Source organism: Actinocorallia longicatena (assembly GCF_039534125.1).
Lineage (GTDB): Bacteria > Actinomycetota > Actinomycetes > Streptosporangiales > Streptosporangiaceae > Actinocorallia > Actinocorallia longicatena.
In genome coordinates, this window is sequence record NZ_BAAAUV010000003.1 from 168656 (window position 1) to 283402 (window position 114747).

101 protein-coding genes and 1 tRNA gene (2 of these 102 only partly in view) are annotated in these 114747 nt (G+C 70.0%); 43 read left to right on the top strand and 59 right to left on the bottom strand.

All coding sequences use genetic code 11. The features are described from left to right. Positions 1-1125 carry the 3' portion of a M1 family metallopeptidase gene (locus ABD785_RS06450; protein ID WP_344823210.1) on the top strand. Its footprint begins 198 nt before the window's first position, so the window shows 1125 of its 1323 coding nt (coding positions 199-1323); the start codon falls outside the window, past its left edge; the stop codon is at positions 1123-1125. Positions 1126-1169: 44 nt separating this feature from the next. After that, positions 1170-2579, top strand: coding sequence for a M1 family metallopeptidase (locus tag ABD785_RS06455; protein WP_344823211.1), 1410 nt, complete (start codon positions 1170-1172; stop codon positions 2577-2579). On the opposite strand, the gene ilvA is transcribed toward ABD785_RS06455, so the two are convergent. Then, the gene (gene ilvA, locus ABD785_RS06460; RefSeq protein ID WP_344823213.1) at positions 2576-3802 is read right to left on the bottom strand and encodes a threonine ammonia-lyase; all 1227 of its coding nucleotides are present in this window, start codon (positions 3800-3802) and stop codon (positions 2576-2578) included. The genes ABD785_RS06455 and ilvA overlap by 4 nt on opposite strands. Positions 3803-3887: 85 nt before the next feature. Next, positions 3888-6077: a glycosyl hydrolase family 18 protein gene (locus ABD785_RS06465; protein ID WP_344823215.1), complete on the bottom strand. Its 2190-nt coding sequence runs from the start codon at positions 6075-6077 to the stop codon at positions 3888-3890. Positions 6078-6303: 226 nt separating this feature from the next. Here ABD785_RS06465 and ABD785_RS06470 point away from each other — a divergent pair, with 226 nt between their 5' ends. Together ABD785_RS06470 and ABD785_RS06475 are read left to right on the top strand one after the other, a co-directional pair. Continuing rightward, on the top strand, positions 6304-6624 hold the full coding sequence (locus tag ABD785_RS06470; RefSeq protein ID WP_344823217.1) for a PadR family transcriptional regulator: 321 nt from the start codon (positions 6304-6306) through the stop codon (positions 6622-6624). Beyond that, the gene (locus ABD785_RS06475; RefSeq protein ID WP_344823219.1) at positions 6621-7619 is read left to right on the top strand and encodes an HAAS signaling domain-containing protein; all 999 of its coding nucleotides are present in this window, start codon (positions 6621-6623) and stop codon (positions 7617-7619) included. Before ABD785_RS06470 ends, ABD785_RS06475 begins: the two co-directional genes overlap by 4 nt. Before the next feature lie 9 nt (positions 7620-7628). Here ABD785_RS06475 and ABD785_RS06480 read toward each other — a convergent pair whose 3' ends face one another. Beyond that, complete coding sequence (locus ABD785_RS06480; protein ID WP_344823221.1) at positions 7629-9485, bottom strand: FUSC family protein; 1857 nt, start codon at positions 9483-9485, stop codon at positions 7629-7631. Positions 9486-9612: 127 nt separating this feature from the next. On the opposite strand from ABD785_RS06480, the gene ABD785_RS06485 reads away from it, so the two are divergent. Then, complete coding sequence (locus ABD785_RS06485; RefSeq protein WP_344823223.1) at positions 9613-11013, top strand: M1 family metallopeptidase; 1401 nt, start codon at positions 9613-9615, stop codon at positions 11011-11013. 73 nt (positions 11014-11086) lie between these two features. After that, positions 11087-11770 (top strand): hypothetical protein, encoded by a 684-nt coding sequence (locus ABD785_RS06490; RefSeq protein WP_344823225.1) that lies wholly within the window; start codon positions 11087-11089, stop codon positions 11768-11770. Here the strand turns inward: ABD785_RS06490 and ABD785_RS06495 are convergent. Beyond that, complete coding sequence (locus ABD785_RS06495; protein ID WP_344823227.1) at positions 11767-12696, bottom strand: ROK family protein; 930 nt, start codon at positions 12694-12696, stop codon at positions 11767-11769. The two genes, ABD785_RS06490 and ABD785_RS06495, sit on opposite strands and share 4 nt — an antisense overlap. Further along, complete coding sequence (locus tag ABD785_RS06500; protein ID WP_344823229.1) at positions 12693-13844, bottom strand: FIST signal transduction protein; 1152 nt, start codon at positions 13842-13844, stop codon at positions 12693-12695. Before ABD785_RS06500 ends, ABD785_RS06495 begins: the two co-directional genes overlap by 4 nt. 88 nt (positions 13845-13932) lie before the next feature. Here ABD785_RS06500 and ABD785_RS06505 point away from each other — a divergent pair, with 88 nt between their 5' ends. From ABD785_RS06505 to ABD785_RS06515, 3 genes are read left to right on the top strand one after another with little or no spacing between them, the layout of a single operon-like run. Beyond that, positions 13933-15324 (top strand): sigma 54-interacting transcriptional regulator, encoded by a 1392-nt coding sequence (locus ABD785_RS06505; RefSeq protein ID WP_344823231.1) that lies wholly within the window; start codon positions 13933-13935, stop codon positions 15322-15324. A gap of 6 nt (positions 15325-15330) precedes the next feature. Then, on the top strand, positions 15331-17274 hold the full coding sequence (locus ABD785_RS06510; protein WP_344823233.1) for a hypothetical protein: 1944 nt from the start codon (positions 15331-15333) through the stop codon (positions 17272-17274). 43 nt (positions 17275-17317) lie between these two features. Further along, on the top strand, positions 17318-17797 hold the full coding sequence (locus tag ABD785_RS06515) for a hypothetical protein (RefSeq protein ID WP_344823235.1): 480 nt from the start codon (positions 17318-17320) through the stop codon (positions 17795-17797). A gap of 19 nt (positions 17798-17816) precedes the next feature. Here ABD785_RS06515 and ABD785_RS06520 read toward each other — a convergent pair whose 3' ends face one another. Then, positions 17817-18644, bottom strand: a complete 828-nt coding sequence (locus ABD785_RS06520; RefSeq protein ID WP_344823237.1) for an alpha/beta hydrolase — start codon at positions 18642-18644, stop codon at positions 17817-17819. Positions 18645-18717: 73 nt separating this feature from the next. Beyond that, entirely contained in the window at positions 18718-19857 is a 1140-nt protein-coding gene (locus tag ABD785_RS06525; protein WP_344823239.1) for a cystathionine gamma-synthase, read from the bottom strand. Positions 19858-20012: 155 nt separating this feature from the next. Here ABD785_RS06525 and ABD785_RS06530 point away from each other — a divergent pair, with 155 nt between their 5' ends. After that, positions 20013-22145 (top strand): MMPL family transporter, encoded by a 2133-nt coding sequence (locus ABD785_RS06530; RefSeq protein WP_344823241.1) that lies wholly within the window; start codon positions 20013-20015, stop codon positions 22143-22145. On the opposite strand, the gene ABD785_RS06535 is transcribed toward ABD785_RS06530, so the two are convergent. Beyond that, positions 22142-23512 (bottom strand): cystathionine beta-synthase, encoded by a 1371-nt coding sequence (locus ABD785_RS06535; protein ID WP_344823243.1) that lies wholly within the window; start codon positions 23510-23512, stop codon positions 22142-22144. The two genes, ABD785_RS06530 and ABD785_RS06535, sit on opposite strands and share 4 nt — an antisense overlap. Positions 23513-23677: 165 nt before the next feature. On the opposite strand from ABD785_RS06535, the gene ABD785_RS06540 reads away from it, so the two are divergent. From ABD785_RS06540 to ABD785_RS06555, 4 genes are all read left to right on the top strand, one after another. Continuing rightward, positions 23678-24667 (top strand): SGNH/GDSL hydrolase family protein, encoded by a 990-nt coding sequence (locus ABD785_RS06540; RefSeq protein WP_344823245.1) that lies wholly within the window; start codon positions 23678-23680, stop codon positions 24665-24667. 47 nt (positions 24668-24714) lie between these two features. Beyond that, on the top strand, positions 24715-26058 hold the full coding sequence (locus ABD785_RS06545) for an outer membrane protein assembly factor BamB family protein (protein ID WP_344823247.1): 1344 nt from the start codon (positions 24715-24717) through the stop codon (positions 26056-26058). Between the two features lie 162 nt (positions 26059-26220). Then, positions 26221-27438 carry an acetyl-CoA C-acetyltransferase gene (locus ABD785_RS06550; protein WP_344823249.1) on the top strand — a complete coding sequence of 406 codons (1218 nt, stop codon included), beginning with the start codon at positions 26221-26223 and terminating at the stop codon, positions 27436-27438. Positions 27439-27594: 156 nt separating this feature from the next. Beyond that, entirely contained in the window at positions 27595-27816 is a 222-nt protein-coding gene (locus ABD785_RS06555) for a DUF4287 domain-containing protein (RefSeq protein WP_425547740.1), read from the top strand. Here the strand turns inward: ABD785_RS06555 and ABD785_RS06560 are convergent. Then, positions 27751-28986: an MFS transporter gene (locus ABD785_RS06560; RefSeq protein ID WP_344823254.1), complete on the bottom strand. Its 1236-nt coding sequence runs from the start codon at positions 28984-28986 to the stop codon at positions 27751-27753. The genes ABD785_RS06555 and ABD785_RS06560 overlap by 66 nt on opposite strands. Before the next feature lie 96 nt (positions 28987-29082). On the opposite strand from ABD785_RS06560, the gene ABD785_RS06565 reads away from it, so the two are divergent. After that, positions 29083-30060 (top strand): ArsR/SmtB family transcription factor, encoded by a 978-nt coding sequence (locus tag ABD785_RS06565; protein WP_344823256.1) that lies wholly within the window; start codon positions 29083-29085, stop codon positions 30058-30060. Here ABD785_RS06565 and ABD785_RS06570 read toward each other — a convergent pair. From ABD785_RS06570 to eno, 7 genes are all read right to left on the bottom strand, one after another. Then, the gene (locus tag ABD785_RS06570) at positions 30057-30833 is read right to left on the bottom strand and encodes a Bax inhibitor-1/YccA family protein (protein ID WP_344823259.1); all 777 of its coding nucleotides are present in this window, start codon (positions 30831-30833) and stop codon (positions 30057-30059) included. The two genes, ABD785_RS06565 and ABD785_RS06570, sit on opposite strands and share 4 nt — an antisense overlap. A 64-nt stretch (positions 30834-30897) precedes the next feature. Then, the gene (locus tag ABD785_RS06575; protein ID WP_344823262.1) at positions 30898-31998 is read right to left on the bottom strand and encodes a class I SAM-dependent methyltransferase; all 1101 of its coding nucleotides are present in this window, start codon (positions 31996-31998) and stop codon (positions 30898-30900) included. A gap of 231 nt (positions 31999-32229) precedes the next feature. Continuing rightward, positions 32230-32949 carry a uracil-DNA glycosylase gene (locus ABD785_RS06580; RefSeq protein ID WP_344823265.1) on the bottom strand — a complete coding sequence of 240 codons (720 nt, stop codon included), beginning with the start codon at positions 32947-32949 and terminating at the stop codon, positions 32230-32232. A 113-nt stretch (positions 32950-33062) separates the two neighbouring features. Next, entirely contained in the window at positions 33063-33983 is a 921-nt protein-coding gene (locus ABD785_RS06585; RefSeq protein ID WP_344823268.1) for a Ppx/GppA phosphatase family protein, read from the bottom strand. Positions 33984-34028: 45 nt separating this feature from the next. Next, positions 34029-34550, bottom strand: a complete 522-nt coding sequence (locus ABD785_RS06590) for a DUF501 domain-containing protein (RefSeq protein WP_344823271.1) — start codon at positions 34548-34550, stop codon at positions 34029-34031. Further along, positions 34540-34959 carry an FtsB family cell division protein gene (locus tag ABD785_RS06595; protein WP_344823274.1) on the bottom strand — a complete coding sequence of 140 codons (420 nt, stop codon included), beginning with the start codon at positions 34957-34959 and terminating at the stop codon, positions 34540-34542. Before ABD785_RS06595 ends, ABD785_RS06590 begins: the two co-directional genes overlap by 11 nt. Continuing rightward, positions 34956-36239, bottom strand: a complete 1284-nt coding sequence (gene eno / locus ABD785_RS06600) for a phosphopyruvate hydratase (RefSeq protein ID WP_344823277.1) — start codon at positions 36237-36239, stop codon at positions 34956-34958. The genes ABD785_RS06595 and eno overlap by 4 nt, the downstream gene beginning before the upstream one ends. A gap of 200 nt (positions 36240-36439) precedes the next feature. On the opposite strand from eno, the gene ABD785_RS06605 reads away from it, so the two are divergent. The 5 genes from ABD785_RS06605 to ABD785_RS06625 all read left to right on the top strand — a co-directional run bounded on the left by ABD785_RS06605 (position 36440) and on the right by ABD785_RS06625 (position 40966). Then, positions 36440-37504 (top strand): ABC transporter substrate-binding protein, encoded by a 1065-nt coding sequence (locus ABD785_RS06605; protein WP_344823280.1) that lies wholly within the window; start codon positions 36440-36442, stop codon positions 37502-37504. Beyond that, positions 37501-38298 (top strand): ABC transporter ATP-binding protein, encoded by a 798-nt coding sequence (locus ABD785_RS06610; RefSeq protein WP_344823283.1) that lies wholly within the window; start codon positions 37501-37503, stop codon positions 38296-38298. Before ABD785_RS06605 ends, ABD785_RS06610 begins: the two co-directional genes overlap by 4 nt. After that, positions 38288-39193: an ABC transporter permease gene (locus tag ABD785_RS06615; RefSeq protein ID WP_344823286.1), complete on the top strand. Its 906-nt coding sequence runs from the start codon at positions 38288-38290 to the stop codon at positions 39191-39193. Before ABD785_RS06610 ends, ABD785_RS06615 begins: the two co-directional genes overlap by 11 nt. Positions 39194-39300: 107 nt before the next feature. Further along, positions 39301-39708 carry an Rrf2 family transcriptional regulator gene (locus tag ABD785_RS06620; RefSeq protein WP_344823289.1) on the top strand — a complete coding sequence of 136 codons (408 nt, stop codon included), beginning with the start codon at positions 39301-39303 and terminating at the stop codon, positions 39706-39708. Between the two features lie 64 nt (positions 39709-39772). Then, complete coding sequence (locus ABD785_RS06625; protein WP_344823292.1) at positions 39773-40966, top strand: amidohydrolase; 1194 nt, start codon at positions 39773-39775, stop codon at positions 40964-40966. An 8-nt stretch (positions 40967-40974) separates the two neighbouring features. Here the strand turns inward: ABD785_RS06625 and ABD785_RS06630 are convergent, their stop codons facing one another. From ABD785_RS06630 to mfd, 4 genes are all read right to left on the bottom strand, one after another. Beyond that, entirely contained in the window at positions 40975-43347 is a 2373-nt protein-coding gene (locus tag ABD785_RS06630; RefSeq protein WP_344823295.1) for a transglycosylase domain-containing protein, read from the bottom strand. 76 nt (positions 43348-43423) lie between these two features. Then, positions 43424-44326 (bottom strand): nucleoside triphosphate pyrophosphohydrolase, encoded by a 903-nt coding sequence (locus ABD785_RS06635; RefSeq protein ID WP_344823298.1) that lies wholly within the window; start codon positions 44324-44326, stop codon positions 43424-43426. Next, positions 44323-44910: a SurA N-terminal domain-containing protein gene (locus ABD785_RS06640; protein ID WP_344823300.1), complete on the bottom strand. Its 588-nt coding sequence runs from the start codon at positions 44908-44910 to the stop codon at positions 44323-44325. Before ABD785_RS06640 ends, ABD785_RS06635 begins: the two co-directional genes overlap by 4 nt. 3 nt (positions 44911-44913) lie before the next feature. Beyond that, positions 44914-48417: a transcription-repair coupling factor gene (gene mfd, locus ABD785_RS06645; RefSeq protein WP_344823302.1), complete on the bottom strand. Its 3504-nt coding sequence runs from the start codon at positions 48415-48417 to the stop codon at positions 44914-44916. A 215-nt stretch (positions 48418-48632) separates the two neighbouring features. On the opposite strand from mfd, the gene ABD785_RS06650 reads away from it, so the two are divergent. After that, positions 48633-49340: a class I SAM-dependent methyltransferase gene (locus ABD785_RS06650; RefSeq protein ID WP_344823305.1), complete on the top strand. Its 708-nt coding sequence runs from the start codon at positions 48633-48635 to the stop codon at positions 49338-49340. Here ABD785_RS06650 and ABD785_RS06655 read toward each other — a convergent pair. The 4 genes from ABD785_RS06655 to ABD785_RS06670 all read right to left on the bottom strand — a co-directional run bounded on the left by ABD785_RS06655 (position 49337) and on the right by ABD785_RS06670 (position 54460). After that, entirely contained in the window at positions 49337-52441 is a 3105-nt protein-coding gene (locus ABD785_RS06655; protein WP_344823308.1) for a DEAD/DEAH box helicase, read from the bottom strand. The two genes, ABD785_RS06650 and ABD785_RS06655, sit on opposite strands and share 4 nt — an antisense overlap. A 40-nt stretch (positions 52442-52481) precedes the next feature. Then, positions 52482-53399 (bottom strand): HNH endonuclease, encoded by a 918-nt coding sequence (locus ABD785_RS06660; protein ID WP_344823311.1) that lies wholly within the window; start codon positions 53397-53399, stop codon positions 52482-52484. A 153-nt stretch (positions 53400-53552) separates the two neighbouring features. Beyond that, complete coding sequence (locus ABD785_RS06665; RefSeq protein ID WP_344823313.1) at positions 53553-53747, bottom strand: DUF397 domain-containing protein; 195 nt, start codon at positions 53745-53747, stop codon at positions 53553-53555. Further along, complete coding sequence (locus ABD785_RS06670; protein ID WP_486303541.1) at positions 53738-54460, bottom strand: DUF5753 domain-containing protein; 723 nt, start codon at positions 54458-54460, stop codon at positions 53738-53740. Before ABD785_RS06670 ends, ABD785_RS06665 begins: the two co-directional genes overlap by 10 nt. A 253-nt stretch (positions 54461-54713) precedes the next feature. Here ABD785_RS06670 and ABD785_RS06675 point away from each other — a divergent pair, with 253 nt between their 5' ends. Together ABD785_RS06675 and ABD785_RS06680 are read left to right on the top strand one after the other, a co-directional pair. Beyond that, positions 54714-55148: an ATP-binding protein gene (locus tag ABD785_RS06675; protein ID WP_344823319.1), complete on the top strand. Its 435-nt coding sequence runs from the start codon at positions 54714-54716 to the stop codon at positions 55146-55148. A 236-nt stretch (positions 55149-55384) separates the two neighbouring features. Next, the gene (locus ABD785_RS06680; protein ID WP_344823321.1) at positions 55385-56890 is read left to right on the top strand and encodes an alpha/beta hydrolase domain-containing protein; all 1506 of its coding nucleotides are present in this window, start codon (positions 55385-55387) and stop codon (positions 56888-56890) included. A gap of 49 nt (positions 56891-56939) precedes the next feature. On the opposite strand, the gene ABD785_RS06685 is transcribed toward ABD785_RS06680, so the two are convergent. Further along, positions 56940-57545: a TetR/AcrR family transcriptional regulator gene (locus ABD785_RS06685; protein ID WP_344823324.1), complete on the bottom strand. Its 606-nt coding sequence runs from the start codon at positions 57543-57545 to the stop codon at positions 56940-56942. Between the two features lie 98 nt (positions 57546-57643). Here ABD785_RS06685 and ABD785_RS06690 point away from each other — a divergent pair, with 98 nt between their 5' ends. Continuing rightward, the gene (locus ABD785_RS06690) at positions 57644-58273 is read left to right on the top strand and encodes an FMN-dependent NADH-azoreductase (RefSeq protein WP_344823326.1); all 630 of its coding nucleotides are present in this window, start codon (positions 57644-57646) and stop codon (positions 58271-58273) included. A 311-nt stretch (positions 58274-58584) separates the two neighbouring features. On the opposite strand, the gene ABD785_RS06695 is transcribed toward ABD785_RS06690, so the two are convergent. The 3 genes from ABD785_RS06695 to ABD785_RS06705 form a co-directional block, all read right to left on the bottom strand. Continuing rightward, positions 58585-58905: a DUF6879 family protein gene (locus tag ABD785_RS06695; RefSeq protein ID WP_344823329.1), complete on the bottom strand. Its 321-nt coding sequence runs from the start codon at positions 58903-58905 to the stop codon at positions 58585-58587. A gap of 176 nt (positions 58906-59081) precedes the next feature. Further along, positions 59082-59552 (bottom strand): SAM-dependent methyltransferase, encoded by a 471-nt coding sequence (locus tag ABD785_RS06700; protein WP_344823331.1) that lies wholly within the window; start codon positions 59550-59552, stop codon positions 59082-59084. 11 nt (positions 59553-59563) lie between these two features. Then, positions 59564-60940, bottom strand: a complete 1377-nt coding sequence (locus ABD785_RS06705) for an NsdA family TPR-like regulatory protein (protein ID WP_486303542.1) — start codon at positions 60938-60940, stop codon at positions 59564-59566. A 307-nt stretch (positions 60941-61247) separates the two neighbouring features. On the opposite strand from ABD785_RS06705, the gene fxlM reads away from it, so the two are divergent. The 9 genes from fxlM (at position 61248) to ABD785_RS06750 (ending at position 70612) form a co-directional block, all read left to right on the top strand. Further along, positions 61248-62471 carry a methyltransferase, FxLD system gene (gene fxlM / locus ABD785_RS06710; protein WP_344823336.1) on the top strand — a complete coding sequence of 408 codons (1224 nt, stop codon included), beginning with the start codon at positions 61248-61250 and terminating at the stop codon, positions 62469-62471. 10 nt (positions 62472-62481) lie between these two features. After that, complete coding sequence (fxlA, locus tag ABD785_RS06715) at positions 62482-62616, top strand: FxLD family lanthipeptide (protein WP_344823338.1); 135 nt, start codon at positions 62482-62484, stop codon at positions 62614-62616. Between the two features lie 66 nt (positions 62617-62682). After that, the gene (locus ABD785_RS06720) at positions 62683-65421 is read left to right on the top strand and encodes a lantibiotic dehydratase (protein WP_344823341.1); all 2739 of its coding nucleotides are present in this window, start codon (positions 62683-62685) and stop codon (positions 65419-65421) included. A 2-nt stretch (positions 65422-65423) separates the two neighbouring features. Next, the gene (locus ABD785_RS06725) at positions 65424-66491 is read left to right on the top strand and encodes a lanthionine synthetase C family protein (RefSeq protein ID WP_425547741.1); all 1068 of its coding nucleotides are present in this window, start codon (positions 65424-65426) and stop codon (positions 66489-66491) included. A gap of 9 nt (positions 66492-66500) precedes the next feature. Beyond that, positions 66501-67262, top strand: coding sequence for a thiopeptide-type bacteriocin biosynthesis protein (locus tag ABD785_RS06730; RefSeq protein ID WP_344823346.1), 762 nt, complete (start codon positions 66501-66503; stop codon positions 67260-67262). Positions 67263-67440: 178 nt separating this feature from the next. Then, a complete protein-coding gene (locus ABD785_RS06735; RefSeq protein WP_344823348.1) occupies positions 67441-67767 on the top strand; it encodes a hypothetical protein in 327 nt (108 codons plus the stop codon). Between the two features lie 106 nt (positions 67768-67873). Continuing rightward, positions 67874-68338 carry an ATP-binding protein gene (locus ABD785_RS06740; protein ID WP_344823351.1) on the top strand — a complete coding sequence of 155 codons (465 nt, stop codon included), beginning with the start codon at positions 67874-67876 and terminating at the stop codon, positions 68336-68338. 58 nt (positions 68339-68396) lie between these two features. After that, positions 68397-68819, top strand: a complete 423-nt coding sequence (locus ABD785_RS06745) for a hypothetical protein (protein WP_344823353.1) — start codon at positions 68397-68399, stop codon at positions 68817-68819. Positions 68820-69412: 593 nt separating this feature from the next. Continuing rightward, the gene (locus tag ABD785_RS06750; RefSeq protein ID WP_344823356.1) at positions 69413-70612 is read left to right on the top strand and encodes an NAD(P)/FAD-dependent oxidoreductase; all 1200 of its coding nucleotides are present in this window, start codon (positions 69413-69415) and stop codon (positions 70610-70612) included. A gap of 160 nt (positions 70613-70772) precedes the next feature. Here the strand turns inward: ABD785_RS06750 and ABD785_RS06755 are convergent, their stop codons facing one another. Together ABD785_RS06755 and ABD785_RS06760 are read right to left on the bottom strand one after the other, a co-directional pair. Next, positions 70773-71468: an NUDIX hydrolase gene (locus tag ABD785_RS06755; RefSeq protein WP_344823359.1), complete on the bottom strand. Its 696-nt coding sequence runs from the start codon at positions 71466-71468 to the stop codon at positions 70773-70775. A gap of 48 nt (positions 71469-71516) precedes the next feature. Next, positions 71517-72632, bottom strand: coding sequence for an FAD-dependent monooxygenase (locus tag ABD785_RS06760; protein WP_344823362.1), 1116 nt, complete (start codon positions 72630-72632; stop codon positions 71517-71519). 70 nt (positions 72633-72702) lie between these two features. Between ABD785_RS06760 and ABD785_RS06765 the strand changes: the two genes are divergently transcribed. The 7 genes from ABD785_RS06765 to ABD785_RS06795 all read left to right on the top strand — a co-directional run bounded on the left by ABD785_RS06765 (position 72703) and on the right by ABD785_RS06795 (position 78435). Continuing rightward, positions 72703-73278 carry a TetR/AcrR family transcriptional regulator gene (locus ABD785_RS06765; RefSeq protein WP_344823365.1) on the top strand — a complete coding sequence of 192 codons (576 nt, stop codon included), beginning with the start codon at positions 72703-72705 and terminating at the stop codon, positions 73276-73278. A gap of 91 nt (positions 73279-73369) precedes the next feature. Next, positions 73370-74818: an adenylyl-sulfate kinase gene (gene cysC / locus ABD785_RS06770; protein ID WP_344823367.1), complete on the top strand. Its 1449-nt coding sequence runs from the start codon at positions 73370-73372 to the stop codon at positions 74816-74818. A gap of 81 nt (positions 74819-74899) precedes the next feature. Continuing rightward, on the top strand, positions 74900-75817 hold the full coding sequence (locus tag ABD785_RS06775; RefSeq protein ID WP_344823369.1) for a sulfite exporter TauE/SafE family protein: 918 nt from the start codon (positions 74900-74902) through the stop codon (positions 75815-75817). 147 nt (positions 75818-75964) lie between these two features. Next, positions 75965-76186, top strand: coding sequence for a hypothetical protein (locus ABD785_RS06780; protein ID WP_344823371.1), 222 nt, complete (start codon positions 75965-75967; stop codon positions 76184-76186). A gap of 67 nt (positions 76187-76253) precedes the next feature. Further along, on the top strand, positions 76254-77456 hold the full coding sequence (locus tag ABD785_RS06785; protein WP_344823373.1) for a hypothetical protein: 1203 nt from the start codon (positions 76254-76256) through the stop codon (positions 77454-77456). Beyond that, on the top strand, positions 77453-77902 hold the full coding sequence (gene pssD / locus ABD785_RS06790) for a PssD/Cps14F family polysaccharide biosynthesis glycosyltransferase (RefSeq protein ID WP_344823376.1): 450 nt from the start codon (positions 77453-77455) through the stop codon (positions 77900-77902). Before ABD785_RS06785 ends, pssD begins: the two co-directional genes overlap by 4 nt. Then, on the top strand, positions 77899-78435 hold the full coding sequence (locus tag ABD785_RS06795) for a glycosyltransferase (protein WP_344823379.1): 537 nt from the start codon (positions 77899-77901) through the stop codon (positions 78433-78435). The genes pssD and ABD785_RS06795 overlap by 4 nt, the downstream gene beginning before the upstream one ends. A gap of 9 nt (positions 78436-78444) precedes the next feature. Here the strand turns inward: ABD785_RS06795 and ABD785_RS06800 are convergent, their stop codons facing one another. From ABD785_RS06800 to ABD785_RS06830, 7 genes are all read right to left on the bottom strand, one after another. Continuing rightward, the gene (locus tag ABD785_RS06800; protein ID WP_344823382.1) at positions 78445-79224 is read right to left on the bottom strand and encodes a class I SAM-dependent methyltransferase; all 780 of its coding nucleotides are present in this window, start codon (positions 79222-79224) and stop codon (positions 78445-78447) included. A 35-nt stretch (positions 79225-79259) separates the two neighbouring features. Then, positions 79260-80480, bottom strand: coding sequence for a glycoside hydrolase family 26 protein (locus ABD785_RS06805; protein ID WP_344823385.1), 1221 nt, complete (start codon positions 80478-80480; stop codon positions 79260-79262). A 14-nt stretch (positions 80481-80494) separates the two neighbouring features. Continuing rightward, positions 80495-82795, bottom strand: a complete 2301-nt coding sequence (locus ABD785_RS06810; protein WP_344823388.1) for a fibrinogen-like YCDxxxxGGGW domain-containing protein — start codon at positions 82793-82795, stop codon at positions 80495-80497. 179 nt (positions 82796-82974) lie between these two features. After that, complete coding sequence (locus ABD785_RS06815; RefSeq protein WP_344823391.1) at positions 82975-83874, bottom strand: sulfotransferase domain-containing protein; 900 nt, start codon at positions 83872-83874, stop codon at positions 82975-82977. Between the two features lie 9 nt (positions 83875-83883). Next, entirely contained in the window at positions 83884-85419 is a 1536-nt protein-coding gene (locus ABD785_RS06820; protein WP_344823393.1) for an oligosaccharide flippase family protein, read from the bottom strand. Continuing rightward, positions 85416-86672: an O-antigen ligase family protein gene (locus ABD785_RS06825; RefSeq protein ID WP_344823395.1), complete on the bottom strand. Its 1257-nt coding sequence runs from the start codon at positions 86670-86672 to the stop codon at positions 85416-85418. Before ABD785_RS06825 ends, ABD785_RS06820 begins: the two co-directional genes overlap by 4 nt. 3 nt (positions 86673-86675) lie before the next feature. After that, on the bottom strand, positions 86676-87599 hold the full coding sequence (locus ABD785_RS06830) for a glycosyltransferase family 2 protein (protein WP_344824131.1): 924 nt from the start codon (positions 87597-87599) through the stop codon (positions 86676-86678). Between the two features lie 155 nt (positions 87600-87754). Between ABD785_RS06830 and ABD785_RS06835 the strand changes: the two genes are divergently transcribed. Continuing rightward, on the top strand, positions 87755-88822 hold the full coding sequence (locus ABD785_RS06835) for a hypothetical protein (protein WP_344823397.1): 1068 nt from the start codon (positions 87755-87757) through the stop codon (positions 88820-88822). Positions 88823-88852: 30 nt separating this feature from the next. Here the strand turns inward: ABD785_RS06835 and ABD785_RS06840 are convergent, their stop codons facing one another. Further along, positions 88853-90475 carry a PQQ-binding-like beta-propeller repeat protein gene (locus tag ABD785_RS06840; protein ID WP_344823399.1) on the bottom strand — a complete coding sequence of 541 codons (1623 nt, stop codon included), beginning with the start codon at positions 90473-90475 and terminating at the stop codon, positions 88853-88855. Positions 90476-90654: 179 nt separating this feature from the next. On the opposite strand from ABD785_RS06840, the gene ABD785_RS06845 reads away from it, so the two are divergent. Then, entirely contained in the window at positions 90655-92274 is a 1620-nt protein-coding gene (locus ABD785_RS06845) for a Wzz/FepE/Etk N-terminal domain-containing protein (RefSeq protein ID WP_344823401.1), read from the top strand. 85 nt (positions 92275-92359) lie between these two features. Here ABD785_RS06845 and ABD785_RS06850 read toward each other — a convergent pair whose 3' ends face one another. From ABD785_RS06850 to ABD785_RS06925, 16 genes are all read right to left on the bottom strand, one after another. After that, positions 92360-94624, bottom strand: a complete 2265-nt coding sequence (locus ABD785_RS06850) for a LamG-like jellyroll fold domain-containing protein (protein ID WP_344823403.1) — start codon at positions 94622-94624, stop codon at positions 92360-92362. Between the two features lie 129 nt (positions 94625-94753). Then, on the bottom strand, positions 94754-96115 hold the full coding sequence (locus ABD785_RS06855; RefSeq protein ID WP_344823405.1) for a sugar transferase: 1362 nt from the start codon (positions 96113-96115) through the stop codon (positions 94754-94756). A gap of 483 nt (positions 96116-96598) precedes the next feature. Continuing rightward, a complete protein-coding gene (locus ABD785_RS06860; RefSeq protein ID WP_344823407.1) occupies positions 96599-97999 on the bottom strand; it encodes a carboxylesterase/lipase family protein in 1401 nt (466 codons plus the stop codon). 67 nt (positions 98000-98066) lie between these two features. Continuing rightward, positions 98067-99332, bottom strand: coding sequence for a sulfate adenylyltransferase subunit 1 (locus tag ABD785_RS06865; RefSeq protein WP_344823410.1), 1266 nt, complete (start codon positions 99330-99332; stop codon positions 98067-98069). Between the two features lie 11 nt (positions 99333-99343). Next, positions 99344-100258, bottom strand: a complete 915-nt coding sequence (gene cysD, locus ABD785_RS06870) for a sulfate adenylyltransferase subunit CysD (protein WP_344823413.1) — start codon at positions 100256-100258, stop codon at positions 99344-99346. 8 nt (positions 100259-100266) lie between these two features. Next, on the bottom strand, positions 100267-101151 hold the full coding sequence (locus ABD785_RS06875) for a 3'(2'),5'-bisphosphate nucleotidase CysQ (protein ID WP_344823415.1): 885 nt from the start codon (positions 101149-101151) through the stop codon (positions 100267-100269). Positions 101152-101198: 47 nt separating this feature from the next. Then, the gene (gene pth / locus ABD785_RS06880; RefSeq protein ID WP_344823418.1) at positions 101199-101834 is read right to left on the bottom strand and encodes an aminoacyl-tRNA hydrolase; all 636 of its coding nucleotides are present in this window, start codon (positions 101832-101834) and stop codon (positions 101199-101201) included. 8 nt (positions 101835-101842) lie between these two features. Continuing rightward, positions 101843-102448 (bottom strand): 50S ribosomal protein L25/general stress protein Ctc, encoded by a 606-nt coding sequence (locus ABD785_RS06885; protein WP_344823421.1) that lies wholly within the window; start codon positions 102446-102448, stop codon positions 101843-101845. A 281-nt stretch (positions 102449-102729) separates the two neighbouring features. Then, positions 102730-103707: a ribose-phosphate diphosphokinase gene (locus ABD785_RS06890; protein WP_344823423.1), complete on the bottom strand. Its 978-nt coding sequence runs from the start codon at positions 103705-103707 to the stop codon at positions 102730-102732. Further along, the gene (gene glmU / locus ABD785_RS06895) at positions 103704-105143 is read right to left on the bottom strand and encodes a bifunctional UDP-N-acetylglucosamine diphosphorylase/glucosamine-1-phosphate N-acetyltransferase GlmU (protein ID WP_344823425.1); all 1440 of its coding nucleotides are present in this window, start codon (positions 105141-105143) and stop codon (positions 103704-103706) included. The genes ABD785_RS06890 and glmU overlap by 4 nt, the downstream gene beginning before the upstream one ends. A 160-nt stretch (positions 105144-105303) precedes the next feature. After that, positions 105304-105375, bottom strand: a tRNA-Gln gene (locus tag ABD785_RS06900). 123 nt (positions 105376-105498) lie between these two features. Next, positions 105499-106101 carry a TetR family transcriptional regulator gene (locus ABD785_RS06905; protein WP_344824134.1) on the bottom strand — a complete coding sequence of 201 codons (603 nt, stop codon included), beginning with the start codon at positions 106099-106101 and terminating at the stop codon, positions 105499-105501. Positions 106102-106149: 48 nt separating this feature from the next. Beyond that, positions 106150-106923 carry a TetR/AcrR family transcriptional regulator gene (locus ABD785_RS06910; RefSeq protein WP_344823428.1) on the bottom strand — a complete coding sequence of 258 codons (774 nt, stop codon included), beginning with the start codon at positions 106921-106923 and terminating at the stop codon, positions 106150-106152. A gap of 11 nt (positions 106924-106934) precedes the next feature. Next, complete coding sequence (locus tag ABD785_RS06915; RefSeq protein ID WP_344823431.1) at positions 106935-107894, bottom strand: acyl-CoA desaturase; 960 nt, start codon at positions 107892-107894, stop codon at positions 106935-106937. Positions 107895-108019: 125 nt separating this feature from the next. Next, the gene (locus tag ABD785_RS06920; RefSeq protein WP_344823433.1) at positions 108020-108421 is read right to left on the bottom strand and encodes a VOC family protein; all 402 of its coding nucleotides are present in this window, start codon (positions 108419-108421) and stop codon (positions 108020-108022) included. Between the two features lie 203 nt (positions 108422-108624). Further along, positions 108625-109383 (bottom strand): trans-aconitate 2-methyltransferase, encoded by a 759-nt coding sequence (locus ABD785_RS06925; RefSeq protein WP_344823436.1) that lies wholly within the window; start codon positions 109381-109383, stop codon positions 108625-108627. Positions 109384-109468: 85 nt separating this feature from the next. Between ABD785_RS06925 and ABD785_RS06930 the strand changes: the two genes are divergently transcribed. Beyond that, positions 109469-109960 (top strand): MarR family winged helix-turn-helix transcriptional regulator, encoded by a 492-nt coding sequence (locus ABD785_RS06930; protein ID WP_344823439.1) that lies wholly within the window; start codon positions 109469-109471, stop codon positions 109958-109960. Between the two features lie 27 nt (positions 109961-109987). Here the strand turns inward: ABD785_RS06930 and ABD785_RS06935 are convergent, their stop codons facing one another. The 5 genes from ABD785_RS06935 to ABD785_RS06955 all read right to left on the bottom strand — a co-directional run. Continuing rightward, positions 109988-111745: an ABC-F family ATP-binding cassette domain-containing protein gene (locus ABD785_RS06935; protein ID WP_344823440.1), complete on the bottom strand. Its 1758-nt coding sequence runs from the start codon at positions 111743-111745 to the stop codon at positions 109988-109990. Positions 111746-111795: 50 nt separating this feature from the next. After that, positions 111796-112209, bottom strand: coding sequence for a hypothetical protein (locus ABD785_RS06940; protein ID WP_344823442.1), 414 nt, complete (start codon positions 112207-112209; stop codon positions 111796-111798). Positions 112210-112273: 64 nt separating this feature from the next. Then, complete coding sequence (locus tag ABD785_RS06945; protein WP_344824137.1) at positions 112274-113164, bottom strand: 4-(cytidine 5'-diphospho)-2-C-methyl-D-erythritol kinase; 891 nt, start codon at positions 113162-113164, stop codon at positions 112274-112276. Positions 113165-113209: 45 nt separating this feature from the next. Continuing rightward, positions 113210-114067 carry a 16S rRNA (adenine(1518)-N(6)/adenine(1519)-N(6))-dimethyltransferase RsmA gene (gene rsmA, locus ABD785_RS06950; RefSeq protein ID WP_344823444.1) on the bottom strand — a complete coding sequence of 286 codons (858 nt, stop codon included), beginning with the start codon at positions 114065-114067 and terminating at the stop codon, positions 113210-113212. 76 nt (positions 114068-114143) lie between these two features. Further along, a protein-coding gene (locus ABD785_RS06955) for a transglycosylase family protein (protein ID WP_344823447.1) crosses the window boundary here: on the bottom strand, positions 114144-114747 show its 3' portion. It continues 11 nt past the right edge of the window; only the last 604 of its 615 coding nucleotides appear in the window; its start codon lies beyond the right edge, outside the window; its stop codon occupies positions 114144-114146.

The following is a 114747-nucleotide window of genomic DNA, read 5'->3' on the forward strand; positions in this document are numbered from 1 at the left end:
GACCTCGATTTCGTCGGATTGAAGATCACGAGCCTGAAGGTCGACGGCACGGCCGCGAAGTACACCCGTTCCGGCCAGGAGCTGACCGTCATCCCCGCCGTGGGGATCCCGGCCGGGAGGACCTTCACGGTCACGGTCGCCTACCGGGGCGCCCCGAATCCCCTCGCCGACCCGCTGCTCGGCCGGTCCGGCTGGCTGCCCAGCCCCGACGGCGTGGTCACCCTGTCGGAGCCGGCCGGCTCGGCGAGCTGGTTCCCCGTCAGCGACCACCCCTCCGACAAGGCCACCTTCGCCTACCGGATCCGCGTCCCCCGGGGGCTGAGCGTGCTGGCCAACGGCGAGCGCGACGGCGACCGCTGGGTCGTGCGCGAGCCGATGGCCCCCTACCTGGCCTTCATCGCCATCGGCAAGTGGGACGTCCGCGAGGGCAGGACGCCCGGCGGCATCCCCAGCGTCGTCGCGATCGACCCGGCCCTGCACGAGAGCACCGACACCCTCTTCGAGCGGGTCGGCACCACCACCGACTGGGGCGTCAAGGTCTTCGGCCCCTACCCGTTCGGCTCGACCGGAGCGGTCGTCGACGACCTCGTCACCGGCTACGCGCTGGAGACCCAGAACCGGCCGTTCCTGTCCAGCAACCAGAACGACCTCGCCACGATCGTCCACGAGCTGGCCCACCAGTGGTTCGGCGACAGCGTCTCGGTCGCCCGCTGGCAGGACATCTGGCTGAACGAGGGCTTCGCCAGCTACGCGGAGTGGCTGTTCGACGAGCAGCACGACGGGCCCTCCGCCCAGTCGCGGTTCGACCGGCTCTACGCCCAAGGCCAGGACTGGCCGGGCTGGAAGGTGACGACGGGTGACCCCGGCCGTGACCGTCTGTTCAGCGGGCCCGGCATCTACCAGCGGGGCGCGATGGCCGTCCACGCCGTGCGGACCGCGATCGGCGACAGGGCCTTCTTCCGCCTCCTGCCTGCCTGGACGGCCAAATACCGGCACGGGAACGCGACCGTCCAGGACTTCCAGGCCCTCGCCGAGCAGATCTCCGGAACCGACCTCGACACGGTCTTCCGCGAGTGGCTGTTCACCGCGAGTAAGCCCCGTGTCGTAAAGCCCGCTACGGTCTGAGGTCAGGGAAGATGCAAGGGTCCCCCGTGACAGGAGAACGCCTGATGACTGCCCCACGCCTCGCCGCCGCCGCCCTGACGGCCACCGTGGTCCTCGTTCCCGTCGCCGCGCAGGCGGTGACCGCGCCCAAGTTCACGCCGGGTTCCGGCGGGGCGGGCGAGCCCTACTTCAAGGACATGGGGAACGGCGGGTACGACGTCGGGCACTACGGGCTGAAGCTCGCCTACAACCCGTCCGCCAGGTCCATCAACGCCACCGTGAAGATCACCGCCGTGGCGCGCAAGAACCTCTCGCGGTTCAACCTGGACCTGCGCGGGCTCACCGTGACGGCGGTCCAGGTCAACGGCAAGGCCGCGAAGTTCACCCGCAGCGGCGCCCAGGAACTGGTCATCACCCCGCGCTCGGGGCTGCCGGCGGGCAAGAAGTTCACCGTGGCGGTCGCCTACAACGGCGTGCCGAAGAAGATCGAGGACGAGCCGCTCGGCCAGTCCGGATGGATCTCCACCGAGGACGGCGCGGTCGCGCTCAACCAGCCGTTCGGCACCGCGACCTGGATGCCGGTCAACGACACGCCCAAGGACAAGGCCACCTACACCTTCACACTGGTCGTGCCGAAGGGCCTGACGGCCCTGGCCAACGGCGTCTTCAAGGGCAAGAAGAAGACCAAGGACGGCCGGTACTCCTTCAAGTGGTCGATGACCACGCCGATGGCCAGCGAACTGTCACTGGTCGCGATCGGCAAGTACAGGGTCAAGGTCGTCAAGGGCAAGCTGCCGAGCTACACCGCCTTCGACTCCGACCTCGCCGGATCCACCAAACTGCTGACCGCCTACGACAAGAAGACCCGCTCGATCCTGAAGTGGGAGTCCAAGCTGTTCGGCGCCTACCCCTTCGCCTCGACCGGCGGGATCGTCGACGAGCTCGGCGTGGGCTACTCGCTCGAGACCCAGAGCCTGCCGGTCCACGACTGGAGCGTGGGCGGCCAGCTCCCGCCGGACGACCTGCTGGTCCACGAGCTGGCCCACCAGTGGTTCGGCGACAGCGTCACCCCGGCCCGGTGGAAGGACATCTGGCTGAACGAGGGCTTCGCCACCTACGCCGAATGGCTCTACACCGCCTCCCGCAAGGGCGGCAAGAGCGTCGACAAGCAGTTCGCGACGGCCTACGCCTACGGGCCCGGCGCCGACGTCTGGAAGGGCGTCCTGGCCGACCCGGGCCGCGACCACATTTTCGACGCCCCGGTCTACCAGCGCGGCGCGATGACGATCCACATGATCCGCAAGGCGGTCGGCGACCCGGTCTTCTTCCGGATGATCAAGGCGTGGGTCCACCTCAACAAGAACAAGAACGTCACCACCCAGGACTTCCAGAACTTCTGCGAGAAGTACTCGGGTAAGCAGCTCGACGGCCTGTTCAAGAAGTGGGTCTTCACCGCGGGCAAGCCCGAGCTCTAACTGAAAGTGAGGGTGTAGCCCTGCTTGCGGAGCCTGCCGACGACCTCGTCGCAGTGCTCCGCGCCGCGCGTCTCCAGGTGGAGCAGGACCTCGGCGTCCTCCACGTGGAGACGGGCGGCGACCCGCTCGTGCGTGACGTCGAGGACGTTGACGCCCAGGACCGCCAGCTCGGACAGGAGCTGGACCAGCGCGCCCGGCCGGTCGGTGAGCCTGACCCGCAGCACCAGGTAGCGTCCGGCGGTCGCCAGGCCGTGCCTGAGCACCTTGGCCAGCAGGACCGGGTCGATGTTGCCGCCCGACAGGACCGCGACGACCGGCGGCTTCATCGCGTAGGTGTGCTCCATCAACGCGGCGACCGAGGCGGCCCCCGCCGGCTCGACGACCTGTTTCGCCCGTTCCAGGCAGACGAGCAGGGCCCGGGACAGGGACTCCTCGGAGACCGTCACGACCGAGTCGACGAACTCGCTGACCAGCCGGTAGGTCAGATCCCCCGGACGCCCGACCGCGATGCCGTCGGCCATGGTCGGGCTCGTCTTGATCGTCATCGGCCGTCCGGCGGCCAGTGAGGGCGGGAAGGAGGCGGACCGCTTGGCCTGGACGCCCAGCACCGTCGGCGCCTCGACGCCCCGCTCCGCGGCCACCGACTTGACCGCGACGGCCAGCCCGGAGGCCAGCCCGCCGCCGCCGACGGCCGCCACGATGGTCCTGACCTCGGGAAGATCCTCCAGGATCTCCAGCCCGAGCGTGCCCTGCCCGACGACCACGTCATGGTGGTCGTAGGGCGGGATGAAGACCGCGCCGCACTCCTCGGCGTACTTCTGGGCGGCGGTCAGGCAGACGTCGAAGGTCTCGCCGGGGAAGACGATGTCGGCCCCGTAGGCGCGGGTGGCCTCGACCTTGGGCAGCGGAGCGCCCTCCGGCATGAAGATCGTCGCCTTGGAACCGAGCAGGGAGGCCGCCAGCGCGACGCCCTGGGCGTGGTTGCCGGCGCTGGCCGCGACCACGCCGCGGGACCGTTCCTCCGCGCTCAGCCGGGAGATCCGGGTGAACGCGCCGCGGATCTTGTAGGAGCCGGTGCGCTGGACGTTCTCGCACTTGAGGTACACCGGGCCGCCCACCACCTCCGAGAGGTGGCGCGAGTGCAGCAGGGGACTACGTACGAGGACTTCGCGCAGCGCCTCACGGGCCACGCGCATCTCGTCCACGCTGACGAGTTCGTTCATGGACCAAGTCTCGCAGCAACGAGAAGCCGGACCCGCCAACTGGGGAGCGACGGGTCCGGCTGCCTCGGGGTGATGCGGTTCTCGGCTACTTCAGGACGGACGCCACCGCTCCGGAGAGGGAGGCCGTCGCATCGTCACCGTCGAGCGACCAGAACATCGCGCCGCCCAGCCCCTGGTCCTTGACGTAGTTGGCCTTGAGCGTGGCCAGCTGCGGGTCCATGAAGTTCCAGAAGGTGGTGCCGTCGTACTTCCAGGCCGATCCGGCCGGGTCGCGGTAGACGGTGCCGGGGAGGTTCTTGATGTTCTTGAAGTCCTCGACGCCCTTCTCGACCGTGCCCTGGGCCAGTCCGGTGGAGGTCTGCCACAGGCCGTTCTTGCCGCCGTTCGGGACGCCCGTCCAGCCGAAGCCGTACATCGGCATGCCGACCGTCAGCTTCTGGGCGGGGAAGCCCTTGGCCTTGTAGGCCTTGATGACCTTGTCGATGCTGTACTGCTTGTCGGCGGGGTTCGGGTCGCCGGCCACGTCGTAGAGGTTGTCGTGGTGGTTGGTCGTGGTCTCCCAGCGGCCGTGGAAGTCGTAGCCCTGCACGTTGCCGTAGTCGAGGTACTGGTGGATCTTGTCGACCTCGAGGCCGACCTCGATCTCGTGCGGGTTGGCCGGCATGAAGAAGGTCAGGCCGAAGCGGCGGTTGACCTGGGCGCCGTAGGCGTCGAGCTGCCGGCGGAACTCGGCGAGCATGAGGGTGAAGTTCTGCTTGTCCTCGGGACGGACGACGTTGCCGACCTCTCCGGCGGTGGAGCCGGGCCACTCCCAGTCGATGTCGAAGCCGTCGAAGACGCCGTAGGCCGCGCCGGTGCCGCCCGCGCCGTCGCCGACGGGCAGGTTGCCCTTGAGGAACATGTCGATGCAGGAGGACACGAACGCCTTGCGGGAGGCGTCGGTGAGGGCCGCGTCGGAGAAGTACTTCGACCAGGTCCAGCCGCCGATGGACATGTTGACCTTGAGGTGCGGGTTGAGCGCCTTCAGCCGCTTGAGCTGGCCGAAGTTGCCGCGCAGCGGATCGTCCCACTTGTCGGCGACGCCGTCCACCGAGGAGGCGGCGTCGTAGGAGCGCTGGTAGTCGGCGTAGGAGTCGCCCTGGCCGAGGGCGTTGACCTCGAAGCACTTGCCGTCGGCGTTCACGTTGGCGAACGCGTACTGGATGGTGGTGAGGTTCTTGGCCGCGCCGGAGGTCTGCAGGTTCTTCACGTGGAAGTTGCGTCCGTAGACGCCCCACTGCGTGAAGTAGCCGATCTTCTCGTACTTGGCGGGCGGCGGGTCGGTGGCCTTGGTCGTCGCGGTGGCCGAAGCGGAGGCCGCCGAGACGTTGTTCGCGGCGTCCTTGGCGCGGACGGTGTAGGTGTAGGCGGTGTTCGCGGTCAGGCCGGAGTCGGTGTAGCTCGTGCCGGTGGCGGTGCCGACCTTGGTGGCGCCGCGGTAGACGTCGTAGCCGGTGACGCCCACGTTGTCGGTGGAGGCCGTCCAGGAGAGGCCGATCGCCGAGGAGCCGGAGGCGGTCGCGGTCAGCCCGGCGGGGACGGACGGGGCCACCTTGTCGTCGATGCCGGTGGTCCTCACCGTGAGCGGGGCCGAGGCGTCGGACTCCTGGTTCGCGGTGTCGACGGTCTTGACCGTGAAGGTGTAGGAGGCGTTGGAGGCCAGGCCGGTGACGGTCGCGGCGAGGCCGGTCACGGTGGCGACCTTGGTGGCGCCGTTGTAGACGTTGTAGCCGGTGACGCCCTTGTCGTCGGTGCCGGCCTGCCAGGCGAGAGCGACGCTGTTCTCGGTGATCGCGGTCGAGGCGAGGCCGGTCGGGGCGGTGGGCCGGGCGTCGGTCGTGCCGCCGCCACCGTCGCAGGGGTTGCCGTTGAGCTTGCAGCCGGAGGGGACGACGCCGCCGCCGGGGGCTCCGACGAAGCCGGGGCTGACGGTGGCGCCCGCGGCGAGCGTGCCGTTCCAGCCCTTGTTGACCAGCGTGTAGTGCTGGCCGGACCGGGTGTAGTCCGCGTCCCAGACCGAGCTGAGGGCGGCGCCCGCGGGGAGGTCGAACTCGAGCTTCCAGCTGGTCAGGCCGGCGGAGCCTGCCTTGATCGTGTAGGCGCCCTGGAATCCGCTGCCCCAGTCTCCCTGGGAGACGAAGGTCGCGGTCGAGGGGGTGTCGGCCGATGCGGGCAACGCGGCGAGGAGCGGCGTGAACAAGGCCGCGATCGCCAGGGAGGTGGTGAGTCGACGCACTGCGGGGGCTCCTGACGGTGAAGGCTTCCCAGTAGATAAATAGGAAACTTTCCTGTTGGTTGCGGTGAACGTAAGTCGTGTGACCTGGCCGACGCAAGGGCGGATCCACGGCTTGAGGCGGGCTTAAGCCACAGCTAAGGTTCGCGATCCCCTGCGGCGCCGCACCGCGTCTTGCGCGGTAGTGCGCAGTGCGCAATAGTGTGCACCACACAAGGAGGTCTTCGGCATGGACACCACCCAGCTCCTCAAGGGGGTGCTCGACGTCGCCGTCCTGGCGGTCCTCGACCAGGAGGACAGCTACGGCTACGACGTCGTCCGCCGCCTGCGCGAGGCCGGCCTCGACGACGTCGGGGACGCCTCGGTCTACGGCACCCTGCGCCGCCTGTTCAAGGCCGGCGCCCTCACCTCCTACGTCGTCCCCTCCGACGAGGGGCCGCACCGCAAGTACTACGGCCTGAACAACGCCGGACGCGCCACCCTGGCCACCTCCCGCAAGGACTGGTCGACCTTCGCCCGCACGATGGACACCCTCCTGGAGCCCCGATGATCGCGACCCCGGTCACCGAGTACGCCGCCGCCGTCCGCGCGGCCCTGGCCGACGTCCCCGCGGCCGACCGCGCCGAGCTCCTGGAGGACCTCGAGGAGCATCTGGCCGAGATCGACGCCGAGTCCGGCGAGTCACTCGAAGCCCGTCTCGGGCCGCCCGAGCGGTACGCCGCCGAGCTGCGCGCCGCCTACACCGACGTCGCCGTCGAGAAGCCGCGCGTCACGGCCTGGGCCCTGTTCGACCGGACCGAGGCCGGGATCGCGGAGTTCTTCGAGCAGCGGGTGCCCGAGCATCCGGGCGTCCGGGCCGCACTGCGCGACGCCCGGCCGATGTGGTGGCTGCTGCGCGGCTACCTGACCGCCTACGTCTTCTGGGCGATCATCGCGGGCGAGGACCGCGGCCCCCTCCCGGACGATCCCGGCGAGTTCCTCTGCGTCCTGCTGTTCGCCGGCGCCTCCGTCTGGCTCGGCCAGCGGGCCCGGAGCGGCAGCCCCCGGCGGCGGCCCATCGCCCTCGTGACGGCCCTGTTCAGCGCCTTCGCGATCTGGGCGGGACTGGTCTTCCTCAGCACGGTCGACCTGGCCGGCGGCGCGTCCTACTACCCGCAGAGCTACGCCGAGGACCCGGTCGAGTCCAGGTTCGGCGGGACGATCAACATCTACCCGTTCAAGGACGGCAAGCCGCTCACCGACGTGCAGCTCTACGACCAGGACGGCAATCCGGTCAACAGCCCGCCGCTCGAGGAGTACCCGATGATCCCCGGCTCCAGGCCCGTCGCCGCGAACGTCTACCCGAAGCCGCTGTGCTACCAGACCGACGAGGACGCCCCGATGGACGCCGTCCTGCGCCTCATGCCCGTCTGCCCGCAGACCCCCGAGGTGGGCCCCGTCCCCGACGCCACCGCGCCCCCCGCCGAACAGTCCCCGTCGCCGACCACGAAGCCGACCGCGAAGCCGACGGCGAGCCCCACGCCCAGCCCGACCGGCCGCTCCTGACCGGCGTGCTCAGGGCAGGGCCGCGCGGAGGGTGTGGATCTCCGGGGTCAGGTCGGCGAGGAGCCCGTCCTTCGGCAGGTCGGGCAGGGCGGGCGCGGGCTCGTGCGCCCGGACGGCCGCCGCCAGCGCGCTCAGGGTCCCGGCCGTGACCTCCAGGTCGGCCGGGTCCGGTGCGGGGAAGCCGTGCCGTGACTTCACCGAGGCCGCGGTGACCGCGTCGACGATCTGCTCGACCGCCACGACCGCGGAGAACCAGGCGGCGGCCCTCGTGCTCGCCGGGGGCGGCTCGGCGAGCGTCTGCTGGAGGGTCGTGCGGAGCGTGGTGATGGTGCGGTGGATGCCGCGGCGCCGCTGGGAGCGGGCGGGCGAGTCCTCGAACGCGCCCCTCAGATAGGCGGCGGCCGCGTCGATGGTGTCGGCGAGCCGGGCCGAGACCTGGACGCGCCAGGAGTCCGGCCACAGGGCGTAGCCGAAGACGAGGACGATCACGCAGCCCAGTGCCGTGTCGGCCAGCCGGGTCGTGGCCAGGGTCGTGGCGGGCTCGTGGTGGAGCAGATCGCCCAGCACGAGGATCAGCGGGGTGACCGCCGCGGTCTGCATCGCGTAGCTGCGGGCCGAGACCAACGGCACCAGCCCGCCGAACAGCGCCGCCAGCGGGACGGCCGGCCAGCCGCGCGGCACCAGGATGAGGATCGCCGCGGCGATGACGACCCCCACGAGCGTGCCGAGCCCGCGCAGCAGCGCCCGGACGAACACCGACCCGAAGTCGGGCTTGAGGATGAACGTCACGGTCAGCGCGACCCAGTACGAGCGCGGCACGGTCAGGACGGCCGAGGCGATGCCCGCCAGCCCGATGCACAGGGCCAGGCGGAGGGCGAAGCGCCAGGTCGTCCAGGTGAAGACCATCTCGCGGACGGCCGTGACGGCCCGGACCGGCCACGCCGCCGGACGGCCCAGCAGGTCGGGATCCTCCGGCCGGGGACCGGCCAGGCGCCTGCGGGAGTACTCGACGGCCGCCGCGAACGCCGGCTCCTCCGACACGAACACCGCGGGCGGGCAGGTCCGGTGGTCGGCCGCGACGGCCTCCCCGATCCGCCGGACGGCCGCGGGCATCCCGGCGGGCGCCGGGGCGTCGTGCAGCAGGGAGATGGCCTCCAGCAGCGGGGTCGCCGCGTTGAGCATCGTGGTCAGCCGCCGGATCTCGATGTCGCGGCCCTGCTCGCCGATGCGGTGCCGGGTCAGGACGTCCTGGGCGGCGTTGACGGCCGGTGCCACGGCGAGCCGGGCGGCGTCGGCCTCGGGAGCGGCCTCGAGGACGTCCGCGAGGGCGAAGTACACCCCGGCGACGGCCTCCCGCTCCGGATCGGCCCTGTGCAGCGGCCAGCCCAGCAGCACCAGCCCGAGGAAGAAGCCCGAGCCGCCCAGATGGTAGAGCGGGGCCTGCCACCACGGCCCCGGCAGCTCGATGCCCGTCCCGATGACGGCCATGAGCAGCAGCATCAGCCCCGACCCCGACGACACCGCGCCGATCGAGCTGATCAGCCCCGACACCAGCGCGACGCCCACCAGGACGCCCACCGTCCACCAGCCCCGGTCGTAGGCGGCCTCCCCCACGATCAGCCCGACCGCGCCGACCAGCATCGGGATCGCGATGCCGAGCAGCCGCAGCCGGTAGGGGCGCAGGGTGTTCTGCAGCGCGCCCGACAGCGCGCCGGTCGCCGCGATCATCCCGGCGACCGCGTTGCCCGACGCCAGCCCGATCGCGGTCATGGCCGCGATCGAGATCCCGGCCCGGAAGACGGCGGGCCACGGGACGGGCGCGCGCACCGGGGTCACGGCCCGGACCAGCCATCCCTGCTCACTCACCCCCTCATGATCAGCCTTTGGACAGGTCTATTGCGAATCGGACTCACCCTGACCAGCCCCCTTGCCCGAAATCTTCCGGTTGGCCAGTCTCGGAGCAGAAGATCAAAAGTCTCGGAGGGGATTTTCTATGATGCGTACCGCTTCGATCGCCGTCGCGGCCCTGACGGCCGCCCTGGCGCTCAGTCCCGCCGCCCAGGCGCAGAAGATCGTCTACACCCCCGGCGCGCCGGGTGCGGGCGACCCCTACTTCCCCGACATGGGCAACGGCGGCTACGACGTCTCCGGCTACGACATCACGCTGAAGTTCGACCCCGCCACCAAGGCGATCGAGGCGACCACCAAGGTCAACGCGACGGCCACCCAGAACCTGTCGTCCCTGAACTTCGACTTCCTCGGCCTGACGGTCGACGAGGTCAAGGTCGGCAGCAACACCGCCGCCTTCGCCAGGACCGGCGCGCAGGAGCTGGTCGTCACGCCGCAGTACGGCATCTCCGCGGGCGCGACGTTCTCGGTGACCGTCACCTACCACGGCGTCCCGCAGAAGATCGACGACGACACCCTCGGCGTCTCCGGCTGGGTCGCCACCGCCGACGGAGCGGTCATGCTCAACCAGCCGTTCGGCGCCGCCACCCTCTTCCCGGTGAACGACACCCCGAAGGACAAGGCCACCTACGGCTTCACGATCACCACCCCGTCGGACCTGACGGCGATCGCCAACGGCGAGCAGGGCACGAAGACCACGACCGGCGGCCTCACCACGGTGAAGTGGAAGATGAACCAGCCGATGGCCTCCGAGCTCTCGATGATCGCCATCGGCCGGTTCAACGTCACCACCGGCCGCACCCCGGACGGCATCCGCAACATCACCGCGGTCGACACCGCCCTGGACACCGGCCAGGGCGCCGCCTTCTTCGCCGGCACCGGGGCGGTCACCGACTGGCTCCAGTCGATCTGGGGCCCCTACCCGTTCGCCTCGACCGGCGGCGTCATCGACCGGGTCGGGGTCGGCTACGCCCTGGAGACCCAGGGACGCCCGGTCTACGACACCAGCCGCGCGGGCCGGGTCCCGAGCAACACCCTCATCGCCCACGAGGTCGGCCACCAGTACTTCGGCGACAGCGTGACCCCCGCGGCCTGGAAGGACATCTGGCTCAACGAGGGCTTCGCCACCTACAACGAGTGGCTGTGGACGGCGACCCACGGCGGCCGGAGCGTCCAGGAGTCGTTCGACGACACCTACGACCAGCCCGCGAGCGCCGCGGTGTGGCAGCCGGTCATGTCCGACCCGGGCCGCGACGGCATCTTCGACGAGACGGTCTACGACCGCGGCGCGATGACCCTCCACGCCCTCCGCACCGCGATCGGCGACGACGCCTTCTTCGAGCTCGGCCGCCGCTGGGTCGCCGAGAACCGCTACGGCTCCGTCACCACGGCCGACTTCCAGGCCCTCGCCGAGCAGGTCTCGGGCCAGGACCTCGACGACCTGTTCACCAAGTGGGCCTACACCCCCGGAAAGCCCTCCCTCTAGGCAGGGATTTGCCCGCTCTTGGTGACGGCACGTAGCCTTGTGACCGTTCCGTTACCAAGAGCCGGGGGAAGACATGCCGCGTCAGGGCGTCGCTCTGGGGATGGCCGCCGTGCTCGTGGCGGGTGTGGGCGTCTGGGCCGCCGCCCGGAACGCCGGTGCCGACGACCTCGTCCCCACGCTCTCGGCGGACGCCCCCTTCCTCGGCTCCCCCGCCGAGGACTACGCCGACGGCGCGGACGGCGTCGCGCCCCCGCCGGCGCGGGCGATCGGCGGATTCTCCGCCGCCCAGGTCGCCGCCGCCTACCAGGGCACCGAGAGGACGGTCGAGGCCGCGGCGCTCGACCGGGCCACCCTCGAAGGCGCCGCCCCCGCGGCCTTCCTCGCCGCGATCGACCCGGCCCAGGCCGCCGTCCTCGGCGACCGCGCCCGCTCCCAGGTCGTCTCCCTCGCCCCCGGCAGCGCGGAGCTCGTCGGCGAGCGGATCAAGGTCCGGGGCACGATGAAGGCCGCCCCCGCCACCTACCACGGCAGGAACGGCCTGCACGTCAGCGTCGACTACACCTTCGTCTACGCCCTGCGCAACCCGAAGGCCCCCGCCCGGATCATGCGCTTCCGCGCCCACCTGAAGGGCACCACCTTCGAGGCGCCCGGCCGGAAGACCTCCGTCCTGGAGCAGTCGGTCACCGCCGCCCCGGCCCTGAGCGGCGGCGACGGCCACCTGCACCCGGACTGGAGCTTCGACGCTCCGCAGAGTTAGTCGGCGTTCCAGTAGCGGTCGGCGCCGTAGATGAAGGCGGCCGCGCCGACCAGGCCCGCGGTCTGGCCGAGCTCGGCGGGGACCACCCGGACGTGCCGGGCGAACTCCATCCGGGCGTGGTGGCGGAAGGTCTCGTCCAGCGGGGTGAACAGCATCGGGCCCGCCTGGGACATGCCGCCGCCGATCGCGACGACGTCGAGGTCGAGCAGGTGGGTGGCCGAGGCGATGGCGATGCCGAGGGCGCGTCCGGCGCGGCGCATCGCGGCGACGGCGATGGGGTGCCCCCGGGCGGCGTCGGCGGCCAGGTCCTTGGCCGTGGCGATCATCTGCTCGGCGCGCCAGCCCTCGGCCTGCGCCCAGGCGGCCAGGGCCGGGCCCCGGGCGATCGCCTCCAGGCAGCCGCGGCCGCCGCACTTGCAGGGCATGCCGCCCGGATCGACGACGATGTGGCCGATGTGCCCCGCGTTGCCGCTGGCTCCGTCGATGAGCCGGTCGCCGAGGATCAGGCCGCCGCCGACACCCGTCGAGATGACCATGCCGAGCACGTTGCGGCTGCCGCGTCCGGCTCCCCGCCAGTGCTCCCCGACGGCCACCGTCACGGCGTCGTTGTGGATGCGGACCGGCAGGCCCTTGTACCTCTCTCTGAGCCGCTCGCGCAGCGGGAACCCGCGCCAGCCGGGGATGTTGAGCGGGGAGACCTCGCCCGAGGGCCACTCCATCGGGCCGCCGCAGCCGACCCCGACCCCGATCAGGTCGCTCTCGGGAAGCTTGTCCAGCAGCGACTCCAGGGTCCGCCACAGGCCCTCGGCGTCCACTTTGGGGGTTTCGGTCCGTTCGTAGGTCTCGACCCGTCCTCCCGGATCGACGATCCCGACGGCCAGCTTGGTGCCGCCGACGTCGATGGCAAGCACCCGCTCGTCGCTCATACGTCCCCACCCTTCCCGAAGGCCAGGATCGAGGCCGTGAACCCGTGCACGTGGTTGCGGCCGCCGACCGGACCGATCTCCCCGTCGGCGAAGAACCCGCCGACGGAACCGAACTGTTCCAGCGCCCGGACGTCATGGTCGGACGTCGCGAACATGGCCCTCCCCCGGCCGTTGCAGGAGAACAGCAGCGCTCCCTCCACAGGGCCGAGGTCGAACCCCTTCACCAGGTCCAGCAGGTCGGAGTCCGCCGCGCCGGCGTCCCTGACCTGGAACCTGACAGTCTGCCCCGTCTCCACCACGTCGCCGATCGCCAGGGCGCCCGTGTCGGTGTCGACCCCGACGACCCCCCGCACCAGGAAGTCCCCCTGCTCGTGCTCGTCGGCGTACTCGTCCATCGCGACCCCGATGAGCAGGCCCTGGGCGGCGAGCTCACGTTCGTCGTCGGGCAGCGCCAGGACGATCTGCTCCAGCTTCTCCAGCGCCGGCGACCCCGCGAGCTCGTACAGGACGTTCTGCTCGGCCGACGTGATCGTCATCAGCGGTCCGACCGGCCGCGCACCCTGGCTGACCAGGGTCGTCGCCTCGACGGGCCCGCCGATGACCACGCCCACGGCGCCCTCGGTGAACAGCTTGTCGTCGATGAACAGCCGGGTCTCGCCCTTGGCCCCCCCGGCCAGCCCGCCGACCAGCGGCAGCCCCGGCAGGACCTCGTCCGAGCGCTCCACGAAGGCGTCGACGGGGAAGGAGTAGGGATCGGCGAGGAGCACCCCGACCACGTCGTCGGGCCGCGGATCGGGCATCCCGACCACGATCAGCCGGTCGTCGCCCCGCAGGGTCTCCAGCTGGAAGGGTTCGATCCGGGCGCCCTCCGGCAGCATTCCGGCCCAGGCGCTGACCGCCCCCGTCTGCTCGACCCCGCGCCCGTCGGCGATCACCCCCGAGGCGCTGCAGCCCAGCACCGTGCGGGCGTCCGAGCAGGCCATGGCCTGCCTGGCGGCCCTCTCGACCTCCTCCGGATCTTCTCCGCTGACGAAAACGCAGAGCAGGTCGGCCCGTCCGTCGAGGGTGCCGGTCGCCCGCCGGACGGCCTCTTCGGCCGCCGACGTCAGATCCAGTCCCTGCGCGAGCCCGTCGCCGAATCGCGTCATGTTTCGATTCAACCGGGCTTATGGGCGTTCTGAAACCACTGCCGTGTAAACAGTGCGGTCATCCCCATCGGGACGTAACCTCATTTAGGTGCAATCCACGCAGCGAGTGTCGACGCTGGGAGAGCTCCGCTCCCTTGGACATGTCCATCGCTCGGTCAAGGCCGAGTTGCGAAACAACCTTCTGCACCGGCTGAAATCCGGGGAACCGCGGTTCCCCGGCATCGTCGGCTTCGATGAGACCGTCCTGCCCCATCTGGAACGCGCCCTCCTCGCAGGTCACGACCTTGTTCTCCTGGGTGAACGCGGACAGGGCAAGACCCGCCTGATCCGGACCATCATCGGCCTGCTCGACGAGTGGACCCCCTTCGTCGAGGGCTGTGAGATCAGCGACCACCCCTATGAGCCGGTCTGTGTCCGCTGCAGGCGCCTGGCCGCGGAGCTCGGCGACGATCTGAAGATCGCTTGGCGGCACCGCGACGAGCGGTACGCCGAGAAGCTCGCGACCCCCGACACCTCGGTCGGCGACCTCATCGGCGACGTCGACCCCATCAAGGTCGCCGAGGGCAGGACCCTGGGCGACCCCGAGACCGTCCACTACGGGCTGGTCCCGCGCACCAACCGGGGCGTCTTCGCGATCAACGAGCTGCCCGACCTGGCCGAGCGGATCCAGGTGGCGCTGCTGAACGTGCTGGAGGAGCGGGACGTCCAGATCCGCGGCTACTCCCTGCGGCTCCCCCTCGACGTGCTGCTGGTCGCCTCGGCCAACCCCGAGGACTACACCAACCGCGGCCGGATCATCACCCCGCTCAAGGACCGTTTCGGCGCCGAGATCCGCACCCACTACCCGCTGGAGCTGGAGACCGAGCTCGAACTGATCGCCCAGGAGGCCGAGCTGTCGGCCGAGGTGCCCCGGCACCTGCTGGAGATCGTCGCCCGGTTCACCCGGCTGGTCCGCGACTCCAAGGCCGTCGACGGCCGGTCCGGGGTGTCCGCCCGGTTCGCCATCGCCGGGGCGGAGACCGTCGCGGCCGGGGCGCTGCGCCGCTCGGCGATCAACGGCGAGGAGCAGGCCGTCGCCCGCGTGTGCGACCTGCCCGCGATCGTCCCGAGCCTGATGGGCAAGGTCGAGTTCGAGGTCAGCGAGGAGGGCCGTGAGCAGGAGGTGCTGGAACACCTGCTGCGCCGCGCCACCGCCGAGACCTACCGGCACGCCCTGGGCACGGCCGACCTGTCGGGCCTGCTCGACAAGTTCGACCGCGGGGAGTCCGTCGACACCGGCGAGCTCGTCTCCTCCGCCGAACTGCTCCAGCGGGTCGGGCAGACCCGCGGGCTCGGCAAGCTCATGTCCCTGCTGGAGCTGGACGGCGACTCGCCGGGCCACGCGGCCGCCGCGCTGGAGTTCGCGCTGGAGGGCCTGTATCTGACCCGCCGCCTGTCCAAGGACGTCTCCGACGAGGGCTCTTCTACGTACCGGATGTAGGACCACATGGCTGAGTACAGGTACGGACCGTATCGCGAGGGGCCGGACCCGCTCGCCCCTCCCTATGACGTCCGCGAGGCCCTCGACCAGGTCGGCGAGGAGGTGCTCAACGGCACCGGCGTCGCGGAGGCCCTGCGCGACCTGCTCCGCCGCGGCCTCGGCGGCACCCGTCCCCGGCAGGGCCTCGACGACCTGCTCCGGCAGGTCCGCGAGCGCCGCGCCGAGCTCCGCGACCGCGGCCGCCTCGACGGCACCCTCGAGGAGGCCCGCGCCCTGCTCGACACCGCCATCGGCCAGGAGCGCGCCGAGCTGTTCCCCGACCCGTCCGACGACGCCAGGATCCGCGAGGCCGAACTCGACACCCTGCCCTCCGACACCGCCCGCGCCATCCGCTCGCTCCGCGACTACCAGTGGCGCTCCGACGCCGCCCGCCAGACGTTCGACCGGCTGCGGAGCCTGCTCCGCGAGGAGATCCTCGACGCCCAGTTCGAGGGACTCAAGCAGGCGATGCGCGGCGGCGACCCCGAGACGATGGCGCGCGTCAAGGACATGATGGCCGCGCTCAACGCCATGCTGGAGGCCGACGCCCGCGGCGAGCACCGCCAGGAGGACTTCGACGAGTTCATGCAGGACTTCGGGGACTTCTTCCCCGACGGCCCGCGCACCCTGGAGGAGCTCGTCGACTCCCTCGCCCGCCGGTCGGCCGCCATGCAGCGGCTGCTGAACTCCCTCAGCGACGAGCAGCGCGCCGAGCTGTCGGCGCTGATGGCCGAGGCGATGCAGGACGCCGGGCTGGAGCTGGAGATGTCCCGGCTGGGATCGGCGCTGCGCGGGCGCCGTCCCGACCTCGACTGGTTCGGCGGCGAGCGGATGAGCGGCGAGGACCCGATGGGCATGAGCGACGCCACCGGGGCGCTCGCCGATCTGGCCGACCTGTCCGATCTGGAGTCGGCGCTGGCCCAGAACTATCCCGGTGCCCGCCTCGACGACGTCGACGAGGAGGCCGTCCGGCGGGCGCTGGGCCGGCAGGCCGTCGACGACCTGAGCGAGCTGCGCCGGATCGAGGCCGAACTCGAACGGCAGGGCTACCTGCGGCGCAAGGGCGGGCGGCTGGAGCTCACGCCCAAGGCCGTCCGGCGGCTCGGCGAGACCGCGCTGCGCCGGGTCTTCGCCGACCTGAAGAGCGGCCCGCGCGGCGACCACGCCCAGCGCGACGCCGGTCAGGCCGGCGAGCTCACCGGCACCTCCCGTGAGTGGCGGTTCGGCGACGAGCAGCCCCTCGACGTGGTCCGCACGGTCTCCAACGCCGTCATGAGGGACCCCTCCCGCGTCCGGCTGACCCCCGACGATTTCGAGATCCAGGAAACGGAGCGACGCACCGCCGCGGCGGTGTGCCTGCTCGTCGACCTGTCCTACTCGATGGTGCTGCGCAACACCTGGGCCGTCGCCAAGCAGACGGCCCTGGCCCTGCACTCGCTGGTCAGCACCCAGTACCCGCAGGACGCGATCCAGATCATCGGATTCTCCAACTACGCGCGCGTCCTGCATCCCACCGAGATGGCGTCGCTCGACTGGGACGCCGTCCAGGGCACCAATCTGCATCACGCGCTGCTGCTGGCCGGACGCCATCTCGACAGCCATCCCGACTTCGAGCCCATCGTCCTGGTCGTGACCGACGGTGAGCCGACCGCGCACCTCAGGCACGACGGCCGTTCCCTGTTCGACTATCCGCCCGCCCCCGAGACCCTCGTCCTGACCTTCGCCGAGGTCGACAAGATGACGCGCCGCAAAGCCACGCTCAACGTCTTCATGCTGGCCGAGGACCGCAGGCTCGTGTCGTTCGTGGAGGAGGTCGCGCGCCGCAACGGAGGCCGGGTCTTCTCCCCCGATCCGGCGCGTCTCGGCGAATACGTGGTGAGCGACTATCTGCGGGCGCGCCGCGAGTCCTGAGCCGGGAGCCACCGGGCGGGCCTTTCGGCGTTAGGGTCTGGGCATGTCGACTGCCGATCGTCTGCTGCTGATCCTGCACATCGGGTTCGCGATCTTCGCGCTGGGCCCGCTGACCGCCGTCCTGCACTCCACTCCCCGTTACATCAGGGAGGGCAACGCGACCGTCCTGCGCTTCCTCTCGCGGACCACCCAGATCTACGCCGGGGCCTCGCTCGGCGTCCTGCTGTTCGGGCTGTTCCTGGCCAGCGGGAAGTTCGACCAGGTGTGGCTGTCGGCCTCGATGACGCTCTACATCGTCTCGCTCGTCCTGCTGGTGATCGTCGAGCGCGACCAGCGCAAGTGCCTGTCGGCGATCGAGGCGTCCACCGCCGAGGTCCCCGCCGCCCCCGCCACCGAGACCAAGGACAAGACCGCGCCCGCCGCCGCCCCCGACATGACGGCCCACCTCGCGCGGATCTCGTCCCTGTCGGGCATCATCACCCTGCTGTGGATCATCATCCTGATCCTCATGGTGTGGCACTAGGCCGCTGAGCGCGCCGGGGTCACTTGGCGCGGGCGGCGATCCACCTGATGAGCTGGTTGAAGACCTTCTTGCTGGTCAGCATCTGGGTGCCGTGCTTCTTGCCGGGGACCGACACGACCGTGACGGGCACCCCGGCCTTCTTCAGCTCGTCCCGCAGGGCGACGCTGTGGTCGGGCCCGACGAAGTCCTTGGTGGAGTGGAACAGCAGCATCGGGGCGTCGCCCTTGCCGGCGTGCTCGGCCGGGGTGGCGTCGGTGAGCTGGGGCCAGCAGTCGGGGTCGTGCCAGACGGGCGTGCAGCCGAGGAGCTGGACGACCGACTGCCTCAGCCGCCGCGTGTAGGTGTCGGCCCCGGCCTTGCCGCCCTGGAGGTAGCCGAGCAGCGGGTCGTCGACGGGCGACAGCGCCACGACGCCCCGCACCTTGGCCGCGCCCTTGCCGTAGACCCCGAGCATGGTCGCGAGCTGCCCGCCCGCCGAGGCGCCCACCACGATGACGCGCGCCGGGTTGATCCCGTACTTCTTGGCGTTCCCGCGGATGTTCGCCAGCGCCGCCACGACGTCCTGCCGCTGCGCGGGCCACGGGTCCTGCTGGCTGAGCCGGTACCCGGTGGAGAACACCACGTAGCCGCGGCGCGCGAGGTTCTGCGCGAAGCCCTTGTTGTCGAGCCGGCTGCCGCCCCACCAGTACCCGCCGTGGATCAGCAGGATCGCGGGCCGCTTCTTGCCCTTGCCGGCGGAGTAGACGGCGATCTTCTGTTCGCTGCCCTTGCCGAACGCGACGGTCCTGGTCTCGACCTTCTTCTGTGCGGCGGCCGCCGTCGCGGGAACGGCACAGAGCCCGGACACGCAGACGATTCCCACAACAAGGGCCAAGATCGGCCGTAGCACGCGCATGGGGCAGCAGCCTAGTGGCTACCGGTCAGTCAAGAGCGGTTTCGAGATCGGCAATGAGATCGTTCACGTCCTCGATGCCCACCGACAGCCGGACGAGGTCCGCGGGGACCTCCAGCGGCGATCCCGCGGCCGAGGCGTGCGTCATCCGTCCGGGGTGCTCGATCAGCGACTCGACGCCGCCGAGCGACTCGCCGAGGGTGAACAGCTGCGTCGCCTCGCAGACGCGCACCGCCTCCTCCTCCGACCGCATCCGGAAGGAGATCATGCCGCCGAACCGCTTCATCTGCTTGGCGGCGACCTCGTGGCCCGGGTGCTCGGGCAGGCCCGGGTAGAGCACCGAGGCGACCTTCGGGTGGCGGGTCAGCAGGTCGGCGATCCGCTCGGCGTTGGCGCAGTGCCGGTCCATCCGGACGCCGAGCGTCTTGATGCCGCGCAGCGTCAGGAACGCGTCGAACGGGCCGCAGACCGCGCCCATCGCGTTCTGGTTGTAGGCCAGCCGCTCGCCGAGCTCGGCGTCGGCGGTGACCAGGGCTCCGCCGACGACGTCGGAGTGGCCGCCCATGTACTTGGTGGTGGAGTGGACGACGATGTCGGCGCCGAGGCTCAGCGGCTGCTGGAGGTAGGAGGAGGCGAAGGTGTTGTCGACGATGAGCTTGGCGCCCGCGGTGTGCGCGACCTGGGCGAGCGCGGCGATGTCGGCGATGTTGAGCAGCGGGTTGGTGGGCGTCTCGACCCACACCGCGACGGTCTCGGGCCGGATCGCGGCCCGTACCGCGGCGACGTCCTGGAGCGGGACGGGCGTGTACTCCACCCCCCACTCCTCGTAGACGCGCGCGAAGAGGCGGTAGGTGCCGCCGTAGGCGTCGTTCGGGATGACGACGTGCGAGCCGGGCCTGCAGAGCGTCCTCAGGACCGTGTCCTCGGCCGCGAGACCCGAGGCGAAGGCCATGCCCCTGCGGCCGCCCTCGACGGCTGCCAGGCACTCCTCGAGCGCCGTCCGGGTGGGGTTTCCGGACCGGCTGTACTCGTAGCCGTTGCGGAGCCCGCCGATGCCGTCCTGTTTGTACGTGGACGTCGCGTAGATCGGCGGAACCACGGCCCCGGTGCTCGGATCCGGCTCCTGACCGGCGTGGATGGCGAGGGTCTCGAATCCCTGGTTGCTCATGCTCACCAGGCTACGCGTTCCTCCTCCTGACGTAGTGGAACCTCCCCCGCAGGTACCAGAAGGGATTTAGACACCAGGGAGGTTAAAGGGAGCGTATGCCCGGCCCTACCCTTGTTCAAAAGATGTCAGTGACCGGCGAATGAAAGAGACACACCATGTTCGGACGGCTCGGATCCGCCGTCGTCAAGCACCCGGTGGTGACGCTCGTGACGTGGATCGTCGCGGCGATCCTCATCATGGCCTTGTCGCCCAGCCTCAACACCGAGGCCGACCAGGGCGAGTTCCTGCCCTCCAAATACGAGTCCGTCCAGGCCATGAAGGTCGCCGAGCAGGCGTTCCCCCAGAAGGAGGACACCTCCGCCCTCATCGTGGTCAAGCGGACCGACGGCGCCCCGCTGACCGAGGACGACGTCGCCAAGGTGACCGCCGTCGCGGGGGCGCTGCCCAAGCCGCCGAGTGTCACCGGGATCCTCACCGGCCCGCAGGCGGTCGCCCCCAACAAGGCCATCCAGATCATCTCCGTCCCGATGCAGGGCCAGGACCAGACCGCTCAGACGCAGCAGAGTGACGCGGTCAAGAAGATCCGTGAGGCGCTGCCCGGCCAGCTCAAGGGCTCCGGCCTGGAGGCCAAGGTCGGCGGCGACGTCGCGGGCTTCGTCGACAACGAGGACTCCTTCAACAAGTCCTTCGCGATCGTCGGCATCGCGACCGCGGTGCTGATCATCGTCCTGATCCTGCTGATCTTCCGGGCGCCGCTCGCCGCGCTGCTGCCCATCGTCGTGATCGTCTTCACGATCGGCGTCGCCAACGGGCTCGTCGGTGCCGCGTCGCACCTGTTCGGGTACTCCGGTGACGACTCGCTGGGCATCATCATCTCCATCGTGCTCTTCGGCATCGGCGCCGACTACTACCTGTTCCTGATGTTCCGCTACCGGGAGCTCCTGCGCGCCGGCGACGACTCCAAGACGGCGATGATCACCGCGGTGGAGAAGGTCGGCGAGGTCATCTCCTCGGCCGCCGCCGCCGTGGCCGCCGCCTTCCTGGTGCTGCTGCTGGCGACCTTCGGCGTCTTCACCGCCTGGGGCCCGTCGCTGGCCATCGCGGTCGTCACGATGGCCGTCACCTCGCTGACCGTCTTCCCCGCCCTGGTGTCCCTGCTGGGCACCGCGGTCTTCTGGCCGTCCAAGGCCTGGAAGACCCAGCCCGAGGCGAAGCTGTCGCGCGGTCTCGGCGACTTCATCGGCAAGCGCCCGATCGCGGCCGTGATCGGCTCGCTCGTCGTGCTCGTGGCGCTCGCCCTGGGCGCCCCGAGCTTCAAGGCCGACTACGACTTCCAGGCCGGGTTCCCGCAGGACACCGAGTCGGCGCAGGCCACCAAGGACCTTCAGAAGGGCTTCCCGCCCGGTCTCACCACCCCGGTGCAGATCTACCTGAAGAGCAAGAACGGCCAGGCCCTCACCCAGGCCCAGCTCGACGAGTTCAGCGCCAAGGCCAAGTCGGTCCCCGGCGTGGGCGCCGTCCAGCCGGCCGTGCCGGGCCAGAAGACCCAGGCCATCGCCCGGGTCGACCTGCTGCTCAAGAACAACCCGGTCTCCAACGAGTCGATCACCCTGGTGAAGGGGCCGCTCCGGGAGGCCGTGCACGCCGCGGCGCCGCAGGGCGTCACCGTCTACGTCGGCGGCAACACCGCGATCTTCGCCGACATCAACAACGTCAACAACCGCGACCTCTCGGTGATCCTTCCGGTGGCCGCGCTGCTCATCGCCCTGATCCTGGCGCTCCAGCTCCGCAGCCTGGTGGCCCCGCTCTACCTCGTCCCCGCGGTCCTCCTGGGCTTCGCGGCGACGATCGGCGCGGCCGTGTACATCTTCCAGGGCGCGGAGGGCAAGGAGGGCCTGGTCTTCCAGCTACCGATCATGATCTATCTGTTCGTGCTGGCGATCGGCACCGACTACAACATCCTGATCACCGCCCGGCTCCGTGAGGAGGCCAAGGAGGGTCACGCGCCCAGGAAGGCCGCCTCGCTGGCCGTCCAGCACGGCGGGCCGACCATCATGGCGGCGGGCGTCCTGCTCGCGGGCACCTTCGCGGTGCTCGGCCTGGCGCCGGTCTCCATCCTCCAGCAGCTGGGCTTCGGCGTGGCCGTCGGCATCATGCTCAGCGCGTTCGTGATGGCCGTCTTCCTCGTGCCCGGCATCACCGCGCTGCTGGGCAACAAGGCCTGGTGGCCCGGGCACGGCGGGGACCCCACGTCCCCCGCCGCACCCGAGAAGGAACTCGTCTCCTAGGTCGCAGCGAGGAACGCCAGGACGTCCTGGCGGGTGAGGAGGCCGGTGGGCTTGCCGTCGTCGAGGACGACCAGCGCGCCGGCCTTCTCCATCTCGCCGACGGCCCGCGAGACGGGTTCGCCGGCACCGATCATCGGCAGCGGAGGAGACATGTGGCCCGACAGTTCGTCACCGAGGGTGGCACGGCCCTTGACCAGGGCGTCGAGGAGTTCACGCTCGCCGATCGAGCCGACGACCTCGGCCGCCATGACCGGCGGCTCCTCCTTCATGACCGGGAGCTGGGAGACCTCGAACTCGCGCATCATCTCGATGGCCTGGCCGACCGTCTCGTGCGGGTGGGCGTGCACGAACTCCGGGAGCTGGCCGCCCTTGCGGGCCAGCACGTCGGAGACCTTGGCCTCGTCGGTGCCCGCGGCCAGGAAGCCGTAGTCGCGCATCCACTCGTCGTTGAAGATCTTGGACAGGTAGCCGCGGCCGCCGTCCGGCAGCAGCACGACCACGACGGCGTCGGGCCCGGCCCTCTCCGCGACGCGCAGCGCCGCCACGACGGCCATCCCGCAGGAGCCGCCGACCAGCAGGCCCTCCTCGCGGGCGAGACGGCGGGTCATCGCGAAGGAGTCCTTGTCGGAGACCGCGATGATCTCGTCGCAGATGTCGCGGTCGTAGGTGTCCGGCCAGATGTCCTCGCCGACCCCCTCGACCAGGTACGGACGCCCCGTGCCGCCGGAGTAGACCGAGCCCTCGGGGTCCGCGCCGATGATCTTCACCCGGCCGCCGCTGACCTCCTTGAGGTAGCGCCCGGTGCCCGAGATGGTGCCGCCGGTGCCGACCCCCGCCACGAAGTGCGTGATCTTCCCCTCGGTCTGCTCCCACAGCTCGGGACCGGTGCTCTCGTAGTGGGAGCGCGGGTTCTCGGGGTTGGCGTACTGGTCGGGCTTCCACGCCCCGGGGGTCTCGCGGGCCAGCCGGTCGGAGACGGAGTAGTAGGAGTCGGGGTGCTCGGGCGAGACGGCGGTCGGGCAGACCACGACCTCGGCACCGTAGGCCCGCATCACGTTGACCTTGTCCATCGCGACCTTGTCCGGCACGACGAAGACGCACTTGTAGCCGCGTTCCTGGGCGACGATGGCCAGGCCCACGCCGGTGTTGCCGGAGGTCGGTTCCACGATCACGCCGCCGGGCCTGAGCGCGCCGGAGGCCTCGGCCGCGTCGATCATGCGGACGGCGATGCGGTCCTTCACCGACCCGCCCGGGTTGAAGTACTCGACCTTGGCGATCACCTGGGCGTTCAGCCCGTTGGTGACCTTCCGCAGTCGGACGAGCGGGGTGTTACCCATCAGTGAGACCAGTGAGTCATGTACCTGCACCGGGACGTCCTTGTCTTTGTGCGCCGTCAAAACCGGGAACGACTATCTGTGTTTCATATCCGTTTCGCCCGGTGTTTCCACAGGTGCGGAAACCTGACGAGCGGATACATTCCCATTCGACACTAACCCAGCTAGGGAGTGGTGAGCCAACAGATGTTGAGGGCGTTGACAACCCGCCGCATCGTCACTGCGGCGGCATTCGGGGGCGGCGGCCTGACGGCGCTGGGCGGACTCACCTTCGGCCTTCTGGTGGTCGAAGCCAAGCTCGCCCGAAAGATAATCAAAGGCTCGGCCAACCTGGTCCCGCCGGTCACTGACGGTGTCTACGGGGCCCACCTGCCGGGCGAACCGATCTCCTTCGTGGTCCTGGGCGACTCCACGGCCGCCGGGATCGGCGTGGACGAGGCCGACGAGACCATGGCCGGGATGCTCGCGGCCGGGCTGTCGGCCACCGCGGGACGTCCCGTGCGGCTGACGAACGTCGCCCTGTCCGGGTCGCGCACCGAGATGATGCTCGCCCAGGTCCCGGCGGCGCTCAAGGCCAGGCCCGAGGCCGCGGTGATCATGATCGGGGCGAACGACGTCACCGCCCGGGTCGCCGCGGGCGAGTCGGTCCGGTTCCTGGAGCAGGTCGTGACCCGGCTGCGCGAGGCGGGCAGCGAGGTGGTCGTCGGCACCTGCCCCGACCTCGGCTCGGTCAAGCCGCTCATGCAGCCGCTGCGCTGGATCGCCCAGCGGACCTCCCGCCAGCTCGCGGCCGCCCAGACCGTGGTCGTGGTGCGTGCCGGGGGACGTTCGGTGTCGCTCGGCGACCTCCTCGGCCGGGATTTCTCCCGCGAACCGGCCGAATACTTCTCCGCCGATCGCTACCATCCGTCTGCGAGAGGTTACGCAGCGGCAGCCGCCGCGGTGCTACCGTCTCTCTCAGCCGCACTGGGACTCGAACCCGATTCCGAGGCCAAGTACGGCGAAGGAGTCCTGCCCATCTATCTCGCGGCCGCCTCGGCCGCCGAGAAGCCCGGCACCGAGGTGACGGGAGGCGCGGGCGGCCCACGCTTCAAGAACGGCTGGGCCACCCTGCTGCGCCGGGGCGGCTCCCACCGCATCGAACCCGATGGTAAGGGCCTGCCGGAGGTAGCACCCGGTCTGGCCTGACCGACCGACACGTCCTCCCCCGAGGGCGTGACCCCTGGAGCCCCCTCATGCCTTCTGCCGCCCACAAGCGACTACTCTCCGCGCTCGTTCCGGCACTACTCGTCGCCGGATGCTCCAGCGGGCCCGGCAAGGACGACGCCCGGGCGGCCGTGGGCTGGGCCGACACCGCGGTCAACGCCGTCAGCAAGCCCGTGACCGGAGGCGGCGTCACCGCGGTCACCGGCTACAAGGCCGACGGCACCCTCGAGACCGCCGTCTACGACGTGACCAGCGGCAAGCGCCTGTGGGCCCAGCCCGCGACCATGGTCGGCCGGCTGACCGGGATGGGCGTGCAGCCGCCGGCCGTCACCGACTCGCTGGTCGTCGCGCTGGAGCCGCAGAAGACCGGCAAGTGGAATGCCACGCTCGTCGCCCGCGACGCCAAGACCGGCACCCAGCAGTGGACCCGGCCGGTCGACTCGACCTTCGGCCCCGTCCGCTGCGGCGTGAACGTCTGCATGTCGGAGTTCACCGCCCGCAAGAACGCCCGCTTCGTCGCCCTCGACGGCGCCACGGGCGAGCAGCTCTGGAAGATCCCCGGCATCGCCGAGGTCGAGCACGCCGACGCCGACCAGGTGGTCGTCTTCCGGATGGCCAAGCACCCGACGCTGGAGTCGCGGGCCGCCGCCACGGGCAAGGGCCGGTGGACCTACCCGGTCGAGAAGGCCGTCGGAACGGGCGTGAACCTCTCGGGCGGCTGGTCGTTCGGCAGGTCGGGCGATCTGATGCTCGGCTATGTCGCGCCCTACCAGGCCAAGAAGGGCAAGAAGCTGTCGGCGTACGGCTTCTTCGCCGTCCGGCTCGCCACAGGCGCCCGCGTGTGGGCGCGGCCCAAGCTGCTGCGCGTCTACCCCTCGGCCAGCCCCGCCGTCTCCCTGATCACCCGCCAGATGCTCCCGAACGGCGGCTACGGCGGCTTCGCCCAGCTCGACCCGGCCACGGGGCGGACGACCGTCGAGGTACCGGCCGTCACTCCCCCGAAGGACGCCGCGTGGTGGCTGTCCTTCCCCGCCGACCTCTCCTCGATCGGCTTCCTGTCGCGCGACCGCGCCGGCACCGCCTTCGACCTGAAGAGCGCCAAGCCCGCGGACGTCAAGGAACTGCGCACCTGGTCGTTCTGCACGGTCGACCCGGCCGAACTGAAGATCAAGGGCCAGCCCGCCGGCTTCTACCCCGTCGCCGCGCTCTGCCCCTACGACCTGGCCGCCGGCAGGCGCTCCACCAAGATCGGCCCGCCGCCGTCCTGGTACACCGGTTCGGTCGACGGCTGGCGGGTCTGGCGCGACGAGAAGGGCGCCCTGCACGGACTCAAGGACGCCAAGGGAACTTCTCCGGGCATGTACGGATCTTAGAGACATGACCTGACCTGCCGTTTTCCCCAAGCCCGTGGCGGGCACCGCGTCTGGAGGGGGTCCGGGCGCGGTGCCCGCCACGCCTCTTTCTAGAATCTGGTCCTAGAATGGTCTCGGACCTACCCGCCGGTAGTTTCGCTCGGCCCGGAGAGAGGAAACCCCATGCCCGAGGCAGTCATCGTCGCAACCGCTCGGTCCCCCATCGGCCGCGCGTTCAAGGGGTCGCTCAAGGACCTCCGCTCCGACGAGCTCACCGCTTCGATGATCCAGGCGGCGCTGAACAAGGTGCCGCAGCTCGACCCGAACACCATCGACGACCTCCTGCTGGGCTGCGGCCTGCCGGGCGGGCGCCAGGGCTACAACATGGCCCGCGTCGTCGCGGTCCTGCTGGGCCTCGACACCGTGCCCGGCGCCACCATCACCCGCTACTGCTCCTCCTCGCTCCAGACCACCCGCATGGCGCTCCACGCCATCAAGGCTGGCGAGGCCGACGTGATCGTGTCCGCGGGCGTGGAGATGGTGTCGGGCTTCGCCTTCGGCTCGTCCGACGGCCTGCCGAACACCATGAACGAGAAGTTCGAGGCCGCCAAGGAGCGCACCGGCAAGCTCGCCGAGGGCGGTCAGGACTGGACCGACCCGCGCGAGGACGGTGAGCTGCCCGACGTCTACATCGCGATGGGCCAGACCGCCGAGAACGTCGCCCGGCTCAAGGGCGTCTCCCGTCAGCGGCAGGACGAGTTCGGCGTCCGCTCCCAGAACCTGGCCGAGAAGGGCTACGAGAACGGCTTCTGGGCCAAGGACATCACCCCGGTCACCCTCGCCGACGGCACCGTGGTCAGCAAGGACGACGGCCCCCGCGCCGGCACCACCTACGAGGCCGTCTCGCAGCTCAAGCCGGTCTTCCGCCCCGACGGCACCATCACGGCCGGCAACTGCTGCCCGCTGAACGACGGTGCGGCCGCGGTCGTCGTCATGAGCGACACCAAGGCCGCCGAGCTGGGCATCACCCCGCTCGCGCGGATCGTCAGCACCGGCGTCTCCGGCCTCTCGCCGGAGATCATGGGCCTCGGCCCGGTCGAGGCCACCAAGAAGGCCCTCGCCCTGGCGGGCATGACCATCGGCGACATCGACCTCGCCGAGATCAACGAGGCGTTCGCCGCGCAGGTCCTGCCCTCGGCCGACGAGCTGGGCATCGACCTCGACAAGCTGAACGTCAACGGCGGCGCCATCGCGGTCGGCCACCCGTTCGGCATGACCGGCGCCCGCCTGACCTCCACGCTGATCAACGGCCTCCAGTTCCACGACAAGCAGTTCGGCCTGGAGACCATGTGCGTCGGCGGCGGCCAGGGCATGGCGATGATCCTCGAGCGCCTGAGCTAGCCCCGGTCTCCGGCTTCGGAGATCAACGATCACGTACGGCCCCCCGGCGCAACCGGGGGGCCGTAACAATTTGGTGGCGGACAGGGGCTTGCCAGGCGACGTGCGGTGTTGCACAGTCACAGGAAGTACTCACGCGAGCCGGAGGCGCCAATGTCAATGAGCCACTCACCGGAGATGCACAGCAAGCTGATCGCGAGAATCCCCCAGGTCACGGGACGTGACCTCCCCGAGTGGTTCAGGACCATCGAGAACGGGCCCTCCCTCATCCGCACGGACGAGCGGGCCAGCTGGCTGGCCGACGACGCCGGGATCTCACGCGGTTACGCCGTCGCCCTCGTTCACGAGCACGAGCTCCACCGCCGCCGCTGCCGGGGCTGACCTCCGCGTCAGCACGGGCATCAGCGCCAGAACCCCCACGGCGGCCGCGACGCCGCCGATCGCACTGCTCCACCACACGGCGGAGGGGCTGACTTGCGCATAGACCGTCGCTCCCACGGTCAGGGCCGCGAACCTGGCGAGACCCCAGGTCCACTGGAAGGCGCCCTGGTACCGGCCGCGCGCGTGCGCGGGAGCGAGGTTCGCGACCAGGGAGGCCGCGATTCCCCCGACCGCGGCCTCCCCCGCCGACCACACCAGGACGGTCAGCGCGTAGGCCCCGGCCGAGTCGGCGAGCCCGGTCAGCGCCACCCCCGCCGCGATGAGCAGGTTCGCGGCCAGGAAGACCGGAAGCTGCGGGAACCGGGCCAGCACCCCGGTCGCGACGGGCTGGAACACCACGACGACCACGGCGTTGACCATGGCCATCGCCCCGTAGACGGACGGCGGGAGCCCGTCGTCGTGAACCGCCATCGGCAGCACGCTCTCGGTGAGCGAGTAGATGAACAGCTGGAGTCCGAGCAGCGGCAGGAACAGCATCATGGCCCGGTCGCGCAGGACCACCCCGTAGCCGACGGAGCCGCCGGGGGCCCGCTCGGGAGCCCGGTCCGGCGGCAGCGCCGCGAGCAGGATCGCCGCGTAGACCAGGGCCGTCCCGGCGTCCACCGCGAACAGCAGCCAGTAGCCGTTCTCGGCGAGGAAGCCGCCGAGCACCCCGGCGGCGGCCGTCCCGAGGTTCACTCCCCAGCCGAACAGCGCGTAGCCCGCGCGCCGCCGCTCCGGCTCCACATGGTCGGCCATCAGCGCGTAGGCCGCGGGCGACACCACGGACCCGGCCGCGCTCAGCAGCAGGCCCGCCACCATGAGCAGCGGCACGCTCGGCGCGGCGAACAGCGCCCCCTGGGCCAGCGCGACGCCCACGAGCCCGGCGAGCATGGTCGCGCGCCGCCCGGTGCGGTCGGCGAGGAACCCGCCCAGGATCGGCCCGATCAGGTTGCCCGCCCCCAGCGCGCCCAGGACCAGCGGCACCTGCCCCACGGGCACGCCCTCGTCGGCGAGATAGAAGACCAGGAACGGGATCACCATGAAGCCGATCCGGTTCACGACCGTGCCGGTGAACAGGATCCAGAGGACCCGGGGCAGCCCGGCGAACTGCGCGCGCAAGGAGGTCATGCGCGAGAGCCTGCGCCCCACCGCCCCCGGACTCCATTGATTAAGCTGGGGCCGAATCCTCGACCCCCGGGAGTTCCTGATGAGGACGGCGCCGCGATGAGAACCGAGCTGGCCTTCAGCACCGCCGATCTCGCCCAGACGCGCTTCGCCGTCTCACCGCTCTGGGAGGTCGCGACCGCCTACCGGACCCTCGCCGCCGGGACCGTCAATCCGGCGCACCGCCGCTGGGCCGACCAGGTCCGTCCGCGGGTGGCCGCCGCGGGCCTCGACCGGGGGATGCTGTCGGCGCTGATCCCCCCGGGCAGCTACCTGGCCGACTTCCTGACCCCGCTGGCCGGGTCGCCCTTCCCCACCCTGGAGTCGGAGCTGGCGGCCGTCGTGGCCACCACGGAAGAGGAACTGGACCTCCAGCTCGCCTTCCTCGCCCGCGACCGTCCGCTGCCGCCGTCCGTGCGGATCCTGCGGGACGATCCGGCCGAGGGGCTGGACCGGGTGGCCGCCGAGCTGAGGGCGTTCTGGGATCTGGCCCTCGCCCCCTACTGGGCGCGGATCAGGCGGGTCCTGGAGGCCGACGTCTTCCACCGCGCCCGGACGGCCGCCGAGCACGGTCCCGCCGCCGTCCTCAACGACCTCCACGCGGCCGTCAGCTGGGACGAGGACACCCTCCGGCTGGTCAAGCGCCAGTGCGGGCTCAATCCGCGGATGGAGACCGGCGCCGGTCTCGTCCTGGTGCCGTCGGTGTTCGCCTGGCCGGGCGTCATGACCTGGTCGGTCCCGCCGTACGCGCCGCAGCTCTGCTATCCGGCCCGGGGGTCGGGCACCCTGTGGGAAATGCCGAAGAGCGCCCCTTCCGAGGCGCTCTCCGTCGTTCTGGGCAGATCCAGGGCCGCGCTCCTGGCCGAGCTGGAGACTCCCGCCTCCACCACCGACCTCGCCGCCCGCACCGGCCTGTCGGCCGCCGCGGTCTCCCAGCACCTGACGGCGCTGAGGGACGCGGGCTTCGTCACGGCCCACCGCGCCGGGCGCTCGGTCCTCTACGCGAGGACCGAGGTCTCCGACACGCTTCTCACTTAGTCACTGGAGTTGAGGATCGCCAGGAGGCGCAGGACCTCGAGGTAGATCCAGACCAGGGTGCTGGTGATCGCGAAGGCGCAGGCCCAGCTGTACTTCTCCGGCAGGCCGCCCGCGACGCCGCGCTCGATCATGTCGAAGTCGAGCAGCAGGAAGAAGCAGCCGACCAGGATCGCGACGACGCTGAAGGCGATCGCGATCGGGCCGTTCTCCCGGATGCCGATGCCGGTGTCGTTGAACAGGCCGACGACCAGGTTGACGATCATCAGGCCCATGAGGGCGATGCCCGCGGCGACCACGAAGCGGACGAACTTCGGCGTCACCCGGATGATCCGCGCCGAGTAGACCGCCAGCATCCCGGCGAAGGCCAGGGCCGTGCCGATGACCGCCTGGAAGACGATGCCGTTGTAGAAGTCGTTGTAGGCGTGGCTGATCGTGCCGACCGCCACCCCGTAGAACGCCGCGTAGGCGAGGGTCAGCGGGGCGCTGGCCTTGCCCGAGAAGCTCAGGTAGAGGCCGATGACCAGGCCGATGATCGCCGCGACGAAACCGATCCCGACCGAGAGGTCGAGGACCCAGGCGACGGTGCCCGTCACGGTCAGCAGGCCGAGGGTCATGAGGCCCTTGACGACGACGTCGTCGAGGGTCATGGTCCGGCCGGCCGGCGGGGCGTACGCCGGGGCGTTGTACATGTCGTGGAGCTGCTGCGGGGAAGGTGCCTGACCCCGCTGCGCGTCCTGTCCGATGCTGCGGAACACGGGGTTCCTGCTCTCCATCACTGCCTCCAGCAGTAGTACGTGCCGCAAGGATAGACGTTCTACCCCTCGCGATCGTTCCGTATCAGCGCAAGATCGCTTCTGTCTCGTAAAGGCCGATTCTGCCGAGCTCGCACGCCAGCGCCGTCGTGGCGAGATGGAGCAGCCAGACACGGGAAAGCCCCTGGTCATCGGGGGTCCAGGTGCGCTGGAGGTTGGCGGCCCAGGCGCGCAGGGTACGGGCGTAGTCCTCGCGGCGGGCGGTGATCTTGCGCACTTCGAGCCCGGCGGCGTCGAGGGTCTCGGTCAGGGAGCCCAGGGTCGCCAGTTCCTCGTGGGGGAAGACGTAGTCGCTCGTGAACGGCCGGCGGACCGCTCCCTGCCGGTGGACGAGCTGGCGGGCCAGCAGCCGTCCGCCGGGCTTGAGCAGGACGGCCAGCCGCGCCGCCAGCCTCGGGACGGGCTCGGTGCCCGCCGGAGCGACGATCAGGTCGTAGGGTCCGCCGCCCGGCTCGGGCACCGGGGTGACGCCCGCCGCGACACTCCCGGTGAAGGCCGTGACGCCCGTCACCTGCGCCCCCTCCGCGGCCAGCAGGGCGGCGAGCACGCCCCATCCGGCGCTGAGGTCCAGCACCTGCGCGCCGGGCTTGAGCCCCAGCCGCGCGACGAGGTCGGCGTGGTCGGCGGCCTGCGCCTCCTCCAGGTTGACCGCCCCGTCCCACAGCCCGCACCCGAACGAGCGGGACGGCCCGAGCATCCGCTCGTAGAACCCGACGGGGGTCTCCCCGAGCAGTCCGGGCCCCTGGCCGCGCTCCTCCGGCGGCGCCTTCGGCTCGGGGCCGACCGCACCGAGCGTGACGGCCGTCCTGACGATCTCCCGCTTGTCCTCGCTCGTCAGCACGATCGGCTCGTCCCCGTGCCGCAGGACGCGCTGGAGCGCCGCGAGCGCACCGACCACGTCGCCCTCGATGTCCAGCTCACCGGCCACATAGGAGCGGACGAGGCCGACCTCGCCGGGCTTCCACAGCAGCCTCCGCAGCGCCCTGCGGTCCCTGATCACGAAGATCGGGGCTCCTTCGGGGCCTGCTTCGCTGCCGTCCCAGGCGCGGACCCGCACGGGCAGGTCCGGGCCGAGGATCCGGTGCAGCAACGGTCCGAGACGTGCGGCGACACCAGCGTCTGACATGCCCCTGATCCTAAGGCGGCGGCCGGACACGGACAGTGCCCGAAATTCTTCGGCGAACCTGCGAACCAACCCCAACCGTTACGCATCCCACATTGCGTAACGAAGATGGGGTCACCTCCGGCGGGGGCCGGAGACCGGGGAAGGGGACAGGGCCAGACGGGGGCGTTCAGCGAAGAGGTTCTCCTCGAACCCGCCCGCTGAGCCCGGCCCTGCTCCCCGCTCCCGGGTCCGTCACAGGCCCGCGGCGGCCTTGGCCCGCGTGAACAGCTCGTCGTACATCGCGGCCGTGACGCGTCCGGTGTAGGTGTTGTGCGGGCTCGGGTGGAAGCACCCCATCAGCAGCATCCCGCCCACCGTCGCCTCGGCGCCGTGGCCGAACTTCGGCCGGGGGCGCGGGACCTCGACTCCGAGTGCGGTGAAGGCGGGCCACAGCGCCTGCCAGCCGAAGGCGCCCAGCACGACGATGACCCTGGGCCGCACGAACGACAGCTCACGGGAGAGCCACGGCCGGCAGGCGTCCCGCTCGGCGGGGGTCGGCTTGTTGTCCGGCGGAGCGCACCGCACGGCCGGGAGCATCCGCGCGCCGAGCAGCCGCTGCCCGTCCCCGGCCCGGACGCTGTCGGGTCTCGCGGCGAGCCCGACCCGGTGCAGCGAGGCGAACAGCCAGTCGGCCGAGGGGTCGCCGGTGAAGATCCGCCCGGTCCTGTTGCCGCCGTTGGCGGCGGGGGCGAGCCCCACGATCAGCAGTTTCGGGTCGGGGTCGCCCCAGCCCGGGATCGGACGGCCCCAGTACTGCTCGTCCTCGAACGCCTTCCGCCGCTCGACGGCCACCTTCTCGCGCCAGGCCACCAGCCGGTCGCAGGCGCGGCAGACCGACTGACGCGCGCACAGCTCGCCGAGCGTCCCCGCCGAGGAGGCCAGCTCCACGACCTCGGCCGGGGTGCGGGCCACCGGAGTGGAGGCGACGGCCGGATCGTCCGGCCAGCCCGTGCCCGGCGGGACGAAGGGAGCCCGGGCCCCCGGTACCGATTCGCCCGGTGCCGATTCGCCCAGTGCCGATCCGCTCAGACCTGGCTCCAGGCGATGCCGTCGAGGATGTCGTGCTCGGAGACGACGACGGCGCCGAAGCGGTACTCGCGCATGATCCGGTCGAGGATCAGGGCGCCCGCCCCGATGACGTCGACCCGCCCGGGGTGCATGACGCCCATGGCGGCCCGCTCCTCGTGCGTCATGTGCAGCAGCTTCGTGGTGATCTCGTGGACCTGGGCCGCGGTGATCCGCGACAGGTGGATCCGGTCGGGTTCGTACTGCTCCAGGCCGAGGCTGATCGCCGCGACGGTCGTCACGGAACCCGCGAGCCCGACCAGGGTCCTGGACTCGGCGACCGGGACGGTCTCCTTGACCTCGCGGAGGGCGGCGTCGATGTCGGCGACCGCGTTGGAGATCTGCTCGGGCGAGGGCGGGTTGGCGCCCTTGAAGTGGCGTTCGGTCATGCGGACGCAGCCGATGTCCATCGACCGGGCCGCGTCGACCCGGCTCGCGCCGACGACGAACTCGGTGGAGCCGCCGCCGATGTCGACCACGAGGTAGGGCCTCGGCGGCCGCAGTGCGACCAGGTCGCGGGTGGCGCCGGTGAAGGAGAGCTGCGCCTCCTCCTCGCCGGACACGACCTCGGGTTTCACCCCGAAGATGTCGTTGACGCCGGCCACGAAGTCGGCGCGGTTCCTGGCGTCGCGGGTCGCCGAGGTCGCGCAGACCCGGACGCTCTCGGCGCCGTGCCGCTCGATCAGCTCGGCGTAGGCGCGCATCTCCTTGAAGGTGCGCTCCAGCGCCTCGGGGGCCAGCTCCCCCGTCTCGTCCACTCCTTGACCCAGCCGGACGATCCGCATCTCGCGTTCGACGTCCGTCAGCTGTCCGTCGACGATGTCGGCGACCAGCAGGCGAACGGAGTTCGTCCCGCAGTCGATCGCGGCAACCCGCGCCATAATCCCCTCCGGTTCCGCGGTGGTGCGCCCATTCACCACCGCGAGTCAGTCACCCATGATGACATCGACACAGCATCCGGAGCGCCACCATTCGGGGAGTTCGTCCAGAGCTTCCCTGCCGAAGGGATTCGTGCCGGGCGCGGCGAGTTCGTGTCCGACGAGCGCGTGCAGGCATTTGACGCGCTCGGGCATGCCTCCGGCGGTCTGCATTCCCTCGGGCAGCGGCTTCATGCCGTCCTCGAGGGCCGCCTTGTCGCGCCGGTCCCGGTAGTCCTGGTGCGCGGCCTCGTACCGGGCCGCGAGCTCGGGATCCGTGGCCAGCCGCGCCTGCATCTCGCGCATCCGGCCGCGCTCCTCGAGCGTGCCGATCGCCGAGGAGGCCTTGGGGCAGGTCAGGTAGTAGAGCGTCGGGAAGGGAGAACCGTCCGGTAGGTACGGGGACGTCTCGACCACATCCGGCAAACCACACGGGCACCTGTGGGCGATGCCGCGCACGCTGCGCGGCTCCCGGCCGAGCTGGGCCTCGACGGCCTTCAGATCGGCCTCTGTCGCCTTCTCACCGGGCATCCGCGGCCTCCACCGACTTCCACAGGGTCTGGTACCAGGGCGGCGACTTGGGCTTGGCGGCCGCCGCCTGCCCGGGGACGGCCGCCGGGTCGCCCAGGACGATGTAGCAGTGCTCGCCGACGTCGCAGAAGTGCAGCCGTTCCTTGGCCTGCCGCTTCACGTAGGCGGGGTCGCCGAGCCTGGCCTTCTCCTCGGTCAGCGCCTGGACGTCCTTGCGGGCGATCGCTTCCTTCTTCTGCAGCGCGCGGATCTCGTTGCGCTGGGCCACGTACTCCCTGATCGGGTAGGCGAGGCTCAGCGCGATCGCGCACATGACGACCGCGAGGATCGCCGCGCGGGTCGTCAGATGGGAGCGGCCCCCCGCGCCGTCGGCGCGGGGGGCGTCTCCTGCCTGCTCGGGCGAGGTCATCCGTTCCAGCTGAAGCGCGGGAAGGCGGAGGCCCCGGCGTAGCGCGCCCCGTCGTCGAGGATCTCCTCGATGCGCAGGAGCTGGTTGTACTTGGCGACCCGGTCGGAGCGGGCGGGGGCGCCGGTCTTGATCTGGCCGCAGTTGGTGGCGACGGCGAGGTCGGCGATCGTGACGTCCTCGGTCTCGCCGGAGCGGTGGCTCATCATGCACTTGAAGCCGTTGGTCTGGGCGAGGGTGACGGCGTCGAGCGTCTCGGTGAGCGAGCCGATCTGGTTGACCTTCACCAGGAGGGCGTTGGCCGTGCCGGTCTGGACGCCGCGGGCCAGGCGCTCGGGGTTGGTGACGAACAGGTCGTCGCCGACGAGCTGGACCTTGGCGCCGATGGCGTCGGTGAGGGCCTTCCAGCCGCTCCAGTCGTCCTCGTCGAGGGGGTCCTCGATGGAGACGAGCGGGTAGTCGGCGACGAGGGCGGCGTAGTAGGCGGCCATCTCGTCGGCCGTCTTCTTGGCGCCCTCGAAGGTGTAGGCGCCGTCGCTGTGGAACTCGGTCGCGGCGACGTCGAGCGCGAGGGCCACGTCACGGCCGGGCACGAAGCCGGCCTTCTCGATCGCGACGAGGATCAGGTCGAGGGCGTCGCGGTTGGAGGGCAGGTTGGGGGCGAAGCCGCCCTCGTCGCCCAGCGCGGTGTTCAGGCCCTTGCTCTTCAGGACGGACTTCAGCGCGTGGTAGACCTCGGCGCCCGTGCGGACGGCCTCGGTGAAGCTCGCCGCGCCGATCGGCGCGATCATGAACTCCTGGACGTCGACGTTGGAGTCGGCGTGCGCCCCGCCGTTCAGGATGTTCATCATCGGGACGGGCAGCACATGGGCGTTCGGGCCGCCGACGTACTGGTAGAGCGGCAGCTCGGCCGACTTGGCGGCGGCGTGCGCGACCGCGAGGCTGACGCCCAGGATGGCGTTCGCGCCCAGCTCGGCCTTGTTGGGAGTGCCGTCCAGGTCGATCATCTTCTGGTCGATGATGCGCTGGTCGGTGGCGTCGTAGCCGACGATCTCCTTGCCGATCACGGTCTTGACGGCCTCGACGGCCTTCAGAACGCCCTTGCCGCCGTAGCGGGACTCGCCGTCGCGCAGCTCGACCGCCTCGAACTGGCCGGTGGACGCCCCGGAGGGGACGGCGGCACGTCCTTCGCTGCCGTCTTCGAGCAGGATCTCGACCTCGACGGTCGGGTTGCCACGGGAGTCGAGGATCTCCCGGGCGTGTACGGCCTCGATGGACGACACTGGCGCGCTCCTTAAACAGCTCACGGGGGTTACCTGGAAAGCCTACCGAAGCCCAGGTAGACCCCCCGCCCGGCGCGCCGTTACGGAACCGTAGCCACTTTTCCTACCAATCAAGTTGACTCAGTGGGGAGATCCTTGCTCTACTTTTCACATCAAATCGGTCGAAATTATCGCCGATGGTTCTTCCGTGAGAGGGAACGATGTTGCTCAGCAGGAGAAAGGCCCTCGCGGCCGCCGCCGCACTGGTCATCGGACTGCCGGCGCTGGCCGCCTGCGGCGACGACTCCTCCGACAAGGGGTCCGGCGGTGGCGGCGGTTCGACCACCCTGAAGCTGGGGTTCTTCCCCAACATCACCCACGCGACCGCGCTCGTCGGTCTGCAGAAGGGCATCTTCGCGGAGAAGCTCGGCACCAACGTCAAGATCGAGCCGCTCAGCTTCAACGCCGGCCCCGCCGCGATCGAGTCGCTCTTCGCCAAGGGCGTCGACGCGACGTTCGTCGGCCCGAACCCGGCCATCAACGCCTGGGCCAAGTCCAAGGGCCAGGCCATCAAGATCATCGGTGGTGCGGCCTCGGGCGGCGTCGCCCTCGTCGTGAACCCCGACAAGATCAAGAGCGTCGACGACCTCAAGGGCAAGAAGATCGCCACCCCGCAGCTGGGCAACACCCAGGACGTGGCGCTCCGCTACTACCTCAAGGGCAAGGGCCTGAAGGCCGAGAAGGACGGCACCGGCGACGTCAAGGTCGTGCCGCAGGAGAACTCCCAGACGATCGACACCTTCAAGTCCGGTGACATCGACGGCGCCTGGGTGCCGGAGCCCTTCGCCTCCCGCCTGATCCTCGAGAGCGGCGGCAAGAAGCTCATCGACGAGAAGGACCTCTGGCCGGACAAGAAGTTCGTCATCACGCACCTGATCGTCCGCACGGACTACGCCAAGGACCACCCGGACATCGTGAAGAAGCTCGTCGAGGGCCTCGTCGCCTCCAACGACTTCATCAACACCAACCAGGCCGAGGCCAAGACGCTGGCCAACGCCTACATCGAGAAGCTCACCACGAAGCCGCTCAAGCCCGAGGTCCTCGACGCCGCGTTCAAGGAGATCGAGTTCACCAACGACCCGATCCCCGCGTCGCTGACCCTCGGTGCCAAGCACGCCGAGGAGATCGGCCTGCTGGAGCCGGTCGACCTGAACGGCATCTACGACCTGACCAACCTCAACGAGATCCTGAAGGCGGCTGGAAAGCCGGAGGTCAAGACTTCATGACAAAGGCCCCTGAGGCCCCCGTCAGCCGGACCGCTCAGGCGGTCCGGCTTTCGGGCGTCTCCAAAGCGTTCGGTACCGGTTCCACTGCGCTGCTCGCGCTCGACGACGTCTCCCTCGACGTGCGTCCCGGCGAGTTCGTCTGCCTGCTCGGCGCGTCCGGGTGCGGCAAGTCCACCCTGCTCAACCTCGTCGCCGATCTGGACAAGGTGTCCGCCGGCACGATCGACACCGGCGGCTCCCGGGTCGCCCTGATGTTCCAGGAGCCCGCCCTGTTCCCGTGGCTGACCGTCACGGGCAACCTGGAGCTGGCCCTGGGCCAGCGCGGGGTGCCGCGCCGCGAGCGCAAGCCGCGCGCCACGGAGCTGCTCGCCTCGGTCCACCTGGCCGGGTTCGAGAAGAAGCGCCCGCACCAGCTCTCGGGCGGCATGCGGCAGCGCGTCGCGCTGGCCCGCGCGCTCGCCCTGACCGAGTCGACCGACGACCGCTCGACGGTCCTGCTGATGGACGAGCCGTTCGGCGCGCTCGACGCCATGACCCGCGACCTGCTCCACGACGAGCTGGAGCGGATCTGGCGCGAGCGGAACCTGACGGTCCTGTTCGTGACGCACAACGTCCGCGAGGCCGTCCGCCTCGGCGACCGGGTGGTCCTGCTGTCGAGCAGGCCCGGCCGGGTCATCGAGGAGTTCCCCGTGGAGATGGACCGGCCCCGCCGGATCGACTCTCCCGACGTCGCCACGCTCGCCGCCCGCATCACCGACCGCCTCAAGGAGGAGGTGAGCCGCCATGGCTCTTGACCACGACGCACCCACCGCGATCAGGGCGCAGGCGGAGAACGCCTCGCCGAAGATCAACCGTCAGCTCGCCGGGCTCGACGCCCTCGAACTGACCGTCGGGACGAAGAAGAAGCCGCTGGTGCGGATCTGGTCGGCGCTCTGGCCGATCCTCACCGCCGTCACCATCGCGCTCGTCGCGTGGGAACTGGTCGTCGTCAGCGGCTGGCGCGAGCCGTGGGTCCTGCCCGGCCCGCGCGAGGTGCTGCCGAAGTTCTGGGAGACCGTCACCACGGCCACGTTCTGGGAGGCCATGGGGCTGACCATGAAGCGGGCGATCATCGGCTTCGCGCTCGCGGTGCTGATCGGCGGCGTGGTCGGCGCGCTCGTGTCGCAGTCGTGGATCCTGCGCCGCGCCTTCGGCTCGCTGATCACCGGCCTGCAGACGATGCCGTCGATCGCCTGGTTCCCCCTCGCCATCCTGCTGTTCAAGCTCAGCGAGAGCGCCATCCTGTTCGTCGTCGTGCTGGGCGCCGCCCCGTCGATCGCGAACGGGCTGATCGCCGGGGTCGACTACACCCCGCCGATCCTGCTGCGCGCCGGGAAGGTGATGGGGCTGAAGGGCATCGCCCGCTACCGCCACCTCGTCATCCCCGCGTCGCTGCCGTCGTTCGTCGCCGGGCTCAAGCAGGGCTGGGCGTTCGCCTGGCGCAGCCTGATGGCCGGTGAGCTCCTGGTCATCATCGGCAAGCAGTCCGTCGGCACCCTGCTGCACTTCACCCGTGAGGTCAGCGACACGTCCGGGATGATCTCGATCATGATCGTCATCCTCATCATCGGCATCGCGGTGGACCAGCTCTTCGGCCTGGTCGACCGCTCCATCAGATCCCGCTGGGGTCTGGACGGCGCCAGCAACTAGAAGCCGGCACCACCGGCATCTGGACGCGGAAGCCGCATGGGCGCTCCCCCATGCGGCGTCTTCCGCGCCTATAACCTACTAAAACAGTCGAATTACTCGGGGAGACTGTGAACGTCACCGCCCGCGTCGACTACGCACTGCGCGCCCTCCTCGCGCTGGCCGTCGCCGAACCCTCCGCCCTCACCGCACAGGCCCTGGCCGACCGGCACGACCTCCCGCTGACCTTCCTCCAGTCCATCCTGGGCGAGCTGCGCAGGGCCCGGCTCGTCCACAACCAGCGGCTGCCCATGCCCGGCTACCGCCTGACCCGTGCCGCCGAGTCCATCTCCGTGGGAGAGATCATCCGGGCCCTCGACGGCGATCCCACGACCGGCCGCGACCACGACCTGCCCGACGACGCCGGCGAGGTCGTCCGCTCCCTCCACCAGCTCTGGAAGGCCGCCGACACCGCCCTGCTCGGCGTCATCGACACCGTCACCCTCGCCGATCTCCGCGACGGCAGGCTTCCGGCATGACCTCCCGCCCGCACGGGTAGGGGCCCGGTGACCCCCTCCGACCACGATCGAGGGGGAACACCGGATGCTGGAGCGCTTCGCGGAGATCAGCGCGGATCTGGGCGCGCTGTACGAGGACCTGCACGCCCATCCCGAGCTCTCCTTCGCCGAGCACAGGACGGCCGGGATCGTCGCCGGGCGCCTGACCTCGCTCGGCCTGGAGGTCACCACCGGGGTGGGCCGCACGGGCGTCGTCGGGGTCCTGCGCAACGGCGAGGGCCCGCTGGTCATGCTCCGCGCCGACTTCGACGCCCTGCCCGTCGAGGAGAAGACCGGGCTCCCCTACGCCAGCACCGCCACCGGCACCGACCCGGACGGCGCCACCGTCCCTGTCATGCACGCCTGCGGCCACGACATGCACGTCACCTGCCTGCTCGGCGCCCTGGACGTCCTGGCGGCGGCCCGCGCGTCCTGGTCGGGCACGCTCCTGGCCGTCTTCCAGCCCGCCGAGGAGCTCGGCGCCGGCGCCCAGGCCATGATCGACGACGGTCTGTTCACCCGCTTCGGGACGCCGTCGGTCATCCTGGGCCAGCATGTCGGTCCGCTGCCGCCCGGCATGGCGGGCCTGCATCCCGGCCCCGCCTTCGCCGCCTCGGACTCCCTGCGCGTCACCCTGCACGGCCGCGGCGGCCACGGTTCACGGCCCGAGGGCACCATCGACCCCATCGTGATGGCGGCCTCGGCCGTCATGCGCCTGCAGACGATCGTCTCCCGGGAGCTGCCCGCCACCGAGACGGCCGTGGTCACGGTCGGCGCGCTGCGCGCCGGGACCAAGGACAACATCATCCCCGACCGGGCCGAGCTGATGATGAACGTCCGCTCCTACACCGAGGAGACCCGCGGGCACGCCCTCGACGCCATCCACCGGATCATCGGGGCCGAGGCGGCGGCCTCGGCGGCACCGGCCCCGCCGGACTACGAGACGCTCCACAGCTTCCCCGCCACGGTGAACGATCACGAGGCCTCGGCCCGCACCGCCGCGGCCCTCAGCGAGGCGCTGGGCCCCGGCAAGGTCATCGACCCGGGCCCGGTCACCGGCAGCGAGGACGTCGGCCTGTTCGCGACCGCCTCGGGCGCTCCCCTGTGCTATTGGATCTTCGGCGGGACCGAGGACCTGACCGTCACCAACCACTCCCCGCACTTCGCCCCCGTCCCGGCACCGACCATCAGGACGGGCGTGACCGCCCTGGTGGCGGCCGCCAGGGCCTGGCTGGCTTAGGCCGTGCTTCAGGCTCTGGGGCGGCGCGTCTCGAAGGGGGTGTCGCCGGGGGGCGGGGGCTGGCCGTGGTCGTCTCCGTGGGCGGGGTCCCTGCCCTTGGAGACGGTGAGGGTGACCAGCAGGTCGGTGTCGCCCGGGTCGATGGACTCGCCCGGACGGGGGTCGGTGTCGGCGACCTCCCCGTCCTTGTACTCGTCGTCGAAGACCCGGACCGGGTTGACGCGGAACTCGATGCGCAGGGCCGACAGCCTGCGGATGGCCTCGTCGACCTTCATGCCCCGCAGGTCGGGCATCTTGACGCTGTCCTCGCCCGAGCCCTTGCTGAAGAACTCCGACGGCGGGCGGCGGAAGTAGCTCTCCGGGGTGCCGCGCAGGGCGGCCTCCATCGTGTCCTGCCAGATCGGGCCCGGGATGGACGCGCCGTAGACCGTCCCGCCGCAGAAGGTCGGCAGGCAGACGTTGCGCATCTTGTGCCGGAAGCCGCCGCGCGGGTCCCCCACCCAGACGGCCGCCGCCAGGTCGGGGGTGTACCCGGCGAACCAGGCCGCCGCGTAGTCGTCGACGGTGCCGGTCTTGCCCGCGGCGGGCCTGCCGATGCCGAGCCCCTGCCCGGTGCCCTTGGTCAGCACGCCCCTCAGGACGTGGGAGACGGCGTCGGCCGCGCCCTTGTCCATGACCTGCTCGCACTTGGCGGACGGGACCGGGATGTTCTTGCCGTCCGTACGGGTGATCCTCTTCAGCACGATCGGCTCGCAGTACTTGCCGCGGGCGCCGAAGGCGGCGTAGGCGGCGGCCACCCGCAGCGGGGAGACGTCGTTGGAGCCGAGGGTGAAGGAGGGGTTCTCCGTCAGCGGCCTGCCGTCGGCGCGCCGGATCCCCAGCTTCTTCGCCATCTTGATCGTGTCGCACAGGCCGACGCGCTTCTCCAGCTTCAGGAAGAAGGTGTTGACCGAGTGCCAGGAGCCGGTGAGCAGGCTGAAGCTCCGGCCTCCCTCGCTCTCGGCCGAGTTGCGCAGGACGGCCTTGTAGTCGCTGGCGTCGCGGCCCTTGCAGTCGCGGAAGCCGGTGGGGGTGTAGCCGCTCGGCGCCGTGATGCGCTCGCCGATCGGCATGCCCTCCTCGAACGCGGCGGCCAGGGTGAAGGCCTTGAAGGTCGAGCCCGCCGGCATGCCGATGCTGGTGCCGTGGTCCTGGTCGGCCGCGAAGTTGATCCAGGTCTTGCCCGGCTCGCCGTTGTCGCCGAGGGCGCGGTCGACGTCCATGCCGAGCACCTCGCCGGTGCCGGGGCGCACCAGGACCTCGGCGGCGGCCTTCTTGTCCCGGTTGATCTCCGGGACGTGCTTGCGCAGGGCCTTGGCCGCGGCCTTCTGGACCTTCCAGTCGAGCGTCGTCCTGATCGTCAGGCCGCCCAGCCACAGGACGCGCTCGCGTTCCTTGGGCGTCTTGCCGAAGATCGGGTTGGTGAGGATCTCGCGCTGGACGTAGTCGCAGAAGAACGCCGCCTTGGAGTTGGTGCAGCCGTTCGGCGTCTCCTTGAGCTTGAGGCGCAGCGTCTTCTTCTTCTCCGCCTCCGCGACCTGCGGGGTGATCCAGCCGAGCTCGGCCATCCGGTCGAAGACGAGGTTGCGGCGCTTGAGCGCGCCCTCGCCGTTGCGGCGCGGGTTGTAGAGGTTGCCGTTCTTCAGCACCCCGGCCAGGGTCGCGGCCTGGTTGAGCGTGAGCTTGTCCGCCGAGACCGAGAAGTAGCGCTGGGCGGCGGCCTCGATGCCGTAGGCGCCGTCGCCGTAGTAGGTGACGTTCAGGTACTTCTCGAGGATCTCCGGCTTGGTCAGGGTGCGTTCGACGGCGATCGCGTAGCGCAGCTCGCGGATCTTGCGGCCCTTCGTGGTCTCGATGGCCTCGGTGCGCTCCTGCTCGGAGTCGGCGTTCACGAGCAGCAGGTTCTTGACGTACTGCTGGGTGATGCCCGATCCGCCCTGGGCCGGCTCGGCGTCGCCGTTGTTGAGGTTCGACATCAGCGCCCGGAAGGTGCCCTTGGCGTCGATCGCCCCGTGCTGGTAGAAGCGGGCGTCCTCGATGGCCAGAACGGCGTCCTGGACGTTCTTGCCGATGTCCTTCAGCTTGACGTCGACCCGGTTCTGCCGGAAGAAGGTCGCGATCAGCGAGTTGTCAGCGGCGAGGATGCGGGAGCGCTGGGGGGTGCCCAGGTCGCCGAGGTCGACGGGCTCGGTCAGCAGCCAGTCGGCGGAGTCGCGGACGCTGACCCCGACCGTGCAGACGACCGGCAGCACCAGCAGGCCCACCAGCAACCCGGCCAGTCCGCTGTACCCCAGCAGACGTCTTACCGTGCCCGGTCTACCAGTGCCCCCGGCCATATCCATGCGGGCAACCATAGACCGGACAGTTGTCGCAAAACCAGACGGGTATGGATCCTGTGGCGGGTCCTGCATGGGGTCCTCATCCCCGCGAAGAGCGCTCCCATGCCTGCACCCTGGCCCGGAATCGGTCAGACCAGTCCCTCAGATCGGTATCGACGGACTTCGCCTTGTCCGCCCTTTCTTCATAACCTTCAAACAATTCGTCGGGCACGCCCGCTTTCCGCGCCTTTCGAACGAGATTCTCAGCGAGTTGCGGGGCCGGCTGGCTGTCCGGGACCCCGCCCAGCAGCGGACGGTCGCCCTTCTCCGCCTTCTTGATCGCGTCCCAGTTCGCGACGACCTCGTCGGCCCCCTCGACGTCGAGGCCCGCGAACACGTGCGGGTGGCGGCGGACGAGCTTCTCCACGATGCCCGCGGCCACGTCGTCGATGGTGAAGCCGTCCTCGCGCTCGGAGGCCACGACCGAGTGGAAGGCGACCTGCATCAGGACGTCGCCGAGCTCCTCCTGCAACGAGACGTGGTCGCCCTGCGCGACGGCGTCGGCCGTCTCGTAGGTCTCCTCGATCAGGTAGGGGATCAGCGTCTCGTGGGTCTGCTTGCGGTCCCACGGGCAGTCGGTGCGCAGCTTGGCCATGACCGCCACGACGTCCAGGAGGCGGGCGCCGGGCAGGTCGTAGGAGCCGTGCACGATCTCCACGTCCACGGGGTCGTCGACGACGAGCTCGCCGATCCGCTCGACGAACTCCGCGTCGCCGTCCGGGGCCGTCAGCCACAGCACGTCGGCCTCGCGGGCGGCGGCCACGACGGGGCGGGCGTCCGGCGGAACCACCTCGATCTCGATCCCCGCGTCCCGCAGGTAGGGCAGCTGCGGGTGGTCCGCGGCCGCCGTCAGCACCCGCGCCTCCCGCAGCCGCTGCCACGCGGGCCAGGTCAGCAGCCCGGGGGCCACCCGGTGCGTCGTGGCCAGCAGGACCAAGGTCATGCGGTGCCCGTCTCGGGGCGGGAGAGCCGGGTGACGACGTCGCCGAAGCCGGCGTCGGACATCTCGCCGAAGCGCGGGTTCAGCTTGATGTCGAGCTCGCCGAGCGCCTTCTTGCGGGCGGCGGCCGTCTTCTGGTCGGCCTCCTCCTGGCTGGTCGACCCGGCCGCGATCTTCTGGTTGACGAGCACGTACTTGAGGAAGTCGCGGGTGTGCTCGGGCGAGACGCCCTGGCCCAGCGCGGCCCGGGTGACCTCGGCCTCGCCCCCGTTGGCCTTGATCGCCTGGTCGATCTCGGCGTCGGTGACGGTGATCCCGTTGTCGTCGGCCATCTGGTCCGCGACGCGGAACAGCACCAGCCCGACGAGCACGCTGCGCCGGATGGAGGCGGGGTCGGCCAGGTGGACGTCCTGCGCGGGCAGCGGGTTCGCCTTGTAGGCGTCCTGCCAGTCGCTGACCGCCTCGTTCAGCGTGCTGTCGCTGATCCGGTCGTCTCCCAGGGTGGCCGCGGACCCCATCTGAACCGGCCCACCGCAAGCCGTCAGGGCGAGGGCGACCGCAGCAACGGCGACTGTAATCTTGATCACGGCCTACACCTTAGCGATCGGTTCCAAGAAGAGCGCATCCAGGAGGTCTGTGGCCCAGCGGAGCATTTCTCCGTCGCGGAGGGGTTTGCCGCCTATGGCGCCCGTCTTGGGGGTCGGGATCAGCAGGTGTCCCGGCTTCATGAGGCTCTTGGGGTAGAGGCGCTGGAGCCGGAGCTGACGGGACTCGGGCAGCATGTCGCCTTCCTTGTCGGCCGTGGCGAACCGCACGTAGTTGCCCTGGAGGACGACCTCGGTGAGGCCGGCCTTGCGGGCCTTGGCGCGGAAGCGGGCCACCTCCAGCAGGTTGAGGACGGCGACCGGGAGGGCACCGAAGCGGTCCTTCAGCTCCTCGACGACCTCCGGGATCTCCTCCGGGCCCGCGATGCCCGCGATGCGGCGGTAGGCCTCCAGGCGCAGCCGCTCCCCCGGCACGTACTCGTGCGGGATGTGGGCGTCGATGGGGAGTTCGACCTTGGTGTCGGGCATCGGCTGCTCGCCGCCCTCGCCGCCGGAGTCCTTGAGCTCCCGGACGGCCTCGCCGACCATCCGCACGTAGAGGTCGAAGCCGACCCCGGCGACATGGCCGGACTGCTCCGCGCCCAGGATGTTGCCCGCGCCGCGGATCTCCAGGTCCTTCATGGCGACGAACATGCCGGCGCCGATCTCGGTGTGCTGGGCGATGGTCGCGAGCCGTTCGTGGGCCGTCTCGGTGAGCGGGTTCTCCGGCGGGTAGAGGAAGTAGGCGTAGGCGCGTTCGCGGCCTCGTCCGACGCGGCCGCGGAGCTGGTGGAGCTGGGAGAGCCCGTACATGTCGGCGCGGTCGACGATGAGGGTGTTGGCGTTGGGGATGTCCAGGCCGGACTCGACGATCGTGGTCGCGACCAGGACGTCGTAGTTCTTCTCCCAGAAGTCGACCATGACGGCTTCGAGCTGCTGCTCGTTCATCTGGCCGTGGGCGGTCGCGATCCGCGCCTCGGGGACGAGCTCCTTGAGCGTCGCGGCGACCTTGTTGATGGACTTCACCCGGTTGTGGACGAAGAACACCTGGCCCTCGCGGAGCAGCTCACGGCGGATGGCGGCGGCGATCTGCTTCTCGTCGTAGGGGCCGACGAAGGTCAGCACCGGGTGGCGCTCCTCCGGCGGGGTGAGGATGGTGGACATCTCGCGGATGCCCGTCAGGCCCATCTCCAGGGTGCGCGGGATCGGCGTCGCGGACATCGCCAGGACGTCGACCTGGGTGCGGAGCCGCTTCAGCTCCTCCTTGTGCTCGACGCCGAACCGCTGCTCCTCGTCGATGATGCACAGACCCAGGTTCTTGAACCGGGTCGACGGGCTGAGCAGCCGGTGCGTGCCGACGACCAGGTCGACCTTGCCCTCGGCGAGCCCTTCGAGGGTCGTCTTGATCTCGGCGTCGGTCTGGAAGCGGGAGATCGGCTTCACGACGACGGGGAACTGGGAGAAGCGCTCGCTGAACGTGCTGAGATGCTGCTGGACCAGGAGGGTCGTGGGGACGAGAACGGCGACCTGCTTGCCGTCCTGGATGGCCTTGAACGCCGCCCGGACCGCGATCTCGGTCTTGCCGTAGCCGACGTCGCCGCAGATCAGCCGGTCCATCGGGATCGGCTTCTCCATGTCGCCCTTGACCTCGTCGATCGCGGCGAGCTGGTCGGGCGTCTCGTTGTAGGGGAAGGCGTCCTCGAGCTCGCGCTGCCAGACCGTGTCGGGTCCGAAGGCGTGTCCTGGACTGGCCATCCGCGCGCTGTACAGGCGGATCAGCTCGCCAGCGATCTGCTTGACGGCCTTCTTGGCGCGCGACTTGGCCTTCTGCCAGTCGGCGCCGCCGAGCCGGTGCAGCGACGGCGCCTCGCCGCCGACGTAGCGGGTGAGCTCCTCGAGCTGGTCGGTGGGGACGAACAGCCGGTCGCCCTTGGCGTACTCGAGGATCAGGTACTCGCGGGTGGCGCCCTGGACCGTCCGGGAGATCATCTCGACGTAGCGCCCGACGCCGTGCTGCTCGTGGACGACGTAGTCGCCGACGCTGAGCTGGAGCGGGTCGATGCCGCCGCGCCTGCGGGACGGCATCCGTCGCATGTCCTTGGTGGAGGACTTCTGGCCGGACAGGTCGGTCTCGGTGAGGACGACGAGCTTGACGGCGTCCCAGATGAAGCCGTGGTCGAGCATGCCGGTGGTGGCGAGGACGGAGCCGTCGACGTCCTGGCGGGAGGCGGGGACCCCGGCCTCGGTGAGAACCTCGACGTACCGGGCGGCGGGGCCCTGACCCTCGCTGACCAGGGCGACCTTCCAGCCGTCGGCGTTCCAGCGCTTGACGTCCTCGACGATCTTCTCGCGGTCGCCGCGGTAGGCCTCGGCGGCGTGGACGGTCAGGACGACGTCGTCCTCGCCGGTGATCGGGCTGGTCTGCCACCAGGGCAGATCGAGGGCGCGGGCGCGATCGTGGACGTCCTCGAGGGTCTGGTAGGCGGCGGCGCCGAGGTCGATCGGGGCCTCCCCGCCGGCCGCGGCGTTCACCCAGGACGCCTCCAGGAACTCCTGGCTGGTCGAGACGAGCTCGACGGCCCGGGAGCGGATCCGCTCGGGGTCGCAGATGAGGATGCGGCTGCCCTTGGGGAGCAGGTCGAGCAGGAGTTCCATGTGGTCGGCGAGGACCGGGGAGAAGGCCTCCATGCCCTCGACGGCCTCGCCCTCGGCCAGCCGGTCGAGGATCTCGAAGAGGGAGGGGTGCTGCTCGGCGAGGTCCCGGGCACGCTGCCTGACCTCGGGGGTGAGCAGGAGCTCGCGGCACGGCGGCGCCCACAGGCCGTCCTGGGCGACTTCGAGGGAGCGCTGGTCGGCGGCCTTGAAGTAGCGGATCTCCTCGACCTGGTCGCCCCAGAACTCGACGCGCAGCGGGTGCTGCTCGCCCGCGGGGAAGACGTCGAGGATGCCGCCCCGCACGGCGATCTCTCCGCGCTTCTCGACCAGGTCGACCCGGTCGTACCCGGCCTCGACCAGCCGCCCGACGACCTCGTCGAGCTCGACGTCATCTCCCTGGCGCAGCCGGACGGGCTCCAGATCGCCGAGCCCGGAGACGATCGGCTGGAGGACGGCCCGGACGGGCGTCACGACGACCTTGAGCGCACCGGAGGCGGAATCGCCCGGTTCGGGATGCTTGAGGCGTCGCAGGACGGCCAGCCTCTGCCCGACGGTGTCACTGCGCGGCGACAGCTTCTCGTGCGGAAGGGTCTCCCAGGCCGGGAAGTGGGCGACGGAGCCGGGGTCGAGCAGGCTGGTGAGCGCGGAGGTGAGGTCCTCGGCCTCGCGCCCGGTGGCGGTGATCGCGAGGATCGTGGCGCCCTCGATGGCCGTCCGGGAGAGCACGCCCGCGAGGATCGGCCGCAGCGACGGCGGCCCGACCAGGGTGGTGCCGCCGGTGGTCTCGCCCTCGTCCAGGGCGTGTTTCAGCGCCCTGTCGGTGAGTGCGGTGTCCAGCAGAGCAGCGAGCGTCATCGTCATTCCCCCAGCGAGCAGAACCTGCTCAGCGCAGCCCAAAACCCCCGAATTCACGCGTCTCCGGGGGCGGTGGGACCAGCCTACGCGGCCACCCCCTTCCCCGACATCAACACCCGCCCTTCCCCGGTGCCTTCCCCAGTCTCCAGCGAGGATCAAGTCAAGAAAGAGCAAATACCGGACACCCCGCCCACCGCTGGCTACGCTGCGGAAGCATGACTGAGCTTTCTGTAAGGAACCGCCCGGTCCTCGAAGGCGACCTGTTCGCCGCGCGAGTCCGCATGCACGCCCAGGACAAGGGCCTCACCAGGGTCGCCATCCTGGAGGCGGGCTGCGGCCGCGGCCCCGGCCTCGCCCTCCCCGACGACCTCGACCGCCACGTCACCGGCATCGACGTCGACACCCCGGCCCTGCGCGCCCACACCCTGGACCGCACCGACCTGCACAGCTGGCACCTGGGCGACCTCCGCAACGCCCCCCTGCCCCCCCGCGCCTTCGACGTGGTCCACGCCGACTCCCTCATCGAGCGCATCACCAACGCCGAACTCGTCCTCGACCGCATGGTCGCCGCCCTCAAGCCCGGCGGCCTCCTGCTGATCCGCTTCACCGACCGCGACAGCGCCTACGGCCTCATCCGCCGCCTCCTCCCCCGCTGGCTCCGAGCCCTCCTCGGCGACCCGGTCCACAGCACCCCACCCACCACCTTCGAGCCGGTCACTTCCCTCGACGGCATCCGCACCTGGTGCCTCATGCGAGGCCTGGTCATCGCCGAAGCCCACACGACCCGTCCTCCGCGGAGCACTCCTGTGGCGGCCACTGCCCGCCTTACCGCGGCCCTGACGGGTGGCCGCTACACGGCGGCCCACAGCGACATCGTCCTGGTGGTCCGCAAGCCCGAGAACCGCTTCGCCCGCATCATCTAGCCAGCAGTGACCTTGGCGTAGTGGAAGACGTCACCCGGCAGCGGGTGATGCAGGTCCCAGAGGATGCGCATGGGCTGCTCGCCCTCATGCGAGCGGTAGGTCATGGGCCCTGCGTAGAGGAAGGGTGGGGCTCCCGCCTTGGTCTCGCGCAGGAAAAGGTGGACGGTCGATCCACGGTTGGCGTGGTTGATGTAACGCTGACCATCGCGGGACGCTTCTCGCGTGACGCCCTGGCTCTCCCACTGGAAGAGCGTCGGGGTGATCGCACGGTCGTTGTACATCGTTGACGGCTTGAAGCCCTTGCCCGACTTGTTGATAGTGACCATGAACAGGTCAGCGCTCTCCTCCTCGACCCAGCGAACGCCTGCCACCCAGGATCGCGGCTTCTCTACCCCGAAGGCCGAGAGCAGTTCATCCTTGCTGTAGCGAGCGTGCAAGCGGAGAGGCAGATGCGCGATCTCGTCAACGATCGGAGCCACCCGGTGGATGCGGTCGGACAGGATTCCCGTGATCTCTAGAAGCTCTTCCCGACGCGCAGGGAGCGCCCACAGCCGGGCAAGGTTGGCCTCTAGTTCGCTGAGCGGACGGTTGCTGTCGATCGACGCGTGCAGCATCGCCAAAAGACGGCGTTCTCCCGGACTGGAGGGTGAAAGCCGGGGCGGCTCCTCCACCGACAGGATCTGACGCAGATATCCCAAGCGCTCCCTGTCGTCGATGTGCAGTATGCGACTGAAGGCTCGGCCGATGGCGTCGTCTTCGCGAGGGTCCGTTGGGATGCGTTCATCGAGTCCCGCTTCGCGCCGTATCCGCGCCCAGCCACCGCGGCTCCCTCCGTAGAGATCTTCGAGCTCGCGGCCTGTCCTGGTAAGGAAGTCCGCCAACGAAGGATCACCGAGGCTCTTCAGATCTCCGACGGCTTCGGTCAGCTTGAAGCCAAGTGACTGCTTGATGCTCTCCAGCACCGCCTTGCTGACCTCGCGATCAAGGTCGATAGCGCAGCCAGCCGGAAGGGTCGGGAAACCATCCTGAACGGCAGCCGCCAGCTCACCTCGGGGTAGTCCGGTGAGCGCGCGTAGCTGACGGTCGAAGCGGAACTCTTTGCGCTGGTGCCCTACGAAGTCCAAGACCGTGAGAACGGGCTTATCTTCGGTGATCCGGAGACCTCGTCCCAGCTGCTGGAGGAAGACCGTCGCGCTGTTGGTCGGCCGCAGGAAGAGCACGGTATTGATGGCGGGAACGTCGACGCCCTCGTTGAAGAGGTCCACGGAGAAGACGGCTTTGAGAGTGCCATCGCGGAGTTCCCTGAGCGCCTGCTCACGGTGCTCTGTACTCATGGCCGAGGTCACGGCCCGAGCGGCGATCCCCTTGCGGTTGAACCTGTCTGCCATGTATTCGGCATGCTTGATGCTGACGCAGAAGCCCACCGTCTTCATCTCGCTCAGGTTTCCGAGCTTCTTCTTCAGCGAATTGATGATCAGATTGACTCGGGTATCCAGTCCCGTATAGAGGTTCTCCAGTTCTCGCAGGTCATAGCCGGTTCCGCGACGCCATGACACATGCGAAAGATCCACGTTGTCGTTGATTCCGAAGTAGTGGAAGGGGACCAGGAGCCCCTGCTCTAGCGCTTCCCACAGTCGCAACTCGACCGTCGGACGTCCACCGTCGAACCAGCGGAGGATAGATTCGCCGTCCGTGCGCTCCGGGGTTGCCGTGAGGCCGAGAAGGACTCTTGGCTCAAGATGATCAAGCAGCTTGGCGTAGGTCTTCGCGGCGGCATGGTGGAACTCATCGATGATCACCATGTCGAACCGGTCGGGGTTGAGGTCGCTCAGCCCGTTCAGCGACTGGATGGAGGCGAAGACGTGCTTCCACTCGCTCGGTCGCTCTCCATCGACGAAGAGTTCACCGAAGGACTCCTCTTTGAGAACCATGCGGAAGGTTTGCAAGCTCTGGGTGAGGATCTGCTTGGTATGGGCGACAAAAAGCAGCGAGTTGACCTTGCCCTGTTGGCGAAGCCTCTTGTAGTCGAGCGCGGCAACAATCGTCTTGCCTGTTCCCGTAGCCATGACGGCCAGGTTCCGCCAGTGCCCGTGCTCCAGACGTGCAGCCTGCAGTTCGTCGAGGATCTCCTGCTGGTAGCCGTAGGGGTTCACGTCGATATTCGCGAGCACCAGGGGGACGTTCACCCCTGAGCTGCCGCTCAGGGTCAGTGCTTGGGCCAGCCGGTCGCCGTCACGATCGGGGTCATAAGCCTCGAACGAGGGGTCGTTCCAGTACTCCTCGAAGGTCGCAGCGAAAGTATCGATCAGGTGGGCCTGCTCTGCCCTGGCCAGCCGAACATTCCATTCCAGACCGTCAAGCATCGCGGCTCGGGACAGGTTGGACGAGCCCACGTAGGCCGTGTCTAGCCTGGAGCCTCGACGGAAGAGCCATGCTTTCGCGTGGAGCCGAGTCCTCCTGGTGTCGTAAGAGATACGGACCTCAACGCCCATCTCGACCAGACGGTCAATGGCCCGCTTCTCCGTCGCGCCCATGTAGGTCGTGGTGATGACGCGGAGCTTGCCTCCGCGCTCAAGGAACTCGCTGAGCGCGTCTTCGATGAGCCGGAGTCCGTGCCACTTGAGGAAGGCGCACAGCAGTTCCACTTGATCGGCGGAGGCCAACTCCTTGATGACCTCGGGACCGATTTTCGGTTGGTCTCGACCGTTAACCAGCAGGGCCGTTGAGGACAGTGGGATGTCCGGTCGTTCACGCCGCGGTACCGAGTTGTCTGGCATCCGCTCTGCGGCGATCTCCATCAGTTGATCTTGGCTTTTTGCCACCAAGTCATCGGGTTGAACGGACTCGGCGACGACGGTAGCGATGGCGTCGGCGATCCGGTTCGCCGCTTCTACCTGGGCGCCGACCACGTCCTCTTGCCCTTGCCCAGCGATGCTTAGCGCTCTCGCGATGAGGCCGGCGAGATGCTGAGACAGCACGCTGCCTGACTCTGATTCATCGAGCTCTTGCCGATGCACAAGATCAGTCTCAAACGCGCTGAGACGCTTGTGCAGACCCTCAGTCACCAGTTGCTCGTAAATCCCCGCTGCAAGATCGGCCACTCGACAAACCTAGCCGTTAGCACTGACATTCACGGATGATTCAGGCCGTTGCCGCCTGGAAGACCGCGTAGCGGTGGGCGAGGGCCTCGCGATTGGGACGTTCTGCGCGGACATGGGGCAGGGTGATCGTCGCGCCCTGCATTTCTTGAAGGCCATGGCGGAGCATGGGGCCGTCGATCTCGGCAAGGATGTCGTGACGGATTTCGACCTTGTAGTCCGGCCGGATGCCCAGGATGTTCTGGTCGTAGGCAGCGTGGTGGATCTTGCAGAGAGCCAGTCCGTTGGTGACCGAAGGAACACCATCGGGGTGAGCGTCGGGAAGGATATGGGCAGCGTCCAGCAGAGAGGCGTGGCGAAGACTGCAGATGGTGCACGACGTCGCATAAGCATGGATCACCCGCTCCCTGAAGACCGGCTGATGCATGCGCTGCCGCGTCATCCGTTCCACGTACCGGCGTTGCGGGGCAGAGATACCCAAGGCTGCGATGGCCTGTTGCTCTTCGTCCATGGCTACCGCGCATTGGAGCTGCTCGGGCTCGTCCGCAACGATCCAAACGGGGTAGCGCGGCAGATAGAGGCCCGGGGCAACGCCGTAGAACCAGATGAGGGGGATGTTCAGTTGATGCGCCCTGCGGAGCGAGACGTTGTCCCATTGCTCGGGATTGTCGCCCTGGTACTTGTAGCGGAGCAGGCCGTCCGGGCCTGGAGCGTCCTCGTAGGGGGCACGTTGGTTTTCTGGTGTGAACGTCGTGACGATCGATAGCGCAACGGACATGTTCGCGGGCTTGCGGATGCCTCGGGAGTAGTCGAGGAGCGCGATGCGGTGGCCGTCAAACTGGAAGTTCATAAGTTCGTCGCGGCTGACCACGGGATTATCTGGGGTGCAGCGCCGGTCTAGCCATACCATCGCGGCGGCGCGAAGGCGAGCGCTGAAATCCGCCTCAACAACACTGATCACTCTTGAGTTGTACCGGAGCCGCGCGGAGAGCGATACAGCCGGGCGGTTCGGTCCAGGGATGGAACGCGCCGGGTAGCTGGCAGCCCCTCGGTGGGGTCGCGGCCGGGCCGATGGGGCCGAGGCGTCAGGAGTAAGGACGTCTCCACGAGGACGTCAGTGGCCTGTGGTCTTGAGGTGCTTTGTGAACGCGTGGAATCTAGTGCGGGAGAGGGTGAGGTGTCCGGACTCGGGGTGCTTGCTGTCTCGGATGGCGATGACGCCGCTGGTGACTCCGGTGACCTCGACGCAGTCGCCACCGTTGGAGCCGCTGCGGGTCGCCTTGCGCCAGGTCGCGTTGGTCAGGTCCATTTTTCCTCTGCTGTTCTTCTGATCAGATCGAGCGACATGTCCACGGGGAGGGCTTTTCCTCGGATGACCTCGAACGATTCGTTGAGTTTCACGAGGTCGTCTTTCGAGCTGCTGATGATTCCGTTGGGAGCAGCTTCCCGGTAAACCACTTCGCTGCGGTCCTCCAGGGTAGCCATCACGAACGCCCCCACGTTCCCCGGGTGGACCACGCCGCTGGGGACGACCTGCACGCTGAGACGGTCGGAAACGGAGGTCACAAGGTGCATGAGCTGGCTATGCATGACCTTCGGCTCGCCTACCTGACGCCACAGGACCCCCTCGTCGATCACGACGACGAGAAAGGGTGGTGCGGGGTTCCCCCTGGTGAGGATGGATTGCCGGAGCATGCGCGCCGCGACGTCGTTCTCGTTGCCGTAGAGCAGGGCACGGGCGTACTCCTCGGTCTGCAAGAGGCCGTGGATCAGGAGGGGCTGGAACGTGCGGATCAGCGTCGCCTTCTCTTCGATCCCCGGCCATTTGACGAACCACGGTCGGTACAGGCTGTCCTTCACGAGGTGATCCCAGAGCAGGGCCAGCATCCCGCCGGTATTCAACTGCTCGTCCGAGCGCTCGGCGAGGTCACGTTCGCATCGTGACTCTCCGCGTTCGACATCTCCTATGGTCGATGTGGAGTAGTTGATCTTCACGCCCAGCCCGGCGAGGGTCTCCCCCACCGCCATCCTCGCGTTTCGCAGGGCAGCGCCGAACAGAGCCAGACCTGAGCTGCCGGGGTCAAGAGGTTTCGGGGGCCTGGCCATCAGGAGAAATCTCCTCACTCTGCGTTAGCCATCGTTTTCCGGGGTTTTCCGAGGGCCGTCACGCCCCTTGCAGGGTTATCCGCTCCGCACCCATTTCGCTACCCCGAGTATGAACCGGCGATAGACGATGTGCCTGGACAAACGGAAAGACCGCGAGGGGCGATTTTCGATGGCAGATCAAGGGCGACCGGACGGTACCCAGCTAGGCAAGTTGCGCATCCCAGTTCGCGCGATCGCCTCGAAAGAGGCTCGCGATCTGGTGGAGACGGTCGGGCGCATCTGGACGATCTCGGAGGAGGTCATCGATTCCGCCAAGCTCGCCGTGTCGGAGCTCGTCACCAACGTGGTCTGCCACTCCGGTGGTCCCGAGGGAGACACGCTCATGGTCGCGATCAACCGGTCCGGGGAGATGCTGATGGTCGAGGTGCATGACAATTCGCCCATCGTTCCCGTGCTCCGCTGTGCCGACCAATTCGACACCTCCGGCAGAGGCATGCTCCTCATCGCGTGCTATACGGACGATCATGGCTGCGACATCACGCCTCACGGAAAGGCCATGTGGTTCGCCATCAAAAGCGATTGGCCTCCGGATATCGCCGCATGAGGAACTGCCTCCCTTCCCCGTGCATGGTCTTTGGGGGAGCGCGAGGGGCTTGCCCCTCGCCGGGGTCTGGGGCGAAGCCCCAGTGAGGGGGCCTGAGCCGGAGGCGAAGACCTTTGGCCCTGGGTGTGGAACGTGCCTCCCGGTGGATTCTCCGGGGCTGGTGGAATGCCGGATGGCGAGGGCCGGGCGGGCGCGGACACTGAGCGCTCCGTCCCCCTTGCGCACGGAGGTGCACGATGCGTTCAGGTCGTATCTTCATCCGATCATTGTTCGGAGCGGCGCTGGTCTCTGCGACGGTCGCCGCGGTCCCACCCGCCGCGACGGCCGCCGCCGCCAATCCGGTGATCAGCTCACCGACCGCGGGGAACCGTGGCTTCCCCTTCCTGGCGGCGGCCGAGGATCTCGGCTCGCTCGGCTACAGCGAGAAGGAGTTCTTCTTCTCGGGGACGGCCACCAGCTATTCGAAGCTCGGCATCTGGGGCTCCGACGGTCGCTGGAGCGTGCTCCCCACGGGAAGAGCCGCCTACAAGAGCCGGATGCTGGTCCGAAGGCCCGTGGATCCCGCGAAGTTCAACGGGACGGTCGTCGTCGAGTGGCTGAACGTCAGTGGGCAGATCGAGCTGTCGCCCGACTACTGGTTCGCCCGGGAAGAACTCCTGCGGCAGGGATACGCGTGGGTGGGGGTGTCGGCGCAGAGTGTGGGGGTCGAGGGCGGGCTCGGGGAGATCAAAGGGCTGAAGGGATGGGATCCCAGCAGGTACGGGTCGCTCAACCATCCCGGTGACGCGTTCTCCTACGACATCTTCTCGCAGGCGGGGCAGGCGCTGCGGACGCCGAACGGGCCCGATCCGCTGGGTGGTCTGCAGGTCAGGACGGTACTGGCGGACGGGGAGTCCCAGTCGGCCGGCTTCATGACGACCTATGCCAACGCGGTGCACCCGGTGGCGCGGGTCTATGACGGGTTCATGATCCACAGCAACAGCGCGGTGGGGGCGCCGATCAGCGGGAGCCTGGCGGGGGTGCTGTTCATGCCCAATCCATCACGGATCCGGACGGATCTGTCGGCACCGGTCTTCGTGGTGCTGACCGAGACCGACGTGCCGGGGGCCTCCGCGGCGCGTCAGGCCGACACGTCGAAGATCGTCCACTGGGAGCTGGCGGGGACCTCGCACGGGGATCAGTGGGCCTACGACACGGGGCAGCCGACGGTGATCCGGTCGGCCGGGGACGCCGCGCCCGGGCCCGACTGTGCCGCCGGATCGGCGCCGTTCAACGACGGGCCGGGACACTACTCGATGAACGTCGCGCTGCGGCATCTCGCCTCATGGGCTCGGGGCGGGGCGCGGCCGCCGAGTGCGCCCGTCGTGGACACCAACCGGCGGGATCCCGCGACCGGGCTGGTGGCGGGGGGCGTCCGGCTGCCGGATGTGGCCGTCCCGACGCGGACGCTCACCGGGCAGCGCGACACGAGCGGGGGCGGGGTGTTCTGCGGGCTCTACGGGGCGCGCGATCCCTGGAACGGGGACGCCGATCCGTGGGACCGGCACGACGCCGGGGACCCGTCCGACCCGGCGACGCCTCGCGACGCCGAGCCCGATCTGACGGTGCTCTACCCCACGCACGCCGGTTATGTCGGGAAGGTCAGGGCGGCCGCCGAGTCGGCCGTCGCCGCCGGATACCTGCTGCCCGAGGACGCCGCCACGATCGTCGCGGCGGCGCAGGACTCGCCCATCGGGTCCTGACGAGGAGGGGAGCGGCCGGGTCCGGGTTCCGGATCCGGCCGCGTCGTTTTCAGGGGCGGCACACGGCGTCGATCAGGGACTTCCAGCCGTCGGACAGGGCCGTGGCGGCGGCGTCGTCCAGGGGTCCGGCGGTCGAGAGGTAGAGCAGGAACGGGCCTTCGAGGGCCGCGGTGAGCTGGAGCGCGAGGACCTCGAGGTCGGCGACCGGCGGGCGGGCCTGCGCCAGGAGCATGTGGATGTGCAGGCGGGTCAGGCTCGGGACGCCCGACGGGATGGGGTTGTTGCGGTCCACCGCGGCCCGGACGACGGCCAGGTGGTCGACGAGGAACGTCGCGCGGGCCTGGCCGTAGGCGATCAGGCGGTCGATCGGGGCGGCGCCGGGGCCCAGGGGCGGGGGGCCCGACATCGCGGCCTGCTGGAAGATCTTCTCCTCGGCGTCGAGGAGGGCGGCGAAGATGCCCGCGCGGGTGCCGAAGCGGCGGAAGACGGTGCCCTTGCCGAGGCCGGCGCGGTCGGCGAGGCCGTCCATGGTGACCTTCTCGGCGCCCAGCTCTTCGATCATCTCGCGGGCGACCTGGAGGAGGTGCTCGCGGTTGCGGGCCGCGTCGGCGCGTTCGGGGCGGGGGCGGCCGAAGGGCACGACGGGACGGTCCACGAGATCCAATCTACCGCGCGGAATTTAAGCGGGGTAAAGTCCGCTTATGATGTCGGCGGGGGTGACACGGCTCCCGCGCGGATCTTAGGGAGATCATCATGAGCTTGTTCCGGCTGGACGCCAGCATCCTTCCCGGGGCCTCGGCCAGCGCCGAGATCGCGGACGTCGTGGAGGCGGAGTGGCTCGCCGCCCGTCCGGGATCGACGGTCGTGCGCCGCCACCTCGGCACCGCCCCGCTGCCCGCTGAGGCCTGGGCCCTGGCCACGACGGCCGGTTTCGTCGGCGAAACCGAGCGGAGCGCCGAGCAGCTGGACGCGCTGAAGCTGGCCGCGTCCCTGGTCGCCGAGCTGGAGGCGGCCGAGGCGGTGCTCCTGGCGGTGCCGCTGTACAACTACGGCGTCTCGCAGCACTTCAAGACCTGGGTCGACCTGGTGATCGCCGGCGCGGGCCCGACCACGCCGGTGCTGAAGGGCAAGCCGACCGTCCTCGCGAACGTCCGCGGCGGCGGCTACGGCCCCGGCACCCCGCGCGAGGGCTGGGACCACTCCACTCCCTACCTGACCCGCGTCCTGTCCGACATGTGGGGCGCCGATCTGACGGTCGTCGACCGCGAGCTCACCCTCGCCGCCACCAACCCGGCGATGGAGCCCCTCCGCGACCTGGCCGCCCAGCACCACGCCACCGCACTGTCGTCCGCCCGCGAAGCGGGCCGCGCCCTGGCCGGATAGCCGTCCGGCTTCCAGCGCCCCGTGACGTCCAGGACTTTCGCGTTCTCCTGGGGACGGTCGCAGGCCTGCTCCGGGCCCGCAGGCGGGGGCCGGGTTCGGGCAGGCCAGTCGGTGGCCTGGGACGAGTTGCCTCGGGCCGATTCCGGATTCCGGCCCCACCCGGGAGAACCATCTCCTCTGGAGACTCGAACCAGGCGAACTGGTCATCAGGGCTGACCGTGAGCCGAAGGCGGGCGGCTCCGGCTCGCCCTTCTCGACCCACTATCTCCGCCTCGTCCCAGAGGCTCCGCGAGCCGCCCTGGCAGGCCTCTCTAATTCGCAACAGTCAGGGTTGCAGATCGGACAAAGGTCACGAGGGCTTGTACTCGTGGTGGGGGATCGCCATTGTCCTGGTACCGCGAGGTCGGTTCGGAAACGATGCGGACCCGCCAGAACTCCCAGCCCTTCGCCGCATCGGCGGTGATCTCGTCCGCGTGTGAACGAGCGGCGTCCATCGCCGGCTGGTGGTCTCCGGACTCCCAAGCGCGGAGGAGTTCGCCGTCGCTGGCGTAGTAGTCGCGAAGCTCGATCTTCCGAAGATCGGGTGAGTTGAGGACCAGGTCTCTCCGCTGCTCCGGGGAGATCAATTCCATAGGGCTCCTTCACGTACTTCCTGGCCCAGAGGTCGGCGGTTCGGCCTGAGATCTCGAGGCCGTCGATCTGAGAGCGCAGCAGCCGCATCGACCAATCGGAGAGCAGGACCACCAGGTCATCGGTCGGATTGTCAAGGCGACCAAGAGCTGGCCAGATCGGCCAGAGGCGCTCTTAGCTAGGCCTCGGGCTCCCAGTAGTGGGTGAGCATTTCGGTGGGCCAGGCGGGTTGGCGGGTCTCGCCTTGGGGGCCCATTTCAGCGAAGTAGGGGGCGAGGTCGTAGATGGGGGTGCCGTCGATGGCATCGAGGTGGGTGACGTGGAGGTCGAGGCCGTCGACTTTGAGGAGGCGGGGGAAGGACTGGGCCAGCTGGTTGGGGCGTCGGTGGTTGCGGTGGGCGAAGGTGCCGGTGGGGGGCCAGCGGGGGTCGTTGCGGGGGCTGCGGGCATGGAGGGCGACGTCGTCGGGGGAAGCCTGGTGGAAGTGCCAGACGACGACGAGGTGGGAGAAGTCTTCGAGGCCCTGGACGACCTCGAGGGGGTAGTCGGCGTTGAGGCGGATGATGGCGTGTTCGGTCCAGTGATCGTCGGTGGGGGTGGTGCGGCCGCCGACGACGGTGCCGATGGGCGTGATCTGGAGGACGGTCATCTGGCTGGTCCTTAGCGGGTGTGGGCGAGGTAGGCGGCGCCGCGGTTGTCGAGGTCGGTGAGCGCGGTGGTGCGACGGCGGTAGGGGGAGATGAGGGTGCGCATGTCGGTGATGGTCTGACGGGCGCGTGCGGAGTGGATGCCCGTCTCAAGGGTGTCTAGGGCGGTGGCCCAAGCGGTGCGGGCGGCCTCGAGGTTGCCTTGGGCGAGATGAGTGGCGCCCAGGTAGCCGAGGGTCACCGCGTGGGTGCGACGGAAGGTGGTGCCGCGTTTGTGGATGCTGCGCTGGAACTGGGAGATCGCTGCGGGGGCATCGCCGAGGACGGTCAGGGTGCGAGCGGTCTCGTGGGCGAGAGAAGCTTCGCCGAAGAAGAAGGTGCGGTCCGGTTCGGGCGTGCCGTCGGAGGCATTGGTGAGGTCGGTCTCGGCTCTGACCAGGGTGGTCGCGGCGGCTTGGCGTTGACCGTTGGTAGCGAGGGCACGGGCGTGGACGACCTGGATGAGGGCGCGTTCACGGGGCGTCGCGTTGATATAGCGGGGTCCGTTGACAGAGGCGGCCGAGTAGGCGAGGGCCTGACGCGGGGCGCCTAGATCGAGGGCCTGGTGGGCCATGGCGCGCAGGATGTGGGCGGACAGCGGGGGGTCGTCCGCGCGGGCGGCGAGCTTCAGAGCGAGAGCGAAGTAGCGCTGAGCGAGAGCGTGTTCGCCGTTGTCGAAGGCCATCCAACCGGCGAGGTAGGCGAGTTCGCCGGCCGCGGTGAACATGGCGCGCTGAACGGCGGCGGTGGCGAACGGGCCGCGGAGCAGATCGGCGACTTCGGTGTTGAGGTACTGGACGACGGCCTTGCGGCCGTGGCCTCCGCCGTGTTGCTGATCGACGCGGGAGAAGGCGGTGGTGAGGGTGCGGACAGTGGCGACATCGGCGTCGCCGACCCGGTGGCGGGTGCGGGTGTCGGCGGGGAGGGCGGCCACGGTCTGCCACCAGTGGGCGTCGGGGAGGGCCAGGGCGGTGGCGGAGTAGACGGCATTGGTGAGGATGTGTCTGCGGCCGAGGTCCAAGTCGGTTCCCCCCAGCTCGGCGAGCTCGGTCAGCGGGTCTGTGTCCCACCCGTGAGCGAGGTCCGCGGGGGCGGGGGCGGTGAACCCGAGTTCGTCTGGGGTGATCTTGCGCCTCAGGCGGCGGGACAGCGCCTGGCACAAGATTATGGGAGCGTCGCCGGAGGGCTTCGTCCCGCCCACCCACATGCTGATGTGCGATCGGCCGATGACCGATTGCCTGAGGGGGTCGTGCTCCTGGGCTACGCGGTTGAAGGCGTTCGCCGCCTGTGCCCTTGACCAGCCCGCCTCGCGCAAAAGCGCATCGAGCCGTTCGTTCCGTGTGCGCGCCATGGTGCACCTTTCCGGAGTCGGTCGACGTTGACCACTTTGAACGTTCCGGGTGCGGGGGACATCCGCTCTGCGGGCCAACCTAGCCGTCGTCGGCGACGTTTTCCGAGCATGTCGAGGCTATGGTCTCGGCGGTCGCCGGGACGAGATCTTTGATCGCTTTGACCACCCAGGGCGGGAGTGGACACTGTTCCGGGCGCCGGGCAGCGGGCTTGACTGAGCAGCGTGCGCTTCGACGATGTCGGCGTGCGCCTACCGGAGGCCGCGCGAATCGCGACGGCCCACACGTATCGGGAGAGGACACCCGCACATGAGCATCGGCACCATGGACAGCGCGGGCCTTCGCAACGCGATGGTCGAGCGGCTGGCCGCCGATCACCAGGGGAAAGGCCTGACACTCCGCCCGGAGGTCGAGGCGGCCATGCGAACCGTCCCTCGCGAGCTGTTCACCCCCGGCATCCCGGTGACGGAGGCGTATGAGAACACCGCCGTCATCACCAAGCAGCTTCCGAGTGGAGAGAACATCAGCTCGGTGTCCGCGCCGTTCCTGATCGCCGAGATGCTCGGCCAGGCCGCCGATGCCCTTGACGGGCTCGAAGGCCGCCACGTTCTGGAGATCGGATCCGGCGGTTACAACGCGGCGCTGCTGCGCGAACTCGTCGGCCCGTCAGGGTCCGTCCTCACCGTCGACATCGACCCAGACGTCACTGACCGGGCCGCGGTCTGTCTGGGCACCGCGGGCTACGACGACGTCATCGTCGTGTGCGCGGACGCCGAGTACCCGATCGAACCCCGCCGCTACGACCTGATCATCGTCACGGTCGGCGCATGGGACGTCCCGCCAGCGTGGCGCGACCAGCTCACCGACGACGGAGTCCTCGTCGTACCCCTGCGCGTGTTCGGCACCACCCGCTCCTGGGCGCTGCGCCGTTCCGGCGATCGCCTGATCAGCCACAGCCGCCGTCTGTGCGGCTTCGTGTCCATGCAAGGCGACGGGGCCAGTGCGATCCGTCATATCGATCTCGCCGACGGAGTCCACCTGCGGCTGGACGAGGGTGAGCAGGTCGACGAAGCCTCCCTGAGCGGCATCCTGGACCAGCCGCGCGCGGAGACTTGGGCCGGAGTCAGCCTCCCGCCCCGCACCGCGCTTCCCGACCTCGACACCTGGCTGGCGGTCAACCTGCGGGAGCAGTACGTGGTGCTGTCCGCCCAGGACGACGCCATCTCCGCCGGCCTCATCGCCCCCGCCTGGCAGTACGGAACTCCCGCCACCCTGGCGAACGGCACGTTCGCCTACCGGTCCGAACTCCGCTGGGCCGACAAGCGGTTCGACCTCGGTGCCTACGCCCACGGTCCCGATGCCGAGGCGGCTGCAAGGCGCATGGTCGAGCAGATGCACACCTGGGTCGAGGCGGGCTGCCCGGAACCGACCCTGGACGTCCTTCCCGCGGCCACCCCGGACGGCGACCTGCCGGCCGGGACCGTCCTGGACAAGCGGCACAGCCGTCTCGTCCTGTCCTTCGTCCTCCGATGAAAGGGAACCCATGCTGAAGCTCGAACTGAACCTCCGCCTGGTCGATGCCGGGCCTGCCACCAGCCCGCACGCCACCGACACCAGCGACAACTGCGGATCAGGCAACACGACCTCCGACGCCTGCTCGGGTAAAGGCCGCCGCTGACCCTCGTGCGGCCCGGCCCGTCGGGCCGGGCCGCACGTTCCGCGCCATCGGATCACGGAGCGAGACATGTTCCAGAGCGCGGACGCTGCGCTGATAAGAGCTGCCGCATACCCTCATGACCTGGATCTGCCCGCCTGGCCCGATCTCACCACCGATCGGCCCTCCCAGTGGACGGCCTGGCTCAGGACGGTCTGGGAAATTCCTGAGTTCTTCACTGCTGTCACAGAAGCCGCCCCTGATCTGGCCATCCGTGTCACCTCCGCTCTGAACGGCGAACCGATGGAGGCCCGCAGGCTCCGCCGCCTCGTGGAGGCCACGGCCCGCTACCTGCTGCGGTGGACCACTCGTCCGACGCCGTTCGGCCGCTTCGCCGGAATCGCCCCCATCGCTTTCGGACGGCACGCCTTCGTGCGTTGGGGAGAGAACCACCACGACGTGTCCCGTCCCGACGAGCGGCGCGTCGCTGAACACACGGCCGCATCCGAAGGGGACCTGGCGACGCTTCGCACCGTCCAGGTCGTGACGAACGCGTTGGGTTTCGCCCGCGGTGGAACGTGGGTGCTGCCCTGCGCGCGCAGGCAGGACGGCAGGATCTGGGACGTCGAGATCGATCTGACCGAGCCCTTGCGCGTCGCGGTCAACGTCGCACGGTCCCCGATCGGCTTCTCCTCCCTGGCCTCTGTGACGGCGCTGAAGACCTCGACAGGGGTCAAGGAGATCGAGGGACTGCTGGCCGCGCTGGTCCGTGAGGGAGTGCTGGTGTCGCGTCTGCGTCCGCCGATGATCGTCACCGGCCCGGCAGAGGAGCCGGCCCATCACACCGGACTCTCTGCATCCAGCGCTGATCAGATGGCGACCGACCGGAGGATCGACTGCGCGGTGACCCTTCCACCGGCCGTGGTCCACGAGGCGCAGGAAGCCGCCGCCGCGCTCACCGCCGTCGCACCGCACCTGCCCGGCTGGGACGTCTACCATCTGGCCTTCCTTGAACGGTGGGGGCCTGGCGCGGCCGTGCCACTACGCGAAGTTCTGGCCGTTCTGGGATTTCCGCACGGATACCGGGGCGCGCCCCGCTGCTCCCCTCCTCCGTTCACCGAGGCCGACGCCCTTCTCAGCTCTCTCGCTCAGCAGTCCGCCCTGGACGGCGGCACCGAGATCGTCCTGGACCAGGAGCTGATGGAGCGGCTGAAGGCTGGCGGCGACCGTTCGCCCGTTCCACACACGGAGCTGCGGTTCACCCTCGCCGCGGACTCCACGCAAGACCTGGAGCGGGGTGCGTTCACCTTGACAGTGGTCAGCGGGGCGCGGCATGCCGGTGTCGCAGCCGCACGCTTCCTGCACCTGCTCACCGAGCCCGAGCTGAAGCGCTTCCGCGGCGTCTACCGGAACCTGCCGCCCGCGATGCCCGGCGCACGGCTCGTCCAGTTGTCCGGACCTCCGCTGGACGTACGTCTGTCGACCCTGGCCAGGGTCCCGGAGCTCCTGCCGGTCTTGCCCGTCGGAGACTTCCACCCCGACCCGCCGCAGACGCTCGACGACCTCGCCGTCACAGGGGACAACCGGCGACTGTGGCTGTCCTCCGTCTGCACAGGCCTTCCCGTCGAACCTCTGCTGCTCAACTGCGTCCGGCTCCCGACCGCTCAGCAACCGCTCATCCGGTTCCTCACCGAGATCTGGACGGCATGGAACGCGCCCTGCATGCCGTTCGACTGGGGACATGCCCGCGGTCTGCCGTTTCTGCCCCGGGTCCGGCGCGGCCGTTCCATCCTGCACTCAGCCCGCTGGATCGTCCCCGCGACCGCTCTTCCCGCCCGCGCGGCCCCTTGGCCGGAGTGGCGCGACGCCTGGCATCGGCGTCGAGAGCGCCACTGGATCCCTCGAGAAGTGCTGATCGGCGACGACGACGTCCGCCTCCGCCTCGACTTGGAGGAGAACGCCCACCTCACCCTCCTGCGCAGCCACCTCGACCGGAACCCGGCCGCCGTCCTCACCGAGGCGCCCGGACCGGCCAGCTGGATCGGCGGTAGGCCCGCCGAAATCCTGCTCACCCTTACCAGCGGTCCTCCACCGCGGCCGACCACCCGCAGAGCCCGTCCGGTCACTACCGTTCAGCACCTACCCGGGCCGTCTCCCTGGCTGGAAGCCCGTTTCTACGGTCCCACGGATCACATCCTCGCCCACCTGGCCGAAGCCCCCGAGCTACCCGACGGCTGGTGGTTCTTGCGCTACCCCCATCCCGCTCCCCACCTGAGAGTCCGTGTCCCCCTCACCGGCACCACGTTCGCCGACGCCGCCCTCGGCCTCGCCCACCGGGCCCAGCAGCTCCAGGGCGACGGCGTCCTAGCCGACTACACCCTGAACACCTACCGCCCCGAGACGCGCTACGGAACCGGAGTGACGCTCGCCGCGGCCGAAGCGGTATTCGCCGAGGACTCCCGCGCCGTCCTGCGTCGGCTGCCCGGAGACCGGCAGGCCACGACCAGTGCCGGGATGATCGCCATCGCGCACGGCTTCACCGGCGACGGCCGCCGCTGGCTTTCCGACCACGCGCCCCACCACACCGGCGCCCGCCTGGATCCCGCCCAGCTCGCAGCCGCTCGCAGCCCGCACACCGGCAGTCGTCTGGCCGAGACGCTGGCGGTCTACCGCACCCGGGCCGACCGGGACGGCCTCGACGCCGACCGGATCCTCGCCGATCTGCTTCACCTGCATCACGCACGCATGATCGGCGTCGACCTCCCCTCTGAGCGCCATTGTCTCCGGCTGGCGCGCGCTATCGCCCGCGCAGAACTCGCCAGGCGATGACCGTGATCGGGCAGTCCCTCGCCGAAGGCGCAGCGGGTATCGCCCTGCTCCATCTCGAGACCGGCGATGAGTACGCCGTCCTCGCCCAGTTGGAGCAGGCCGCTGAGGGCGGTGTCACCGTCGCCGACAACGCCAGCCTCTACTTCGGCGCTCCCGCGCTCGCTTTCGTCCTGGCCGCCACCGACAAGCCGCACCTCGCCCGTGCGAGAGCGCTGGCTGCCGAAGGAACCGGGATCGTCACCCGTCGGAAGCTGGAGGCCGCTCATCGCCGCATTGACCAGCGCAGACGGCCGCACTACGCGGAGTTCGACCTGATCCGCGGCCTCACCGGCCTCGGTGTCGCCCTGCGCCGTCTCGGCGACGTCGATCTGCTCCGCGCCGTCCTCGCCTATCTGGTCCGGCTCACCGAACCCATCGGACCGCTCCCCGGCTGGTGGTGCCCCAGCGGCCCACGCCGTGACCGGCCCGGCCCTCCAGGCGGTCACAGCAACCATGGAATCGCCCACGGCATCACCGGCCCGCTCGCGCTCCTGGCCCTTGCCCGACTCGACGGCCTCCACGTAGATGACCACCTCGGCGCCATGATGCGCATCCTCCGCTGGCTGGACACCTGGCAGCGGCGCACCTTCGACGGCTCTGCCTGGTGGCCGCCGACCCTCGACCGTGCCGACCTCGACCTCGGCACGCACACAGACCCCGGTCCCGGCCGCCCCTCCTGGTGCTACGGCACCCCCGGCATCAGCCGCACTCTCCAGCTCGCTGCCCGAGCCCTCGGGGACCCCACTCGTCAGAACCAGGCCGAGGCCGCGTTCATCCGCTGCATCGACGATCCTGCCCGAACCCGTCTCCTCACCGATCAGAGCCTCTGCCACGGCACCGCCGGCCTCATGGCGACGGGCCGCCGGATCGCCGCCGACGCCTTGGTCCCGGTATCGGTCGAACCGCTCCTCGAGCTCCACCGCACGACCACCAGGCCAAGCCAGGCCGGACTTCTCAACGGCCGAGCGGGAGCCGATCTGGCTCTTGTCGGGACGGCCACCTCGTGGGATGCCTGCCTCCTCCTCTGCTGAAGGGTCGCCGTGGAACCCCCCACCTGGAAGCAGGTCAATATCGCCTACCCCAGCATCGCCCGGGAGCGGTGCGCCATCGCCCACCTCTCCCACGTCATGCCCGCCGCTGAAGCCGACGGCCTCATCACCAGCTGGTTCTTCGTCCGCAAAGGCTCCTGGCGAGTCCGATACCTCCCCGCCGGGCCTTCCGACCTCCTTCGCCCGATCCTGACCGACGGAGTCACCTGGACGAGCGACATCTACGAGCCCGAGACCCACGCCTTCGGCGGACCCGGCGCCATGAACGCCGCCCACGCCCTCTTCCATGGAGACAGCCACAGCCTCCTCCCCTATCTCGAAGGCTCCCCGAACGACAGGCCCGAGCGGTCCCTGATCCTGTGCACCGCCCTCATGCGCGCTGCCGGACTCGAACCCAACGAACAAGGCGACGTCTGGGCCAAGACCGCCGAACTACATCCCGACAAGTCTCCCCCTGCCCCAGAGGAATGGGTTCGCTACACCAGCGGCGTTCGGCACCTGATCCTCGGCGAACCCCGCGCCAACCTCGTCGGGCGTGACTGGCTCTCCGCCTTCGTCAAGGCAGGCAGCGCCCTCCGCAAGATCCGCGAGGCCGGCGACCTCACCCGCGGCATCCGCGCGGTCGTCGCGCTTCATGTGATCTTCCACTGGAACCGGCTCGGTCTTCCACCGGCCGAACAGGCGACGCTGGCCAAGGCGGCGAAGGAAGCCATTCTCGGAGACGCCTTCGACGAATGCACCACCTGCTCCTAACTCCGAGTATCGGAGAATTCCAGCACCGTCACAGTCGGCGACCGTTTGACCACATTGACCATCCCGGCGCGGCTGACGCCTTTCTGGCCGACGCGTTGACACGGTTCGCTGGTTCCATGCGTCCGAGTAACCGATTCAAAGGATCAGGCAGATCTCTCGCCGCTGTTCCGGTGGTCCCATGACCGAGAACCAGGATGCGGAGCAGCGCGAGTTCGTCCTCGGAGCACTTGCCCGCGAGGTCCTGCGGCATCAGGACGTCACCGTCACGAGGCACACGGCATCGGGCCTGTGGCTCCGGGCGACCTTCCAGCGGACGAGCGTCCTCGTCTCCGCCGAGAGCAACGGTCGGGGTGGCTGGACCTACCGCTGGGGCAGCCACAGTCTCCGCCGCGCCCCGGCCGACCAGCCGGGAGAAGCCGCGGCCAGGATCGTCGAACTCCTGGTCAGCAGAGCCCGGCGCACTCGCAACGGAGCGGACCCGTCTCCGGATGGCGAGAGGAGGTAACGCCTTGTACTGGATTTGACGACCGGCACGGAGTCACTACGCGGCAGAGCACGGCGCGCCCACCCGGCCGCGCTGCAACGGACGATGACCACAGAGGAGTCAACACATGCCCAGCTCAATGGTGTTGCTGGAAGAGGAACCGTCGACGAGCCCGCCCACCAGGATGGTGTGGCAGGCGACGCTGCCGGGAGACGCCCGTCAGGTGGGCGCCGCCCGACGGATCGTCGAGGCCCTGTTCGCCGGGACGGGCAGAGAAGACGACGCCGGACTCATCGCCTCGGAGCTGGTGACGAACGCGCTCCGGCACAGCCGCTCGGGCCTCGCTGACGGCTGGTTCGACATCCAGGTGCTGGTGCCCGACCTGGGAGAGGCGCTCATCGTGGTCACCGACCTGGGCTGTGAGGGGCGCCCGAGCTTCGACGCCCGCGAATCGGACGGTGAGCCGGCCGAAGGAGGAATGGGCCTGCGGATCGTCCGGGATCTCGCGGAACGCTTCGAGTACCACGGCACCCCCGGCCATGGCCATCGGATCGGCGTCTACCTCGGCCTTCGAACAAGGGCGGCGGAGTGATCACGGTCGGCCAGCCCCAGTCGGACCTGTCCCGCACCCGCAGGCCAAGGGGCGGATCGTGAACCACACCACGCAGACCGAAACGAAGATCCCCACCCGCCTCGATCCGTCGACACCGGTGGGCTACGAATCTTTGTTCCTCTCCCTGACCAGCGAAGCCGCAGAAGCCGCCACCCGGACGACCGTTCAGATCATGGAGGGCCTGGTCCGCGGCGCCCTCGAAGCCGAGCATCTCACCTCCTACTTCCAGCACCTGGAAACGGCAAGACTCTGGCAGCTCGCCGCCGACCTGCACTTCGACGAATCGCTGCCCTACCACGAGGCCCTCATGGAGACATACGTCATCGCCAAGACCGAGCAGGCCGCGCGAAAGCGACACAGCCAGAGCGCGGTCGGTAACGCGATCGCCGAGGCGACGACCAAGGGTCAACGCGTCTTCATGCAGCAGTCCCGAGCGCTGCGCACAGTGTCGTCACGGTAACCAGGCCACGCGAGCCGCGACGCAGTCGTCGGCTTCTTCCTCACCTGACCTGGCGTGCGGGTTCCTGGTGGGGTTCGAGTTCGACGTCGCCTTTCCCCGATGAGTCTTTGTTGTTCAGGTGGTTCTGGGCGTTCAACTTGGTGTTTCGGCTCGTTGAACTGGCGGGTCTGGGCATAGCGTCGGGGGGTGGACGAGGACGTTCTTGGGCTGCGGGTGGCGAGGGCCGTGACTCGTGATGAGGCTGCCGGTGAGGTCGCGGTCTGGTGGTCTTTCCGCTGCCGGGCGGGCTTCGGAGGCTTAGAGGGCGGCGGGAGGGATCTGCGGGTTTCGATTCCGTCGCGGGGGCATGACCTGTTCGCCGGGATTCTGCCGGAGAGGGCTTTGAGCTGTGCTTCGGCGGATGTTGGTGTGTGGCATGGGGATGAGCCTGAGCGGGTGGCGCCGGACCGGACGAAGCTCACCGACTGCTCATTTCGGCCGCTTGCCGCTCGCGATCCTGAACTCGTCTGCGGGATCAACCGTGCCTCACTTGTGCCCACGGTCGGCGTCTGGCGCGTCGGGCTGGGGGTTTCCGAATCCGTGAAGGAGAACTCATGTCCGTCACCTATGTCATCGTCGGAGGCGGTCTCGCCGCCGCCAAGGGCGCCGAGGCACTGCGTGCCGAGGGATTCGGCGGGCGCGTCGTGCTCGTCGGGCGGGAGACGCATCTGCCCTATGAGCGGCCGCCGCTGTCGAAGGGCTATCTCCAGGGCAAGAGCGAACGCGAAAAGATCTTCACCCATGACCGGGCCTGGTACGACGAGCACGATGTCGAGCTCCGGCTGGGCACCGAGGTCACCGCGCTCGACACCGCCGCCCATACCGTCACCCTCGGGGACGGGGAGACCCTCGCCTACGACAAGCTGCTGCTCGCCACCGGAGCCGTTCCGCGCGAGCTGGACGTTCCGGGGGCCGAGCACGTCCACTACCTGCGGACGGTCGACGACAGTGAGGCGCTCCGCAAGGTCTTCGGGGCGTCCTCCCGGGTGGCGATCGTCGGGGCCGGGTGGATCGGGCTGGAGACGGCCGCCGCCGCTCGGGCCGCGGGTGCCGAGGTGACCGTGGTGGAGACCGCACAGGCCCCGCTGCTGGGCGTTCTCGGTCCGGAGATCGCCGCGGTCTTCACCGATGTGCATCGCGCCAACGGTGTCGAGTTCCGCTTCGGGGCCCAGGTCACCGAGGTCACCGAGTCCGGGCTGACGCTCTCGGACGGCGTCCAGGTCGAGGCCGACGCGGTCGTCGCCGGGATCGGGGCCGTCCCCGAGGTCGGACTGGCCAGGGCCGCGGGCCTCGCCGTCGCGAACGGGGTGAAGGTCGGGCCCGATCTGCGCACCTCCGACCCCGACGTGTTCGCGGCCGGCGACATCGCGGACGCCGACCATCCGTTCTACGGGCGGAGCATCCGCGTCGAGCACTGGGCGAACGCCCTCAACCAGCCCGGTGTCGCCGCCCGCGCCATGCTCGGCAAGGACGTGGCCTACGACAACCTGCCCTACTTCTACACCGACCAGTTCGACCTGGGCATGGAGTACGTCGGCCACATCGCCCCGGACGCCTCCCCCGAGGTCGTGGTCCGCGGCGATCTCGCCACCCGCGAGTTCATCGCCTTCTGGCTGGTCGACGGCAAGGTCACCGCGGCCATGAACGTCAACATCTGGGACGTCACCGACGCGACCAAGGCCCTGATCCGCTCCGGCCGCGTCGTCGACAAGGCCAGGCTCGCGGACCCGGCCGTCCCCCTCGACCAGATCTAGGGGCTGTTTCAAAGTCAACTGCCCTACTGCGCGGCGCCCAGGCACGCACCTCGCGAGGTTGTCGTCGGTCGCCGACCCAACCAGGTCGACTCCCTCCTCCGCCCCCGCGAGGCACGCACCTGGACGCCGCTCGCCACGGGCGCCGACTTTGAAACAGCCCCTAGGCGAGCAGGCCTTCGAGGAGGGCCCGGGTGTAGGCGGCGAGGGTGAAGCCGTCGTTGATCTCGCCCGTGCGGATCATCTCGGCGAAGTCTGCCGAGGTGACGGTGCGGACGCTCTCGATGCCCTCCTGCTCGTCGGCCACCCGGTATTCGGCGACGTCGGCGTGGTAGAGGAAGACCGGGGTCGCCATCTGGCCGGAGTCGGGGTGGATGTAGCCGAGTGAGGTGAGGGTGGCGGCCTCGGCGCCGATCTCCTCCAGGAGTTCGCGGCGGGCGTCGGCGTCGGGGCGCTCGCCCGGGGTGCCGTAGCCGCGCGGGAGCTCCCAGTGCCAGTCGCGGGTCGCGTGCCGGAAGTGCCTGAGCAGGACGACGCCGTCGGGGTGGACGGGCAGGATCACGACACCGGGGGCGTTACCGGGGTTGATGCGGCGGAAGTAGGTGAAACGTCGGCCGTCGGGGGTGCGGACGGGGTCGCGCAGGGTCAGGGAGTACGGGTCCTCGTAGACGACGCCGAGATGGCCCCATTCGGGCGGGTGGCCTGCCTTCTCCAGGCGTTCCGCCGTCTCCTGCTCGACCTCGGCGAACTCCCGGGGGTCGGTGATGATCTCCAGGGGGGCGCCGGACGGGTTGGCGAACAGGTCCGGAAGGGTCGCGCGGACCTCTTCGTAGCGCGACCTTCTGTCGGGGGTGACCATCAGCGAGCTCCTCTGCGGATCGGACGGGCGCCGAACCATCGGATGATCTCACTGTGGCGGGGTCCAGCCGAGGGGGTCGTCGAGGCTGCGAAGGAACAAGCCCATGGGGAGGCAGGAGGTGAGGCGCATCGCGGTGTCGCGGAGGGTGGTCGCCCACGGGGAGGTCAGGGAGACGGCCCGGGCCACCGAGGCGCTGCGGGAGGCGATCTTCGTGGTGCGGGGGAGGCGGGTGGCGGTGTAGGTCGCGGGGTCGGGGATGTGGGCCAGGACCAGGGCGTCCTCGATGGCCTGGCAGGCACCCTGGCCGAGGTTGGGGGTCATGGGGTGGGCGGCGTCGCCCAGGAGGACCGTGCGGCCCCGGTGGACGGTGGGGAGCGGGGGCGTGAGGTGGTGGACGTCGTTGCGGATCACGTGGGCGGGATCGAGCAGGCTCAGCAGGTGCGGGATGGGGGTGTGCCAGTGGGCGAAGCGGCGGAGGAGCTCGGCGCGGTCGTCGGGGTAGATCGTTCCCAGGGGGACGGTGGCCGTCGCGTACAGGTACACGGTGTCGTCGGCCATGGGCATGACGCCGAAGGCCGAGCCCTCGCCCCAGGTCTCCGTGGCCTCGAAGCGGCCCGGGGCGGAGACCAGGGCTCGCCAGGCCGTGAAGCCCGCGTAGACCGGCTCCGGGTGGGAGGGGAAGAGCGCGGCGCGGGCGGGTGAGCCGATGCCGTCGGCGGCGACGACCAGGTCGGCCTCGAGCGTCTCGCCCGACGCCTCGACGAGGCCGCGGTCGGCGTCCATGAGGCGGGCCTCGGTGCCCAGGTGGAGGACGCCGGGCGGGAGGGCGTTCACGAGGAGGTCCTGGAGGGCGGCGCGCTTCAGCAGGACCACCGAGTCGCCGTAGCGGGCCGAGATCCGCTCCTCCGGGATGTGACTGAGGTAGCGGCCGCGCGCGGTGCGCAGGGCCGCCATCCCCTGGACGCGGGAGAGCTCGCGGACCCGGTCGCCGAGGTCCAGGACGTCCAGGGCCTTCAGGGCGTTCGCCGCGATCGCCAGGCCCGAGCCGACCGGGCGCAGCTCGGGAGCCCGCTCGTACACCGTGACCGTCCACCCCCGGCGGCCCAGGGCGATGCCCGCCGTGAGACCGCCGATCCCCGCTCCGATGATCACTGCCGTGGGCATGACGCCCTCCTCACTACGCCTGTAGTCGAGACTACGGACGTAGTGGCCACTACGCAAGTAGTCTTCCGGGATGACGCGCTCCCAGGTCGTCGCCGACGCCGCCATCACCCTGCTCGACGAGCGAGGACTGCGCGGCCTCACCCACCGGGCCGTCGACGAGGCGGCGGGGCTCCCGCCGGGCGCGACCTCGAACGTGGCGCGGAGCAGGGCAGCGCTCCTGGAACTGACGCTCAGCCGGCTGACCGAGCGCGAGACCGAGGTCTTCGCCGCCGCCCTGGAGGACGCCGGAGGGCTCGGCGCGGGAGCCACCGACGACCTCGCCCGGGTGCTGGCCCGGCTGCTCGCGCTCCAGCTCGCCGACGAGACCCGGACGGCCGCCCGCTACGAGCTGGCGCTGGAGGCCCGGCGCCGGCCCGAGCTGCGGGAGATCTACGACCGGGCGGGGCGGGGGTTCCGCGACCCCGCGGTCGCGCTCCTGGCCGCGGCCGGATCACAGGACCCACGACGGCACGCGCGGCAACTGGTCGCGTTCTCCGAGGGGCTGATGTTCGACGCGATCGCGGGCGCGGGCGGAGCCCTCTCCGAGGACGGGCTGCGGCTGGCGCTCACCGACCTGCTCAGCGGGATGCTAGACCACCGAAGGTGAGAAAACCGTAGAAACAGGCACAGGCGACGGCTTCCGATGGGGGATCGGTGATAATTCTGTGGTCGCGTTTCCACCGAAAGACGGAGTTCCCGTGAGCCTGCCCGATGACCTGCGTGAGCTGCCGGTGTGGACGCCCAGCCCGGCCGAGCTCGCCGATCTTGAATTGCTGCTCTCGGGGGCCTTCGCGCCGCTGACCGGGTTCCTCGGGGCCATGGACACCGCCGCCGTCATGGCCGGGGGGCGCCTCATGGACGGGACTCCGTGGCCGTCTCCGGTCGTGCTGACCGTCGCGGAGGAGGCCGGGACCGCCTCCCGGATCGTGCTCCAGGACCCCGAGGGCGTCCCGCTGGCCGTCCTCGACGTCACGGAGGTGTGGCGGAGCCCCGGCCTCGGCGACGGCCTGGTGCGGCTGGGCGGGTCGCTGACCGCCCTCCGCGCGCCCGCCCACGGATCGTTCCAGCGGCTGCGTCGCGGCCCCGAGGCGATCACCGTGGACGGCCCGCTGCTGGCCGTCGCCACCCGGGAACCGCTGCACCGCAGGGAGCTCGGGCAGCTCCGGCAGGTGGCCGGGAAGATCGGCGCCCCGGTGCTGGTGCTGGCCCTGCTGTCCGGCGCTCATGACGAGGAGCTCGTGCGGGCCCTGCTGTCCGTCCAGAAGGATCTTCCCGAGGGCTCGTCCATCGTGACGGTGCCGCTCGCCCCCCGGCAGGAGCGGGAGGCGCTGCTGGCCGCGCACGTCGCGGCGGCATACGGGGCCACCCATCTGCTCGCGGAGGCCCCGCTGGAGGGGGCGCCGCTGGAAGTGATCGTTCCCGAGCCGTGGGCCTACGACATGGACGTCGAGGTGTGGCGTCCCGTGGCGAAGATCGAGGAGAGCCATGTGCGGGTGTCGCTGACCCGCGACGATCTCAACACCCTCCTCGACCGGGGCGAGCCCGTCCCGGAGTGGTTCACTCCCCCGGCCGTCGCCGCCGAGCTGCTCAGGGCGCGCCCGCCGCGGCACGCCCGCGGGCTCACCGTCTTCTTCACCGGGCTGTCCGGCTCCGGGAAGTCGACCGTGGCCCGCGCCCTCGCCGACGCGCTCGTGGAGCACGGCGGCCGGACGGTCTCCCTGCTCGACGGCGACGTGGTCCGGCAGATGCTCTCCTCCGGGCTGACCTTCTCCAAGGCCGACCGCGACCTCAACATCCGCCGGATCGGGTACGTCGCGGCCGAGATCGCCCGGCACGGCGGCCTGGCGATCTGCGCGCCGATCGCCCCCTTCGCCTCGACCAGGGCCGAGGTGCGGCGGATGGTCGAGGAGAAGGGCGACTTCGTCCTGATCCACGTGGCCACGCCGCTGGAGGAGTGCGAGCGCCGCGACCGCAAGGGCCTGTACGCCAAGGCCAGGGCGGGGCTGATCCCCGAGTTCACCGGGATCTCCTCCCCCTACGAGGTCCCCGACGACGCCGACCTGGTGCTCGACACGACCGATCTGCCGCTCGACAAGGCCGTCGCGACGGTCCTCGACCTCCTGACGAGCCGTCTGTACCTTTCCTGATAATTCCATACTAGATAGGTAGGTTTAGGAGATCCGGTGTAGGGTCCCTCTAGTTTCCTACTTTTCGTATGGGATATACCGATGCACTTTGATGTGACGATGGCGATCGGGTCGTTCCTCGTGGCGATCGTGGTCGGCCTGACCGGCATGGGCGGCGGCGCGCTGATGACGCCGATGCTCGTGACGTTCTTCGGCGTCCCCCCGCTCGCGGCGGTCTCCAGCGACCTCGTGGCGGCGGTCTTCATGAAGCCGGTCGGCAGCTTCGTCCATCTCCGCAGGGGAACCGTGAACCTGCGGCTCGTCGCCTGGCTGTGCGTCGGCTCGGTGCCCGCGGCCTTCAGCGGGGTGCTGCTGTTCAAGGCGTTCGGCGGCGGTGAGGGGGCCCAGGACTTCATCCAGAAGGCCCTCGGCGTCGCCCTGCTGATCGCGGCGGCGGGCCTGGTGTTCCGGATGCTGTCCAAGAACAAGAGCGGCGACGGCGAGCGGCCCGACGTCAAGATCCGGCCGATCCCGACCGTGATCGTCGGGGTGCTCGGCGGCGTGGTCGTCGGCATCACCTCGGTGGGCTCGGGCTCGCTGATCATCGTGGCGCTGCTGGCGCTCTACCCGACGCTCCAGGCCAACCAGCTCGTCGGCACCGACCTGCTCCAGGCCGTCCCGCTGGTCGCGGCGGCCGCACTCGGCCACATCCTGTTCGGCGACTTCCAGCTCGCGATCACCGCGTCGGTGCTGGTCGGCTCGATCCCGGGCGTCTACCTGGGGTCGCGGATCTCCTCCGTGGCGCCGGGCGCGCTGATCAGACGGGCGCTGGTCGTGGTGCTGGTCGCCTCGGCGCTCAAGATGTTCGGGGTGCCGGCCGCGATCCTGGCCTGGGTGCTGCTCGCCCTCGTCGTCGTGTCGGCCGGGACCTGGGCGCTGATGCGCGGCCGGTTCCGGACGCCGCCGCCGGAGCCCGCCGCCGCGGAGCCTGCGCTGGCCGAGGACCGCTCCTCCGGCTGAGAAGGATCACTGACCGGAGATGGCGCGTTCACGAAAAGCCCAAGAATCAAGGGCCTTTCAGGCGTGGTCTCATCTTCCGGGGTGACAATGAGAGGGACGGCAGTTCCGCACCGACCCTAGTTGACGATCAATATGGACAACCAGCAAGTGCCCCCGCCCCGTACGTTCGTCGCCGACGGGCTCAACCGCGCCCAGCGCAACGGCCGGGCCTGCGCCTCCTGTGGAAAGCGCTGGCCGCGGCCCGCTGAGCCGATCGGCCGTCTGGTGACCGGACAGCCCCTGTTCGTCTGCGACGAGTGCGTCGTGGCCGTCGAAGCCCTGATCACGAACGACGCGCAGCCGGTCTCCCTCCGTTCCCCTCTTCGCTGAGAGAACTCTCCGAGAGGAGTCCGTCACCGGTAGGATTGGCCCGATTTCGGGCCGATCGAAGGTGGCAATGGACCCTCTCGCTACAGCCGGCCCGACCCTGCGCCTGCTCCTCGACCAGCTCTGGCCCGCGGAGTCCGGCGCCGTCGTGATCGCCGGCGGAGGGGCCGTCCCCGGCGGGCACCGGGTGGTGGAGGAGTACGCGGTCGTGCCGCGGCTGCGGTCCGCCCAGTTCCTGGTCCCCCTCGCCTCCCGCCGGGCCGCCGCCGCCTCGCTGCTGCGCTACAACGCCCTGCGCGCCCCGAAGACCCGGGCCGTCCGTGCCGTGCTCGGCCAGGGGTTCCGGCTGGGCCTCGGGGGCCTCTTCGACCGGATCGCGGTCTGCGTGCCCTCCGGCGGCTCCGCGACGCTCGTCGAGCATCTGGCCGGGGCGCTCGGACGCGGCCCGCTCTGCTTCGGCGTGGGCGTGCGGCCGCTCGATCCCAACTCCAAGCCGACGCTCCAGCTCTTCACCCTCGACGGCGTCCCGGTCGGCTACGCCAAGATCGGCTGGAACGACGCCACCCGGGCCCTGGTCGCCAACGAGGCCGAGAGCATCGGCGCCCTGCCCGCTCTGCCGTCCGCGCACGTCCCCGGGGTGCTGTACCACGGGGCGTGGAACGGGCGGCTGATCACCGTCACGGCGCCGCTGCCACCGGCGGTGCGGGGACACCGCGCCCTCGACGTCCCCCCGCCGCGGGAGCTCACCGACACCTTCTCCGGGCCGCCCGTGCGGTCCGCGCTGGCCGCCTCCGACTTCTGGAAGCGCCTGCGCGCCGAGACCTCCGACCCGCCCGGCGGCCAGCCCGGTGACGACGGCGACCGTACCGTGGTCGAAGCGCTCCGGGCGGCCCTGGACCGGATCGAGGCCGCCCACGGCCACCGGGAGATCGGCTTCGGCCGCTGGCACGGCGACTGGGTGCCGTGGAACCTCGGCGTCCACCGCGGCACCGTCCAGATCTGGGACTGGGAGCACAGCTCCGCCCAGGCGCCGCTCGGCCTCGACCTCCTGCACTGGCGGTTCCAGGTCGCCCTCGTCAGCCGGGGCCTGCCCCTCGCCGACGCCGTGACGGCCGTCCGCCGGTCCTCGGCCGAGGATTCCCTGCTCGGCGACCTGTACCTGCTGGAGATGTTCGTCCGCACCTGGCGGCTGCGGCGCGGCGGCGGGGGCTGGAACCCCGCGATCCACCCCGCGCAGCTCGCCGTCCTGGCCGAGATCGGAGTCGAGGCGTGAAGATCCTTCTGGTGTGCTCCCCCGGCGGGCACCTCACCCAGCTCCACCGGCTGCGCCCCTGGTGGGAAGGGCATCAGCGCACCTGGGTGACCTTCCAGCAGCTCGACGCCGAGTCGCTGCTGAAGGGCGAGGACGTCCGCTGGGCCCACCATCCGACGACCCGCAACATCCCCAACCTGCTGCGCAACCTCGGCCTCGCCGCCCGGATGCTCCTCAGGGACCGTCCCGACGTGATCGTCAGCACCGGTGCCGGGGTGGCCCTGCCGTTCTTCGTGCTCGGCAGGCTGCTGGGCTGCCGCACCGTCTACGTCGAGGTCTACGACCGGGTCGACTCCGCGACGCTGACCGGACGGCTGTGCGGGCCGTTCACCGATCTGTTCCTGCTCCAGTGGCAGGAACAGCAGACCCTCTACCCCCGGGGAGTCGTGTTGGGGCCGCTGCTGTGAACCCTCTGGTCTTCGTGACGGTCGGCACCGACCACCACCCGTTCCACCGGATGATCGACTGGATGGAGCCGTGGGCCGCCGCCCATCCGGACGTCCGGTGCGTCGTCCAGCACGGCACGTCGCGGGCCCCGGCCTTCGGCGAGTGCCATCCGCTGATCTCCCACGACCGGGTCGCGGAGCTGATGAGCACCGCCGCCGCCGTCGTCTGCCACGGCGGCCCCGGCACCGTCGCCGCCGCCCGTGAGGCCGGACGGCTGCCGATCGTGGTCCCGCGCCGCTCAGGGCTCGGCGAGCATGTCGACGATCACCAGGTGCGGTTCACGACCCTGATGGCCGAGCGCGGGCTCATCCTCCGGCCGGACACCGCCGAGGATCTCCACGCCCGCCTCGACACCGCCCTCGCCACCCCGGGGGCTCACACCGTCACCGCGGAGGGGGTGCGCACCGACGAGGTCGCGGAGCGGTTCGGCCTCCTCGTCGAGGAGCTCATGGCCCGGCCGCGGCGGCGCGGATGGCGGCGCCCGGCCGGATGAGCCCGACGCTCAGGGCCTGACCGTCTCCACGTAGAGGGTCTCGTCCCAGCGCTTGGGGGTGTCGGGCGCGGCCACCGGCAGGTCCGTCTCGCCCGGCTCTCGGCGGTGGATCTCACCGGTGAAGCCCGTGGCGTTCAGCAGCCACTTGAGCATCTCCTCGTCGTACATCGTGCAGTGGTCGTACCAGTAGAAGAGCTCCTGGACCGCGAGCATGAGCTGCGGACGGTCCGGGCGGGTGGTGGCGATGAAGTCCTTGCCGTCCTCGGTGTAGGACCGCAGCATCCGGCCGGCGTCCGGGACGCCCACCCGCATGATCCCGCCGGGCTTCAGCACCCGGTGGCAGTCGCGCAGGACGTTCACGACGCCGTGCAGCGGGATGTGCTCCAGCAGATGCTCGGAGAACAGGGCCGCGGCGCTGGCGTCGGGGAAGGGCAGCGACCTCTTCAGGTTCCACGGCACCTCGACGGGATCGCCCGCGAGGTCGATGTTGATCCAGCCGTCCTTGTGCTCGCCTCCGCTGCCGATGTGCAGGAGGAGGTCCTTGCCCGCGGCGGCGTGCTCGGCCGTGATCCGCTTCGCCTTCGCGGCGGCCGCGGGACGCGCCACGTCGGTGACCACGAAACGCGCCCGGCCCCGGAAGCCCTGCGGGACCAGGTGCTTGGCGTACCGCCGCAGGGCCCCGTCGGACGCCTTGGTCTTGGTGTGGGCGTCGCGCCGGTCCTCGATGAACTGCAGATAGTTGGCCAGCTGCTCTGCCGGAGACTCACCGGGGGCCGGGCGGTTAACCATTGCATTCCTCCATGCGCGGCTTTCCGCCGCGGCGATCAGGGGTTGAGATAGCGGTCCAGGCCCGCGTTCTTGAACGATTGGAGCATGCCGGGTCCGGAATCGATGTTCAGGCCGCACCTCATTCCGAGGTTCGACACATCCGAATCCCAGCGGATCAGACCCTTGATCTTCGTGTACTTGGTCGCGAGGTCCTTCGGAATGGTGGAGTGCCAGGCGTTGGACCGTCCCGGATTCGACGGGTCCCAGGCCGTTCCGAATTCGGGCAGGATCAACGGCTTGTCACGGCCGATCCCCTGCGAGAACCAGCGGTAGGAACGGTCGATCGACTGGCTGAAGGTCTCCCATCCGGCGTTGTGGCAGCGGTGGAAGTTGTAGGGGTCCCAGCCGACCCAGTCGACATAGGCGTCGCCCGGATAGAGCCTGTTGATCTTGTTGGGCATGTCACCGTAGATGCCGCCCGAGGTGGTGAAGACCCAGACCACGTTGGTGACCCCGGCCCGGCGGAACACGTCGTGGACGTGCCGGGCGGCGGCCACGTACTCGGCCTCGGTGCCGCGGCTGTCGAGGTTCAGTTCCATCTCGTGGTCGAAGGAGACGAACGCCTGGCGGCCGAAGGCCTTCATCCGCTCCGCCGCCGGACGCACGATCTTGGCGTCGTGGGCGCCGGAGGCGATCTCGGCCCAGCGGACGGGCTTGCCGGTCCGGTAGACCCGGGTGTCCCAGGAGAAGAAGAGGTGCCGTCCCGCGCTCATGCGCTGGGCGGAGGCGTCGGGAAAGCGGCCGGCGGGCCCGTCCGTCCAGTCGAAGTACCGCATGACGATGTTGAACTTGCGGCCGACCTTGCCCTCCAGACCGGTGATGCTGGAGTCCTGCCAGGCGTTGCGGACGTAGACGCCCCACCAGGCACCGCACGTCGGGACGAGCTTCGGCCCCGTGGCGCAGTCGCCCGAACCGGGCGGGGGCCGGGTGGCGCCGGGCCCGCCGGGGACCGTGGGACCGGCCGTCGTGGTCGGCCCGGCCGTGGGCCGGGGCCTGCGCTTGTGCGAGGCGGACGGGCTCGGGGAGCCGCCGCCCGCGGACGCCGTCGGGCGGGTGGTGCCGCCGCCGTCCTGGTCGGCGGTCAGCGAGGTGACGGGGCCGCCGCCGCATCCCGCTGCCAGAGACAGCAGGAGGACGGCGGCCAGGCCGGGACGCGGGGCCACCGGCCCCCCGGAGGACCCGGAGAACGGACGGGGGGCACGGCGACCACGGATCATGGCCTTCTCCTCGGTCAGGGAGCCACTAGCACGGGAGTCGAGGCCGATCGGTTGCCTGCCGCATCCATGGAACGGACGACATAGCGGTGAGAAGCCCCATCAAGCGTGTCAGTGTAGGACCATCCAGCGACATTTGTCGCTATGACCCGTCCGTCCTTTAGCAACTCATACTTCACACTTGTGTCGTTGAGTGTTCCCGTCCATTGGATCTTGATGGTGGTGGCGTCCTGTGTTCCGACACGGAGCTGCGTCGGAACGGCCGGAGCCGTGTGATCGATGCCGCAGAACCGGCCGAAACCGCCCAGCCATTGGTAGGCGCCGGCCGCCGCGTCCCACGAACCGCGATTGACGTCGCCGCCGAACCAGAGGCACTTGTTCGAGTCCGCGATCATTTCCCAGGGCCCGACACCGATTCGGGTATCGAAACTCGGATTAAAGTTCGGGAGGAATTGCCCCGTCGTGGCGTCCCATGCGCCGATGCCCCAGACCTGGTTGACGGTCGAGAATCCGCCCGTGGCCGGGTCGGGGTAGCTGTAGGCGTCGCTGTACATGAAGTTCCAGCAGTGGCATCCGCCGTACATGACGCCGTCGATGTCGACACCGGCCTGCATGTCGCCGCCCGCGCGGCTGATGCTCCCGGTGATCCGGGTGAAGGTGTCCGCCGAGTAGACCTGGAAGTCGTGCTCGGAGCCGCCCAGCCAGACGCGGTCCCCGACCTCCCGGATGATCTGCCGGTACTGCTTGTCCACGTTGGACGTGCTCGGCAGCCAGCTCTGGTCGTTCAGCCCGGCGACCTGCGCGGGCGGGGTGGAGGTGGTGATGACGGCCAGCTTGCGCGCCGGGGCCCCGGCGAACTGGGTGAAGTAACCGCCGTAGTAGACCCGGGTCGGAGTGGCGTCCAGCTCGATGACGCTGCCGTTGAACTGGGGCTTCCAGGCGCCGTCCGGGGCGCCCGTGGCCACCGAGACCCGCGCGGTGCGGCTCAGGGTGATCTGGTTGCCGATCGGGTCGCCTCCCGAGATCCGGGTGAAGTTCCCGCCGACGTAGAGCCAGTTGCCCTCGAGGTCGATCGCGCGGACCAGGGCCGGGCTGCCGTCGCTCAGGGTGACCGGCGCGTGCCAGGTCGGGACGGGCGCGCCGGTGACGGGGTCGACCGCGGCCAGTCCGGTGGTGCCGGCCTCGCCGTTGACGCTGGTGAACTCGCCACCGATGACGATCTTGTCTCCGGCCGCCTGGACGTCCCAGACCTGCCCGTTGAGCACCGGCCGGAAGCTGGGGATCCAGTCACCGGTGGTGACGTCGAACGCCGCGAGGTAGGGCTGCTCGACCTTCTCCCCCGCGCCCGGCGTGGCGCCCTTCTGGACGTACTGGAACTTGCCGCCGACGTACAGGACGTTGCCGAGCACCGCCAGGCCCTGGACCTCGATGTTCTGCTCGCCGCTGCCGCCGCCGGCGATGCCGGTGACGCCCCAGGTGACCGGGGTGGTCTGGCCGGACACCAGCGGGGTGTTCTCCGCGGCCGGGAGCCCGGCGTCGGGGACGGTGCCGTAGTCGGACGTCGTGGTCTTCGGCCGGATCCACACCTGGGTGAACCCGATCGGCGACCCCTCCGAGGCGTTGGTCCACAGGTAGTTGGTCGCGGCGTTGCTGCCGCCGGTGACCCGGGTGCCGTGGCCGAAGCCCTTGCGGTAGTTCTTGTTGCTCGCCTCGGTGGTGATGACGCGCTGCGCCGGAAGCGCGACGCTGTCCTTGCTGATGCTCGCCGTGGTCAGGCCCGCGTCGGTGTAGACGTTGGCGCCGAAGGAGGCGGAGGCGAGCTGCTGGCCGCCGTCGAAGGTCCAGGACCATCCGCTCGGCTTGAGGAGCTTCCAGCGCAGTTCCTGGAACGCCGTGCCCGCGGCGTTCGTGGCGCGCTTGAGGCGCACGCCGTCGGGGAGGTCCTTGACGGGGGTGCCGTTGAGGAGCCCGTTGACGGTGTCGCCCGGCAGCGCGGCGGGGGTGAACGCGCCGGTGCCGGACGGGGTGTTGCGGACCTGGGCGGCGGTGCCCTGGCCCGGATAGCCGAAGTTCCATCCCTCGCGGCCGCGGCCGACCAGGACCCAGCCGCCGCCGTCGGTGGTCATGTCGCAGTAGAACTGCTGAGCGGTGACCAGCTTCGGGGTCTGCAGCCAGTAGACGCCGTCGGTCGCGGCGGGAAGGGACTGCTTGATCGCCCAGCAGGAGGGCGCGGCGGTCAGCGCCGTCGTCCCGTCTCCCGGGACCGCGGCGGTCGCCGCGGTGCCTGTAGTGATCGCGCTGGCGAATCCCAGGGCCAAGACGGCGGCTCCAACCGCCGCAAGCCTGGATCGCCTGCGTTTTGAACGTGACATCAGTGTTTCCCCCATCGAGAGGACTAGCCCGTGGGCCCCCCGAGCACGGAAAAGTTCCGTAATGTAAAAAAATGTTAAGGAAATACTGATTAACGTGTCAATGCAACGCGAAGAACGGAAGCATCTCAGCTTGGCCACCCGTAGTCGGTCCCGAGCCAGGTGAACAGGGCCCGGTTGTGCTCCCGGTAGAACTCGGTGAGCTCCGCCCGGGTCGCCGGGTCCATGGGCGGCGCGGGAAGGTGGTTGTGCCGCTTGGCCACCGACACCGGGTGCGACGGAAGGCCGAGGAACGCGCTGACCTTGTCGACGGCCTTCTGCTCGTCGGCGTAGAGCTCCTCCGCCGGCATGATCATCATTCGGTCGCGGCCGTACAGGGCCTCCCACCGCTGGAGCTGCGGCAGGTAGATCCCGCGGTCGCGGTAGGAGAAGTAGTCATGGGCGCGCCCGTAGTAGAAGGGATCGGCGGCCATGCGGTCGAGCTCGCCCGCGGTCCGCTCCGGCTCCGCGGCCAGCGCCCGCTCGAAGGTGAGGGTCTCGTCGCCCTCGCCGGTGCGCTCCCAGAAGTGGGAGTAGGCGCGCTTCACCGGATCGCGGAGCAGGACGATGATCTTCAGCTCGGGCATCATCGCGTGCACCCGCCCGGCGATCCTCGGGTCGTACATGTAGTAGGGACAGGCCTCGCCGGTGACCGGGCGGCTGCCGGTCTCGGCCTCCAGCCGGTCGAGGCGCTTCTCCGTCGCGAAGTGCGAGCGGTACCAGGCCTCGCCCCTGGCGTAGTTGGCGTAGAAGTACCAGGGGCTCTTCAGCCCGCGCGAGCTGGGATACATCGGCATGACCAGCGGATGCTGGACCAGGTAGTTCCACATCGAGGTGGTCCCGCCCCGCTTCGTTCCGATGATCATGAAGTCGGGCAGATGGCGCCGCTCGGCGGTCTGGACGGCGTAACCGCGCGTCACGGTGTTCGCGACGTCCTTCAGCCACCGCGGAGCGACGTCCTTCAGCCGTGCCTGCAACTGCTCAGCCATGATCGCCTTTCATGCGCCGCGGCCCCTCCGGGCGGCGAGCAGCTCGTCGAGGTGAAGGACCCTGCGCCCGAGGAACAGCAGCGCGCCGTAGGCGGCGCACGCCACGGCGCAGCAGACCAGGAATCCGAGGGCGTCCATCCCCAGGACCGTGCGGACGGCGACGCCCGTGCCGCCGAAGCAGACCAGGGCGGCGGCCGCGACCAGCAGGGGCTCGGCGGGCCGCAGCCGCACCTTCATGCCGTACCTGACCTGGAGCGCGGCCAGCCCGTTGTCGACCAGGATCGTCAGCCCCCAGGCGATCGCCGCGCCGACGATGCCGTGCGCAGGGACGAGCAGCAGATCGGCCACGATCATGACGGTGAGCGCCACCGCCTTGTTCGCCAGGCTCCAGCTGCTCTTGCCGCCCATCAGCAGGACGGTCTGCACGTTGCCGGCCAGCAGCGCCACCAGCATCGCCGCGCACAGGACGGCCAGCGCGTCGGCCCCGGCCGCGAACTCGGGCCCGAACAGCGTCAGGAGATAGGGCCCTCCGACGGCGAGCAGCAGGTAGATCGGCCAGGAGCCCGCGACGATCCAGGTCGTGGCGATCGAGTTCAGCCGTTCGGCCTCGCCGCGGTTCCCCTTGGCGAGCAGCGCGGAGATCTGGGGGGCCAGCGCGATCCGGGTGGCGGCCAGCACCAGGGTGCCCGTCGTGATGAACCGGCTGGTCGTGGCGTACAGCCCGGCCTCGCGCGTCGACACCAGGGCGCCGACGATCAGGACGTCCAGCCAGACGATGGCGATCTCCAGCGCGGCGGCGACCCCGCGGGGACCGGAGAAGGACCAGAACTCGCGGGAGCTCTCACGGCGGGAACGGGCGGCGAGCGTGGCGGGCTCGGTCCGTTCCACCCGCTGGAGCAGGCGCCACAGCAGAACGAGCGCGGCGAGCCCGGCGAAGAGGGCGGGCAGCGACCAGGCCGCCATGACCGTCCATGCGGGCAGGCCCGCGATCAGCGCGGCCAGCACCAGCAGCGGACGCGCGGCCGGGAGCGCGATGTTGTTCACCGCGGTGAACGCCGTGATGCTGCCCAGCCCGCGGGTCCCGGCCAGCGCGACGTTGCGCAGCGCCCACACCGCCACGACCGGTGCGCCGAGATACAGGAACGTGCGGGCGTCGTCGCGGCTGACGGGGTCGACCAGCAGGTCGGCCAGGGGCCCGGCGAGCGCGAGGAGGGCGCCGCAGGCGAGCGCGCCGGCCACCACGACCGGGACGAGCGCCGAGCGCAGCAGCAGGCGGAGCTCCCCGATCCGGCCCAGGGCCCGCTGGGCGGCCAGCACCCGGACCAGGCCCGTGTCGGCGCCCAGCTCGGTGATCTCGCCGACGATCGTGATCAGCGCGACGACGATGAAGAAGACACCGGTCCGCTCGGGGCCGAGCGCCCGCGCCGCGACGACCGTCAGCGCGAACCCGCCGGCCGCGGCGATGACCGCGCCCAGCAGGCCGATGACTCCGCCCTTGGCGGCCTCGGCGAGGGCGGACCTGGGCGGGGCGGCGGCCTCCGTCACGGGACCTCCCTCTCGCGGGAGATCGCCAGCGCTCCGGCGATGAAGATGACCAGGAGCTGGGAGCCGTCGAGACCATAGAAGAAGATCATGAACGAGGCCATGACGGGCACCGCGTGCAGCCACAGCAGCGGCCCGGGGGCGTGCCTGCTGCGCAGGGCCAGCCACCAGATGAACCCGCAGAACAGGGCGAGGCCGACGAACCCGTAGGAGAACATGACGTTCCAGAACTGGCCCTGGGTGCCGACCGAGATGTTGAGCGTCTCCGACGGCCGCGGCCCGCCCGCGCCGACCAGCGGCGAGTCCATGGTCCGGTGGTAGGCCTCCAGGTAGAGGCTGGTGCGCGAGGAGTTGGTGGGGCTGTACTCGGTGCGGGCGCTGATCAGCTCGAACACGCCCGTCGCGTAGGCGGCGTACAGGGCGGTCGACAGCAGCGCGCCGACCGCCGTCATCAGGAAGATCTGGCCGCGCTTGGCCAGCCGGACCGCCGCGTAGACCACCCCGACGCCCAGCGACAGGAACATCCCCCGGTTGAGGGTCGCGAACGCCGGGACGAGCCCCGCCGCGACGACCGCGAGCGTCCCGAACCGCTGCCACCGCCGGACGGGCATCGAGGCGTAGCAGAACGCGAACGGGGCGAGCAGGGCGAAGTGGCTGCCCCAGGCGTTGGTGTAGGCGAACGGCGCGCTGGGCCGGATGTAGGGCCTGGGCGCGCCCCACGGGTACTGGATCTCGGCGAACTTCGGATGGACGAGCTCCCAGACATAGGAGTTGGCCTTGATCCCGCCGGGCAGGATCATCTCCATCGGCGTGGTGATCGACCCGCGCGGGACCAGGACGCCGAGGTAGCCGCCGACCACCACCCAGGTGAGGAACAGGACCATGACCCCGCAGATCCGCCGGGTGGGGAAGACGTCGGGCCGGCAGTTCCAGATGTAGACGAACAGGACGGCCGCCGCCGCGTAACTCATGAACCGGAAGGCGAAGCCGATCATCCGTCCCGAGGTGTCGAGCTGGGTCGCGGCCAGGACCGTCCAGCCCAGGAACAGCGCCCACAGCATGAAGCCGCCGGGAAGCCTGATATCCCGTCTGACCAGGAGCAGCGCCAGGACCGGCAGGGCGGCGACGACCCCGGCGAAGCCGCCGAGCCCCATCAGCCACAGCACCGGGAACCCGGCGAAAGCGAAGACGAACGGCCAGGCCGGAAGGGGGGCCTGCCGCATGTCGAAGGTCCGGTCGGTGACGAGGAGCGCCACTGCTCAGACTCCCCGGCCCCGGGCGTTGAGCACGCGCAGGACCCGTTCGGCCCCCACCAGCCTGGTCGTCAGGAGCAGGGCGAGGTAGGCGCGCGGTTCGCGCCAGTTGCCGCGCAGGGCCCGGCGGGCCCAGCCGAGGGCGGCGCGGAAGGAGCCGGAGGCGGCGCGGTAGAAGGCGATCTGCCCCTGGACGCGCGCCAGCCCGGCCGGCTCACCGGTGAACTCCGGATGCTTGGCCAGGAGGTACTCGAGCGCGTCGGCGATCATCGGGAAACGGTGGGCGAAGAAGGAGCCGCCCCAGTTGACTATGGTCAGCGGCTCGGGAACGCAGGGGATCGGGGCGATCCGGGCGATCCGCAGCGCCAGGTCGTAGTCCTCGGCGTAGCCGCCGGGGATCTCCTCGTCGACCAGCCCGGCCTCGGCGACGAGCCGGTCGCGGCGGACCAGCACCGACGACGGATGCAGCTCGAAGACCCGGTCGCGCAGCAGATGCCGGAGCTCGACCGGCTCGAACGGCACGAGCCTGACCGTGGAGCCGCCGGGCGAGCGCACCTCGACGCCGGTGCCGCTGGCGAAGCTGCCCGGATGGTCGGCGAGAAGTGACAACTGGGCGGTGACTTTTCCGGGCAGCCAGGAGTCGTCGTCGTCGCAGAAGGCGATGTACTCTCCGGTGGCCGCGCCGATCCCGGTGTTCCGGCCGCCGGGCAGCCCTGGAGTGCGCTTGTTGGCCATCAGTCGCAGGGAGCGTCCCGCCGGGAGGTCTCCGAGGTCGAGCTCCCTGACCGGCACCTGGTCGAAGACGACCAGCAGTTCGAGCGGCCCCGGATGATCCTGGCGCAGGGCCGCGAGGGCCGCTTCCTCGAGCTGTCCCGGCCGGTCGCGGGTGGCGATGACCACGGTGACGGCGGAGGCCGAACCGTTCTGCACATCGGCCAAGGCCGGCCCCCTCGCCTGAAAGACCCCATAACAACATGGATGCACACAGCGGATCAGTTGCCGAGAGTTTACCGTCAGTCCCCCATAATGCACCCGTCTGTTACTCAAGCTTCATCCTCACCCGGGCAGGTCAGATGCATTTGATCATGCGTTTCACCGTGGGTTTCTCGGTCGTGGCGGCGTTCTGCGCCTCCGCTCCGGAGGCCGCTTCCGGCGAGCCCGCCTCCCCCGAGCCCAGCGAGGCGACCGTCATCGCCGTGGCGACCGACGCCCGCCTGGACAACGCGAGCGGCCTCGCGCTGAGCACGGGCGGGAGCATGATGTTCACCCTCCAGGACGCCCGCCGCTCGACACTGATCTACGCCCTGGACATGAAGGGCAGGACGGCCTTCACCGTCGCCCTCCCCGCGGGCGGCAACGAGGACTGGGAGGACCTGGCGACCGCCACCCTCTCCAGCGGCCGCCGGGTGATGATGATCTCCGACACGGGCGACGCCTTCCAGGTGCGGCAGGCCGCCCGGCAGGGGTACCGCAAGACCTTCCGGTTGATCACCTTCGACGAGCCGAAGACCTCGACGCGCAAGGCGACGGGCGTGACGATCCAGTCGTTCCGCTATCCCGACAACGCCACCCGCAACGTCGAGACCCTCCTGCTCCAGCCGGGCACCGGCCGGCCCTACCTGGTCACCAAGACCCAGCCCCCGGCGGAGGGCTCCCCCGGGAAGCCGGGCGTGACCGAGGTGTGGACGCTGCCCCCGGACCCCGATCCCGCCTCGGTCGTCGTGGCCAGGAAGGTGACGGCGGGGCTGCCGGTCACCGCGGCCTCCGGCGGGGCGTTCTCGCCCTCGGGCGACCGGCTGGTGATCCGCAACGGGCTCGACGCGTTCGTCTGGTGGGTCGAGGACGGCGACGTCCCCGGGGCTCTGGCCACCGAGCCGGTGAAGATCCATCTTCCGCCGCAGCGGCAGGGCGAGGGCGTCGCCTTCACCGCCTCGGGGCACTCGCTGATCGTCAACTCCGAGGGGGTGCGCCAGCCGCTGTGGCAGGTGCCGCTGCCCCGCTCGGCCGACGCCTCGGCGGAGCCGTCCGAAGGCGGCGAGGAACCGCGGAAGGCCGGGCTCGGCGGGCGTCTCCCGGCCGCGATCATCGCGGTGGTGATGCTGGCCGGGGGCGCGGGCATCCTGGTCTACAAGTTCAGGACCCGGGTCCGGTAGCGCGCCGGACCCGGGCCGCGGGGCTCGCGCTCAGCGCCCCGTGAGCTGGAGGTTGAAGGAGACGTCCGAGGAGTTCGCGGCGGCCTGGTGCACCTCCACCGCGAGGGTGTTCAGGCCGTTGCGCAGCAGCGACGGCCGGAACCACGAGCTGTGCCAGAACGACTCGTCGGCCCCGCCCGAGGTGCTGCTCGCCGGGGTGGACGAGGTGACGGCCCCGGCGGGCATCGCGGTCCGGAAGATCTCCGTACCGTTCAGGTGGACGATGGCGCCGTCGTCGCGGACGAGCTGGACGACGGCGTCGCGGAGCGCGGCGGGGTTGGCCACGGTGAAGGTCGTGCGGAAGTAGTAGGTGATCCTGCCGGGGGTCAATGCGGTCGCCTCGTCGCCGTCGCCGAAGCCGAGCTGGGCCGCGCCGGACGGCCAGGCGGAGTCGTCGTAGGCGGTGCCGCTCCATGCCGTGCCGAGGTCGGCGCCGGAGTCGTCGTAGCGCCAGGAGGTCCCGGGGCCGAGCAGTGTCTGGGGCGGGCCCGCGATCGGGAACTCGGCGTACCGGGCCCGCGAGGTCCCGTTGATCGTCTGGAAGGTGCCGCCGATCCGCAGGTAGGACGGGCCGGCCAGGATCGCGTGGGTGCCGAGGGTCTGGGTGATCTGCGGCGCGAAGTAGGGGTCGACCGCGCCCGTCGCGTCGTCGAGGGCGGTCAACGCGTAGCGGGTGGTGCCGGCGAAGGACGGCGAGTAGTGCCCGCCCGCGTAGACCATGCCGTCGCTGACGGCGATCGACTCGACGTCGCCGTCGCCCTGCTGCGACCACAGGACGGCGTTGGAGTTCCGGTTCCAGGCGGTGGCGTGGCCGCCGGTGCCGCCGACTCCGGCGTAGACGCGGGTGTCGTCGACCGCGACGTCGAGGATCTGGCAGTCGCCGCACGCCTCCGTGGGATTCCAGGAGGTGGGCGTCCCGGTGACGGCGTCGACCGCACCGAGGAAGTCCCGGCCCACCCCGCCGAGCTGGTGGAAGGTCCCGCCGATGACGACCTCGGAGCCGTCCGGGACGCCCTCGAGCGTGCTGACGGAGGCGTCGGCGGCGGGCGCCCACGGCAGGAGCGTCCCGGTGGTGGCGCTGACCGCGGCCAGCCGGGTGCGGGCGACGGTCGACACGGAGGTGAACAGGCCGCCGAGGTAGAGCGTGTCACCGATCCTGGTCATGCCCCTGACCTGGGCGTTCGGGTAGGGGCCCCAGGTCGGGATCAGGGCGCCGGTCGTGGCGTTGAGCGCCGCGAGACGGCTCTTACCGACCCCGGAGACCGAGGTGAACGTGCCGCCCGCGAAGATCCGCGTGCCGTCGGCCGAGGCGACCAGCGAGTAGACGATGTTGTTGGCGGCAGGGGTCCATGTCCGGATCAGGTCACCGGTGACGGCGTCGATCGCGGCCAGCCGGGTCACCTCCACGGTCTCGCCCGTGGCCCTGTTGGTGATCGCCGTGAAGTTCCCGCCGAGATAGACGCGGCCGCCGCTCTCGGCGAGCGCGTAAACGGCTCCGTTGGGGGACCAGGAGGCCCGTGGCTGAGCGGAGTAACCGGAGGGATCGGCGTGGGCGGAAGTGGCGGTGGCTGCCAGGGAAATCAGTGCGGCGCACACCACGGAGATTCTCTTCATGATGGTCATGAGTGCCCGTTCATAACGCGCTCGGACGAAGGCGGCAGTGCCCTTTAGCGTTAGATATACAGGAATGCAACACGGCTCAAGACTCCCTCATGAAACGGGCGAGGTATCTTTACTGCATCGCGACCGGGGAAGGGCCTCCAGGCTCGCGGCCGTTCAGGGGGTTCTCGAACTTGCAAGTCCAGACATCCACCGCTCCCGGCCCTGCTTCCCAGGGATTCGCCGACTACCTGGCCATGCTCAAGCGCCGCTGGTGGGCCGTCGCCGAATGCGCGTGCTTGTTCGTGGCCTTCGCGGCCGGGCTGCTGGTGGTCCTCCCTGACACCTACTCGTCGTTCGTGGTCGTCCACGTGACCGCGACGGGACAGGACCGCAGCGGCCAGAGCGCCCGCGGCAACCAGGACATCAACCTGCAGACCGAGTCCCAGCGGGTCCGCTCGGTGAGCGTCGCGCAGGTCGCCGCCCGGCTCATGAAGTCGGACGAGGCGCCCAACAAGCTGTCCAAGCGGGTGAAGGTGACCGTCCCCGACCAGTCGACGGTCCTCTACCTGACCTGCCAGGGACCGACCGCCAAGTCGGCCAGGGACTGCGCCCACGCGTTCGGCCAGGCCTACCTGGGCAGCCGCACCGACAGCGCCCTCGCCGTGATCAACCCCCAGCTCCAGGCGCTGGAGACCCAGATCTCCAACATCACCAAGCAGTGGTCCGCGCAGAAGGACCCGGCCCAGAAGAACCTGCTGTACTCCCAGCTCGAGACCCTGACCGGCAAACTGTCGGACGCCCGGATCGACGCCGCGAACATCACCCCCGGCGAGATCATCACCGACGCGTTCCTGCCGGGTGAGCCGGTCAGCCCGAGCCCCCGCAAGTACCTGCCGAGCGGCCTGGCGCTCGGGCTGTTCGTCGGGGTGATCCTCGCGATCGCCCTGGAGCGGATGGACCGGCGCATCCACACCGCGGGCGACCTGGAGCGCAGGCTGGGCCTGGTGCCCGCGTTCGTCCTGCCCAGGATCCGGCGGGCCAAGGGCGCCGCGACCGGGCTGCTGTCCGCCCGCGACCGGCAGGGCCAGGCCTTCCACGAGCTGGCCCACTCGATCACGGTGTCGCTGGGCGAGGGCTCGCACGTCGTCATGGTCTCGGGCGCCACGACCGGCCACGGCACCGGGATGGTCGCCGCCAACACGGCCGCCGCGCTGGCCCGGATCGGCTGGCAGAGCGTGCTGATCACCGCCGACCTTGAGGCGGGCGAGGGCCATGTGCTGCTCGGGCTCCCCGAGGGCCCCGGCCTCGCGGAGCTCCTGCTCGGCCAGGCCACCCTCAAGGACGTCACCCACCGCAGCGTCCAGGGCGGCGGCAAGCTCTCGGTGATCGGCCCGGGCCTGGCCACCGAACGGGCCGCCGACCTGCTGCAGAGCGTCCGGCTGGACCAGATCCTCGTGCAGCTCAGGGAGAAGGTCGACTTCGTCGTCCTCGAGGCTCCCGCCAGCTCGCTGGGCGCCGACGCCCAGGCCATCGCGAGCCGTTCCGACGGTGCGCTGATCGTGGTCGAGACCCGCAGGACCCGCCTGCACCACGTCACCGACGCCCTGCGGCAGGTCGACCGGATGCACGCGGTGCTCCTCGGCCTGCTCGTGGTCCCCGAGCAGCGCAAGCCCAAGGAAGAGCCCCTCATCATGGACGACGACCTGAAGCTGTCGCTGATGGGCTCCGGTTCCAGCTCCGGCTCCGGTTCTGGCTCCGAGGACGAGCCCGCGGACCGTTCCGCCGCGAAGTCGAAGTCCGACATCTCCTGAACGGCTCCCGGCCCTGACACGAAGGGGGCCGCCACCCTGGCCGGGTGGCGGCCCCCTCGCCGTTCAGGCGGGCCGGGGTGGCGGGTCAGGAACCCGCGGCCCCCGACACGTACTGCTGGGCGATCTGCCCGGCGGTCAGGACCACCGGATAGGCCGCCGTCTCGTCGATCGAGCCGTCGAAGAAGTGGCTCGACGGGGCGGGGCGGTTGCGGAAGTTACGTCCGAAGACCGTGTTGAACTGGCCGAGGTTCACATAACCGGCGCGGAGGTAGCCGCCGGCGGCCAGCGGGTTGGCGGCGGTCCCGGTCGCCGAGGCGACCTGCTGGCCGTCGATGTAGAGCAGGAGCGTCGTGCCGTTGTAGGTGGCGGCGACCTGGTGCCAGGCGCCGTCCCGGTAGGTCAGCGGGGACCGTGCGAACGCGATCCTCGCACCGGGGCCTCCGCCCGTCGCGGCCGTCCTGATCCCGGCGACGACCTTGCCGTCGTTGTCGAGCCAGACGACCCGGTCGGAGGAGGTTCCGGCGCCGGTCTGGGCGTCGGAGTAGCCGAGCAGCCCGCCGCCGAGCCGTCCGGTCGTCCGGAACCAGGTCGAGACGGTGAAGGAGGCGCCGAGGACCTGCGGGGACGCGGCGGCCGCGTACCCGGTGGCGCCGTCGGTGGCGAGGGCGCCGTCGCCGGTCAGGAAGCCCGGCTGGCCGACGGCCGCGCCGCCCTGGAGCAGCGGCTGGGTGCCGTTGCCCGAGGAGTCGGTGAGGTCGTTGAACCGCCACCAGGGCGAGCTTCCGGTGACCGTGGAGGCGAACGCGGCGGGGGCCGACGCGGGCACCGTCACGGTGGCGGAGTAGGCGCTGTAGCCGGTCAGGGCCGACCCGTCGGAGACCCGGACCCGGTAGCGGACGGAGGCCCCGGCCGCGCCCGGCGCCGTGTCGGTGAAGGTCACCTTCGGCAGGCTGTAGGGCCAGGACTCGACCGCCTGGGTGGCGATCGGGGTCGTGCCGGCGTCGCGGAAGAGCTGGTAGGTCAGGGTGCCGTTGTCGCGGTCGGAGGTCCCCGGGACGGAGATCTTGACATGGCCCGGCGCGACCGCCGTGGCGGTCGGCGCCCCCGGCGTGGTCGGCGCGGTGTTGACGCCCTTGACCGCGAACCGGGTGAGGCCCTGCTGGGCGGTGCCGTTGACGTTGGTGAAGTCGCCTCCGACGAAGATCTGGCTGCCGTCCGTGGCCATGACCTGCGGGCCGACCGAGGTGGTGCCCGCGGCGTTGGTGTTCGGCGTCCAGTGCCCGATGTCGCCGGTGCCGGCGTTGAGGACGTTCAGCCGGTACCAGATGAAGGCGTTGTTGTTGTTCGGTCCGGTGAAGCCGCCCGGGACCCGCGCGCAGTCATGGGTGTGCGAACCGAAGTAGATCTGGGAGCCGATGGCGGCCAGCGCCTGGCCCGCGCCGAGGCACTCGTCCTCCCACACGATGCTCCCGTCGGCGACGTTGGCCTTGTAGACCCCCTCCCAGCAGCCGGGCGGCCCGCCCTCAGCGGTCACGTAGGCGTGGTCGTCGACGTTGAGGATCTTCTTGACGGTGAGCTGGCAGTTGCCGAGCCCGTTCGCCGCCCACGGCCGGCTCGCGCCCGTCGCGGAGTCGACCGAGCCGATGTAGGGCTGGGAGACGCCGTTGATCGTCAGGAACGATCCGCCGAGCAGGACCCGGCCCTCGTCCTCGTCGACGGCGATGGTGTAGACGCGGTTGTCGGTGCTCGCGGCGAATCCCGCGATGTTCGCGCCGGTCGTGGCGTTGACCGCGCCGATCCTGGCCTTGGCCGCCCCGGCGAGGGTGGAGAAGTCACCGCCGACGTACAGGGCCGTCGCCGTGGCCTTGAGCGAGGTGACCGCCGCGTTGGCGTTGGCCGTGAACCCGGTGGCCAGCGTGCCCGCCGGGAGGTTGATGGCGGCCAGCCGGTTGCGGGTCGTTCCGTTGACGGTCGTGAAGTCGCCGCCGACGTACAGCTTCGTGCCGTCCGGCGAGACGTCCAGGGCGCGCACCCGCCCGTTCAGCGTCACGTTGAACGAGGTCAGGGCCCCGGTCGCGGTGCTGAAGCCCGCCAGGTAGGTGCGGCCCGTCGTGGTCGACGAGCCCGGCGGCCGGACCGTCGTGAACGTTCCCCCCGCGTACAGCGTGCCCCCCGACACCGCCATCGCGTGCACTTCGTTGTTGGTCTGCCAGATCGGCGACGCGGTGCCGCTGATCGTCTGGTCACCCTCCGCCGCCCCCGGCGCGGCCGCCGCCACGGCCATTCCGCCCGCCGCCAGGACGACCGCGAGCAGTCTGCTCAGGGCATGCCTGAGCGCTTTCGCTTCCATTTTCACCCCACGCTTGCTCCGCCCGCCCCGACATGCCCTTTCGACATACGAGCATGGGAGGAACATAGATCGTTCAGATCACGAACGTGTATATGGCGAGTTCTGCGAACCGTCCGGTCCCGGACACTCTCAATAGGCTCCGGATCCACGCATGACGGTGGCCCATGTTTTCCAGATAATCTGCATGTCCATGGCGAGCGACCAATTCTCGACATAACGAAGATCGAGGCGCACGGAATCCTCCCAGGAAAGGTCGGACCTTCCACTCACCTGCCACAGCCCCGTCATTCCCGGTTTGACGACGAGCCGCCGCCGGACCTCTTCGGGAAAACGGTCCACCTGCTCGGGCAGCGGAGGGCGCGGGCCGACGAGCGACATCTCCCCGCGCAGGACGTTCAGCAGCTGGGGAAGCTCGTCGAGGGAGTACTTGCGCAGCTTCGCGCCGACCCCGGTCACCCGGGGATCCCGCCGGATCTTGAAGATCATGCCGTCGGTCTCGTTGACCTCCTCCAGGCTCGCCTGGAGGTCCTCGGCACCCAGGTGCATGGTCCGGAACTTGAAGACGACGAAGTCCTTGCCGCCCTTGCCGACCCGCACCTGGCGGAAGATCGCGGCACCGGGCGTGTCGAGCCGGACGGCCAGCACGATCGCCAGCATCAGGGGCGCGGTCAGCACCAGCAACAGACCGGCGACGCTGCGATCGAAGGCGCCCTTGACCAGGCGGCGCCCGCCCGACAGCTCGGGGTGCTCGACATTCAGCAGCGGCAGCCCGGCGACCGGGCGGATCGAGATCCGGGGCCCGGCGACGTCCATCAGCGCCGGTGCGACGCACAGTTCGATCTCGTCGTCCTCCAGCCGCCACGCGAGCTGCCGCAGCGCGACCGCGTCCATCTCGGGGCACCCGAGCACGGCGACGGTCCGGGCGCCCACCCGGTGGACCACCTCGGCGGCGTCGGCGAAACCGCCCAGGACCGGGACGTCCTCGATCGTGTCGACGATCCGCTCGTCGGGCAGGCAGGCCGCGACGACCCGCATCCCGTGGAAGGGCTCCTTACGGAGCTGGCGGATCAGCTCGCCCACGGCGGACTCGTGCCCGACCGCCACGACGGAGCGCATGCACTGGCCCCGCGAGCGCCGGGCGTGCAGGCGTTTGCGCAGCACGTAGCGGCAGCCGAGGTTCAGCGCGGTGGCCAGCGGCAGGGCCGTCATCACGTAGCCGCGCGCCACGTCGGCCTTGGCCGCGTAAGCGAAGATCGCGACGAAAGCGATCAAGACGAAACCCGCGTTGAAGACGCGGCGGTACTCCTCGGAGCCCTCGCCGAAGACCGCCGGGCGGTAGGCGCGGCTCGCCGCCAGAACCAGAACCCAGACGACGGGGAGTACGAAACTCAAAACGACATAGGGAAGGGTGTAGGAGTAGGAATAGCCCGGGAATCGGAGCGCGAACCCCAGCAGCGTCCCGGCGAGCACACTGAGGAAATCGAAGACCACGGCCACGGCGATGTACCGCGTCGTCCAACCAGCGGTCTCGGTGCCCCCACCGAGAACCCGCCGGTCATGTCCGGCCAGAGCCAGACGTTGCCCGGAACCGAGCGAGTTCACTGCGCATCCCTCCGTCAGCCAGCCGCCCTTAGCTTGCCGTTCACCTGTGACACGCGGCTCACCCTAAGTGTGAACAAGCGATAACGAAGTCCCTCCAGACGTCGCAACGCCCCCGTGTGCACCTACGTGCGGCAGATGGTGCAAAGTCCAGGAATCATACGAGACGCGGGACTGTCAACGTCGTAACAATTCGTCACACGGCCCCACGGCTTGGAGATCAAGCGCTACGCACGCGAATCTCCCTGTTTGACCAAGGCCAGCACCGGCCAGGCGATCACTGGGAGTCAACTGTCTTCAGGGGTCCCTTGGAGGCAGGTGAACCTATCTCCTACGAAAGATCGTTCTGAGCCTTATGGACAGATGGCGATGAATTCAGTTCCCCGCGGGCCACACGGAACGGACGGCCGCGAGCGGGTCGGGGCCCTCGGACGGCGGCACGTCCCAGCGCCGGACGGTCCTGCGCACCGGATCGAAGCGGGTCCAGCCGGGGTCGCCGGTCGTGGCGAAGGCCGTCCAGGACTCCCGCATCGCCCCCGACAGCACGGCGAACTCCTCCGGCGGACGGCCCAGGTTCCGCAGCGCCATCGGGGTCTTCGGCAGGCCGAAGGTGAAGGGGATGTCGATGCCGTGGGCGGCGCCGAGCAGCGGGCTCCGCCAGGTGAAGTCGTACAGCCAGGTGCGGCCGCCGGCGGCGGCGTGCTCCTCGGCCAGCCGGGTGGTCGGGACGCGGACGAGGGCGTCGGACATCAGGGCGACGAACGCGGCGGACGGGTCCGGCTCGGCGGCGGCGTAGACGGCCGCGGCCTCGGCGGGCAGGCCCAGGGCCGCGGCGATCCCCGCGAGGTTGATCTCGTCGGCGGGCGGGACGGGACCGAAGCTGCGGTACTCCTCGTGGGTGTAGCCGCAGACGAGGTCGACGCCGGGGTCGGGGACGGCCCACGGCGGGCCGGTGACCAGGTCGCCGTCGATGACGGGGGCGACGGTGCCGCCCTCCTGCCGTCCGGCGGACACGGTGCCCTGGGCCGCGAGGATCGCTCCGGGCCTGACCTCGGCGAGGGCGTCGCGGCCGGGTGCGGAACCGGAGATCGCCGCGACGGCCGCGCCGATCCTGCGGCCCTCCTCCACGCTCTGGTACCCGTCCGGGACGCTCTGGGCGATCACCCGCCGGAGCAGGCCGTCCGTCCGGGGCGCGGCGGCCAGCAGCACCGCGGAGGCGGCGCCGGCCGACTGGCCGAAGACCGTCACGTTGCCCGGGTCCCCGCCGAACGCCGCGATGTTCCCGGCTACCCACTCCAGCGCCGCGATCTGGTCGAGCAGCCCGCGGTTGGCCGGTGCCCCGTCGACCCAGCCGTACCCCTCGAAGCCGAGCCGGTGGTCGAGGGTGACGACCACGGCGCCGCCCCGGGCGAGCAGGCCGCCGTCGTACTGCGGCAGGCCGCTCCAGCCCTTGATCCAGCCGCCGCCGTAGAGCCACACGAGCACCGGCAGCCCCGCGGAGCCGGGCCCCGGCGTCCAGACGTTGAGGTTCAGGCAGCCCAGCCCGTCCCCCGGCTGCCACACCGCGGGGACGCCCGGTGCGAGCTGCCCCTGCGGCGAGGCGGGCCCGAACGCCACGGCGTCGCGCACCCCGTCCCACGGCTCGGCGGGCACGGGTGCGAGGAATCTGAGGTCACCCTCGGGAACGGCCCCGTAGGGAATCCCCTTGAAGGCGAAGACACCGTCCGTCTCGACGCCCCGCACCTGCCCGGACCGCGTCTTCACCACGTCTTTCATGTCCGCAACGCTAGTAGAAGCACGGAACCCCGGCGCCGCCGAGGCGGGCCGGGGGTTCCGGGGTGGTTCAGCGGAGCGGGTTGGAGATCATCCCGGCGGCGACGGTGGCGTTGGAGGCCTCGTCGATGAGGATGAAGCCGCCGGTCAGGCGGTTGCGGCCGTAGTCGTCGACGAACAGCGGCTGGGTGACGCGCAGCGTGACGCGGCCGATCTCGTTGAGGCTGAGCCCGCTGGCGGCCTCGTCGCGGTGCAGGGTGTTGATGTCCAGGCGGTACTGGACGTCCTTCACCATGGCGCGGACCGTGCGGGTGGTGTGCTTCAACGTGAGCTTGGCCCGCGGGGACAGGGAGCGGGTCTCGTCCATCCAGCAGATCATCGCGTCCAGGTCCTGGGTGGCCTGGGGCTGGTTGGCGGGGCGGCAGATCATGTCGCCGCGGGAGATGTCGATCTCGTCGGCGAAGCGGAGCGTCACCGACATCGGCGGGTAGGCCTCTTCGACGGGGCCGTTCGGGCCGTCGATGTGGGTGATCGTGGTGGTCAGGCCGGACGGCAGGTGCATGACCTCGTCGCCGGGCTTGAGGATGCCGCCCGCGACCTGGCCCGCGTAGCCGCGGTAGTCGTGCAGCGCCGCGTCGGTCGACTTGTAGGGCCGGATGACGTACTGCACCGGGAAGCGCACGTCGATGAGGTTGCGGTCGGAGGCGATGTGCACGTGCTCCAGATGGTGGAGCAGCGAGCTGCCCTCATACCACGGCATGTTCACCGAGCGCTCGACCACGTTGTCGCCGTGCAGGGCCGCGACCGGGATGAAGGTCAGGTCATTGATCGCCAGCTTGGAGGCGAAAGAGGTGAACTCGTCCTTGATCCGCTCGAACACCTCGGACGAGTAGTCCACCAGGTCCATCTTGTTCACCGCCACCACCAGGTGCGGAACCTGAAGCAGCGTGGTCAGGAAGGCATGGCGGCGAGACTGCTCCTGGATGCCCTTACGGGCGTCGACCAGGATGATCGCCAGATCCGCGGTCGACGCACCCGTCACCATGTTGCGGGTGTACTGGATGTGCCCGGGGGTGTCGGCGATGATGAACTTGCGGCGCGGCGTCGCGAAGTAGCGGTACGCCACGTCGATCGTGATGCCCTGCTCCCGCTCGGCCCGCAGACCATCGGTCAGCAACGCGAGATTGGTGTACTCCTCGCCACGGTCGGCCGACGTGCGCTCCACCGCCTCCAGCTGATCCTCGAAGATCGACTTCGAGTCGTACAGGAGACGCCCGATCAGGGTGCTCTTGCCGTCGTCGACGCTTCCCGCGGTCGCGAAGCGGAGAATGTCCATGCGGGGGCTCATTAGAAGTACCCCTCCTTCTTGCGGTCTTCCATGGCGGCCTCGGAGGCGCGGTCGTCGGCGCGGGTCGCTCCGCGTTCGGTGATCCTCGTCGCCTGGATCTCCTCGATGATGTCGTCGAGGGTCGAGGCGGTCGACTTCACGGCGCCGGTGCAGGAGATGTCACCGACGGTGCGGTAACGGACCACCGCGTCGAAGACCGGCTCATCCTCACCCCGGTTCGCCGGCGGCAGGTCGGCCAGCAGCATCCCGTCGCGCTCGAACACCTGACGGGTGTGGGAGAAGTAGATGCCGGGAAGCTCGATCTCCTCACGGCGGATGTAGTCCCAGATGTCCAGCTCGGTCCAGTTCGAGATCGGGAACACCCGCACATGCTCACCACGATGAATCTTGGTGTTGTACAGATTCCACAACTCAGGACGCTGGTTCTTCGGATCCCACTGCCCGAACTCGTCCCGGAACGACACCACCCGCTCCTTCGCCCGCGCCTTCTCCTCATCCCGCCGGGCCCCACCGAACGCCGCGGTGAACTCATGCTTCTCGATCGCGTTCAGCAACGGCACCGTCTGCAGCGAGTTCCGCGACGCCCGCCGCCCCTTCTGCTCCACCACCAACCCGGTATCGATCGCCTCCTGCACCGAGGCCACCACCAGCCGCAGACCCAGCTCGGCGACCTTCCGATCCCGGTACTCGATCACCTCATCGAAATTATGACCGGTGTCCACATGCATCACCGGAAACGGAATCGGCGCCGGAGCGAACGCCTTCTCCGCCAGGCGCAGCATCACGATGCTGTCCTTACCACCGGAGAACAGCAGCACCGGCCGCTCGAACTCCGCGGCCACCTCACGGATGATGTGAATCGACTCCGCCTCCAGCACATCGAGCTGGGACATCAGGTAGTCGGCGCGTTGCATCGGTTTCCTCAGTTCAGCCCGGAAAGAACCAGTTCGGCCAGCAGGGGGTGGCTGACCAGGATATCCGGCAGGTAGGGGTCGTCTTCGTTGTAGTTCAGCGGGGAGCCGTCCAGCCGGGAGGCGTGGAATCCGGCGGCGAGCGCGACGGCGGCGGGGGCCGCGGAGTCCCACTCGTACTGCCCGCCACCGTGGACGTAGACGTCCACGTCGCCGAGGAGGACGGCCGCGATCTTCGCTCCGGCGGAACCGAGCGGCACCAGCTCAACGGAGTGGCCCGCGGCCTCCAGCTTCACCTTGAGGTCGTCCACGATCTGCGGCGGCCGGGTGCGGCTCACCACGATACGGATCACGCCGTCGCGGTCCGCGGGCACCAGCGGCGTCTCCGCGAGCGCGGGCTCGGCGAGGGTCGCCTCGACGGTGCCGGGGGCCTCGGCCACGGTCGCGGCGGCGGGCGTCGGCGTTCCGCCGGGGGTGGCGCCCGCCCGCGACGAGGCGATCACGGCGCCGCCGCCGGGGGAGGTGACGAGGGTCCTGTGCTGGGCGGGAAGGGCGACGGCCCCGGCGATCAGCTCACCGTCGGACCAGAGGGCGACATGGACGGCCCAGTCGGAGCGGCCCTCCTCGGAGAACTCGCGGGTGCCGTCGAGGGGGTCGACGATCCACACCCGGCTCGCGTCCAGCCGCGCCTTGTCGTCCTTGCCCTCCTCACTGAGCACCGCGTCGTCGGGACGGGCGGTGGCCAGCGCCGCCATCAGGAACTCGTGCGAGGCGAGGTCGCCCGCGTCCTTGAGGGCCTTGCCGTCCGCGAAGCCGCGTTCGGCGCGCAGTGCGAGCAGCAGGTCGCCGGCCTCGGTCGCGAGACGGGCCGCCAGTGCGTGATCGTCTTCCCGCAATTTCCTAGTTCCCTATCGTTTGGGTCCGAGAACTTAGTATGGGCCATTCACAGAGCATGGAAGACGTTCTGGGTGGCTTCCAGGCCCTTTTCGGCCAAGGACTCCACGGCGTCGGCCGCCCGGTCCACGAAGAGCGGCAGCTCTTTTCGCTCGGCCGTGGAGAAGTCCTTCAGCACGAAGGCCGCCGCGTCCATCCTGCCGGGCGGGCGCCCCACCCCGAAGCGCAGCCGCGAGTACTCCTTGTCACCGATGGACCGGGTGATGGACCTGAGGCCGTTGTGACCATTGTCACCCCCACCCTTCTTCAGGCGAATCGCCCCGAACTCGATGTCGAGCTCATCATGGACCACAACCAAGCGCTCGGTTGGGACTTTGTAGAAGTCCCGCACCGCCTTCACCGGTCCCCCGGACTCGTTCATGTACGACCGCGGCTTGGCCAGCACCACCCGCACCGCGCCGAGCCGCCCCTCGACCACGTCACAGCGCGACTTGTGCGACCTGAAGCTTCCGCGCACCCGCTCCGCCAGCAGATCGAGCACCATGAACCCGGCGTTGTGCCGGTTCCCCGCGTAGTTCGGCCCGGGGTTCCCCAGCCCCACGACCAGCCACAGATCTTCGCTCACCGAACGCTCCTCGAAACGCGAAAGGCCCAGCCGCTGGAACAACAGCGACCGGGCCTTCATGAAATGTCCTACTCCGCGGCGGGGGCCTCTTCGGCGGCCTCGGCCGGCTCAGCGACCTCGTCCTCCGGCAGGTCGGCCACGGCGACACCGGTGATCTGCAGGACCAGCGCGTCGCCGTCGACGACCAGCGTGGTGCCGCGCGGCAGGTCGAGGTCCTTGGCGTACACCACGGAACCCTCGGTCAGCTTGCCGAGGTCGACCTCGATCTCGGTCGGAATGTGGGTGGCCTCGGCCTCGACCGAAACGGTGGTGAGCTCGTGGGCGAGCTGGCCCGCCTTGAGGTCTCCGACGGTGACGACCGCGACGTCCACGGTGACCTTCTCGCCGGACTTCACGAGCAGCAGGTCGATGTGCTCGAGGAAGCCCTTGAGCGGGTCGCGCTGAACGTCCTTCGGCAGGGCGAGCTCGTCGGAGCCGGAGAGGCCGGTGACGCGCAGCAGCACGTTGGGGGTCTTGAGGGCGAGCATGAGCTCGTGGCCCGGCAGCTGGATGTGCTGCGGGTCGGTGCCGTGCCCGTAGAGGACACCCGGCACCTTGCCTGCCCGGCGGGTGCGCCGGGCGGCACCCTTACCGAACTCGGAGCGCGGCTCGGCGGCGATGCGTACCTCGGACACGGCGAAAACTCCTCGTTGATGGCGCGTTAGTACTCGTTAATGCTTGGATTCGGCCCGGACCGGGCCGCATTCGGGCGCTCCCCGCGGCACTGGCTTCAACGCACAGCGCACAGCATGGGGCGCACACGGGTCCCAGAAGTCTAGCCGATCCACGGACCCGAAAAGTGCTAGGGGCTTGATTAGGAGCCCGAAGAGGCCGGACGAATCTTCGTCCGGCCCCTTCAGAGTACGTCCGCAATGCCCCGGCGTCGAACCGGCCGGCGGCCCGCCGCGGGGGCGGCTCAGCCCTCGCCGTCGAACAGCGAGGTCACCGAACCGTCGTGGAAGACCTCGTCGATGGCCCGCGCGAGCAGCGGGGCGATCGACAGGACGGTCAGCTTGTCGAACTGCTTCTCGTCCGGGATCGGCAGGGTGTTGGTGAGGACGACCTCGGAGATCCGGGAGTTCTTCAGCCGGTCCACCGCGGGGCCCGACAGGACGCCGTGTGTGGCGGTCACCACAACGCGGGCCGCGCCCTGCTCGAACAGCGCCTCGGCCGCCTTCACGATCGTGCCACCGGTGTCGATCATGTCGTCGACGATCACGCAGGTGCGACCCTGGACCTGGCCGACGACCTCGAAGACCTTGACCTCGTTGGCGACCATCGGGTCCCGGCGCTTGTGAATGATCGCCAGCGGGCAGCCCAGCCGGTCGGTCCAGCGCTCGGCCACCCGGACGCGCCCGGCGTCCGGGGCGACGACCGTCACCTGGGAGGTGTCCAGGGTCGCGGCGACGTGGTCGGCCAGCAGCTCCAGCGCGAAGAGGTGGTCGACGGGGCCGTCGAAGAAGCCCTGGATCTGCGCGGTGTGCAGGTCGACGGTGATCAGGCGGTCCGCTCCGGCGGTCTTGAACATGTCCGCCATCAGGCGCGCCGTGATCGGCTCGCGGCCGCGGTGCTTCTTGTCCTGGCGGGCGTAGCCGAAGAACGGCGCCACCACGGTGATGCGGCGGGCGGAGGCGCGCTTCAGCGCGTCCACCATGATCAGCTGTTCCATGATCCACTGGTTGATGGGAGCCGTGTGGCTCTGCATCACGAAGGCGTCGCTGCCCCGGACCGACTCCAGGAAACGGACGAACGTCTCCCCGTTCGCGAAGTCGTAGGCCGCCGTCGGGACGAGCTCGCAGTCCAGGTTCGCGGCCACCTCCTTCGCCAGATCCGGATAAGCACGTCCGGAGAAGAGCATCAGCTTCTTCTCACCCTGGGTCTTGATCCCGCTCACTTGTCCCCCTCCTGGGTTCCGTTCTCACGCGCCCGTTTCGCCGCTTCCGCGGCGGGAGTACCGGCGCGCTTGCGCTCGACCCAGCCCTCAACGTTGCGCTGCTGCCCGCGAGCCACGGCCATGGCTCCGGGCGGCACATCCTTGATAATCACCGATCCCGCGGCCGTATAGGCCCCATCACCCACGGTAACGGGCGCGACCAGCATGTTGTCACTGCCGATCTTCACATGGTCACCGACGGTGCTCCGGTGCTTCTCCACGCCGTCGTAGTTGACGAAGACGCAGGCCGCGCCGATGTTGGTGCCCTGACCGATGTCGGCGTCGCCCACATAGGTCAGGTGCGGGACCTTCGAGCCCTCACCGAGGACCGAGTTCTTGATCTCGACGTACGTGCCGGCCTTCGCCTTGCGGGCCAGCCTCGTCCCCGGCCTGAGATAGGCGTAGGGACCGACCGACGCCGCTGCGCCGATCTCCGCATCGATCGTCACAGCGCGCGTCACCACCGCGTCCTCGCCGACCCGCGTGTCGGTGAGGGTCGAGTCGGGGCCGATCTCGGCGCCCTCCCCGATCACGGTCGCGCCGTGGAGCTGGGTGCCCGGGTGCAGGACCGCGTCCTGGCCGACGCTCACCTGGACGTCCACCCAGGTCGTCGCCGGATCGACCACGGTCACGCCCTCGCGCATCAGGCCGTCGAGGATGCGGTCGTTGAGCTGGCGTCGGGCCTGGGCGAGCTGCACCCGGTCGTTGACGCCCTGTGTCTCGGTCCAATCCGGGGCCTTGTAGGCGCCCGCCCGGTGGCCGTCGCCGCGCAGGATCGCGACCACGTCGGTGAGGTACTCCTCGCCGTTGGCGTTGTCGGTCGTCAGGCGTTTGAGCGCGGCGTCCAGGAGCGAGCCGTCGAAGACGTACAGGCCCACGTTCATCTCGTGGATGGCCCGCTGCTCGTCGGTCGCGTCCTTGTGCTCGACGATCCCCTCGACCGCGCCGTCCGCGTCGCGCAGGATCCGGCCGTAGCCCGTCGGGTCGGGGATGTCGGTGGTGAGCAAGGTCACCGCGTTCTTCTCGGCACGGTGGGCCGAGACGAGCTCCTGGAGGGTCTCCGGGCGGAGCAACGGCATGTCGCCGTTGGCGACGACGACGATCCCGTCGAGGACCCCCACCGTCTCGAGCGCGATCCGGACGGCGTGTCCCGTCCCGTTCTGCTCCTCCTGCACGACGGCCGAGGCGGCCGGCGCGATCTGCGCGAGATGCTCGGTCACCTGCTCCCGCCGGTGCCCCACGACCACCAGCACCCGCTGGGGTTCCAGCGCACCCGAGGCCGCCAGCACATGGCCGAGCATCGAGCGCCCCGCCAGTGTGTGAAGGACCTTCGAGGTGCGCGATTTCATCCGGGTGCCCTCACCAGCGGCGAGGACGATCACTGCAGCCGGGCTCACGAAGTGGCTCCTGGGCGTCGCGAAACGGGACAGCCGGGTGTTCACCCCCGCACCCGGCGACAACCCGTCACCCTTGGGGCGGCAGGCCGTTAACCCACCCGACACAACGAAGGATACCGCCCACCAGCCTGATCACCGGCACCGCGCCCTGATCTGAACGCTCCGGCACAAGGACTCGAACCCTGACCATAGCCACCAAAGGGCTGTGTGCTGCCAATTACACCATGCCGGAATATGTTGCCTAGAGCCGTACAAACAGGACAGCCCGGGCGTCTTGTGCCGCCTAGAATACCGGGCACGACGGCAACACGCCTCCCGACTTTCCCGCCCGCCCGGACCGGGTTCGAAGGAACGTTCAGGACCCGGACGGCCCCAGCCGGGGACGCGGCTCCAGATGGGACAGGCCGTTCCAGGCGAGGTTGACGACGTGGGCCGCCACCTCCTCCCGCTTGGGCTTGCGGACCTCCAGCCACCACTGCCCGGTCATGGCGACCATGCCGACGAGCATCTGGGCGTACATGGGGGCGAGCTTGCCGTCGTAGTCGTGCTCGTCGAAGGCCTCGCCGAGCAGGTGCTCGACATGCGTGGCGATGTCGCTGATGAGGCTGGCGAAGGTGCCGGTCCCCGAGGCGGCGTGGGAGTCGCGGACCAGGATGCGGAAGCCGTCGGTGGACTCCTCGATGTACTGCAGGAGCGCCAGCGCGGCGCCCTCCAGCATCTGCCGGTAGTGGGCTCCCGAGGGCATCCCCTCGGTGACGAGCTGGAGCAGCTTGGTCATCTCCCGGTCGACGACGACGGCGTAGAGCCCCTCCTTGCCGCCGAAGTGCTCGTACACGACGGGCTTGGACACCCCCGCCTGGGCGGCGATCTCCTCCACGGCGGTCCCGTCGTAGCCGCGCTCGGCGAACAGCGCCCGGCCGATCTCGATCAGCTGTTCACGCCGTTCCTTGCCGGTCATCCGCCGTCGCTGCGCTGCCACCCGCCCATGATGTCAAGGACGGGCAGGCTAGGCGTCGACCGGGGTTATCTCCTCGTGGAGGGAGGCCGGGACCTTGCGGCGGGCCTTCTCCAGGGCCCGCTCGGCGCGGGCGGCGGCGCGTTCGGCCTTCTCGACGGCCTTCTCGGCGCGGGCCGTTGCGCGTTCGCGCTCCTTGGCGCGGCGGCGCGGGTCGAGGGACGGCTTGGGTTCGAGGGCCGACAGGCCGTTCCAGGCGAGGTTGACGACATGGGCCGCGACGTCCTCGCGGCGGGGCTTGCGGGTGTCGAGCCACCACTGGCCGGTGAGGGCGATCATCCCGACGAGCATCTGCGCGTACATCGGCGCGGTCTTCTCGTCGTAGGAGTGGTGGTCGAGCTCCTTGGCCAGCAGGTGCTCGACCTGCCCGGCGATCTCCGACAGGAGGCTGGCGAAGCTGCCCCGGCCGGTGCCGCCGTGGGAGTCGCGGACCAGGATGCGGAAGCCCGCGGTCGACTCCTCGATGTACTCCAGCAGGGCGAGGGCGGCGAGTTCGAGCTTGCGCCGGTAGTCGGCCTCGACGGTCAGGGCGGCGGTGACCATGACCAGGAGCTTGTCCATCTCGCGGTCCACGACGACCGCGTACAGGCCTTCCTTTCCTGCGAAGTGCTCGTAGACGACCGGCTTGGAGACCCCCGCCTTGGCGGCGATCTCCTCCACCGACGTCCCGTCGAGCCCTTTCTCGGCGAACAGGGACCGGCCGACGTCCAGCAGCTGCTCTCTGCGCTCGCTGCCGGACATCCGCCGTCTACGTGAGTCAGCCACAGGTCTAGACCCTAGGCCTGCGCGTCGCTCGAGACCATCTTTTTGGCGGCGAGACGCTCCTCGGACGGCCAGCGCACGTCCTTGGCCCAGCCGAGCTTCTCGAAGATCCAGATCACCCGGGCGCTGATGTCGATCTGCCCCTTGAGCACGCCGTGACGGGCGGCCGTCGGGTCGGCGTGGTGGAGGTTGTGCCAGGACTCGCCGAGCGAGGGGATGGCCAGCCACCACACGTTGCGGGCCTGGTCGCGCGAGGCGAACGGGGTGTTGCCGAAGGTGTGGCAGATCGAGTTGATCGACCAGGTGACGTGCTGCACGAGGGTGACCCGGACGAAGCCGGCCCAGAACAGGGCGGTGAAGAACCCGGCCCAGGACATGGTCACCAGCCCGCCGATGGCGGCCGGGAGCAGGAAGGTCGCCGCGACGATCGCCCCGAACGAGCTGTGGATCCGCTGCATGTCCGGGTCGGCCTTGAGGTCCTTGGCGTACTTGTCGACGTTGGTGGCCTTGGAGGCGTAGAGCCAGCCGTAGTGCGACCAGATGAGGCCCTTGAACAGCGCCTTGGCGTCGTCACCGTACTTCCAGGGGCTGTGCGGGTCGCCCTCGGTGTCGGAGAACTTGTGGTGGCGCCGGTGGTCGGCGACCCAGTGCATCACGGGGCCCTCGATGGCCAGGCTGCCGCAGAGCGCGAGCGCGATCCGCAGCGGCCGGTTGGCCTTGAAGGAGCCGTGCGTGAAATAGCGGTGGAAGCCGACGGTGATGCCACCGGCGGACAGGAAGTAGAAGATCGCCCCGATCACGATGTCCGACCAGCCCAGCGCCCAGCCCCAGGCGAACGGCACGGCGGCGAGCAGCGCGAGGAAGGGCACTCCGGTGAACAGCGCTACCAGGATCTTGTGGCTGAGGCCGTTGCGGTCGTCGGAGTAGTCGTCGGCCGGTCGACGGGGTGCGTCGGCGATGGGTGCGGCAGTCACAAAGCTCGTCTCTCGTTAAGGATCGGGTCGTCTTTCCTACGCCACCGTAACCTACGGTTCGGTAAGAGTGTAAGTGACCGGAGAGTGAACCGTTCTGGACCGCCGGTAACAATCATCAGCCCAGGTCAGTAGGTTGGGCCGCCCTGGGTACGGGAATTGCGGTCAGGCGCATCCTTTTCGAGAAATTCGAGCCTGTTGCCCACCGGATCGGCGGAGAAGAACCGCCGGAAGCCCGGAACCGGGGTGTCGTACCGGATCTCGTGGCCCGCCGCGGCGAGCCGGGCGGCCAGGGCGTCGAGGTCGGCGACCACGAGCCCGGGATGGGCCTTGAGCGCGGGCCGGAAGTCCCGCTCAACGCCTACATGGAGCTGGAATCCGGGGCCCTGGAACCACGCTCCGCCGCGGCCCCGGAGTTCGGCGGGCTTGGCGATCTCGGTGAGACCGAGGAGATCGCCGTAGAAGGCGCGCAACGCTTCCTCGCCGCCCTCGGGGGCGGCGAGCTGGACATGATCCAGGCCAGTGATCATCGCGAATCCTCCGGAAAGTGAGGACCGGGCGCCGCGAGCGAAGATCGTCCGTCGTCGGCGTCCGGCCGGTCCGGCCCTTAGTGCGGGGCCGGGAGGGGTGACGGCACGGTGCGCCGTCGGTGTGTAGGTGCCGCCCGCTACGGGAGTCGGCAGCACCGCAGGGGAACGTCAGCCGCTTCCTCCCACTGCGGGCGGCACCTCGTCTAGGGGTTCGTCGCCACGACGAAGATCCTCCTGAAGGGGAAGACGGTCCCGTTCGGACCGGGCGGATAGGCGTCGTCGAGGGCGGCGGAGTAGTCGGACAGGAAGGCGGCGGGGTCGTCCAGGGCGGCCAGGACCGGGCGCAGGGCGGTGCCCTTCACCCATTCCAGGACGGCGTTCTTCCCCGGCAGGACCTGGAGGTAGGTGGTCTCCCAGGCGTCGACCCGGCAGCCGAGGCCGGCGAGGAGATCGAGGTACTCGGCGGGATCGAGGACGGGACGCCACCGCAGGACGTCACCGACGCCGTGCTTGGCGGACATCTCGCGGAGCAGCGTGTGGCTGGGGGCGTCGAAGTTGCCGGGGACCTGGAAGGCCAGCACCCCGCCGGGCGCCAGTGACCGTACCCAGACGGGCAGCAGCTCGACGTGCCCGGGGACCCACTGGAACGCGGCGTTGGAGACGATCACGTCGACCGGGGCCTCCGGCCGCCAGGTGGCGAGGTCGCCGACGGCGAAGCCCAGGCCGGGACGCTCGTGCCCGCGCGCTTTGCCGATCATGCTCGCGGAGCTGTCGAGACCGAGGACCTCGGCGCCGGGCCAGCGGTCGGCCAGCGTCGCGGTGAGCTCGCCCGAACCGCAGCCGAGATCCACGACACGGCGCGGAGCCGGCGGGCGCATGCGGGCCGTCAGCTCGAAGAACGCCCTGCTCCGTTCGTCGGAGTACACGGCGTACTGAGCCGGATCCCAGGTATCTCTTGACATCGAGATACATTGTCGCAACAAATCTCTCTCGACGTCAAGAGAACCCGGCCAAAATCTTGATGTCGAGAAAAGGTAGGGTGCAGGAATGGAGGACGAGGTCGACCGGCTGGTCGGGGCATGGCGGAGCGAGCGCCCAGAGCTCGACGTGGAGCCGTTGCACGTCCTGAGCAGGGTCTCGAGGCTCTCCCGCCATCTCGACCGGGCCCGCAGGGCCGTGTTCGCCGCCCATGACCTGGAGTCGTGGGAGTTCGACGTCCTCACCGCGCTGCGCCGCTCCGGCTCCCCCTACCAGCTCAATCCTGGCCAGCTCCTGCGCGCGACCCTCGTCACGTCGGGGACCATGACCAACCGCATCGACCGCCTCGCGGCCGCCGGGCTGGTCCAGCGGCATCCCGACCCGCAGGACAAGCGCGGCGTCCAGGTCCGGCTCACCGGCACGGGCCTCGCCCGGGTCGACGCCGCCTTCGGCGACCTGCTCGACCGCGAACGGGAGCTTCTGATCAGCCTCAGCGAGGTCGAGCGCAAGCAGCTCGCCGATCTCCTGCGCAGCCTGCTGATCCCGTTCGACCAGAGCTGAGCCCGCCCCCTGCGGGGCAGGACGGCCTCAGCCCTCCGCGAGCTCCAGCCAGGCCATCTCGACCTCGTCCTTCTCGGCCAGGACGGCCTTGAGCTTGGCGTCGAGGTCGAGGAGCCTGGCGTGGTCGGTGGCGGCGCCGGCCATGTCGTCGTGGAGCTGGGCCTCGCGCTTGGAGAGCTTGTCGAGCTGGCGTTCCAGCCGGTCGAGCTCCTTCTGGGTCTTCCAGTCGGCCTTGGTCGCCGTCTGCGCGGGCTTGGCGGCCTGCTCGGCGGGCCGGTCGGCGGTGGGCTTGCCCGCGGTTCCGGCGGCGACGCGGTCCAGATACTCCTCGACGCCGCCCGTCAGCATCCGGACGGTGCCGTCGCCGAGCAGCCCGTGGACGGTGTCGGTGACGCGCTCGAGGAAGTACCGGTCGTGGCTGACGACGATGAGGGTGCCGGGCCAGCCGTCGAGGATGTCCTCGAGCTCGGTCAGGGTCTCGATGTCGAGGTCGTTGGTCGGCTCGTCGAGGAGCATGACGTTCGGCTCGCCCATGAGCAGGCGCAGGATCTGCAGCCGGCGGCGCTCGCCGCCGGACAGGTCGCCGACCGGCTTCCACTGGGCGTCGGAGCCGAAGCCCAGCCGCTCCAGGAGCTGGCCCGCGGTCCACTCCTTCTTGCCGACGGTGATCCGCCGGGCGATCTCCTCGACCGACTCCAGGACGCGCCGCGCCGGGTCGAGCTCGGTGAGCTCCTGCGAGAGATGCGCGAGCTGGACGGTCTTGCCGCGCACGACCTTGCCCGATTCGGGCTGGGCGGTGCCCGACAGCAGCCGGAGCAGGCTGGTCTTGCCGGAGCCGTTGATCCCGACGAGCCCGATCCGGTCGCCGGGGCCGAGCCGCCACGTGACGTGGTTGAAGATCGGCTTGGGGCCGGCGTGGTAGGTGACGTCCTCGAGCTCGTAGACGGTCTTGCCGAGGCGGGCCGTCGCGAACCTGGTCAGCTCCACCGAGTCGCGCAGCGGCGGGACGTCGGCGATCAGCGCCTGGGCGGCGTCGACCCGGAACTTGGGCTTGGTGCTGCGGGCCTGCGGGCCGCGCCGCAGCCACGCCAGCTCCTTGCGCATGAGGTTCTGGCGCTTGGCCTCGGTGGAGTCGGCGATGCGGGTGCGCTCGGCCTTGGCCAGCACGTAGGCGGAGTAGCCGCCCTCGTAGCGTTCGACCCGGCCGTCGACGACCTCCCACGTGCGGTCGGTGACCTCGTCGAGGAACCACCGGTCGTGGGTGACGACCGCGAGGGCCTCCTTGCGGGTCGCCAGATGGCGGGCCAGCCAGGTGATCGCCTCGAGGTCGAGGTGGTTGGTCGGCTCGTCCAGCATGATCACGTCGGACTCGGGGACGAGCAGCGCCGCCAGGGCGACCCGCCGCTTCTCCCCGCCGGACATGCCCTCGAGCGGGGCTTCGAGATCGATTCCCGGCAGGAGCCCGGCGAGGATGTCGCGGATCCTGGCGTCGGCGGCCCACTCGTGCTCGGCGCGGTCGCCGAGCACGATGGAGCGGACGGTCGCGGCGTCGCCGAACTCGTCGCGCTGCACCAGGTAGGCCAGGCGCAGGCCACCGGTGTGGGTGACCCGGCCGGAGTCGGCCTCGGTCCGCCTAGCCATGATCGACATCAGCGTGGACTTGCCGCCGCCGTTGCGGCCGACGACGCCGATGCGCATCCCCGACTCGACGCCCAGGGAGACCTGGTCCAGCAGCGGCTGCGGCGTGTACGCCTTGAAGACGTTCTCAAGATTGATCAGATTCACAACGCTTCAAGGCTATCGGCTTCCTCAGGGACGCCTTACCACCGCGGGCGTCAGTCGCAGCTGGAGGAGGACGAACTTCCGCTGTCGCTGCTGGAGGAGCCGCTGTCATAGCCGGAGGAGCCGCTGTCGTAGCCGAAGGAGCTTCCGTGGTCGTGCGAGTGGCCGTGTGAGTGACCGTGGTGGTGGGAGGAGCCGTGGTCGAAGGAGAAGCCCTGGTCGTGGTGGCCGTTCTCGTGCCTCGGGTGGGCGTGGCCGCCGTTGCCGTAGGTGGAGTCGGCGAAGAAGGCGTCGAACGGGGAGGACGGTGAGCCGTCCCGGCGGTACCCGCCGCCCTGGAGGGGGTGCGGATACCGCACGCCGTTGAAGGCCCGCCGAGTCGCCGAGCGGATCGCGAAGATGATGAGCAGTGCGATCACGGACACCATCACGAACGGAATCATCAGGACGAGCGCGATCTCGGTCATCTCAGCCCCTTTCAGGCTTGGTAGGAGATGAGACGCACGGCGTTGTGATCCGGTTCAGAACAACTTAGAGGAGCGTCGCGCCGGGGACGGGACCGGAGGCGCGGACGAGGGTGCGGGCGACCCCGACGCCGCCGAGGGCCACCGCGAGGTCGAGGGCGTGGGTGGCGTCGGCGGCGAGAAAGGCGCAGGTGGGGCCGCTGCCGGAGACCAGGGAGCCGAGGGCGCCGAAGTCGCGTCCCGCGGTGAGGGTGCGCTGGAGGGACGGCCGGAGCGTCAGGGCGGCGGGCTGGAGATCGTTGGCGAGGGCGGCGCCGAGGGCCTCGGCGTCCCCTTCGGCGAGGGCGGCCAGCAGCGCGGGCGACTCGTGCGGCCAGGAGACCCGCTCGGAGTGGGCGGCGCGGATCCTGTCGCACTCGGCGTAGACGGCCGGGGTCGACAGGCCGCCGTCGGCGAGCGCGAACACCCAGTGGAACTCGCCGGAGCAGGGCAGCGGGGTCAGCTTCTCGCCGCGGCCGAGGCCCAGGGCCGTGCCGCCGAGGAGCGCGAAGGGGACGTCGCTGCCGAGGGTCCCGGCCAGCTCCATCAGGGTGGCGAACGGGAGGTTCGCCTCCCAGAGGGCGTCGCAGGCGAGGAGGGCCGCGGCGGCGTCGGCGCTGCCGCCCGCCATCCCGCCGGCGACCGGGATCTCCTTGCGGATCGTGATCGCGACCTCGGGTTCGACGCCCAGGTGCTCGGCGAGCAGGCGGGCCGCCCGTCCGGCGAGGTTGTCGGGCGTGGCCGGGACGCCCTCGATCGACGCCCCCTCGACGGCCACCGACAGCTCGCCCGGAACGACCGTCACCTCGTCGAACAGCGAGACGGCGTGGAACACGTTGACCAGGTCGTGGTAGCCGTCGTCGCGCAGCGGCCCCACCCCGAGCTGGAGGTTCACCTTGGCGGGAACCCGCACGGTCACAGCGTTCACGATGCTCCAGAGTCCTTGAACGGATCGATCGGGTGCTCAGACGGGCCGGTGCTCGGCGATCCGGGCGAAGGCGGTGACGTCCAGCATCTCGCCGCGGGCGGTCGGGTCGACGTTCGCGGCGCGCAGCGCGGTCTCGGCGAGCGCGGGCGAGCCCGCCCACCCGGCGAGCGCCGCCCGCAGGGTCTTGCGGCGCTGGGCGAAGGCGGCGTCGACCACGGCGAACACCTCCTCACGGGTCGCGGTGGTGCTCGGCGGCTCGCGCCGGGTGAACGCCACCAGCGCGGAGTCGACGTTGGGCGCGGGCCAGAACACGGCCCGTCCGACGCTCCCGGCCCGCCGCGCGGCGGCGTACCAGGCCATCTTCACCGACGGCACCCCGTAGATCTTGCTTCCGGGCGGGGCCGACAGCCGGTCGCCGACCTCGGCCTGGACCATCACCAGGCCCTTGCGCAGCGACGGCAGCAGCTCCAGCAGGTGCAGCACCACCGGCACCGCGACGTTGTAGGGCAGGTTCGCGACCAGCGCGGTGGGCGGCGGCCCGGGGATCTCCTTCACCCGCATGGCGTCGTCGTGGATCACCTCGAACCGGTCGGCGAGACCGGGCGCCCGGGCGGCGACGGTCGCGGGCAGCGCCCCGGCCAGCACCGGATCGAGCTCGACGGCGATCAGCCGGGCCGCGGCGGGGAGCAGCGCCAGCGTCAGCGACCCCAGCCCCGGCCCGACCTCGATCACGACGTCGTCGTCCTCGAGCCCGGCCGACTTCACGATCCGCCGCACCGTGTTGGCGTCCACCACGAAGTTCTGACCGAGCTGCTTGGTCGGCCGCACGCCCAGCACGGCCGCGATCTCCCGGATATCGGCCGCCCCCAGCAGCGCGGCCTCGCTCTCCCCCACCTCCCCATCCTCCCACGCGGCGGATACGGGGGTGACTGCGTCCCGGCCGTGCGGGCGGAGATCGGCTGAGGACCCGTCAGCGGGAGGTGAAGAGGCGGGCGCCGCAGTGGGGCCACTGGTTCTGCCAGCGGCCTCCGACGTGGCGGTAGAGGAGCTGGGCGCGGAGGGTCTGTTCGGCGGCGGTGGCGTGGTGGGGCAGGCCGGTGCCGCCGACGGCCCGCCAGGCGGCGCGGGAGAACTGGTACAGGCCGTAGTAGCCGGCGAGGTTGACGGCCCTGGGGTTGTTGCGCGACTCGCAGGCCGCGACGGCTCGCCAGTTCAGCCTGACCACGGGGCCGGTGAGGGAATCGAGGGCCGCCGCCGCGGACTTCGGCAGGAGCTCCGGGAGGGCCGTCGGCGCCGGTTCCGGTTCCGGTTCCGCGGTGGGCCGCGCGGTCGCTGAGGGTGCGGGCGGTATCTCCGGCCGGGCCGGACGCTTCCCCGTGGAGGGCCTGGCGGGGCCCGAGGGCGAGGAAGATCCAGCGGACGGGAGCTTCACGCTGTCGCCCGCGAGGTCGAGGGTCTGCCTGCCGCTGGGCTGGGCGAACAGCAGCCAGCCGCCTGCCGCGAGGGCCAGCAGCAGCGTCAGGGCGAGCAGCGGCAGCAGCAGACTCGGCGGGCTGCCCGCCGCATGCCGTCCA

What these genes read in the sequence shown, in the direction of transcription:
- ABD785_RS06455 (WP_344823211.1), top strand. Translation starts at nt 1,170, where the DNA reads ATGACTGCCCCACGCCTCGCCGCCGCCGCCCTGACGGCCACCGTGGTC.
- ilvA (WP_344823213.1), bottom strand. Translation starts at nt 3,802, where the DNA reads ATGAACGAACTCGTCAGCGTGGACGAGATGCGCGTGGCCCGTGAGGCG.
- ABD785_RS06470 (WP_344823217.1), top strand. Translation starts at nt 6,304, where the DNA reads ATGGACACCACCCAGCTCCTCAAGGGGGTGCTCGACGTCGCCGTCCTG.
- ABD785_RS06475 (WP_344823219.1), top strand. Translation starts at nt 6,621, where the DNA reads ATGATCGCGACCCCGGTCACCGAGTACGCCGCCGCCGTCCGCGCGGCC.
- ABD785_RS06485 (WP_344823223.1), top strand. Translation starts at nt 9,613, where the DNA reads ATGATGCGTACCGCTTCGATCGCCGTCGCGGCCCTGACGGCCGCCCTG.
- ABD785_RS06490 (WP_344823225.1), top strand. Translation starts at nt 11,087, where the DNA reads ATGCCGCGTCAGGGCGTCGCTCTGGGGATGGCCGCCGTGCTCGTGGCG.
- ABD785_RS06495 (WP_344823227.1), bottom strand. Translation starts at nt 12,696, where the DNA reads ATGAGCGACGAGCGGGTGCTTGCCATCGACGTCGGCGGCACCAAGCTG.
- ABD785_RS06500 (WP_344823229.1), bottom strand. Translation starts at nt 13,844, where the DNA reads ATGACGCGATTCGGCGACGGGCTCGCGCAGGGACTGGATCTGACGTCG.
- ABD785_RS06510 (WP_344823233.1), top strand. Translation starts at nt 15,331, where the DNA reads ATGGCTGAGTACAGGTACGGACCGTATCGCGAGGGGCCGGACCCGCTC.
- ABD785_RS06515 (WP_344823235.1), top strand. Translation starts at nt 17,318, where the DNA reads ATGTCGACTGCCGATCGTCTGCTGCTGATCCTGCACATCGGGTTCGCG.
- ABD785_RS06525 (WP_344823239.1), bottom strand. Translation starts at nt 19,857, where the DNA reads ATGAGCAACCAGGGATTCGAGACCCTCGCCATCCACGCCGGTCAGGAG.
- ABD785_RS06530 (WP_344823241.1), top strand. Translation starts at nt 20,013, where the DNA reads ATGTTCGGACGGCTCGGATCCGCCGTCGTCAAGCACCCGGTGGTGACG.
- ABD785_RS06545 (WP_344823247.1), top strand. Translation starts at nt 24,715, where the DNA reads ATGCCTTCTGCCGCCCACAAGCGACTACTCTCCGCGCTCGTTCCGGCA.
- ABD785_RS06550 (WP_344823249.1), top strand. Translation starts at nt 26,221, where the DNA reads ATGCCCGAGGCAGTCATCGTCGCAACCGCTCGGTCCCCCATCGGCCGC.
- ABD785_RS06555 (WP_425547740.1), top strand. Translation starts at nt 27,595, where the DNA reads ATGAGCCACTCACCGGAGATGCACAGCAAGCTGATCGCGAGAATCCCC.
- ABD785_RS06560 (WP_344823254.1), bottom strand. Translation starts at nt 28,986, where the DNA reads ATGACCTCCTTGCGCGCGCAGTTCGCCGGGCTGCCCCGGGTCCTCTGG.
- ABD785_RS06565 (WP_344823256.1), top strand. Translation starts at nt 29,083, where the DNA reads ATGAGAACCGAGCTGGCCTTCAGCACCGCCGATCTCGCCCAGACGCGC.
- ABD785_RS06570 (WP_344823259.1), bottom strand. Translation starts at nt 30,833, where the DNA reads ATGGAGAGCAGGAACCCCGTGTTCCGCAGCATCGGACAGGACGCGCAG.
- ABD785_RS06575 (WP_344823262.1), bottom strand. Translation starts at nt 31,998, where the DNA reads ATGTCAGACGCTGGTGTCGCCGCACGTCTCGGACCGTTGCTGCACCGG.
- ABD785_RS06585 (WP_344823268.1), bottom strand. Translation starts at nt 33,983, where the DNA reads ATGGCGCGGGTTGCCGCGATCGACTGCGGGACGAACTCCGTTCGCCTG.
- ABD785_RS06590 (WP_344823271.1), bottom strand. Translation starts at nt 34,550, where the DNA reads ATGCCCGGTGAGAAGGCGACAGAGGCCGATCTGAAGGCCGTCGAGGCC.
- ABD785_RS06595 (WP_344823274.1), bottom strand. Translation starts at nt 34,959, where the DNA reads ATGACCTCGCCCGAGCAGGCAGGAGACGCCCCCCGCGCCGACGGCGCG.
- ABD785_RS06605 (WP_344823280.1), top strand. Translation starts at nt 36,440, where the DNA reads ATGTTGCTCAGCAGGAGAAAGGCCCTCGCGGCCGCCGCCGCACTGGTC.
- ABD785_RS06610 (WP_344823283.1), top strand. Translation starts at nt 37,501, where the DNA reads ATGACAAAGGCCCCTGAGGCCCCCGTCAGCCGGACCGCTCAGGCGGTC.
- ABD785_RS06615 (WP_344823286.1), top strand. Translation starts at nt 38,288, where the DNA reads ATGGCTCTTGACCACGACGCACCCACCGCGATCAGGGCGCAGGCGGAG.
- ABD785_RS06625 (WP_344823292.1), top strand. Translation starts at nt 39,773, where the DNA reads ATGCTGGAGCGCTTCGCGGAGATCAGCGCGGATCTGGGCGCGCTGTAC.
- ABD785_RS06630 (WP_344823295.1), bottom strand. Translation starts at nt 43,347, where the DNA reads ATGGATATGGCCGGGGGCACTGGTAGACCGGGCACGGTAAGACGTCTG.
- ABD785_RS06635 (WP_344823298.1), bottom strand. Translation starts at nt 44,326, where the DNA reads ATGACCTTGGTCCTGCTGGCCACGACGCACCGGGTGGCCCCCGGGCTG.
- mfd (WP_344823302.1), bottom strand. Translation starts at nt 48,417, where the DNA reads ATGACGCTCGCTGCTCTGCTGGACACCGCACTCACCGACAGGGCGCTG.
- ABD785_RS06650 (WP_344823305.1), top strand. Translation starts at nt 48,633, where the DNA reads ATGACTGAGCTTTCTGTAAGGAACCGCCCGGTCCTCGAAGGCGACCTG.
- ABD785_RS06665 (WP_344823313.1), bottom strand. Translation starts at nt 53,747, where the DNA reads ATGGACCTGACCAACGCGACCTGGCGCAAGGCGACCCGCAGCGGCTCC.
- ABD785_RS06675 (WP_344823319.1), top strand. Translation starts at nt 54,714, where the DNA reads ATGGCAGATCAAGGGCGACCGGACGGTACCCAGCTAGGCAAGTTGCGC.
- ABD785_RS06680 (WP_344823321.1), top strand. Translation starts at nt 55,385, where the DNA reads ATGCGTTCAGGTCGTATCTTCATCCGATCATTGTTCGGAGCGGCGCTG.
- ABD785_RS06690 (WP_344823326.1), top strand. Translation starts at nt 57,644, where the DNA reads ATGAGCTTGTTCCGGCTGGACGCCAGCATCCTTCCCGGGGCCTCGGCC.
- ABD785_RS06695 (WP_344823329.1), bottom strand. Translation starts at nt 58,905, where the DNA reads ATGGAATTGATCTCCCCGGAGCAGCGGAGAGACCTGGTCCTCAACTCA.
- ABD785_RS06700 (WP_344823331.1), bottom strand. Translation starts at nt 59,552, where the DNA reads ATGACCGTCCTCCAGATCACGCCCATCGGCACCGTCGTCGGCGGCCGC.
- ABD785_RS06705 (WP_486303542.1), bottom strand. Translation starts at nt 60,940, where the DNA reads ATGGCGCGCACACGGAACGAACGGCTCGATGCGCTTTTGCGCGAGGCG.
- fxlM (WP_344823336.1), top strand. Translation starts at nt 61,248, where the DNA reads ATGAGCATCGGCACCATGGACAGCGCGGGCCTTCGCAACGCGATGGTC.
- fxlA (WP_344823338.1), top strand. Translation starts at nt 62,482, where the DNA reads ATGCTGAAGCTCGAACTGAACCTCCGCCTGGTCGATGCCGGGCCTGCC.
- ABD785_RS06720 (WP_344823341.1), top strand. Translation starts at nt 62,683, where the DNA reads ATGTTCCAGAGCGCGGACGCTGCGCTGATAAGAGCTGCCGCATACCCT.
- ABD785_RS06735 (WP_344823348.1), top strand. Translation starts at nt 67,441, where the DNA reads ATGACCGAGAACCAGGATGCGGAGCAGCGCGAGTTCGTCCTCGGAGCA.
- ABD785_RS06740 (WP_344823351.1), top strand. Translation starts at nt 67,874, where the DNA reads ATGCCCAGCTCAATGGTGTTGCTGGAAGAGGAACCGTCGACGAGCCCG.
- ABD785_RS06750 (WP_344823356.1), top strand. Translation starts at nt 69,413, where the DNA reads ATGTCCGTCACCTATGTCATCGTCGGAGGCGGTCTCGCCGCCGCCAAG.
- ABD785_RS06755 (WP_344823359.1), bottom strand. Translation starts at nt 71,468, where the DNA reads ATGGTCACCCCCGACAGAAGGTCGCGCTACGAAGAGGTCCGCGCGACC.
- ABD785_RS06760 (WP_344823362.1), bottom strand. Translation starts at nt 72,632, where the DNA reads ATGCCCACGGCAGTGATCATCGGAGCGGGGATCGGCGGTCTCACGGCG.
- ABD785_RS06765 (WP_344823365.1), top strand. Translation starts at nt 72,703, where the DNA reads ATGACGCGCTCCCAGGTCGTCGCCGACGCCGCCATCACCCTGCTCGAC.
- ABD785_RS06775 (WP_344823369.1), top strand. Translation starts at nt 74,900, where the DNA reads ATGCACTTTGATGTGACGATGGCGATCGGGTCGTTCCTCGTGGCGATC.
- ABD785_RS06785 (WP_344823373.1), top strand. Translation starts at nt 76,254, where the DNA reads ATGGACCCTCTCGCTACAGCCGGCCCGACCCTGCGCCTGCTCCTCGAC.
- ABD785_RS06800 (WP_344823382.1), bottom strand. Translation starts at nt 79,224, where the DNA reads ATGGTTAACCGCCCGGCCCCCGGTGAGTCTCCGGCAGAGCAGCTGGCC.
- ABD785_RS06805 (WP_344823385.1), bottom strand. Translation starts at nt 80,480, where the DNA reads ATGATCCGTGGTCGCCGTGCCCCCCGTCCGTTCTCCGGGTCCTCCGGG.
- ABD785_RS06815 (WP_344823391.1), bottom strand. Translation starts at nt 83,874, where the DNA reads ATGGCTGAGCAGTTGCAGGCACGGCTGAAGGACGTCGCTCCGCGGTGG.
- ABD785_RS06835 (WP_344823397.1), top strand. Translation starts at nt 87,755, where the DNA reads ATGCGTTTCACCGTGGGTTTCTCGGTCGTGGCGGCGTTCTGCGCCTCC.
- ABD785_RS06840 (WP_344823399.1), bottom strand. Translation starts at nt 90,475, where the DNA reads ATGAAGAGAATCTCCGTGGTGTGCGCCGCACTGATTTCCCTGGCAGCC.
- ABD785_RS06850 (WP_344823403.1), bottom strand. Translation starts at nt 94,624, where the DNA reads ATGGAAGCGAAAGCGCTCAGGCATGCCCTGAGCAGACTGCTCGCGGTC.
- ABD785_RS06860 (WP_344823407.1), bottom strand. Translation starts at nt 97,999, where the DNA reads ATGAAAGACGTGGTGAAGACGCGGTCCGGGCAGGTGCGGGGCGTCGAG.
- ABD785_RS06865 (WP_344823410.1), bottom strand. Translation starts at nt 99,332, where the DNA reads ATGGACATTCTCCGCTTCGCGACCGCGGGAAGCGTCGACGACGGCAAG.
- cysD (WP_344823413.1), bottom strand. Translation starts at nt 100,258, where the DNA reads ATGCAACGCGCCGACTACCTGATGTCCCAGCTCGATGTGCTGGAGGCG.
- pth (WP_344823418.1), bottom strand. Translation starts at nt 101,834, where the DNA reads ATGAAGGCCCGGTCGCTGTTGTTCCAGCGGCTGGGCCTTTCGCGTTTC.
- ABD785_RS06905 (WP_344824134.1), bottom strand. Translation starts at nt 106,101, where the DNA reads ATGACCGGCAAGGAACGGCGTGAACAGCTGATCGAGATCGGCCGGGCG.
- ABD785_RS06920 (WP_344823433.1), bottom strand. Translation starts at nt 108,421, where the DNA reads ATGATCACTGGCCTGGATCATGTCCAGCTCGCCGCCCCCGAGGGCGGC.
- ABD785_RS06925 (WP_344823436.1), bottom strand. Translation starts at nt 109,383, where the DNA reads ATGTCAAGAGATACCTGGGATCCGGCTCAGTACGCCGTGTACTCCGAC.
- ABD785_RS06930 (WP_344823439.1), top strand. Translation starts at nt 109,469, where the DNA reads ATGGAGGACGAGGTCGACCGGCTGGTCGGGGCATGGCGGAGCGAGCGC.
- ABD785_RS06940 (WP_344823442.1), bottom strand. Translation starts at nt 112,209, where the DNA reads ATGACCGAGATCGCGCTCGTCCTGATGATTCCGTTCGTGATGGTGTCC.